The organism is Streptomyces sp. NPDC018000 (assembly GCF_044328025.1).
GTDB lineage: Bacteria > Actinomycetota > Actinomycetes > Streptomycetales > Streptomycetaceae > Streptomyces.
The window spans coordinates 57,672-170,557 of the sequence record NZ_JBIRGM010000008.1; the positions used below are offsets into that span (position 1 = coordinate 57,672).

General features: G+C 69.6%; 104 protein-coding genes, 2 tRNA genes and 4 pseudogenes (2 of these 110 cut by a window edge). 38 read left to right on the forward strand and 72 right to left on the reverse strand.

Annotated features, from left to right (window positions below):
- The 3 genes from ACH4EW_RS19180 to ACH4EW_RS19190 form a co-directional block, all read right to left on the reverse strand.
- Positions 1-772: the 5' portion of a cellulose-binding protein gene (locus ACH4EW_RS19180; protein WP_398258317.1), read on the reverse strand. 128 nt of this gene lie to the left of the window's left edge; only the first 772 of its 900 coding nucleotides appear in the window; the start codon lies at positions 770-772; the stop codon falls past the left edge of the window.
- 187 nt (positions 773-959) lie between these two features.
- On the reverse strand, positions 960-3,395 hold the full coding sequence (locus ACH4EW_RS19185) for an SUKH-4 family immunity protein (protein ID WP_398258319.1): 2,436 nt from the start codon (positions 3,393-3,395) through the stop codon (positions 960-962).
- A 5-nt stretch (positions 3,396-3,400) separates the two neighbouring features.
- The gene (locus ACH4EW_RS19190) at positions 3,401-4,378 is read right to left on the reverse strand and encodes an SMI1/KNR4 family protein (RefSeq protein ID WP_398258321.1); all 978 of its coding nucleotides are present in this window, start codon (positions 4,376-4,378) and stop codon (positions 3,401-3,403) included.
- A gap of 302 nt (positions 4,379-4,680) precedes the next feature.
- Here ACH4EW_RS19190 and ACH4EW_RS19195 point away from each other — a divergent pair, with 302 nt between their 5' ends.
- The gene (locus tag ACH4EW_RS19195; protein WP_398258323.1) at positions 4,681-5,205 is read left to right on the forward strand and encodes a YwqJ-related putative deaminase; all 525 of its coding nucleotides are present in this window, start codon (positions 4,681-4,683) and stop codon (positions 5,203-5,205) included.
- A 10-nt stretch (positions 5,206-5,215) separates the two neighbouring features.
- Entirely contained in the window at positions 5,216-5,749 is a 534-nt protein-coding gene (locus ACH4EW_RS19200) for an SUKH-3 domain-containing protein (RefSeq protein ID WP_398258325.1), read from the forward strand.
- A gap of 202 nt (positions 5,750-5,951) precedes the next feature.
- Here ACH4EW_RS19200 and ACH4EW_RS19205 read toward each other — a convergent pair whose 3' ends face one another.
- Positions 5,952-7,265, reverse strand: a complete 1,314-nt coding sequence (locus ACH4EW_RS19205) for a sensor histidine kinase (RefSeq protein ID WP_398258327.1) — start codon at positions 7,263-7,265, stop codon at positions 5,952-5,954.
- Positions 7,266-7,420: 155 nt separating this feature from the next.
- Between ACH4EW_RS19205 and ACH4EW_RS19210 the strand changes: the two genes are divergently transcribed.
- The 8 genes from ACH4EW_RS19210 (at position 7,421) to ACH4EW_RS19245 (ending at position 14,149) form a co-directional block, all read left to right on the forward strand.
- A complete protein-coding gene (locus ACH4EW_RS19210; RefSeq protein ID WP_398258329.1) occupies positions 7,421-8,293 on the forward strand; it encodes a hypothetical protein in 873 nt (290 codons plus the stop codon).
- A gap of 11 nt (positions 8,294-8,304) precedes the next feature.
- A tRNA-Gln gene (locus tag ACH4EW_RS19215) sits at positions 8,305-8,375 on the forward strand.
- 109 nt (positions 8,376-8,484) lie between these two features.
- Positions 8,485-9,933 (forward strand): bifunctional UDP-N-acetylglucosamine diphosphorylase/glucosamine-1-phosphate N-acetyltransferase GlmU, encoded by a 1,449-nt coding sequence (gene glmU / locus ACH4EW_RS19220; protein ID WP_398258331.1) that lies wholly within the window; start codon positions 8,485-8,487, stop codon positions 9,931-9,933.
- A gap of 120 nt (positions 9,934-10,053) precedes the next feature.
- Complete coding sequence (locus ACH4EW_RS19225; RefSeq protein ID WP_398258333.1) at positions 10,054-11,028, forward strand: ribose-phosphate diphosphokinase; 975 nt, start codon at positions 10,054-10,056, stop codon at positions 11,026-11,028.
- 184 nt (positions 11,029-11,212) lie between these two features.
- Positions 11,213-11,797 (forward strand): 50S ribosomal protein L25/general stress protein Ctc, encoded by a 585-nt coding sequence (locus ACH4EW_RS19230; RefSeq protein WP_398258335.1) that lies wholly within the window; start codon positions 11,213-11,215, stop codon positions 11,795-11,797.
- A gap of 113 nt (positions 11,798-11,910) precedes the next feature.
- On the forward strand, positions 11,911-12,504 hold the full coding sequence (gene pth / locus ACH4EW_RS19235) for an aminoacyl-tRNA hydrolase (RefSeq protein WP_398258337.1): 594 nt from the start codon (positions 11,911-11,913) through the stop codon (positions 12,502-12,504).
- Between the two features lie 131 nt (positions 12,505-12,635).
- A complete protein-coding gene (locus ACH4EW_RS19240) occupies positions 12,636-13,106 on the forward strand; it encodes a hypothetical protein (RefSeq protein WP_398258339.1) in 471 nt (156 codons plus the stop codon).
- 254 nt (positions 13,107-13,360) lie between these two features.
- Complete coding sequence (locus ACH4EW_RS19245) at positions 13,361-14,149, forward strand: LPXTG cell wall anchor domain-containing protein (protein WP_398258341.1); 789 nt, start codon at positions 13,361-13,363, stop codon at positions 14,147-14,149.
- Between the two features lie 83 nt (positions 14,150-14,232).
- On the opposite strand, the gene ppc is transcribed toward ACH4EW_RS19245, so the two are convergent.
- Positions 14,233-16,962, reverse strand: a complete 2,730-nt coding sequence (gene ppc, locus ACH4EW_RS19250; RefSeq protein ID WP_398258343.1) for a phosphoenolpyruvate carboxylase — start codon at positions 16,960-16,962, stop codon at positions 14,233-14,235.
- Between the two features lie 337 nt (positions 16,963-17,299).
- Here ppc and ACH4EW_RS19255 point away from each other — a divergent pair, with 337 nt between their 5' ends.
- Positions 17,300-18,301 (forward strand): acyl-CoA desaturase, encoded by a 1,002-nt coding sequence (locus tag ACH4EW_RS19255; protein ID WP_398258345.1) that lies wholly within the window; start codon positions 17,300-17,302, stop codon positions 18,299-18,301.
- Positions 18,298-18,984: a TetR family transcriptional regulator gene (locus tag ACH4EW_RS19260; RefSeq protein ID WP_398258347.1), complete on the forward strand. Its 687-nt coding sequence runs from the start codon at positions 18,298-18,300 to the stop codon at positions 18,982-18,984. The genes ACH4EW_RS19255 and ACH4EW_RS19260 overlap by 4 nt, the downstream gene beginning before the upstream one ends.
- A gap of 72 nt (positions 18,985-19,056) precedes the next feature.
- On the opposite strand, the gene ACH4EW_RS19265 is transcribed toward ACH4EW_RS19260, so the two are convergent.
- Complete coding sequence (locus ACH4EW_RS19265; RefSeq protein WP_398258349.1) at positions 19,057-19,701, reverse strand: dihydrofolate reductase family protein; 645 nt, start codon at positions 19,699-19,701, stop codon at positions 19,057-19,059.
- 74 nt (positions 19,702-19,775) lie between these two features.
- Complete coding sequence (locus ACH4EW_RS19270; protein WP_398258351.1) at positions 19,776-20,162, reverse strand: hypothetical protein; 387 nt, start codon at positions 20,160-20,162, stop codon at positions 19,776-19,778.
- 667 nt (positions 20,163-20,829) lie between these two features.
- Between ACH4EW_RS19270 and ACH4EW_RS19275 the strand changes: the two genes are divergently transcribed.
- Complete coding sequence (locus ACH4EW_RS19275) at positions 20,830-21,273, forward strand: NUDIX hydrolase (protein ID WP_398258353.1); 444 nt, start codon at positions 20,830-20,832, stop codon at positions 21,271-21,273.
- A 164-nt stretch (positions 21,274-21,437) separates the two neighbouring features.
- Positions 21,438-22,040: a Uma2 family endonuclease gene (locus tag ACH4EW_RS19280; protein WP_398258355.1), complete on the forward strand. Its 603-nt coding sequence runs from the start codon at positions 21,438-21,440 to the stop codon at positions 22,038-22,040.
- 3 nt (positions 22,041-22,043) lie between these two features.
- Here ACH4EW_RS19280 and ACH4EW_RS19285 read toward each other — a convergent pair.
- Both ACH4EW_RS19285 and ACH4EW_RS19290 read right to left on the reverse strand, forming a co-directional pair.
- Positions 22,044-22,148, reverse strand: a pseudogene (locus tag ACH4EW_RS19285) (glyoxalase); the annotation flags it as partial.
- A 1-nt stretch (position 22,149) separates the two neighbouring features.
- Positions 22,150-22,947: a trans-aconitate 2-methyltransferase gene (locus tag ACH4EW_RS19290; RefSeq protein ID WP_398258357.1), complete on the reverse strand. Its 798-nt coding sequence runs from the start codon at positions 22,945-22,947 to the stop codon at positions 22,150-22,152.
- Positions 22,948-23,035: 88 nt separating this feature from the next.
- Here ACH4EW_RS19290 and ACH4EW_RS19295 point away from each other — a divergent pair, with 88 nt between their 5' ends.
- The gene (locus tag ACH4EW_RS19295) at positions 23,036-23,533 is read left to right on the forward strand and encodes a MarR family winged helix-turn-helix transcriptional regulator (RefSeq protein WP_398258359.1); all 498 of its coding nucleotides are present in this window, start codon (positions 23,036-23,038) and stop codon (positions 23,531-23,533) included.
- Between the two features lie 221 nt (positions 23,534-23,754).
- Here the strand turns inward: ACH4EW_RS19295 and ACH4EW_RS19300 are convergent, their stop codons facing one another.
- The 8 genes from ACH4EW_RS19300 to ACH4EW_RS19335 all read right to left on the reverse strand — a co-directional run bounded on the left by ACH4EW_RS19300 (position 23,755) and on the right by ACH4EW_RS19335 (position 35,095).
- Entirely contained in the window at positions 23,755-24,528 is a 774-nt protein-coding gene (locus ACH4EW_RS19300; protein ID WP_398258361.1) for a LuxR C-terminal-related transcriptional regulator, read from the reverse strand.
- A gap of 293 nt (positions 24,529-24,821) precedes the next feature.
- Complete coding sequence (gene galK, locus ACH4EW_RS19305; RefSeq protein ID WP_398258363.1) at positions 24,822-25,988, reverse strand: galactokinase; 1,167 nt, start codon at positions 25,986-25,988, stop codon at positions 24,822-24,824.
- On the reverse strand, positions 25,985-26,965 hold the full coding sequence (gene galE / locus ACH4EW_RS19310; RefSeq protein ID WP_398258365.1) for a UDP-glucose 4-epimerase GalE: 981 nt from the start codon (positions 26,963-26,965) through the stop codon (positions 25,985-25,987). The genes galK and galE overlap by 4 nt, the downstream gene beginning before the upstream one ends.
- Positions 26,962-28,005 (reverse strand): galactose-1-phosphate uridylyltransferase, encoded by a 1,044-nt coding sequence (galT, locus tag ACH4EW_RS19315; RefSeq protein ID WP_398258367.1) that lies wholly within the window; start codon positions 28,003-28,005, stop codon positions 26,962-26,964. Before galT ends, galE begins: the two co-directional genes overlap by 4 nt.
- Positions 28,006-28,184: 179 nt before the next feature.
- Positions 28,185-28,880: a LuxR C-terminal-related transcriptional regulator gene (locus tag ACH4EW_RS19320; RefSeq protein ID WP_398258369.1), complete on the reverse strand. Its 696-nt coding sequence runs from the start codon at positions 28,878-28,880 to the stop codon at positions 28,185-28,187.
- 219 nt (positions 28,881-29,099) lie between these two features.
- Positions 29,100-31,076 (reverse strand): PQQ-binding-like beta-propeller repeat protein, encoded by a 1,977-nt coding sequence (locus tag ACH4EW_RS19325; protein ID WP_398258371.1) that lies wholly within the window; start codon positions 31,074-31,076, stop codon positions 29,100-29,102.
- 131 nt (positions 31,077-31,207) lie between these two features.
- Positions 31,208-32,956 carry a PQQ-binding-like beta-propeller repeat protein gene (locus tag ACH4EW_RS19330; protein WP_398258373.1) on the reverse strand — a complete coding sequence of 583 codons (1,749 nt, stop codon included), beginning with the start codon at positions 32,954-32,956 and terminating at the stop codon, positions 31,208-31,210.
- A 321-nt stretch (positions 32,957-33,277) separates the two neighbouring features.
- Positions 33,278-35,095 (reverse strand): ABC-F family ATP-binding cassette domain-containing protein, encoded by a 1,818-nt coding sequence (locus tag ACH4EW_RS19335; protein WP_398258375.1) that lies wholly within the window; start codon positions 35,093-35,095, stop codon positions 33,278-33,280.
- A 164-nt stretch (positions 35,096-35,259) separates the two neighbouring features.
- Here ACH4EW_RS19335 and ACH4EW_RS19340 point away from each other — a divergent pair, with 164 nt between their 5' ends.
- A complete protein-coding gene (locus ACH4EW_RS19340; protein WP_398258377.1) occupies positions 35,260-35,940 on the forward strand; it encodes a lipoprotein in 681 nt (226 codons plus the stop codon).
- A gap of 31 nt (positions 35,941-35,971) precedes the next feature.
- Here the strand turns inward: ACH4EW_RS19340 and ACH4EW_RS19345 are convergent, their stop codons facing one another.
- From ACH4EW_RS19345 to rsmI, 5 genes are all read right to left on the reverse strand, one after another.
- Positions 35,972-36,865, reverse strand: a complete 894-nt coding sequence (locus tag ACH4EW_RS19345) for a 4-(cytidine 5'-diphospho)-2-C-methyl-D-erythritol kinase (protein ID WP_398258379.1) — start codon at positions 36,863-36,865, stop codon at positions 35,972-35,974.
- Positions 36,862-37,755, reverse strand: a complete 894-nt coding sequence (gene rsmA, locus ACH4EW_RS19350; RefSeq protein WP_398258381.1) for a 16S rRNA (adenine(1518)-N(6)/adenine(1519)-N(6))-dimethyltransferase RsmA — start codon at positions 37,753-37,755, stop codon at positions 36,862-36,864. Before rsmA ends, ACH4EW_RS19345 begins: the two co-directional genes overlap by 4 nt.
- A 59-nt stretch (positions 37,756-37,814) precedes the next feature.
- Entirely contained in the window at positions 37,815-38,711 is an 897-nt protein-coding gene (locus ACH4EW_RS19355; protein ID WP_398258383.1) for a TatD family hydrolase, read from the reverse strand.
- Between the two features lie 92 nt (positions 38,712-38,803).
- Positions 38,804-39,193, reverse strand: a complete 390-nt coding sequence (locus tag ACH4EW_RS19360; RefSeq protein WP_398258385.1) for a hypothetical protein — start codon at positions 39,191-39,193, stop codon at positions 38,804-38,806.
- A 171-nt stretch (positions 39,194-39,364) separates the two neighbouring features.
- Positions 39,365-40,261: a 16S rRNA (cytidine(1402)-2'-O)-methyltransferase gene (rsmI, locus tag ACH4EW_RS19365; protein ID WP_398258387.1), complete on the reverse strand. Its 897-nt coding sequence runs from the start codon at positions 40,259-40,261 to the stop codon at positions 39,365-39,367.
- Positions 40,262-40,314: 53 nt separating this feature from the next.
- Between rsmI and ACH4EW_RS19370 the strand changes: the two genes are divergently transcribed.
- Entirely contained in the window at positions 40,315-42,099 is a 1,785-nt protein-coding gene (locus ACH4EW_RS19370) for a dolichyl-phosphate-mannose--protein mannosyltransferase (RefSeq protein ID WP_398258389.1), read from the forward strand.
- 185 nt (positions 42,100-42,284) lie between these two features.
- Here ACH4EW_RS19370 and ACH4EW_RS19375 read toward each other — a convergent pair whose 3' ends face one another.
- A complete protein-coding gene (locus ACH4EW_RS19375) occupies positions 42,285-43,250 on the reverse strand; it encodes a DUF1152 domain-containing protein (protein WP_398258391.1) in 966 nt (321 codons plus the stop codon).
- 305 nt (positions 43,251-43,555) lie between these two features.
- On the opposite strand from ACH4EW_RS19375, the gene ACH4EW_RS19380 reads away from it, so the two are divergent.
- Positions 43,556-45,196: a penicillin-binding transpeptidase domain-containing protein gene (locus ACH4EW_RS19380; RefSeq protein WP_398258393.1), complete on the forward strand. Its 1,641-nt coding sequence runs from the start codon at positions 43,556-43,558 to the stop codon at positions 45,194-45,196.
- Positions 45,197-45,329: 133 nt separating this feature from the next.
- Here ACH4EW_RS19380 and ACH4EW_RS19385 read toward each other — a convergent pair whose 3' ends face one another.
- The 3 genes from ACH4EW_RS19385 to ACH4EW_RS19395 form a co-directional block, all read right to left on the reverse strand.
- Positions 45,330-46,127 carry an SDR family NAD(P)-dependent oxidoreductase gene (locus ACH4EW_RS19385; RefSeq protein WP_398258395.1) on the reverse strand — a complete coding sequence of 266 codons (798 nt, stop codon included), beginning with the start codon at positions 46,125-46,127 and terminating at the stop codon, positions 45,330-45,332.
- Positions 46,124-47,287 (reverse strand): serine hydrolase domain-containing protein, encoded by a 1,164-nt coding sequence (locus tag ACH4EW_RS19390; RefSeq protein WP_398258568.1) that lies wholly within the window; start codon positions 47,285-47,287, stop codon positions 46,124-46,126. The genes ACH4EW_RS19385 and ACH4EW_RS19390 overlap by 4 nt, the downstream gene beginning before the upstream one ends.
- A gap of 66 nt (positions 47,288-47,353) precedes the next feature.
- The gene (locus ACH4EW_RS19395; protein ID WP_398258397.1) at positions 47,354-48,124 is read right to left on the reverse strand and encodes an energy-coupling factor ABC transporter ATP-binding protein; all 771 of its coding nucleotides are present in this window, start codon (positions 48,122-48,124) and stop codon (positions 47,354-47,356) included.
- Between the two features lie 136 nt (positions 48,125-48,260).
- Here ACH4EW_RS19395 and ACH4EW_RS19400 point away from each other — a divergent pair, with 136 nt between their 5' ends.
- Positions 48,261-48,422 carry a toxin-antitoxin system HicB family antitoxin gene (locus tag ACH4EW_RS19400; protein ID WP_398258399.1) on the forward strand — a complete coding sequence of 54 codons (162 nt, stop codon included), beginning with the start codon at positions 48,261-48,263 and terminating at the stop codon, positions 48,420-48,422.
- Positions 48,419-49,485: pseudogene (locus tag ACH4EW_RS19405) on the forward strand (RNA-guided endonuclease InsQ/TnpB family protein). Before ACH4EW_RS19400 ends, ACH4EW_RS19405 begins: the two are co-directional and overlap by 4 nt.
- A gap of 41 nt (positions 49,486-49,526) precedes the next feature.
- On the opposite strand, the gene cbiQ reads toward ACH4EW_RS19405, so the two are convergent.
- Together cbiQ and ACH4EW_RS19415 are read right to left on the reverse strand one after the other, a co-directional pair.
- Complete coding sequence (gene cbiQ / locus ACH4EW_RS19410; protein WP_398258401.1) at positions 49,527-50,288, reverse strand: cobalt ECF transporter T component CbiQ; 762 nt, start codon at positions 50,286-50,288, stop codon at positions 49,527-49,529.
- 1 nt (position 50,289) lies between these two features.
- Positions 50,290-51,348, reverse strand: coding sequence for an energy-coupling factor ABC transporter permease (locus ACH4EW_RS19415; RefSeq protein ID WP_398258403.1), 1,059 nt, complete (start codon positions 51,346-51,348; stop codon positions 50,290-50,292).
- Between the two features lie 186 nt (positions 51,349-51,534).
- Between ACH4EW_RS19415 and ACH4EW_RS19420 the strand changes: the two genes are divergently transcribed.
- Positions 51,535-51,900: an SsgA family sporulation/cell division regulator gene (locus ACH4EW_RS19420; RefSeq protein WP_398258405.1), complete on the forward strand. Its 366-nt coding sequence runs from the start codon at positions 51,535-51,537 to the stop codon at positions 51,898-51,900.
- A 190-nt stretch (positions 51,901-52,090) separates the two neighbouring features.
- On the opposite strand, the gene ACH4EW_RS19425 is transcribed toward ACH4EW_RS19420, so the two are convergent.
- On the reverse strand, positions 52,091-54,334 hold the full coding sequence (locus ACH4EW_RS19425) for an MMPL family transporter (protein ID WP_398258407.1): 2,244 nt from the start codon (positions 54,332-54,334) through the stop codon (positions 52,091-52,093).
- A 115-nt stretch (positions 54,335-54,449) separates the two neighbouring features.
- Entirely contained in the window at positions 54,450-55,022 is a 573-nt protein-coding gene (locus ACH4EW_RS19430) for a TetR/AcrR family transcriptional regulator (RefSeq protein WP_398258409.1), read from the reverse strand.
- Positions 55,023-55,212: 190 nt separating this feature from the next.
- Between ACH4EW_RS19430 and ACH4EW_RS19435 the strand changes: the two genes are divergently transcribed.
- Entirely contained in the window at positions 55,213-58,503 is a 3,291-nt protein-coding gene (locus ACH4EW_RS19435; protein WP_398258411.1) for a S41 family peptidase, read from the forward strand.
- An 83-nt stretch (positions 58,504-58,586) separates the two neighbouring features.
- Here the strand turns inward: ACH4EW_RS19435 and ACH4EW_RS19440 are convergent, their stop codons facing one another.
- From ACH4EW_RS19440 to ACH4EW_RS19465, 6 genes are all read right to left on the reverse strand, one after another.
- Positions 58,587-59,324, reverse strand: coding sequence for a class I SAM-dependent methyltransferase (locus ACH4EW_RS19440; protein WP_398258413.1), 738 nt, complete (start codon positions 59,322-59,324; stop codon positions 58,587-58,589).
- Positions 59,325-59,387: 63 nt separating this feature from the next.
- Positions 59,388-60,758: a hypothetical protein gene (locus ACH4EW_RS19445; RefSeq protein WP_398258415.1), complete on the reverse strand. Its 1,371-nt coding sequence runs from the start codon at positions 60,756-60,758 to the stop codon at positions 59,388-59,390.
- Positions 60,759-60,760: 2 nt separating this feature from the next.
- On the reverse strand, positions 60,761-61,525 hold the full coding sequence (locus ACH4EW_RS19450; protein ID WP_398258417.1) for a hypothetical protein: 765 nt from the start codon (positions 61,523-61,525) through the stop codon (positions 60,761-60,763).
- Positions 61,526-61,564: 39 nt separating this feature from the next.
- Positions 61,565-62,149 carry a hypothetical protein gene (locus ACH4EW_RS19455; protein ID WP_398258418.1) on the reverse strand — a complete coding sequence of 195 codons (585 nt, stop codon included), beginning with the start codon at positions 62,147-62,149 and terminating at the stop codon, positions 61,565-61,567.
- 176 nt (positions 62,150-62,325) lie between these two features.
- Positions 62,326-62,625, reverse strand: coding sequence for a hypothetical protein (locus ACH4EW_RS19460; protein ID WP_398258419.1), 300 nt, complete (start codon positions 62,623-62,625; stop codon positions 62,326-62,328).
- Between the two features lie 80 nt (positions 62,626-62,705).
- A complete protein-coding gene (locus ACH4EW_RS19465; RefSeq protein WP_398258421.1) occupies positions 62,706-63,215 on the reverse strand; it encodes a nucleoside-diphosphate kinase in 510 nt (169 codons plus the stop codon).
- Positions 63,216-63,620: 405 nt separating this feature from the next.
- Between ACH4EW_RS19465 and ACH4EW_RS19470 the strand changes: the two genes are divergently transcribed.
- Positions 63,621-64,280 carry an NUDIX hydrolase gene (locus tag ACH4EW_RS19470; protein WP_398258423.1) on the forward strand — a complete coding sequence of 220 codons (660 nt, stop codon included), beginning with the start codon at positions 63,621-63,623 and terminating at the stop codon, positions 64,278-64,280.
- Positions 64,277-64,690: an NUDIX hydrolase gene (locus ACH4EW_RS19475; protein ID WP_398258425.1), complete on the forward strand. Its 414-nt coding sequence runs from the start codon at positions 64,277-64,279 to the stop codon at positions 64,688-64,690. The genes ACH4EW_RS19470 and ACH4EW_RS19475 overlap by 4 nt, the downstream gene beginning before the upstream one ends.
- Before the next feature lie 310 nt (positions 64,691-65,000).
- On the opposite strand, the gene ACH4EW_RS19480 is transcribed toward ACH4EW_RS19475, so the two are convergent.
- From ACH4EW_RS19480 to ACH4EW_RS19490, 3 genes are read right to left on the reverse strand one after another with little or no spacing between them, the layout of a single operon-like run.
- Positions 65,001-65,615 carry a NifU family protein gene (locus tag ACH4EW_RS19480; RefSeq protein ID WP_398258427.1) on the reverse strand — a complete coding sequence of 205 codons (615 nt, stop codon included), beginning with the start codon at positions 65,613-65,615 and terminating at the stop codon, positions 65,001-65,003.
- Positions 65,612-67,549 carry a ferrous iron transporter B gene (locus ACH4EW_RS19485; RefSeq protein WP_398258429.1) on the reverse strand — a complete coding sequence of 646 codons (1,938 nt, stop codon included), beginning with the start codon at positions 67,547-67,549 and terminating at the stop codon, positions 65,612-65,614. Before ACH4EW_RS19485 ends, ACH4EW_RS19480 begins: the two co-directional genes overlap by 4 nt.
- Positions 67,546-67,854, reverse strand: coding sequence for a ferrous iron transport protein A (locus ACH4EW_RS19490; protein WP_398258431.1), 309 nt, complete (start codon positions 67,852-67,854; stop codon positions 67,546-67,548). The genes ACH4EW_RS19485 and ACH4EW_RS19490 overlap by 4 nt, the downstream gene beginning before the upstream one ends.
- 593 nt (positions 67,855-68,447) lie before the next feature.
- Between ACH4EW_RS19490 and ACH4EW_RS19495 the strand changes: the two genes are divergently transcribed.
- Positions 68,448-69,026 carry a hypothetical protein gene (locus tag ACH4EW_RS19495; RefSeq protein WP_398258433.1) on the forward strand — a complete coding sequence of 193 codons (579 nt, stop codon included), beginning with the start codon at positions 68,448-68,450 and terminating at the stop codon, positions 69,024-69,026.
- Between the two features lie 8 nt (positions 69,027-69,034).
- Positions 69,035-69,784 carry a hypothetical protein gene (locus ACH4EW_RS19500; RefSeq protein ID WP_398258435.1) on the forward strand — a complete coding sequence of 250 codons (750 nt, stop codon included), beginning with the start codon at positions 69,035-69,037 and terminating at the stop codon, positions 69,782-69,784.
- A 474-nt stretch (positions 69,785-70,258) separates the two neighbouring features.
- On the opposite strand, the gene ACH4EW_RS19505 is transcribed toward ACH4EW_RS19500, so the two are convergent.
- The 7 genes from ACH4EW_RS19505 to ACH4EW_RS19535 form a co-directional block, all read right to left on the reverse strand.
- The gene (locus ACH4EW_RS19505) at positions 70,259-70,732 is read right to left on the reverse strand and encodes a hypothetical protein (protein WP_398258437.1); all 474 of its coding nucleotides are present in this window, start codon (positions 70,730-70,732) and stop codon (positions 70,259-70,261) included.
- 98 nt (positions 70,733-70,830) lie between these two features.
- A complete protein-coding gene (locus ACH4EW_RS19510; RefSeq protein WP_398258439.1) occupies positions 70,831-72,084 on the reverse strand; it encodes a hypothetical protein in 1,254 nt (417 codons plus the stop codon).
- Entirely contained in the window at positions 72,081-72,827 is a 747-nt protein-coding gene (locus tag ACH4EW_RS19515) for an ABC transporter ATP-binding protein (protein ID WP_398258441.1), read from the reverse strand. Before ACH4EW_RS19515 ends, ACH4EW_RS19510 begins: the two co-directional genes overlap by 4 nt.
- A gap of 82 nt (positions 72,828-72,909) precedes the next feature.
- Entirely contained in the window at positions 72,910-73,284 is a 375-nt protein-coding gene (locus ACH4EW_RS19520) for a hypothetical protein (protein WP_398258443.1), read from the reverse strand.
- A 144-nt stretch (positions 73,285-73,428) separates the two neighbouring features.
- Positions 73,429-74,622, reverse strand: a complete 1,194-nt coding sequence (locus ACH4EW_RS19525; protein ID WP_398258445.1) for a hypothetical protein — start codon at positions 74,620-74,622, stop codon at positions 73,429-73,431.
- Positions 74,623-75,026: 404 nt separating this feature from the next.
- Entirely contained in the window at positions 75,027-75,497 is a 471-nt protein-coding gene (locus ACH4EW_RS19530; RefSeq protein ID WP_398258447.1) for an ATP-binding protein, read from the reverse strand.
- Positions 75,494-75,745 carry a hypothetical protein gene (locus ACH4EW_RS19535; protein WP_398258449.1) on the reverse strand — a complete coding sequence of 84 codons (252 nt, stop codon included), beginning with the start codon at positions 75,743-75,745 and terminating at the stop codon, positions 75,494-75,496. The genes ACH4EW_RS19530 and ACH4EW_RS19535 overlap by 4 nt, the downstream gene beginning before the upstream one ends.
- Positions 75,746-75,861: 116 nt before the next feature.
- Between ACH4EW_RS19535 and ACH4EW_RS19540 the strand changes: the two genes are divergently transcribed.
- The gene (locus ACH4EW_RS19540) at positions 75,862-76,740 is read left to right on the forward strand and encodes a helix-turn-helix domain-containing protein (protein ID WP_398258451.1); all 879 of its coding nucleotides are present in this window, start codon (positions 75,862-75,864) and stop codon (positions 76,738-76,740) included.
- Complete coding sequence (locus ACH4EW_RS19545) at positions 76,718-76,969, forward strand: DUF397 domain-containing protein (protein WP_398258453.1); 252 nt, start codon at positions 76,718-76,720, stop codon at positions 76,967-76,969. The genes ACH4EW_RS19540 and ACH4EW_RS19545 overlap by 23 nt, the downstream gene beginning before the upstream one ends.
- Positions 76,970-77,047: 78 nt before the next feature.
- Here ACH4EW_RS19545 and hemC read toward each other — a convergent pair whose 3' ends face one another.
- The 5 genes from hemC to ACH4EW_RS19570 form a co-directional block, all read right to left on the reverse strand.
- Entirely contained in the window at positions 77,048-77,980 is a 933-nt protein-coding gene (gene hemC / locus ACH4EW_RS19550) for a hydroxymethylbilane synthase (RefSeq protein WP_398258455.1), read from the reverse strand.
- Positions 77,981-77,997: 17 nt separating this feature from the next.
- The gene (locus ACH4EW_RS19555) at positions 77,998-78,135 is read right to left on the reverse strand and encodes a hypothetical protein (RefSeq protein ID WP_398258457.1); all 138 of its coding nucleotides are present in this window, start codon (positions 78,133-78,135) and stop codon (positions 77,998-78,000) included.
- Between the two features lie 108 nt (positions 78,136-78,243).
- Positions 78,244-78,735, reverse strand: coding sequence for a hypothetical protein (locus ACH4EW_RS19560; protein WP_398258459.1), 492 nt, complete (start codon positions 78,733-78,735; stop codon positions 78,244-78,246).
- A gap of 208 nt (positions 78,736-78,943) precedes the next feature.
- A complete protein-coding gene (locus ACH4EW_RS19565) occupies positions 78,944-83,596 on the reverse strand; it encodes a cation-translocating P-type ATPase (RefSeq protein ID WP_398258461.1) in 4,653 nt (1,550 codons plus the stop codon).
- Between the two features lie 73 nt (positions 83,597-83,669).
- Positions 83,670-84,254, reverse strand: coding sequence for a hypothetical protein (locus ACH4EW_RS19570; protein WP_398258463.1), 585 nt, complete (start codon positions 84,252-84,254; stop codon positions 83,670-83,672).
- 531 nt (positions 84,255-84,785) lie between these two features.
- On the opposite strand from ACH4EW_RS19570, the gene ACH4EW_RS19575 reads away from it, so the two are divergent.
- Positions 84,786-85,079 (forward strand): hypothetical protein, encoded by a 294-nt coding sequence (locus ACH4EW_RS19575; protein WP_398258464.1) that lies wholly within the window; start codon positions 84,786-84,788, stop codon positions 85,077-85,079.
- Between the two features lie 62 nt (positions 85,080-85,141).
- On the opposite strand, the gene ACH4EW_RS19580 is transcribed toward ACH4EW_RS19575, so the two are convergent.
- The 6 genes from ACH4EW_RS19580 to ACH4EW_RS19605 form a co-directional block, all read right to left on the reverse strand.
- Positions 85,142-86,077 (reverse strand): CorA family divalent cation transporter, encoded by a 936-nt coding sequence (locus tag ACH4EW_RS19580; protein ID WP_398258466.1) that lies wholly within the window; start codon positions 86,075-86,077, stop codon positions 85,142-85,144.
- Positions 86,078-86,129: 52 nt separating this feature from the next.
- Positions 86,130-86,321, reverse strand: a complete 192-nt coding sequence (locus tag ACH4EW_RS19585; protein ID WP_398258468.1) for a hypothetical protein — start codon at positions 86,319-86,321, stop codon at positions 86,130-86,132.
- Between the two features lie 476 nt (positions 86,322-86,797).
- Positions 86,798-87,406, reverse strand: coding sequence for a hypothetical protein (locus ACH4EW_RS19590; protein ID WP_398258470.1), 609 nt, complete (start codon positions 87,404-87,406; stop codon positions 86,798-86,800).
- Between the two features lie 28 nt (positions 87,407-87,434).
- The gene (locus ACH4EW_RS19595; protein ID WP_398258472.1) at positions 87,435-88,433 is read right to left on the reverse strand and encodes a peptidase; all 999 of its coding nucleotides are present in this window, start codon (positions 88,431-88,433) and stop codon (positions 87,435-87,437) included.
- A gap of 16 nt (positions 88,434-88,449) precedes the next feature.
- Positions 88,450-88,986, reverse strand: coding sequence for a hypothetical protein (locus ACH4EW_RS19600; RefSeq protein ID WP_398258474.1), 537 nt, complete (start codon positions 88,984-88,986; stop codon positions 88,450-88,452).
- Positions 88,987-89,315: 329 nt separating this feature from the next.
- Positions 89,316-89,534, reverse strand: coding sequence for a hypothetical protein (locus tag ACH4EW_RS19605; protein WP_398258476.1), 219 nt, complete (start codon positions 89,532-89,534; stop codon positions 89,316-89,318).
- A 239-nt stretch (positions 89,535-89,773) separates the two neighbouring features.
- Here ACH4EW_RS19605 and ACH4EW_RS19610 point away from each other — a divergent pair, with 239 nt between their 5' ends.
- Complete coding sequence (locus tag ACH4EW_RS19610) at positions 89,774-90,994, forward strand: RNA-guided endonuclease InsQ/TnpB family protein (RefSeq protein WP_398258478.1); 1,221 nt, start codon at positions 89,774-89,776, stop codon at positions 90,992-90,994.
- 35 nt (positions 90,995-91,029) lie between these two features.
- Here ACH4EW_RS19610 and ACH4EW_RS19615 read toward each other — a convergent pair whose 3' ends face one another.
- The 3 genes from ACH4EW_RS19615 to ACH4EW_RS19625 are packed head-to-tail and all read right to left on the reverse strand — an operon-like array spanning position 91,030 to position 94,390.
- On the reverse strand, positions 91,030-91,923 hold the full coding sequence (locus tag ACH4EW_RS19615; RefSeq protein WP_398258480.1) for an SDR family oxidoreductase: 894 nt from the start codon (positions 91,921-91,923) through the stop codon (positions 91,030-91,032).
- Positions 91,920-92,870, reverse strand: a complete 951-nt coding sequence (locus tag ACH4EW_RS19620; protein ID WP_398258482.1) for an alpha/beta fold hydrolase — start codon at positions 92,868-92,870, stop codon at positions 91,920-91,922. The genes ACH4EW_RS19615 and ACH4EW_RS19620 overlap by 4 nt, the downstream gene beginning before the upstream one ends.
- Positions 92,867-94,390, reverse strand: a complete 1,524-nt coding sequence (locus tag ACH4EW_RS19625; protein WP_398258484.1) for a flavin-containing monooxygenase — start codon at positions 94,388-94,390, stop codon at positions 92,867-92,869. Before ACH4EW_RS19625 ends, ACH4EW_RS19620 begins: the two co-directional genes overlap by 4 nt.
- Before the next feature lie 168 nt (positions 94,391-94,558).
- Here ACH4EW_RS19625 and ACH4EW_RS19630 point away from each other — a divergent pair, with 168 nt between their 5' ends.
- A complete protein-coding gene (locus tag ACH4EW_RS19630; RefSeq protein ID WP_398258570.1) occupies positions 94,559-95,209 on the forward strand; it encodes a MerR family transcriptional regulator in 651 nt (216 codons plus the stop codon).
- An 84-nt stretch (positions 95,210-95,293) separates the two neighbouring features.
- Here the strand turns inward: ACH4EW_RS19630 and ACH4EW_RS19635 are convergent, their stop codons facing one another.
- Positions 95,294-96,109, reverse strand: a complete 816-nt coding sequence (locus ACH4EW_RS19635; protein WP_398258486.1) for an exodeoxyribonuclease III — start codon at positions 96,107-96,109, stop codon at positions 95,294-95,296.
- A 50-nt stretch (positions 96,110-96,159) separates the two neighbouring features.
- Here ACH4EW_RS19635 and ACH4EW_RS19640 point away from each other — a divergent pair, with 50 nt between their 5' ends.
- Positions 96,160-96,639 carry a GNAT family N-acetyltransferase gene (locus ACH4EW_RS19640; RefSeq protein ID WP_398258488.1) on the forward strand — a complete coding sequence of 160 codons (480 nt, stop codon included), beginning with the start codon at positions 96,160-96,162 and terminating at the stop codon, positions 96,637-96,639.
- Between the two features lie 72 nt (positions 96,640-96,711).
- On the opposite strand, the gene ACH4EW_RS19645 is transcribed toward ACH4EW_RS19640, so the two are convergent.
- Both ACH4EW_RS19645 and ACH4EW_RS19650 read right to left on the reverse strand, forming a co-directional pair.
- A complete protein-coding gene (locus ACH4EW_RS19645; RefSeq protein ID WP_398258490.1) occupies positions 96,712-97,497 on the reverse strand; it encodes an SAM-dependent methyltransferase in 786 nt (261 codons plus the stop codon).
- Positions 97,498-97,862: 365 nt separating this feature from the next.
- Positions 97,863-98,072 (reverse strand): annotated as a pseudogene (locus ACH4EW_RS19650) (BREX system ATP-binding domain-containing protein); the annotation flags it as partial.
- A gap of 356 nt (positions 98,073-98,428) precedes the next feature.
- Here ACH4EW_RS19650 and ACH4EW_RS19655 point away from each other — a divergent pair.
- From ACH4EW_RS19655 to ACH4EW_RS19670, 4 genes and pseudogenes are all read left to right on the forward strand, one after another.
- Positions 98,429-98,776 carry a LuxR C-terminal-related transcriptional regulator gene (locus ACH4EW_RS19655; protein WP_398258492.1) on the forward strand — a complete coding sequence of 116 codons (348 nt, stop codon included), beginning with the start codon at positions 98,429-98,431 and terminating at the stop codon, positions 98,774-98,776.
- 380 nt (positions 98,777-99,156) lie between these two features.
- A complete protein-coding gene (locus tag ACH4EW_RS19660; RefSeq protein ID WP_398258494.1) occupies positions 99,157-99,417 on the forward strand; it encodes a hypothetical protein in 261 nt (86 codons plus the stop codon).
- A gap of 287 nt (positions 99,418-99,704) precedes the next feature.
- Positions 99,705-100,874 carry a hypothetical protein gene (locus tag ACH4EW_RS19665; protein ID WP_398258496.1) on the forward strand — a complete coding sequence of 390 codons (1,170 nt, stop codon included), beginning with the start codon at positions 99,705-99,707 and terminating at the stop codon, positions 100,872-100,874.
- Positions 100,875-101,068: 194 nt separating this feature from the next.
- Positions 101,069-101,623, forward strand: a pseudogene (locus tag ACH4EW_RS19670) (RHS repeat-associated core domain-containing protein); the annotation flags it as partial.
- A 228-nt stretch (positions 101,624-101,851) separates the two neighbouring features.
- Here the strand turns inward: ACH4EW_RS19670 and ACH4EW_RS19675 are convergent.
- From ACH4EW_RS19675 to galU, 8 genes are all read right to left on the reverse strand, one after another.
- On the reverse strand, positions 101,852-102,757 hold the full coding sequence (locus tag ACH4EW_RS19675; protein WP_398258572.1) for an NERD domain-containing protein: 906 nt from the start codon (positions 102,755-102,757) through the stop codon (positions 101,852-101,854).
- 264 nt (positions 102,758-103,021) lie between these two features.
- Positions 103,022-103,095 (reverse strand) — tRNA-Ala (locus ACH4EW_RS19680).
- A 96-nt stretch (positions 103,096-103,191) separates the two neighbouring features.
- Positions 103,192-104,316: a gephyrin-like molybdotransferase receptor GlpR gene (gene glpR, locus ACH4EW_RS19685; RefSeq protein WP_398258498.1), complete on the reverse strand. Its 1,125-nt coding sequence runs from the start codon at positions 104,314-104,316 to the stop codon at positions 103,192-103,194.
- A 169-nt stretch (positions 104,317-104,485) separates the two neighbouring features.
- On the reverse strand, positions 104,486-105,097 hold the full coding sequence (locus tag ACH4EW_RS19690; RefSeq protein WP_398258500.1) for a GNAT family N-acetyltransferase: 612 nt from the start codon (positions 105,095-105,097) through the stop codon (positions 104,486-104,488).
- A 17-nt stretch (positions 105,098-105,114) separates the two neighbouring features.
- Entirely contained in the window at positions 105,115-105,681 is a 567-nt protein-coding gene (locus tag ACH4EW_RS19695) for a molybdenum cofactor biosynthesis protein B (RefSeq protein ID WP_398258502.1), read from the reverse strand.
- Positions 105,678-106,178 (reverse strand): cyclic pyranopterin monophosphate synthase MoaC, encoded by a 501-nt coding sequence (gene moaC / locus ACH4EW_RS19700; protein ID WP_398258504.1) that lies wholly within the window; start codon positions 106,176-106,178, stop codon positions 105,678-105,680. Before moaC ends, ACH4EW_RS19695 begins: the two co-directional genes overlap by 4 nt.
- Before the next feature lie 287 nt (positions 106,179-106,465).
- Positions 106,466-107,773: a gephyrin-like molybdotransferase Glp gene (glp, locus tag ACH4EW_RS19705; RefSeq protein WP_398258506.1), complete on the reverse strand. Its 1,308-nt coding sequence runs from the start codon at positions 107,771-107,773 to the stop codon at positions 106,466-106,468.
- 4 nt (positions 107,774-107,777) lie between these two features.
- On the reverse strand, positions 107,778-108,680 hold the full coding sequence (galU, locus tag ACH4EW_RS19710; protein WP_398258508.1) for a UTP--glucose-1-phosphate uridylyltransferase GalU: 903 nt from the start codon (positions 108,678-108,680) through the stop codon (positions 107,778-107,780).
- 104 nt (positions 108,681-108,784) lie between these two features.
- Between galU and ACH4EW_RS19715 the strand changes: the two genes are divergently transcribed.
- Positions 108,785-109,372, forward strand: a complete 588-nt coding sequence (locus tag ACH4EW_RS19715; protein WP_398258574.1) for a 5-formyltetrahydrofolate cyclo-ligase — start codon at positions 108,785-108,787, stop codon at positions 109,370-109,372.
- Here the strand turns inward: ACH4EW_RS19715 and ACH4EW_RS19720 are convergent.
- Positions 109,362-112,112: a penicillin acylase family protein gene (locus tag ACH4EW_RS19720; RefSeq protein ID WP_398258510.1), complete on the reverse strand. Its 2,751-nt coding sequence runs from the start codon at positions 112,110-112,112 to the stop codon at positions 109,362-109,364. The genes ACH4EW_RS19715 and ACH4EW_RS19720 overlap by 11 nt on opposite strands.
- Before the next feature lie 289 nt (positions 112,113-112,401).
- Here ACH4EW_RS19720 and ACH4EW_RS19725 point away from each other — a divergent pair, with 289 nt between their 5' ends.
- Positions 112,402-112,886, forward strand: partial view of a potassium/proton antiporter gene (locus tag ACH4EW_RS19725; RefSeq protein WP_398258512.1) — the 5' end (the start) only. It continues 1,054 nt past the right edge of the window; the window shows 485 of its 1,539 coding nt (coding positions 1-485); the start codon lies at positions 112,402-112,404; its stop codon lies off the right edge, out of view.

Here is a 112,886-nt window from a genome sequence, read left to right on the forward strand (position 1 = left end):
GGACCACTCGCTCCTCGCGGACCCTGGCCGACGCGAACATTTCCTCACGCTGCGCGTCGGCGTCCTCCTGGCCGTGCCGTGCGGCCTCCTCGGTCTGAGCCAGCGCCCGCCGCGCCTCGGCCAGGCGGGCCTCCGCCTGCCCGGTCAGCCCGTCGTGGTGCGCGGCCTGCTCGGCTTCGGCCTCCGCCAGCTCATGTTCGGCCGTCTTCCACCGCTCGGAGTGCTCCTGCTCCTGGTGCGCGATGACGCTCGCAGTACGGTGACGCGTCTCGGCCATCACGGCCTCCGCCTGCTCCCGCGCCTCCGCGGCATCCTTGCGGGCCTCGGCCACGGTCTCCTCGGCGATGCCCGTGGCCGTGGTCAGCGTGTCGTCGGCGTGCTTCTCGGCCGCTGCCCGCATCGCCTCGGAGTCCGCGCGCGCCGATTCGCGGAGCCCCTGGCCCGCCTCGTCCGCCGCGTCCCGCAGCGCCTGCGCCGCTTCCTGGGCGGCGCCCCGTACGGCCCGGGCCTCGCTCTCGGCGAGCGCCAGGATCTGCTGGGCGCGCTCACCGAGCGATTCATAGTCCTGCGGGGCGAGCTTGGCGACGACCTCGCTCAGCCGGACCGCCTCGACCGAAAGCTCCTCCACCCGTGCGGTCAGCCGGGACACCTCGTCCAACGCCTCGTCCCGCGCCGCCGACAGGTCGGACGCCCTGGCGTCGACCTGTTCCGGGCGGTAGCCACGTCCTCGTACCACGACGAAGCCATGCGCGGACAAGGGTGCAGAACTCATCGTTGATGCCTCTTTCCGAGTCTCCGACCACCAGCACTAAGCCAAGGATGCGGCAATTGACGCAGAAGTCGGAATCGATTTGGCCGCTTTCCGGATGGAAGCGACCGGTTTCACAGACGATACGAGGGCCGGCGCCCGGACCCCCTCGTAAGGGCCGGGCACCATCCGCAGAACCTGCCGGACCAGGTCAGATCAGCCCGTCCCACATCTGCTCGAGGAGTACGGACCACCAGCTCTCCGGGGACGCCAGCGCCGCCGCGTCCAGCGCTGCCAGCTGAGCCTGGAAGTCGACCGTCCAGCGGCCCGCCTGCTCCGGATTGAGCCCGAAACGCAGCCGCCACATCCGGCCGAGCAGCGCCATCGACCGCTGGAACTCCGGCAGCCCGGTGTTCACGAACTGCGGTGCCACCGACTGCCCACCAGGGCCCGCCTCGACCGGCACGGCCACGATGTTCGCGGTGCCGTACTGGACACAGATCGCCCGCCCGAAGTCGGACCCCAGGACGAGGTACGACGCCGCGTCGGAGGCGGCCTGCACCTGCCGCTGTGCGGCCAGCTCGGTCAGCGTCGGCATCACCGGTTGGGGCGGCTGCGCCCAGAAGAACGGCCCGAAGTCGGCGGGCAGCCCCGCCCACACCAGCGTCCGTGCCACGGTCTCGGGCACTCCCTGACGGGACACCGCGCGCTCGTCGAAGCGGAGGATGCCCTGCGGCCCGAAGCTCTGCATCATTTCCTGGGCGATGACCTCCGGCGGCACCGGCGGCGCGGGCGGCATCTGCGGCAGCGGAGCCCGAACCGGCGCGGGACGAGCCGGCCCGTCCGCCACCTGATGCAGCTCACCCTGGTGGGTCAGCAGATGCTGCATGCCCTGCTGGCGGCTGGCGTGATCGGTGCCGTACGGGGCGACGCTGGTGATCCGCACCTGTGGCCAGGTCTCGCGGATCATCCGCGCACAGTAGCCACCGGGCAGCTCGCACGACTCCAGCTCGGTGTGCAGCTCGATGACCTGCTGCGGCGGCACGTTCAAGGCCCGCAGCTCGTACAGCATCTGCCACTCGGGGTGCGGGGTGCCGGGCGCCGAGCGGCGGATCAGCTGCTGCTCGCTGCCGTCGGGCGCGCGGTAGCGCAGCACGGCCTGGTAGCCGGGGCCGACGGTCGGCTGACCGGTCGGCGCCTGCGGATGTCCGTACGCCGGAGGCGGCGGGGTGTGCGGATTCGGCGGTACGGGGCCGGGGGCGCCGCCCTTCGGCATTCCTGGCGGGCCGGGAGGACCAGGCGGACCGGGAGGACCGGGAGGCTGCGGGGCGGACGGCCCGACCTGACCAGGGGCCGCGAGCATCGTCGCGGCGTGGTGCACACCGCCACCGGGCGGCGGAGGCGTCGAACCGGGAACGCGGCCGGGAGGACCAGGAGGACCAGGAGGACCGGGAGGACCAGGAGGGCCGGCGGGCGACGACGCCTGCGGGGCGCCGGGGACTCCGGGCGGCCCGGGCGGCTGCGGGGCGCCGGGCGGGCCCACCTGGGAGACGAGCTGCGTCGGCAGATACCCACCCGCCGGAGCGCCGGGCGCACCCGGTCCCGAGGGTGGTGGCACGGGCGCACCCGGCCTGGCGCCAGGAGTGCCGGGGGCACCGGGCGGCGGCGGGGTCGTCGGACCACCCCCGCGCGCACCGCGCGGCGGCGCGACGGCCTTGCTGGTGGTCGCGTCCGCGATGTCACCGGCACCGGGGCCAGGAGCACTCTGGGTGCTCGGGGTAATCGGGGCAGGTGTTCCGGGTGCCGGTGTGCCTATTGCCTGCTGTTGGTCCAGGCCGGGGGCGGGTGCCGTTCGGGGCGGCCGGCCGCCGTCGGACATCAGGGCGGTCGGCGCATCGGCGGGTACGACCGGCGGCGGGGTGCCCTCGTCGTCGGCGCCCGAGAGCGGCGGTGCGGACACCGCGGCCGGCAGTGGCACCGAACCGTCGTCGGTGCCCGTGTTGGTGTCGGTCCCGGCCCAGGGGGTGGACCCGGCGGGCACGTTCGGCGGGGATGCCGGAACGCCGTCGTTGGCGGTGGGTTCGTACGCGACCGGCCCGCCCTGCGAACCCTGCGCAGCCGCGGGCACGGGAGCAGCAGGGGCTGCGGGAGGCGGAGTGGCCGAAGGAGACGAGGGGGCAGAAGGAGCCGAGGGGGTGGAAGCGGTCGAAGGGGCAGAGGAGGCAGAGGAGGCCGAAGGAGCCGCGTCCCCGTCCCGGTCCGCCCGCTGGTCCGGGATGCCCAGCTTGTCGGCCGCTTCCTGGAGCCACTCCGGGGGGCTCAGCAGGAACGACGTCTGGTTCAGATCGATGCGCTGCGGCGGCTCCGGAGCGACCGGTGCCGCGCCATGTGCGCCGTACTCCTCCTCGTACCGCCGGATCACCTCGCCCACCGGCAGTCCGGGCCACAGGGTCGCCTCACCGCTGTCCCTGGCGATCACCAGCCGCTGCCGGCCGCCGTCCGAGACCGGGCCCTCGGCACGGTCCTCGCCCCACACCACGAAGCCCAGCTCGAACTCCCGTACCCGCACCTCGCGGTGCTGGTACGCGGGCATGTCGCCGTTGATCCACTCGTCCGCGCGTTCCTGCGCCTGCGCAAAGGTCACCATCGCGCTCACCCCTCCACCGGGACGACCCGCGCGAAGCCGCCGTCCACCATCAGGTTCGCCACGGTCTCCAGCTCCGGCGGATTGCCCGCCAGACGCTGCAGGAAGGCGTCGAAGTCGTCGCCGCACGGCAGCAGCAGCCGGTCCACCCGCTCCTGCACGGTCCAGCCGTCCTGGTCCCGGGCGTCGTCGTACACGCAGAACCAGACCGAGCCGATACCGTCGCCCTTCACCTTCACCACGAGGATGCCGCCCTGGACGAAGCCGATGCCCAGGTAGTCCTTGGTGAGGTGGTCCCGCAGGCACTTGTTGACGTACACCAGGTCGTTCACGGCGGCCTCCTCGCGCACCGTGAAGAACGGCTGGTCGACCAGGAGACCGAGCTCCACGTCGAGCGCCACGCCCACCGGGGCGGAGCCGCCCGCCGCCTTGAGGAAGGAGCGGTAGGCGCCGGGCAGCCGGTAGCCGAGGTCCTCCTCGACACCCAGGATCTGCTGCTCGCTCACCGCGACGGCGCCCTTGGGCAGCCGGAAGTGCGCGGGCCGGATCTCCTGCAGCGGGCGGGTGCCGCGCTTGTCCTGGTCGACCGCGGTGGCGGCGATACCGGCGTGGTGCCTGAGCAGCGCCTTGACCTCGACCGGGATCAGCTCCATGCGCCGGCCGCCGGGTACGTGATGCCAGGTCCAGCCGTGCGGGGTGGCGACCGCGGGAATCGTGTCCCACAGTTCATGGCCGCTCGCCGCCAGCGCCGCGTTGGCCGAGACGTAGTCGGTGAGCCGCAGTTCGTCGACACCGAAGCCCAGCGGGGGCTCGGCGATCTCGGCGGCGGCACGCGCGTACGGCGCGAAGTCCGGGCTGCCGTTCTCGTCCATGCGCACGCCTCTGGGGTGGCGGGACCCGCGGACCGGGTCCGGGAAATGCACGAGCTGCCCGGCGTAGGCCGCGTTCGGTGGCGCGGCTTGCTGCCCGAGCCGACCTGTCGTCATGGCGGTTGCCCCCTGCTGCGTCTGGCTGGTGAGGACCGACCTGCCCGAGGTGGCGGTCCGGGCACAGCCTATGCGGTGGCGCAAGAACGGGTCGCGCCCCTACGCCACCCCTCATCTCCTCCGTCACGAACCGTCACATCGCGTGACGGACGAGCGATGTTCGTGCCACTGCCGGGTGACACGGAGGCGCGTTTCCTTGCCCCCGCTTCCCCACCAGCCGGGACATTTGGCAGGCTGTCACCGCAACTCGGGGGGCGTGCACATCGCGCAGCTACCGCTGCGGGCACGGGAGGGAAAGCACCATGCACAGCTCACAAACAGTCACATCCGGGGATCCTCGCCTCAGCTGGAGCAGCACCGGGACCAGCCGCACACCCCGCCTGAACCACCGCCGCGACGGCATCCTGCCCGCGGTGGCCGCAGCGCTGTCCGTACGCGGTGAGACGCTCACCTGCACGGCGGGCAAGGGCGACCGGCCGCCCGTACTGCACCCACTGGTCCAGGACTTCCTCGACACCCTCACCAGCGGCCAGCGCGAACGCTTCACCGGCCGCTGCCCCGAGGCGATGCTGCTGTCCCGGCAGCTCACCGCGGCCGAGGCCGGCCGTTCCAAGCGGGCCCGGCGCAAGCCGCTGACCAACGGCGAGGCCCGCCGCGCCCTGAAGCACTCGCGGCTCACCGCACGGCGCATCCGTGAGGACGGCGACCCGATGCACGGCAGTTACGCGCCGCCATGCCGCTCCTGCGAGGCGATGCTCGCCCATTTCGGCGTACGTCCCGTCGACCTCACGACCACCGGGGCGGCGACCACCACCAAGAAGGGCTGACCGCGCGTCCATGCACGACCGAACCGACCTACCCGAACAGGTGGACCCCACGGACCGCGACCGCCATGCCTCGACCCGCTTCGCCGTCGCCGTCGACGCCGCCCTGCGCGCCGCAGGCTGGCAGCCCGGTCGCTGGGACATCCGTCAGGCCGAGGAGTGGGCCGACGCGCTGCGCTCGCACGCCTCGCCGGCCGGTCATCGGCACGCGGTCTTCCCGGCGGCCGTGGAGGCGTGGGCGGAGTTCGGCGGACTGCACATCACTGCCTCCGCGCCGGGCCGGCAGATCGCACCGGCCTCGGTCCGCATCGACCCGATGAGCGGGCTGCATCTCGCCCGCACGCTCGGTGACCTCGGCCGGGCGCTGGAGACCGAGGTCAGCCCGCTGGGCGAGGAGGGGGACGGGCAGGCGGTCCTCGCGATCGACGCGGAGGGGCGGGTGTACAGCATCGATCACACCGGGGACTGGTACCTCGGTCCGGACATCGACCAGGCGTTGGCGACGCTGGTCGGAGGCATCCAGCCGGAGCGCCTCGTCTCGGGCTGAGCCCGCCTCCCGTCTGTCCGGTCGGCCGGTCTCCAACGCAACGGTTCTGGCCTCGAACGCCGGACGGGCCGAGGGCGTGTTTCGAAAGCGGCGTCGTCCGCCCCCGGACAGACGGGGGCTTTCGAAACACGCCCTGGGTTCTCCGCCCGGCACGATCAGGCCCGTTACGGGCTGGAAGATCAGGCCCGCACGGGCCGGAAAATCAGGCCGCGCTCCGGACCGGCAGCACCGCCGACACCCGGAAACCACCGGCATCGGTCGGCCCCGAGACGAAGACGCCACCGAGCCCCAGCACCCGCTCCCGCATGCCGACCAGCCCGTTACCCCCGCTCGGCAGCCCCGCGTCCGCCGCGGCGGCGTCCGTCGGGCCGTTCTCCACCTGCATCGCGACTTCCGAGCCCCGGTGCGCGAGCCGCACCCACGTCTTCGCGCCCGCCGCGTGCTTGTGCACGTTCGTCAGGGCCTCCTGCACCACCCGGTACGCGGTCTGCTCGACCTCGGGGGCGTACGGGCGGGCCTCGCCGTCCACCGAGAGCTCCACGGTCATGCCGGCCGCCCTGGACTCCCCGACCAGGGTCTCCACCTCGTGCAGCCGGGGCCCGTCCTCCGTGGCTGCGGCGGCTGCGGCCGCAGCCGCCTGGCCGACCGAGGCGAGCGGCACGTTCGCGGACCGGGGTGCGACGGGCTCCCCGCTCCGCAGCACCCCGAGCATCTCCCTGAGCTCTGTCAGCGCCTGGCGGCCCATGTCGCCGACCAGGGCGGCGTTCCGTACCGCCTTCGCCGGGTCCTTCGGCGCGATGGCCTGGAGCGCGGCGGCGTGCACGACCATCAGGCTGACCCGGTGGGCGACCACGTCGTGCATCTCGCGGGCGATCCTGGTGCGCTCCTCCGTACGCGCCCACTCGGCCCGCTCCTCGGCCCGGTCGGCGAGCAGCGACAGCTCCCGCTCCAGCGAGTCCGCGCGCTCCCGAAGGCTCTCCATCAGCCGTCGCCGGGCCCCTATGTAGAGGCCGAACAGCACGGGCGGCGCGGTGAGCCCGAGCGACATGAACAGCGCTATCAGCGGTACGTACCAGTCGTCGCGCCCGAAGTCGGTCTGCTGGGAGACGCTCTGCCGCAGCCGTACGTACGTGACGATGAACGTCCCCATGAAGGACATCCCCATCAGCACCGTGGTGATTCTGCGCGGCACGTCGGAGGCGGCCAGCGTGTAGAGGCCGACCAGGCCCATCAGGAAGCCCATCTCGGCGGGCGTCGTCGCGATCGACACCAGCACCACGGCGATCGGCCAGCGCCGCCGCACCACCAGTACGGATCCCACGATCAGCCCGAACACCACGCCGACCGGCACCGGCAGCCGGGTGTCCTGGGCGAACGACACCCCTTCCACTGCGCATTCCAGCGCCGACAGGAGCGCCAGCCCCACGTCCAGGGCGACACTGCGCCGCCGTTCCCACCACCCATAGCCGCGGGTGGTCGTACCCGCGACTTCCCGGTATGCCCCCGTTACGGTCATGCCGTCCACCCTACGGGCGGGCGCACCTCATTTTCGGGCGACCTGGACAGCACGTCATACATTCGAACGGTGACAAAACGAGCGATGATCGCCTGAAATAGCGAATCGACCGCACTTTCGACCCGGACGTCCGCATTCCGGACAACGCTCGTCGTATGACGGAAACCACAAGCAAGTACGCCGACTTCGAGGGCCTCCGGACGCAGGCCATCGCCCTGCGGCGGGAAGGCCTGAGCCGCCGCGAGATACGTGACCGACCGCACATCCACAACAACGACATCCTCAACCGCCTCCTGGAGGACGAGCCCGCCCCGGAGTGGACGAAGCGCCCGAACGCCAAGGACGACCTGCGGCAGCAGGCCAGGGAGTTACGGCTCCGGGGCATGACGTATGACCAGATTCAGGTGGAGCTGGGGTGCTCGAAGAGCTCGATCTCGCTATGGGTGCGGGATCTGCCGAAGCCGGACCGCAGACGAACACGCGAAGAAGCATCGGCAATCGCGCGGCGCGGTTGGGAGGCCACACTTCAGCAGCGGGAGGTGACTCGCCACCTGACCAAGAAGAATGCGGCGGAGGAGATCGGCGCATTGAGCTCACGCGAGCTCTTCCTGCTCGGCGTCGGCCTCTACTGGTCGGAAGGGGCGAAGTCCAAACCTCATCGCCCGCAGGAAAGAGTCAGCTTCATCAACAGCGACCCTCGAATGATCGTGGTTTTTCTGGCGTGGCTCCGGCTCCTCGGCGTGAGCACGGAGCAGTTGCGCTTTCATGTACACATCCACGAGACGGCGGACGCGACTGGAGCCGAGCGGTACTGGATCGATCTGACCGGCGCCGACAGCGCGTCATTCGGCAAGACCACGATCAAAAGACACCGCCCCGAGACGAACCGGAAGAACGTCGGTGAGGACTATCGAGGTTGCCTTGTCGTACGTGTTCTCAAAAGTGCCGACCTGTACCGTCGCATCGAGGGCTGGTGGTACGGCATAGTAGGGGCTGCCGAACGAGCCGATCATCGAAATCGGACATAAAAGGCAGACCATCCCGGGTCGTCTAAAGGCAGGACAAATGGTTTTGGTCCATTGAATGAGGGTTCGATTCCTTCCCCGGGAGCCCACGCACACGGGCCCCGACCTTCACGGTCGGGGCCCGCACTCATGTCCGCCCCACACCCCCCCGGTATCCTTCGGGTGTCCACCACCCGAAGCCGAAGGGCATTTCCGTGAGCTCCGAACGCCCGGCAGCCGTCGTAGTCCTCGCAGCGGGTGAGGGCACCCGCATGAAGTCGAAGACCCCCAAGGTTCTGCACGAGATCTCCGGGCGTTCGCTCGTCGGACATGTCGTCGCCGCCTCCCGCGAACTGGATCCAGAGCACCTCGTCGTGGTCGTCGGCCATGAGAGCGAGCAGGTCACGGCGCATCTCACCGCCGTCGACGACCGGCTGCGGACCGCCTACCAGGCCGAGCAGAGGGGCACCGGAAACGCGGTGCGCGTCGGTCTCGAAGGGCTCGGCGGGACCGTCGAGGGCACCGTGATCGTCGTCTGTGGCGACACCCCGCTGCTCTCCGGCGAGACACTCACCGCGCTCGCCGCCACCCACGCGGCCGACTCCAACGCCGTCACCGTGCTGACCGCCGAGGTCCCGGACTCCACCGGCTACGGCCGGATCGTCCGGGACCCGGCCAGTGGTGCGGTCACCGAGATCGTCGAGCACAAGGACGCCACCGACGCCCAGCGCGCGATCCGGGAGATCAACTCCGGGGTCTTCGCCTTCGACGGTCGGCTGCTCACGGACGCCCTCGGCAAGGTCCGCACCGACAACAGCCAGGGCGAGGAGTACCTCACCGATGTGCTCTCCATCCTGCGCGAGGCCGGGCACCGGGTCGGCGCCTGTGTCGCCGACGACCACCGCGAAATCCTCGGCATCAACAACCGTGTCCAGCTGGCCGAGGCCCGGCGTCTGCTGAACCAGCGGCTGCTGGAGCGGGCCATGCTGGCCGGTGTGACCGTCGTGGACCCGGCGTCCACGCTGATCGACGCCACCGTCACCTACGAGCGGGACGCGATCGTGCACCCGGGCACTCAGCTGCTCGGCACCACGCATCTCGCCGAGGACGCCGAGGTCGGCCCCAACACCCGGCTCACGGACACCGTCGTCCACGCGGGCGCACGCGTCGACAACACGGTCGCGGACCGGGCCGAGGTCGGCGAGGGCGCGACGGTCGGCCCGTACGCCTATCTGCGGCCGGGCGCGAAGCTCGGTACGAAGGCCAAGGCCGGTACGTACGTGGAGCTGAAGAACGCCACGATCGGCGAGGGCACCAAGGTCCCGCACCTGAGCTATGTCGGCGACGCGACGATCGGCGATCACACCAACATCGGTGCCGCCAGCGTCTTCGTGAACTACGACGGCGAGGCCAAGCACCACACCACGATCGGCTCCCACTGCCGTACCGGGGCGGACAATATGTTTGTGGCGCCTGTCACGGTCGGGGACGGCGTCTACACCGCGGCCGGCTCGGTCATCACCAAGGACGTGCCGCCCGGTTCACTGGCCGTCGCCCGTGGTCAGCAAAGGAATATCGAGGGTTGGGTGGCCCGCAAGCGTCCGGGAAGCGCCGCCGCGCAGGCGGCTCAGTCCGCCGCCTCGGAGCACGACGGCGAAAGCTGACCGGAAACAGCCGTGCCACGCACGGCGTACCGTGATAGATGCTCACCCCATTTCGGCTGGCTCGTTGCACATCGGGACACATGCGTGCAGCGCCAGGACCATGTCTGAGGAGACTGTGCTGTGACCGGGATCAAGACGACCGGCGAGAAGAAACTGATGCTCTTCTCCGGCCGCGCCCACCCCGAGCTGGCCGAGGAGGTCGCACACCAGCTGGGTGTCGGCCTCGTGCCGACGAAGGCCTTCGATTTTGCCAACGGTGAGATCTACGTCCGCTTCCAGGAGTCCGCCCGCGGCGCCGACTGCTTCCTGATCCAGAGCCACACCGCCCCGATCAACAAGTGGATCATGGAGCAGCTCATCATGCTGGACGCGCTGAAGCGCGCCTCGGCCCGCTCCATCACGGTGATCGTGCCGTTCTACGGCTACGCCCGCCAGGACAAGAAGCACCGCGGCCGCGAGCCGATCTCGGCCCGTCTGATCGCCGACCTGATGAAGACGGCCGGTGCCGACCGCATCCTCACCGTCGATCTGCACACCGACCAGATCCAGGGCTTCTTCGACGGCCCGGTCGACCACCTCTTCGCGCTGCCGATCCTCGCCGACTACGTCGGTGCCAAGGTCGACCGCTCGAAGCTGACGATCGTCTCCCCGGACGCCGGCCGCGTGCGCGTCGCCGACCGCTGGTGCGACCGCCTGGACGCCCCCCTCGCCATCGTCCACAAGCGCCGCGACAAGGACGTCGCCAACCAGGTGACCGTCCACGAGGTCGTCGGCAACGTCGAGGGCCGGGTCTGTGTCCTGGTCGACGACATGATCGACACCGGCGGCACCATCTGCGCCGCCGCCGACGCCCTGTTCGCGCACGGCGCCGAGGACGTCATAGTGACGGCCACCCACGGTGTGCTCTCCGGCCCGGCCGCGGACCGCCTGAAGAACTCGAAGGTCAGCGAGTTCGTCTTCACGGACACCCTGCCGACCCCGGGTGAGCTGGAGCTCGACAAGCTCACGGTGCTCTCGATCGCCCCGACGATCGCCCGCGCGGTGCGCGAGGTCTTCGAGGACGGCTCGGTCACCAGCCTCTTCGAGGAGCAGTAGGGCCGACCGACACAGAAGATCCACTTTGGGGTGCGGCCTCCCCGCCGGGTAGACTCAGCGAGTTGCTCGGCGAGGGAGGCCGTACTCATGTGTACGGCGGTCCGTTATCGACGCGCTCTTCGTAGCAGGCCTGTCGTGGGCCGGGTGACCGTCCAGATTTCGTCACCTTACGAGGAGTGCAGTCATGGCTGAGGTCAAGCTCGCCGCCCAGGTCCGTACCGAGTTCGGCAAGGGCGCCGCCCGTCGCACCCGCCGCGCCAACCTGGTTCCCGCGGTCGTCTACGGCCACGGTGCCGAGCCGGTTCACATCACCCTGCCGGGCCACGCCCTGATGATGGCGCTCAAGACCGCCAACGTCCTGATCGGTCTGGAGATCGAGGGCAAGGACGCCCTGGTCATCCCGAAGGCCGTTCAGCGCAACGCGCTCAAGGGCGACATCGAGCACGTCGACCTGCTGACCGTCAAGCGCGGCGAGAAGGTCAACGTCGAGGTCGCCGTGCACGTCGAGGGCGACCTGGCCCCGGGCGGCAACCTCCTGGAGTACGTGCAGAGCACCCTGCTCGTCGAGGCCGAGGCCACCCACATCCCCGAGTCCGTCACGGTCTCGATCGCGGGCCTGGACGCCGGTGCGTCCGTCCTCGCCAAGGACATCCCGCTGCCCAAGGGCTCCGTGCTGGCCGGTGACGAGGACGCCATCGTGCTCCAGGTCGTCGCCGCGCAGGCCGAGGAGCCGGCCGCCGAGGGCGCCGAAGAGGGCGCCGAGGCCTGAGCCTCGCCTTCTCTGCTTCACTGACGGGGCGGCGGTTCCCTTTTCGGGGGCCCGCCGCCCCGTTTCCCTTCAGACCGACCGGAACCATCCGTACGCGAGGAGACCGAGCGCAGATGTCCGACGCCACCGAACCCTGGCTCATCGTGGGCCTCGGCAACCCCGGTCCCGATTACGCGGCGAACCGGCACAACGTCGGTTTCATGGTCGCCGACCTCCTCGCCGAGCGGATCGGCGGGAAGTTCAAGCGGGCGCAGAAGGCCCAGGCACAGGTCGTCGAGGGCCGTATGGGGCCGCCGGGACCGGAGAACCGCCGGGTGATCCTGGCCAAGCCGATGTCGTACATGAACCTCTCCGGCGGCCCCGTCACCGCGCTGCGTGACTTCTACAAGGTGCCGACCGACCACATCGTGGCGATCCACGACGAGCTGGACATCGACTACGGGACGCTCCGGCTGAAGCTGGGCGGCGGCGACAACGGGCACAACGGGCTCAAGTCGATGACCAAGTCGATGGGCGCCGACTACCACCGGGTCCGGTTCGGGATCGGCCGGCCGCCGGGCCGGATGCAGGTCGCGGACTTCGTGCTGAAGGACTTCTCGTCCACCGAGCGCAAGGAGCTCGCCTACCTCGTGGACCGGGCCGCCGACTCGGTGGAGTGCCTGCTCGCGGAGGGTCTGGAGCGCGCGCAGAGCGCGTACAACTCCTGACACCCGCAGCCGACTCCTGACACCGGCAGCCACGGTCGCGGCGCGTACAACTCTGACATTCCCGCCGGTACACCGGCGGGAATCGGCCACAAGTTGACCGCGGGCGTCGCTCTGCCCAAAGATCGCTCCCCATGAAGCGGAGCACCTCCCACCGCGCCCTGGTCTACGCCCGCGGCGCCGCCGCGGGCTGTGTCGTCCTGCTGCTGCTCGTCTCGGGTGTGCTGTCCTCCTGGAGTTCGGTGCACCACGTCGTTCTGGCCAAGGGCCGCGAGCACGGCACGATGACCGTCACGGGCTGCGGCGCCGATGTCTGCACCGGACCGTTCGCACCGTCCGGACAGGCCGCCGCGCGCGCCCGGGTGACGATCGAGAAGTCCGTCGCGGCGCGGAGGGGCGACCGCTTCCCCGTCGTCGTGAAGCCCGGCACGGACGAGGTCGTGCGCACCGGAACCGCCGGCTTCCTGCATGCCTGGGTGCCGCTGGGCGGTGCGCTGTTGCTGGCCGCCCTGGTCATCGTCGTCGGCCTGCGGCTGTCCCGGATCGCCTGGGGCACCGGGGTCGCCGGCGCGACCCTGCTGACGGCGACGTTCATCGCCCTCTGAGCAGGGCCGCGCCCTGAGCGACTCCACCCTGAGCGGCTCCCGGGCCGCACTCCGGGCCTTTCCCCGGGCCGCCCCGAGGCGCGGACTCCTGTACCGGAGTCGCACGTTCACTCGATCGTTAGCCGGAACCATTGGGGCAGAGCACCACACAGGGGGGCGGATACGCACACATCAACCTTGACTCACTGAGAGCAACCACAAGAGGCTGAGGCTGTCCCCCCACGGCATCCCTCATCTCTCACGTTGGACTGCCCATGCGCATACTCATACCCGCCGGCACTCTGGTCACCGCGGTGACCGCTTCGCTGCTGCTGGCACCCTCCGCCGTCGCGGCGCCCAAGGGCGACAACGGCACGGTGAAGATCCACGACGCCAAGACCGGCGAGGAACTTCGCAAGAACGAGCCGAAGGTCTGCTCCTTCTACCTCGACGCCTTCGGCTTCGACGCCGCCCAGAAGGTCCAGTGGCACATCGAGGCCTGGGCCAACAATGACCTGGACAAGGGCGAGACGGTCAAGACGGGCGCCTTCGCCCTCGATGGTTCCGGCCACGGCCGTACCACCGACATGACCCTGCCCGACGGCCAGTACAAGCTGTTCTGGAACTTCGAGGGCGAGAACGGCAGGGCGAAGCACAAGGTCTTCAAGACCGACTGCGAGCCGGGCAAGCCCGGCGAAGAGCCCGGGAAGCCCGGCGAAGAGCCCGGGAAGCCCGGCGAAGAACCCGGCAAGCCCGGCGAAGAACCCGGCAAGCCCGGCGAAGAACCCGGCAAGCCCGGCGAAGAACCCGGCAAGCCCGGCGAGAAGCCCACGGGCACGCCGTCCGCCAACCCGTCCGCTCCCGGCAGCGAACAGCCGTCCGGCGCCCCGTCCGCCTCGGCAAGCACCCCGGCCGGTGCTCCGGCCGACAAGGGCGGCGCCTCCGGCGACCTCGCCGAGACCGGAAGCAGCGCCCCGGTCGGCGCGATGGCGGCAGTCGCCGTGGCACTCGCCGCGATCGGCGGCTTCCTGGTGATGCGCCGCCGCAAGGCTCAGCAGCACTGACGTCCGCACAGCAACGTGCCCCCCATCGGATGCCTTCCGGTGGGGGGCACTGTCGTGCTGCGGGCAAGAAGGCCGCAGGAAGGTCAGCCGGTGTTGCGCAGACCGGCGGCGACACCGTTCACGGTGAGCAGCAGGGCCCGGGCGAGCAGCGGGTCCGCTTCCGCGCCGCGTGCCGCCGCCTCGCGCTGGCGGGCCAGCAGCGAGACCTGGAGATAGGAGATCGGGTCCAGGTAGGCGTCCCGGATGGCGAAGGTCTGCTGGAGCACCGGGCTGGTGCCGAGCAGCTCGGAGCTGCCGGTGACCCTCAGAACCTCCTGGACCGTGAGCGCGTGCTCGGCCTCGATGTCGGCGAAGACATGCTTCAGCTCGTCCGGGACGAGTGTGTCGACATAGTGGCGGGCGATCCGCAGATCGGTCTTGGCGAGCGTCATCTCCACGTTCGAGATGAAGTTCCGGAAGAAGTGCCACTGCTCGTGCATCTCGTCCAGCACGGTGTCCAGACCGGCCTCGCGCAGCGCCTTGAGCCCGGAGCCGACGCCGTACCAGCCGGGCACGATCTGCCGCGACTGGGTCCAGCCGAAGACCCACGGGATGGCCCGTAGGCCGTCGAGGCCGGCGCCGGAGTCCGGGCGCCGCGACGGACGCGACCCGAGGTGCAGCTCGGCGAGCTGGTCGACCGGGGTGGAGGCGAAGAAGTACGCGGGCAGGTCCGGGTCCTCGACCAGCCTGCGGTACGCGGCGTGCGCGGCGTCGGAGACGGTGTCCATCGCCGCGTCCCAGCGGGCCAGGGCTTCGTCGGACTGGCGGGGTGCGGTGTGCAGCGCGGAGGCCTGGAGGGTGGCCGCGACGGTCAGCTCCAGGTTCTCCCGGGCGAGCGCCGGGATGAGGTACTTGTCGGAGATGACCTCGCCCTGCTCGGTCACCTTGATCTCGCCTTCGAGGGTGCCCCACGGCTGCGCGAGGATCGCGTCGTGCGAGGGGCCGCCGCCGCGGCCGACGGTGCCGCCGCGACCGTGGAAGAGCCGCAGCCGTACGCCGTAGCGGTGCGCGACGTCACGCAGCCGGCGCTGCGCCCGGTGGATCTCCCACTGCGAGGTGGTGATGCCGCCGAACTTGGAGGAGTCGGAGTACCCGAGCATGACCTCCTGGACGTCGCCGCGCAGCGAGACGAGACGGCGGTACGACGGGTCGGCGAGCATCTCGTCGAGGATGACGTCGGCGGCGCGCAGTTCGTCGGTGGTCTCCAGGAGCGGCACGATGCCGATCTTGGCCCAGCCGCCGTGCAGATCGATCAGTCCGGCCTCGCGGGCCAGGACGGCGGCCGCAAAGACGTCGTCGGCGCCCTGGCACATCGAGATGATGTACGACTCGATGACCTCGGGGCCGAACCGCTCGAAGGCTTCCTTGACGGTGTGGAAGACGCCGAGGGTCTTCTCGCCCGCGGCGTCCAGCGGGGCCGGGGTCGGGGCGAGCGGGCGGCGCGAGCGCAGCTCCTTGGCGAGCAGCTTCTGCCGGTAGTCGCGCGGCATGTCGGCGTAGCGCCAGGACTCCTCGCCGAGCCGGTCGAAGAGCTGGCCGAGGGCGTGGTGGTGGGCGTCCGCGTGCTCGCGTACGTCCATGGTGGCGAGCTGCAGGCCGAACGCGGAGAGCGTACGGATCGTGCGGTCCATCCGCCCGTCGGCGAACAGGCCGCCGCGGTGCTCGCGCAGCGAGGTCTGGATGAGCTTCAGGTCGGCGATGAGCTCGGCGGTGCCGAGGTAGTCGCAGCCGGGGCGGTGCGGGGTGCCGCCGGCGAGGCGTTCGCGGGTGTTGAGGAGCTTCTGCCGGATGCAGGTGGCCTTGAGGCGGTACGGCTCCTCGGCGTTCAGCCGCTTGTAGCGCGGGCTGATCTCGGGGAGGCGTTCCAGGTCGGCCTGGAGCGAGGTCAGCAGCTCGTCGGTGGCGCCGGTGTAGCGGATGGAGTTGGAGAGCTGCGCGCGCAGATGGTCGACGAGCTCCAACGCGTCGGTGATGCCGTGCTCGTGCTGGAGGATCAGCACTTCACGGGTGACGTCGGGCGTCACATTCGGGTTGCCGTCGCGGTCGCCGCCGATCCACGTACCGAAGGTGAGGGGGCGGGTGCCCGCGGGCAGTTCGACACCGACCCGCTCCAGCTCGGCGGCCAGGTCCTCCAGTACGTCCCCGACGGCGCCCGTGTGCAGTTCGTCGAGGTAGTAGATGGCGTTACGGGCCTCGTCGGCCGGCTCGGGCCGGACCACGCGCAGCTCGTCGGTCTGCCAGATGAGGTCGATGTTCTCGGCGAGTCGCAGATCCTGACGGCGCCGGTCGGCGTCGATGACGGGCGTCTCCAGCAGCTCGGCGATGCGGCGGAGCTTGTTCAGCACGGAGCGCCGCGCGGCCTCGGTCGGGTGCGCGGTGAAGACGGGCCGTACGTTCAGGTTCTTGACGGTCTCGCGCAGGTGGACCGGGTCCGCGTCCTTCAGCCGGTCGGCGGTACGGGCGAGGAGACCGCCCTCGGCGGCACGCCGGTCCCGCATCTCGTGGGCGCGGTGGACCTGCTCGGTGACGTTGGCGAGGTGGAAGTAGGTGGAGAAGGCGCGCACGAGCTGTGCGGCGGTCTCCAAATCCGTGTCGCCGAGGAGCTCGGCCGCGGCCTCGCCGTCGGTGCGGGTCAGGGCACGGACCCGCTCGACGAGGTCGAGGAGCTCCTGACCCTCCTGGCGTACGAGGGTTTCGCCCAGCAGGTCGCCGAGGCGTCGGATGTCGGCGCGCAGCCCGGGGCTGGCGGCGGGGGTCTGGTCGGCGCTGCTCACGGTGTGCGGCTCCTTGCGGTGATTGAGGAGGTGCGTCGCGTAGCGACTCCCAACAAGGGCGGTGGTGGGAGACGGGTGGGAACGAGGTCCGGGGCCCGACGCCGACAGCCGTGCTGACGCCACCCCGGGAAAGCGGAGTGCGGACCGCGCTGTCCGACACCACCAGGATAGGTGTCCACACCGTCGGCGCGGCTTGTGCCCCGACCGGGTTTCCCCGTCACGGGCGGCCGCCACGCTCTCGTGCGGCGGCCTCCGCGCTGCGCTACTTACGTAGTCGTAGGTTACGGATGCGTAGTCAGAGCTATCCGTCGTATTCCTCATCCCCAGGGGACTCCCCATGAACACCAGCCCCGCTGTGATTGACGACACCCAGCCATCGGCGGCCGACGGTCAGGCCCTTCCCTCCGCCACGCACGGCGGGAACAGCAAACGCTCGATCGAACAGATCGCCCTTCTGCTGTTCATCGTGGTGCCGTTCGTGGCGCTGGTCGCCGCGGTGCCGCTGGCCTGGGGCCGAGGCGTGAGTCGGCTCGATCTGGGCCTGCTCGTGGTGATGTACTTCATCAGCTGCCACGGCATCACGATCGGCTTCCACCGCTACTTCACCCATGGCGCCTTCAAGGCGAAGCGCCCTCTCCGCATCGCCCTGGCCGTCGCGGGTTCGCTGGCCGTGGAGGGCCCGCTGGTGCGCTGGGTGGCCGACCACCGCAAGCACCACCGCTTCTCCGACGCGGAGGGCGACCCGCACTCGCCGTGGCGTTTCGGCGAGACCCTCCCCGCCCTGCTGAAGGGCCTCTGGTGGGCGCACATCGGCTGGATGTTCGACGAGGAGCAGACTTCGCAGCAGAAGTACGCCCCCGACCTGATCAAGGACCCCGCGATCCGCGGGATCTCCCGCCACTTCCCCGCTTTCACGATCGTGTCGCTGACGCTTCCGCCGCTGGTCGGCGGCCTGGTGACGATGTCGTGGTGGGGCGCGGCGACCGCCTTCTTCTGGGGCTCTCTCGTACGGGTGGCCCTGCTGCACCACGTGACCTGGTCGATCAACTCCATCTGCCACGCGGTCGGCAAGCGCCCCTTCAAGTCCCGTGACCGGTCCGGGAACGTGTGGTGGCTCGCGGCCCTGTCCTGCGGCGAGTCCTGGCACAACCTGCACCACGCGGACCCGACGAGCGCGCGCCACGGCGTGATGAAGGGCCAGATCGATTCGAGCGCCCGGCTGATCCGCTGGTTCGAGAATCTGGGCTGGGCATACGACGTGCGCTGGCCGGACTCCGCCCGGATCGAATCCCGCCGCATCGGCTCCCGGCGCGACCCCGCGCGCGCCGACGCGGCATGATTGACGGCGTGGCGACCGACTCCAGCACCAGCAGCGAGAACAACCGTTCCCCCTCCGCCCGGCGTACCCGCCGGGTCAGGATGACAGGAAAGGAACGCCGCGAGCAGCTGTTGGACATCGGCCGCAGCCTCTTCGCCGACAAGGGCTTCGAGGGCACCTCGGTCGAGGAGATCGCGGCCCGGGCCGGCGTCTCCAAGCCGGTCGTCTACGAGCACTTCGGCGGCAAGGAAGGCCTGTACGCCGTCGTGGTCGACCGCGAGATGCGCCAGCTCCTCGACATGGTCACCGGTGCCCTGACCGCGGGCCACCCCCGCGAACTCCTGGAGCAGGCCGCTTTTGCCCTGCTCGACTACATCGAGACGTACACGGACGGCTTCCGCATCCTGGTCCGCGACTCCCCCGTCGCCCAGTCGACGGGCACCTTCGCCTCCCTCATCAGCGACATCGCCACCCAGGTGGAGGACATCCTGGGCCTGGAGTTCAAGGCCCGCGGCTTCGACCCGAAGCTGGCCCCGCTGTACGCCCAGGCGCTGGTCGGCATGGTCGCCCTGACCGGCCAGTGGTGGGTGAACGCCCGCAGGCCGAAGAAGGCGGAGGTCGCGGCCCATCTGGTGAACCTGGCCTGGCACGGCCTGGAGAACCTGGAGTCGAAGCCGCGGCTGATGGGGCACCGCAAGAGCTGAACGGGGGCGGGGGCGGGCGCGGGCCGGCCCGACCGGTCGGCCGGGACAGTTCGACGTCTCGGAGCCCTCGTATCACTTTCGCCAGAACAGGTGGTGCGTCACGCCGCTCGGGCTGGGCACGACCTCAAGGTGGAACCGGTCGAGCAGCTCATCGGGGGAGTCCCAGAGACGCAGTCCGGATCCGAGCTTCACCGGTGAGACCGCCACATGCATGGTGTCGACGAGGTCGGCGTCGAGGAACTGCCGGATGGTGGTGACTCCGCCGCCGAGCCGGACGTCCTTGCCCTGAGCCGCCTCCCGCGCCTGCTCAAGGATCACGGCCGGGGCGCCGGCGACGAAGTGGAACGTGGTGTCGGAGAGCGTGAACGAAGGACGACTGTCGTGGGTCATGACGAACACCGGAGTGCGGAACGGGGGCTCGTCACCCCACCAGCCGCGCCACTCATGGTCCTGCCAGGGCCCGCGCTGGGGCCCGAACTTATTGCGGCCCATGATCTCGGCGCCGATGTTGCGTGCGTAGTCCCGCGTCAAGTAGTCGTCGAGGCCACGGCTTCCCCCCGGGTCGGTACGCATGGGCCAGCTGGCCGTGGCGCCGGCCCAGGCGAACAGCCTCTCGGCATGGGCGTGGCCGAACGGACTCTCAAAGCTTTGGTCCTCCCCGGCGCCGATGCCGTCACATGAGACGTTGAAGTTCTGGACTCTCAGTAGCTGCGCCACGTGTTTCCTCCTGCGTTGTCGATAACGGTGATGAGACTCTCCGTAGAGGCGAGAAGCAGTCGAGCCGAGGCCCTTCACCACCGGAACTCGCCGTCGTAGAGGCGCTGGTGCCACCATCCACTACCCCGCCAGAAACGCCGGTAGGCGTGCGGGTCGGGCAAGGTCCGGCGTCGGAACTCGGCGTCGAGTGACGTCACGAGTCGCCCGAGTTCGGCGCGGGCGGGCAGAGGCAGCAACCGCAACGCTTCGTCCAAGAGGTCCCGAGCATTAGCCACATTGACGAGCGAGGATTCGGGGTGGGGAGAATTTTCGAAGCACAGGTCCAGATAGCGCCCGGGTTGCCGCAAGAACGCCCGGTAGTGCCTGATCGCGGCTTCCACTGCCCCGTCCCACAGGCCGCCCACGGGGTCATCGTGCTCGCGCTCCGTGCGCTGAATCTCGGCGCAGGTACGCTCGGACAAGCCGGGAATCCGATCCGTCCAGGGGCCCCAGACAGGCGCCACCGGATCTTCGGCGCGAAGCGCGCCGGGCCGTCTACGCGGCATGGGCCTTTCGGCAGGTCTTCATGCTCGTCATGGTGCCGGACGCTCGGGGCGTCCACAAGGTCCGGCGGCCATCACAGTCGCCTGACGAACTCGCAGCAGACGGCCTTCCGGGGTTGCGCTGGTGGACACCCCCCGGCTCTTGGGTCATGGCGCTCAGATGGTCGACCTGCGCGGACATCACGTCCGAACCCCCGACACCAGCACGCACCATGCCGACGACTCCGCCTGTGTACGGTGCGAAGACCGATCCACCCGCACCGGAGGTCACCGTGAGCGCGCAGCCCGACGGTCCGTACGGACCGCTGATCCCTATGCCGGAACTCACCCCCGCCGCGCTACGGGCCGCCGTCGCCCGCATCGCTCCGAACAGGGTGCCCGCACTCACCCAGCACTTGCTCGAAGCGATGCGGGCGAACAGGACCCGACGGACGCCATCACCAAGATCCGTCTGATTCGAGAAGAAGCTGAGGCAGAGGCGAGTCTGTGACTGACTACCTGGGACCCCGCGGCATTGCCCACCCCACCGTGCTCAACGTGCCGTTCGCGGCCTGGCTGTCAGCGTAGGCGGCTACGCTCCCGGGCCATGACCGACACATCCCAGCGAGGGGCGGTGTGCGACGCCTCCGTCATCGTGGCCCGAGACGCGGACGGCATGGTCGCCGTCCTGACCGCCGAATTCCCGCAGCACGGCGGCGAGTACGTGTTCCTGCCCGGGGGACGCCGGGAGGACGGCGAGACACCGGAGGAGTGCGCGCGGCGCGAGCTGCGCGAGGAAGCCGGCGTCGCCGCCGAAAACTGGCGCCCCCTCGGCTCGTACGCCATCACACTGAATTCCCCAGCCCGCATCCACCTCTTCCTGGCTGAAGGACTCACCTGCGGCCCGCAGCAGCTCACGCCCAGCGAAGCGGGCTTCAAACTGATGTGGTGGCCGATGGCCGACGCGATCCAGGCCGCCACCCAGGGGCGCTTCCTGCTCCAGGGCGGCCCCCTGGCACTGCTGCTGGCCCAACAGGTGACCGCAGCCTGACAGAAGCGCGCTGGCCACGGCTGGGGGCAGCGGCACGCGTGCGGCGGTCTTCTCGTCCGGGCCGAGGTCGACACCGGGCCGGCGTCACTCTTTGTGATGACGCTGCTCGATTCCGACCGCTACCGTGAGGGGGCAGGCCAAGAATCCCGTCCATGGGAGGAACCATGACCGCCGAGCCGATCGCCGGGCACAGCAGCCGCTGGCCGGTGCCGCCCCAGGACGGATACACCGTGGACGACCTGTTCACCTTGCCCGATCTCCCGCCGCACACAGAGCTGATCGACGGGAGCCTGGTTTTCGTGAGTCCGCAGCGGCGTTTCCACGCCAAGATGATCGGCCTGCTGATGATCGGCCTTCGCGCCACGATCCCAAGCAGTCTGAAGGCCGAGCGTGAGATGACCATCGTGCTGGACCGGCGCAACGGCCCCGAACCCGACATCTCCGTCGTCCGTGCCGAAGCCGCCACCGATCTTGAGCAGACCCGCTTCCAGGCCGCCGACGTCCTCCTCGCCGTCGAGGTCGTCTCCCCCGACTCCGAGGCCCGCGACCGCAACGCCAAGCCGCAGAAGTACGCCGCGGCCGGTATCCCGAATTTCTGGCTGGTCGAGATGGCCGGCACCGACCGGCACCCGGTGGTGCGGGTCTACGAGCTGGACCCGGTGACCAAGGCGTACGCCCTGACCGGGATCCACCACGACCGGCTCAAGACCGGTGTCCCGTTTCCGGTCGACATCGACATCACGCTGGACGCGCTGAACGAGCTGTGAAGCTCAGCCGTCCACCCACTCCAGGAACTCCAGCCGGTTCCCCACCGGGTCACGGCTGAAGAAGCACCGGCGGCCCGGCAGGTCGTCGTCCCGGTTCACCTCGGCGCCGTCACCTCTCCTTGCGGGCCACGGCGAAGATGCGGCGGAACGGGAAGACCGTGCCGTGCGGGCCCGCCGGGTACGCGGTGCGCAGCAGGTCGCGGTACTCGGTGAGGAACGCCTCGCGGGCCTCGGGGTCGTCGGCCAGGGCGGTCAGGACAGGGCGCAGGCCGGTGCCCTTCACCCAGTCGAGCACCGGATCCTCGCCGTGCAGCAGATGCAGATACGTGGTCTCCCAGACGTCCGCCGTGATGCCGGGGGCCGTCAGTGCGTCGAGGTAGGCGGCGGGGCTGAGCACCGCGTCGGCGTGGCGGAGCTCGTCGGCCAGGCGGTCGCGCCAGCGCGGGGACCCGGCGAGCTCCCGCATCAGGACATGGCTGGGCTGGTCGAAGTTGCCGGGGACCTGGAAGGCGAACGTACCGCCGGGGGTGATGGCGTCCAGCCAGAGAGGGAAGCGGGAGGTGTGGTCCGGGACCCACTGGAGCAGGGCGTTGGAGACGATCAGGTCGTACGGCTGCGCCGGGGTCCAGGTCGTGGCGTCGGCCTCTGCGAAGTCCAGGAGGGGGCCTGCGTGGGCGCGGGCCCGTTCCAGCATCTGCGGGGAGTTGTCGTAGCCGGTGATCCGGGCCTTCGGCCAGCGGTCGGCGAGGAGGACGGTGACGTTTCCCGCTCCGCAACCGAGGTCGGCGACGCGGGGTGCGGGGGCGGCCGGGGGCTCGACGATGCGGGCCAGGAGATCGTGGAAGGGGCGGGTGCGATGGTCGGCGTGGCGCAGGTACTGCTGCGGATCCCAGGTGGATGCGGTCATGGAACCAGGATCATGCGAAGATTATCTTGATGTCAAGACACTTGAATTCAAGAGACTTCATGTCGACAGACCCTCTACACTGATCCACATGGAGGACGAGGTCGACCGACTGGTCGCTGCATGGCGCCGCGAGCGCCCCGACCTCGACGTGGAACCACTCGAGGTGCTCAGCCGTGTCTCCCGCCTGGCCCGCCATCTGGACCGGGCCCGCCGGATCGCCTTCTCCGAGCACAATCTGGAGCCGTGGGAGTTCGACGTACTCACGTCACTGCGCCGCGCAGGTGCTCCCTACCAGCTCTCCCCCGGCCAGCTGCTCACCCAGACCCTGGTCACCTCGGGCACGATGACCAACCGCATCGACCGGCTGACCAAGAAGAACCTCGTCGAGCGGCTCCCCGACCCCAGCGACCGCCGCGGCGTGCTGGTCCGGCTCACCGCCGAAGGGCGCGACAAGGCCGACCAGTCACTGGCCGGCCTGCTCGCCCAGGAGCGTGCCATCCTGATCGAGCTCTCCACTCAGCAGCGGGGCGAACTGGCCGGGCTACTACGCCAGTTGACCGCACCGTTCGACAACATCCCCGGCTAGGGCCTGTTCCGAGTTTCCCGTCGTCCGCGCGGAGCGCGGGCGCCGCGGCGTCTGGTGCGTGCGATCGCAAGGCGGAGGGTCGCCCTCGTACTGGGCGTACGTGGGCGATCCCGACAACGCAGCGAGCGCGCGTGCCAGACGCCGCGGCGCAGGCGGGAAACTCGGAACAGGCCCCAGTGCCCCTCCCGGCAAGCTTTGCCCCGTCGGGCAAACACTGCCGGTCACGGCACTGGGACCCGGGCCGGTTCGAGATCGACCGGTCCGACACCCGCCCGCCGGGCCAGTGCGACCGCGGCCAGCGTCGAGTGCACGCCGAGCTTCCCCAGCACGTTCTGCATATGCGTACGCACCGTGTGCGGGGAGAGGTAGAGCCGCTCCGCCACCGCCTTGCGGCCCAGGCCCGCCACCATGCAGCGCAGCACCTCGCGCTCGCGCGGGGTCAGCGACTCGACCAGCTCCTCGCTCTCGGTGCGATGCTTGCGTGCTGCCGTCAGCTCCCGCAGCACGCCCGTGAGCAGGGCCGGGGGCAGATGCGTCTCGTCGCGCAGCACTCCCCGGATGACCGTGAGCAGTCGTTGCAGCGAGCAGTCCTTGGCGACCCAGCCCGAAGCCCCGGCCTGCAGCGCCACCGCTGCCCGGAGCGGGTCGTCCTTCTCGGCGAGCACCACCGTACGCACGGAGGGCCGGCCCGAACGGACCCCGGCGACCAGCGAGATGCCGTCCGCCGGGCCTTCCTCCCCGCTGCGGGGGGCCGGGACGGGTGCGTGGCGGCCCTTCGCCGCGGTCAGGATGCCCAGTTCGGCGTCGATCAGCATCACGTCGTAGTCCCGCCCCTCGGCGGCCGCCCGCTCCAGACAGCGCAGCGCGGCGGGGCCACTGCCCGCCGCCGCCACATCGACGTCCGGCTCGGCCGCGAGCGCCGCTGCGAGCGACTCGGCGAAAATGCGGTGGTCGTCCACCACGAGAACCCGGATACGAACCACAGGCACCCCCATGCCGCGTCTGTTGCCGGGCCACCCCCCGGTCCGCTGAAGGGCCGCAACGGCGCGGGTACGGCCGCCCGGATCGGGGAGATGGACCGCAGTCCCACGGCCGCCGCCGTGTTTCGACTGCAACCCGCCCCGGGCGCCGTACCCGACTGTCTCGTACCCCTGAATCAGCACCGGCCCCCACCGGTGCTGTGCATCAGAGTACGGCCGGGACGCCGGAGCGGAAGGCAATTCGCAGAACTGACCGGCTCTGCTCCGTTGGCTGTGGTAGATGTCCCGTCTTGAGGCAGAAGTGGACCTCAGCCGATCTGCCGGGCACCCGCCGAAGGAACGGCGGGGAAGATCCGCGGCGCCGCGTAACCCGCCGAAGCGAACGCCTCCAGCACGGACTTGGAGACCGTGTCCGCCTGCGTCTCGTCCACCAGCACGATCGCCGAGCCGCCGAAGCCGCCGCCGGTCATCCGGGCGCCGAGCGCCCCGGCCTCGCCCGCCGCCGACACCACCAGGTCCAGCTCGGGGCAGGAGACCCGCAGATCGTCGCGGAGCGAGGCGTGCCCCGCGTCCAGGACCGGGCCCGCGGCCCGCACATCGCCCGCGTCGAGCAGCGCGATGACCTGCTCCACGCGCTGGTTGTCGCTGACCACATGGCGTACGTAACGCACCACGGACTCGTCCACGCCGGCCTCGGCCAGGGTGTCCAGGGCCGCGCCGAGCCCCTCGTACGGCAGCTCACGCAGCGTCCGCAGGCCGAGCGCGGCGGCCCCCGCCTCGCAGCCGGCCCGCCGCTCGGCATACGCGCCGTCGCCGAGCGCGTGCTTGACCTGGGTGTCGACGACCAGCAGCCGCAGCCCGTGGGCGGCCAGGTCGAAGGGGACCTGGCGCTGGGTGAGGTCGCGGGTGTCGAGGTACAGGGCGTGGCCCTCGGTGCAGCAGGCGGATGCCATCTGGTCCATGATCCCGCACGGCACACCGACGAACGCGTTCTCGGCGCGCTGGCCGATGACGGCCAGCTCCGAGGCGGAGAGCCCCAGTTCGAACAGGTCGTTCAGAGCCAGCGCGGTGACGACTTCGAGGGCCGCGGAGGAGGAGAGCCCGGCGCCGGTGGGGACGGTGGAGGTCAGCTGGATGTCCGCCCCTGTGACGGGGTGACCGGCCTCGCGCAGCGCCCAGACGACCCCGGCCGGGTACGCCGCCCAGCCGTGCCCCTGATGCGGGGCCAGTTCGTCGACCCGGAGCCGGACGACACCGCCCGGTACGTCGGTCGAGTGGAGCCGCAGCTCACCGTCGGTGCGGCGGGCGACGGCCGCCTTCGCGGTGTGCGGCAGCGCGAGCGGCATCACGAAACCGTCGTTGAAGTCGGTGTACTCGCCAATCAGATTCACCCGGCCGGGCGCCGCCCAGACTCCTTCGGGAGCGCTCCCGTACAGCTTCGTGAAGCCCGCGGTCGGCTCACTGTTCACGGTCATGGGGCGGTGGGTTCCTCTCGGCGGGCGAACGTCCAGGCGTCGGAGACGATTCCGGTCAGGTCCGCACGCGAAGGCGTCCAGCCGAGCCGCTTCCTGGCGGTGGCGGCGGAGGCGACCAGCACGGCGGGGTCACCGGCGCGGCGCGGGGCCGCGGTCTCGGGGACCGGGTGGCCGGTGACCTCGCGGACGGTCTCGATGACCTCGCGCACCGAGAAGCCGTTGCCGTTGCCGAGGTTGCAGATCAGGTGCTCGCCCTCGGTGGCCGCGTCCAGGGCCAGCAGATGGGCCTCGGCGAGGTCGGCGACATGGATGTAGTCGCGGACGCAGGTGCCGTCGGGGGTCGGGTAGTCGTCGCCGTACACGGAGATCGACTCGCGCTGCCCGAGGGCGACCTGGAGGACCAGCGGGATGAGGTGCGACTCGGGGCTGTGCCGCTCCCCGCAACTGCCGTACGCCCCGGCCACGTTGAAGTAGCGCAGCGAGACGGCGGCCAGCCCGTGCGCGGCCGCCTCGCCGGTGATCATGTGGTCGACGGCGAGCTTGGTGGCGCCGTAGGGGTTGGTGGGCGCGGTCGCGTCGGACTCCGTGATGGGAGTGGTGACCGGTTCGCCGTAGGTCGCGGCGGTGGAGGAGAAGACCAGGGTGCGCACCCCGGCTTCCCGCATGGCGGCGAGCAGTGCCACGGAGCCGCCGACGTTGTTCACCCAGTACTTCTCCGGGTCCACGACGGACTCGCCGACCTGCGAGTACGCGGCGAAGTGCAGCACCCCGTCGTAGGAGGCGTCCAGCCACTTGGCCGCGTCCTGGATGCGGCCCTGGATGAACTCGGCCCCGGCAGGGACGCCCTCCAGGAACCCGGTCGACAGGTCGTCGAGGACGGTGACCGCGTGACCGGCCTCCAGCAGATGCTGGGCGACCACGCTGCCGACATAACCCGCGCCACCCGTGACCAGGTACTTCTTCTGGGGCTTGCTCACTCGCTCGCTACCTCTCGCAGTCGCTGGGCCGCGGCCTCCGGCGGCACATCGTTGATGAACACATTCATGCCGGATTCGGAACCCGCGAGGAACTTCAGCTTGCCCGAGGTGCGTCGGATGGTGAAAAGCTCCAGATGGAGCCCGAAGTCCTCCCGCCCGGGGACACCGAACGGGGCCTGGTGCCAGGCCGAGATGTACGGGGTCGGCGGCTCGCCGGGGCCGAAGATCCGGTCGAATCGCCTCAGGAGTTCCAGATAGATCTGCGGGAACTCCGCACGCGCCGCCTCGTCGAGCCCGCGCAGGTCGGGGACGCGGCGGCGGGGGTGGAGATGGACCTCGTACGGCCAGTGCGCCGCGTACGGCACGAAGGCGACCCAGTGCTCGCCGCTGATGACGATCCGCGAGCCGTCCTTCTCCTCGCGGGCCACCACGTCGTCGAAGAGGTTGCGGCCGGCCTCGGCGCGGTGGGCCTCCATCGAGCGCAGCATCAGCTCGGTGCGCGGGGTGACGAAGGGGTAGCCGTAGATCTGCCCGTGCGGATGGCCGAGCGTGACGCCTATCTCGGCGCCCCGGTTCTCGAAGCAGAACACCTGCTTGACCTGGTCGAGCTCGGCGAGTTCGGCGGTGCGGTCGGTCCATGCCTCCAGGACCAGGGCGGCCTGGTCCTCGCTGAGGTCGGCGAACGACGCGTCGTGGTCGGAGGTGAAGCAGACGACCTCGCAGCGGCCGGAGTCGCCGGCGAGCGAGGGGAAGCGGTTCTCGAAGACGGCGACATCGTAGTCCGTTTCGGGGATCTCGCTCAGCCGGCCGTCCCGCGAGGGGCAGAGCGGGCATTCGTCGGCCGGCGGGTGGTAGATGCGGCCCTGGCGGTGCGAGGCGATGGCGACGCTGTCACCGAGGAACGGGTCACGGCGGATCTCGGACGAGGTCGAGACGGCATCGAGGGGCCGCCGGTCGACGGCATCGCGCACGGCGTCGTCACGGCTGTCGTAGTAGAGCAGCTCCCGGCCGTCGGCGAGCGTCGTAACCGTCTTCTTCACCAGGCTCCTCCAAACATAACCCAACATAATGAATCACAAGCCAACAGGCCCGTCAACGATTCAAGCGGGGCACATACGGGCGTGACCTCCCCCGTTTCTGGGGAGGCCCCCCGTTTCCTGCCTGGATTTACCGACCATGCGATCACAATCAAACAAAGAACCCCAGGAAACCGACAGCATCACCCGATGCCGTCGGGCCCCTGCTCGTTCAGCGGCACCGACCGGTCCAGCAGCCCTGTGCGGGCCGCGAGCGCCGCGGCCTCCAGCCGGGAGCCGACGCCCAGTTTCATCAGCACCCGCTGCACATGCGTACGCGCGGTGCTCGGCGCGATCCGCATCCCGGCCGCGATCAGCCGGGTGTCCTCGCCCTCGGCGACCCGCACCAGGACCTCGACCTCGCGCGGGGTGAGCATCTGCAGCAGCCGCTGCCCCTCGTCGTCCGGCGCCGCGGCCGGATTGAGCAGTTCGGCGAAGGCGCCCTGGAGCAGTTGCGGCGCCACCACCGCCTCGCCGGCGCGCGCCTTGACCATCGCCCGTTCGACGCCCTCCATGCGCTCGTCGTGCCGGACATATCCCGCGGCGCCTGCTGCGAAGGCCGCCGCGATCCCGCGCGGACTGGGCACGGGCCCGAGCACCACCACGGCCACCTGAGGGCGCTCACGCCGGATCCGCACGATCGGGTCGAAGGCGCCGGGTTCGGCAGGTGCCGCAGTACCGAACAGACAGACATCCGGAGCCCTGCTGACCACCAGCTCGGCGGCACCCGAGGCCGGCGCGGCTGCCGCGAGCACCCGGTGGCCCCGCAGTTTCAACGCCGAGGCGAGCGCCTCGGCGAGCAGTCTGTGATCGTCGACCACCATGAGCCGCACGCTCATCGAACATCCCCCAAACACTGGCGCCAGGCCCCCCGGCCGCCCTGACCCGGCAAGCTACACGCTTGTTCGACGTTCCGGGCCCCTTACCCGGCAGAAGCCCCCCGGGGTGTCGGATTATGCGCCATCAGGGCTGTCCGACGGGCGGAAAACGACCGGCCCTGCCGGTCGAATGATCGACCGGCAGGGCCGGGCATGGGTGCGGTCCCAGGTCGTAAGGGATCAGTCGGTGACGAAGGCGACGGCGAGGTACTTCTTGCCGCTCAGCGAGGCCCCGCTCGACTTGCTGAGCATCGTCTGGGAGATGTAGAAGCGGCCGGCGGAGTAGAGCATTTCGGAGTAGTCCCCGGTGAAGCTGCTCTCGACGTCGCGAACGGACTTCTCGGCCGGGTTCTCCATCAGCACGGTCTGCTTGAAGGTGGAGCCGTCGATGGAGATGACCTGGCCGCCCTTGTCGTACGGGGGCATCTTGTACGCGATGATGTTGCCGCCGTCCATACGGAGCGGGAACATCGTGTAGCGGTCGCCCGCGTCCGCCCGGTCACTGGTCGGCTTGCCCGTGGTGAGATCGAAGGAGACGATCTCGTTGGTGTCGCCGTACTCGCCGGAGCCCTCGTGGTCCTCGGTCGGCACGTAGATGCGGTTGTTGCCGACGGCCACCTTCTTGCAGCTCTCGACCGCGGTGGATTCGCAGCGCGCGGCGTACTTCTCGCCGTCCGCCGCGATCCTGGTGAGCAGCTTGCCGGTGTTGGCGTCGATCGAGAAGAAGTCCGAGATACCGCTGCCGTCACCGGCGGTGTCGCCGACGTCGGCCGCGACGACCAGCGGCTTGGTGGAGACGATGTTCGCGAACTCGACACCGGGCGGCATCTTGTACGAGGAGACCGGGGCGCCGGTGGTCGGGTTCAGCGACTGGATGACGAGCTGCGGTTCGTCGTACGTACCGCACTTGCGGACGACGGCGAGCGCCTCGCCGCCGCCGTAGCCCGCGTCGTAGCAGCCGTCGGTGGAGACCTTGGGCTTCCAGCGCTCGGCGCCGGTGTTCAGGTCGAAGGCCGCGCCGCCCTCGGTGCCGGCCGCGGCGACCGTGGTGCCGCTGAGCGTGATCTCGTTGAACCTGACCGGCTCGTCACCACTGGTGGCGGCGGTCACCGACTTGCTCCACATCAGCTTGCCGGTGTTCAGGTCGAGCGCGCCGACCTGGTTGCACGGCTGGTATTTCTTGGTCGCGGTCGGCTTGGCCGCCTCGAAGGCGATGGCCGTCTTGTAGTCCTTGGACATGTGCCGGGAGGCGGCGCAGACCTGGCCCGCAAGCGGGATGGACCACAGCTTGGTGCCCTTGACCGCGTCGTAGCCGACGATCTCGTTCACGCCGGTCTTCACGTAGGCCTTGTCGGTCATCCAGGAACCGTCGACCCTGATGATGTCGTCGGCCTTCGGATCCGGCAGCTGGAATGCGACCTGGGACTGGGGGTCCGCCGGTGCCTTCTCCTTGCCGCCGCCACCGATGGTGCCGCCCTGGCCGCCCTTGTCCTCGCCGGCGGAGCCACCCGACTGGGACGCCTGGCCCTTCTTGCCGTCGTCACCGCCGCTGGAGGCGAACCAGACACCCGCGACGACGACCAGCACCACGGCGACCGACGCGGCGACGATGATCTGCATCCGGGTGGTGAACTTCTTGCCGCCGTCCCCGCTCTGCTGCGGCTGCGGGTACTGCTGCTGTATCGGGGCGGTCGGGTAGCCGTACCCCTGCTGCGGCGGCTGACCGGCCGGCATGCCGTGCGGGAATCCGTAACCCTGCTGCGGCGGCTGACCGGGCGGCATGCCCTGCGGGAATCCGTAACCCTGCTGCGGCTGTCCCGGCACGGGCGCCTGCGGGTAGCCGTAACCGGGCTGCGGGGGCTGACCCTGCGGGTAGCCGTAGCCGGGGCCGGGCTGCTGCGAAGGCCCTGCGGGAGCGCCTGCGGTCGGCGGGGTCTGCGGGGCTCCTGTCGGCGGCGGGGTCTGCGGGGCGCCGAATCCTCCCGTGGGCGGGGTGGCCTGCTGCTTGCCGGACGGATCGGCGGGCGGCGGCGTCGGTGCGCCGAACCCGCCCGGCGGGGGGTCCTGCGGGGCACCGAACCCGCCCGGTGGGGGGTCCTGCGGGGCACCGAATCCGCCCTGGGGCGAATCGTTGGGCGGCTGGGGCGGCTGTGTCATGGCGTACGTACCTCGGGGGGAGGGAGATTCGGTGGGGAGGGACCGGCAGTGGCCGGGGTTGCCCGGGCCACTGCCGGTCGTGAACCGTCGGGCGCCGACGGTCTTGTTCCGTCAAAAGCCTTTGTGAGCCGTCAGTTACCGAAGGCCATCATGGTCTTCGTCTCCAGCTCTTCCTCGTCGTTCCGTGCGCTGACCCGTCCGCTCACGATGAAGGAACGGCCGTCCGCGTAGACGATCTTCGACTTGTAGAAGGAGTTCTCGATCGCGGCCGTCGATGCCGGGTGCCGCAGCACCATCCGCGGCGTGCCACCGGTCGGTGGGAGGATGGCGATCCCGCCGCCTTTGTTGTATCCGGCCTTCATGTGGAGCAGCACATTGCCGCCGTCCATGCGCAGTGGCTTCACCGTGCGCCCGGCCGGGGCCGCGGACTTCCATTTGGGCTTGCCGGTGTTCAGGTCGAACGCCACGACCTTGTTCGTACTGTCGGCGCCGATGGAGTCCGGCGCAGTCGGCAGGTAGAGCGTGTTGGCGTCGGCGGCCACACCGGTGCAGCCGTCCAGGGTCTTGCCGAAGATGGCGAAGTCGTTGCCGCAGTCCGTCTCGAACTTGTCGTCCTTGTCGCTGACGAGCGCGGAGCGGCGCGTGCCGTTCTCGTCGAGCGCGAGGACGCCCCACTGCTTGTCCTTCTTCATCGAGACCACCAGTGGACTCACCGAGTAGACCCGGTCGACCTCCCATCCGCGCTTGGCGCGATGTGTCCATCGGGGCTTCCCCGTGACCGGGTCGAGTTCCTGGATCTGCTGCTGGGGATTGCTGACGTCATCGGTGCGGCAGTTGGAAGCGGCGATCAGCTTGGGCCCGCCGGCGAAGGCGAACGGCTGGCAGTCGCCCGGCTGGTTGCCGAACAGTTCCTTGCCGTCGCTGACCCGGAAGGCGTTGGAGTTGCCGGCGCGCCCGACCGCCACGGTGTCGCCACTGATGGCGAGGGAGATGTCCGACATCATGTCCCAGACGCCGTTCTTCTTGATCGACTTCTTCCAGCCGGCCTTGCCGGTGTTGAGGTCGATCATCTGGAGGTCCGAGCAGTCCGCCTTGTCGGTGGTCCCGTTTTTGACCGCGACGACCATCTTGCCTCCGTCTGTGGGCTGCGCGGGCGCCGCACACAGGTCGGTGGGCAGCTTCACCGTCCACTTCTGCTCGCCGTCGGCCATGGAGTAGCCGGTGACGGAGCGGTACATGCCCTTGACGATCACACCGTTGGCGACCCAGGGGCCGTACACATCGGCGCCGTTGCGCGGCAGGTCGACATCGTTCTTCCGCAGCCAGAGAACCTTCGCCTCGCCCTTCTGGCGCCCGGCGTTGAGGTCCTCGTCGACCTTGCGGCCGTCGCCGTTGCCGTCGCCCTCGTTGACGGAGGGCGAGCCGCTCTTCTGCGCGGCGGGCTTCTTGTCGTCGTCGCCCCCGCTCGTGGCGATGAATATGCCGCCGCCGATCACGAGGAGCGCGACGGCGGCGGCGCCGATGATCAACGCGGGCTTGCGCTTGGAGTTACCGCCGCCCTGACCGCCGGAGCCCGGTGCTCCGGGGTACTGCTGCTGCGGGTAACCGAAACCGGGCTGCGTCGGCTGGTTGTACGGGCCGGGCTGCTGGGCGTACGGGCCCGGCTGCATCGGCTGGTTGTACGGCCCCGGCTGCTGGGCGTACGGCCCCGGCTGCGTCGACTGGTTGTACGGCCCCGGCTGCTGCGGGTTGCCGTAACCGGGGACCTGCGGCGGGCCACTCGGCGGCGGGGTCTGCGGCGGCTGAGGACTTCCCGGCGACGGCTCCTGCGGTGCGCCGAAGCCCCCCTGCGGCGGTTGCTGGCTGGGCGGCTGGGTCATCAGCACGTCCCCCTTCGTGCGGTCCGGTGCCCGTTCCGTTCTCCCCCGCGATTCCGCAGATCTCGAAGGTCCGACAAGAACCCCGGACCCCCCGGAAAGGAGCGAATCGGGCATGGATCCCGCGGCGTTACGACAGTCGAGCGGGCCTTCTTTGTACCACCCGCAATACTTCGGGCATCGGGTCGGTCCACCCCCTGTTCCCAAGGGAGAACCGCCCCGTGATGCCCCCGTTACGCCTCGGACGGGTGCCACCGGCCCCCGCGGCGCCGCCGGACGTCGGCCACCGGGCTGCGGCCGCGGGTCACACCGAAGGCGTCCCGATCAGGCGTCCTCGGCCAGTTCCAGCCAGCGCATCTCCAGCTCATCGCGCTCCGCGACCAGTTCGCGCAGCTCCGCGTCCAGCTTCGCCACCTTCTCGAAGTCCGTGGCGTTGTCCGCGATCTGTGCGTGCAGCGCGGTCTCCCGCGTCGAAATCTTGTCGAGCTGCCGCTCCACCTTCTGCAGTTCCTTCTTCGCCGCGCGGGCGGCCTGCGGGGAGACGGTCGCGGCCGGCGCGGCCTTCTCCTTTGCCGCCGCGGGTGCGGCGGAGGGGGTGGCCGCTTCCTCCATTCGCTGCCTGCGCTCCAGGTATTCGTCGATCCCGCGCGGCAGCATCCGCAGCGTGCGGTCGCCGAGCAGCGCCATCACCCGGTCCGTGGTCCGCTCGATGAAGAAACGGTCGTGGGAGATCACGATCATCGATCCGGGCCAGCCGTCGAGGAGGTCCTCCAGCTGGGTCAGGGTCTCGATGTCGAGGTCGTTGGTGGGCTCGTCGAGGAAGAGGACGTTCGGCTCGTCCATCAGCAGGCGTAGGATCTGGAGCCGGCGCCGCTCACCACCTGAGAGGTCACCGACCGGCGTCCACTGCTTCTCCTTCGAGAAGCCGAACTGCTCGCAGAGCTGGCCCGCGGTCATCTCCCGGCCCTTGCCGAGGTCGACCCGGTCGCGCACCTGCTGGACCGCTTCGAGTACCCGCAGGTTCGGCTTGAGCTCGTGGACCTCCTGAGAGAGGTAGGCGAGCTTGACGGTCTTGCCGACGACGACCTTCCCGGCGGCGGGCTGCACGTCACCCTGTGTGCGGGCCGCCTCGGCGAGTGCCCGCAGCAGCGAGGTCTTGCCCGCGCCGTTGACCCCGACCAGGCCGATCCGGTCGCCGGGGCCGAGCTGCCAGGTGAGGTGGGTGAGCAGCGTCTTGGGGCCTGCCTGGACGGTCACGTCCTCCAGGTCGAAGACGGTCTTGCCGAGCCGGGCGTTGGCGAACTTCATCAGCTCGCTGGTGTCGCGCGGCGGGGGCACATCGGCGATCAGTTCATTGGCCGCCTCGATGCGGTAGCGCGGCTTGGAGGTACGGGCGGGGGCGCCGCGGCGCAGCCAGGCCAGCTCCTTGCGCATCAGGTTCTGCCGCTTGGACTCCTCGGTCGCGGCGATCCGCTCCCGCTCGGCCCGTGCGAAGACGTAGTCGCTGTAGCCGCCCTCGTACTCATGGACCGTGCCGCGCTGGACGTCCCACATGCGCGTACAGACCTGGTCGAGGAACCAGCGGTCGTGGGTGACGCAGACGAGCGCCGAGCGGCGTGCCCGCAGATGGCCGGCCAGCCAGGAGATGCCCTCGACGTCCAGGTGGTTGGTCGGCTCGTCGAGGACGATCAGGTCCTGCTCGGCGATGAGCAGCTTGGCCAGCGCGATCCGGCGTCGCTCGCCGCCGGAGAGCGGGGCGATGACGGTGTCCAGGCCGTGCTCGAAGCCCGGCAGGGCGAGCCCGCCGAAGAGTCCGGTGAGCACATCACGGATCTTCGCGCTGCCCGCCCACTCGTGGTCGGCGAGGTCGCCGATCACCTCGTGCCGGATGGTCGCCTCGGGGTCGAGCGAGTCGTGCTGGGTGAGGACGCCGAGGCGCAGCCCGCCGCTGTGGGTGACGCGGCCGCTGTCCGCTTCCTCGAGCCTGGCGAGCATCCGGATGAGGGTCGTCTTGCCGTCGCCGTTACGGCCCACGACGCCGATCCGGTCCCCCTCGGACACACCGAGGGACACGCCGTCGAGCAGGGCACGGGTGCCGTACACCTTGCTGACCTGCTCGACATTGACCAGATTGACGGCCATTTCACTCCTGCCTGGGGGATCGATCGACGTCCCAGGGTAGTCGGCTCGCGGCTGCGATAGCGTGCGGCAATCGATCAGGGGGCGGGGCGGCCCGACCAAGGGGCGGGGACCCGGCCGGAAGATCTTCGAACATCTCAGGGGCGGGGACGTCAGTGGGGACTTCAATGGTGCGTGAGACCGTGCGCAACGCTGTCCGCAAGCCGATGCGGGCCGCGGTTCCGGCGGCTCTGCTGGCGACGCTTGCGCTGGCAGGGTGTTCGTCGGCGTCGCAGGATGCGGCGGCCGTGGGCGAGAAGCCGGCCGGCGGGAAGCCGTCGCAGAAGGCCGGGGCGGCCGGGAGGACCGCCGCCAAGGGGGGCACGGTCGGCGGCTCCGGCTCGGCCTGCCCGCTGCCCGTCACCTTCGACCTCGCAGCGTCCTGGAAGCCGAAGGCCGTCAGCGTCGATCCGGACTCCGAGCTCGGTGCCGCACTGGGCGTGCAGGGCCAGGTCACCATGGTCTGCGAGATCGACGCGAAACCGGCGGGGAACATCGGTTATCTGCGGGTGTGGCAGGGCGAAAAGTCCGACCGCACCCCGCGCCAGGTCCTGGAGGCGTTCATCGCGGACGAGGACGGCGCCGGAAAGGTCACGTACGGCGAGACCAGGGCGGGTGACCTGGCCGCGGCCGAGGCCGGCTACACGGTCAGAAACAAGCTGCTGGACGAGGTCAAGAAGGAGCGGGCCTTCGCCGTCGCCACTCCGGACGGGCCGATCGTGGTCCATCTGGGCGGGATGGACTCCGAGGAGCACAAGGCGATGCTCCCCGCGTACGAGCTGGCCAAGAAGAGCCTGCGGCTCGGCTGACCGGGCGGCGGTGCCGCCCGGCCGGCCCGGCTCACAGGACCGTCGCGCCCGGCGCCGGGGACACCGCGGCCCGCGCGTTCCGGCATGTCCCCGAGGTGACCAGCGCCTCGGCGACCTTCCGCGCCGACTCCGCGTCCGCCACCAGGAACGCGGTGGTCGGCCCGGAGCCCGAGACCAGGGCGGCCAGGGCGCCGGCCGCGGTGCCCTCGGCGAGGGTGTCGGCGAGGGAGGGGCGCAGGGAGAGCGCGGCGGGCTGGAGGTCGTTGCTCAGGGCGCCCGCGAGAGCCGCGGTGTCACCGGTCCGCAGCGCGTCCAGGAGCGCGGCGGACGCGGTGGGGTCCGGGACGTCCGTACCGGCCGTGAGCCGGTCGAACTCGCCGTAGACGGCCGGGGTGGAGAGCCCGCCGTCGGCGACCGCGAAGACCCAGTGGAAGGTTCCGCCGACATCGATCGGGGTCAGCTGCTCGCCTCGTCCGACGCCGAGGGCCGCGCCGCCGACCAGGCTGAACGGTACGTCGCTGCCCAGCTCCGCACAGATAGCGAGGAGCTCCTCCCGGCTCGCGCCGGTGGACCAGAGGGTGTCGCAGGCCAGCAGCGCGGCAGCGCCGTCGGCGCTGCCGCCCGCCATGCCGCCCGCGACGGGAATGTCCTTGGCGATGTGGATGTGCACATCGGGTGCGACGCCGTGCAGCTCGGCCAGTGCGATCGCGGCGCGGGCGGCGAGGTTCGTCGCGTCCAGCGGGACCTTGGCGGCGTCCGGGCCCGAGCAGGTGATGCGCAGCTCGTCGGCCGGGGTGACGGTGACCTCGTCGTACAGGCCGACGGCGAGGAAGACATTGGCCAGGTCGTGGAAGCCGTCGGGGCGCGGGGCGCCGACCGCGAGCTGGACGTTGACCTTGGCGGGTACGCGGACGGTGACGCTCACTCGCCACTCCCGGAGGGCTTGTTCTCGGCGGAGGGCTTGTTCTCGGCAATGGCGGCGAACTCCTCGACCGTCAGCGCCTCGCCGCGGGCCTGCGGCGAGATCCCGGCCGCGACCAGGGCCGCTTCGGCGGCGGGCGCGGAGCCCGCCCAGCCGGCCAGGGCCGCCCGCAGTGTCTTGCGGCGCTGGGCGAAGGCCGCGTCGACGACCGCGAAGACCTCGGTCCTGCTCGCGCTCGTCGCGATCGGCTCGGTGCGCCGGACCAGCGACACCAGACCGGAGTCGACGTTCGGGGCGGGCCAGAAGACATTGCGGCCGATGGCCCCGGCCCGCTTGACGTCCGCGTACCAGTTGGCCTTCACCGACGGCACGCCGTAGACCTTGTTGCCCGGCCTGGCGGCCAGCCGGTCGGCGACCTCGGCCTGGACCATGACGAGGGTCCGCTCGATGGACGGGAAGCGCTCCAGCATGGTCAGCAGGACCGGCACGGCGACGTTGTACGGAAGGTTCGCGACCAGCGCGGTCGGTGCCGGGCCCGGCAGCTCCCGGACCAGCATCGCGTCGGAGTGCACCAGGGAGAACCGGTCGGCACGCCCCGGCATCCGGGCGGCGACCGTGGCCGGCAGGGCACCCGCCAGCACGTCGTCGATCTCGACGGCGACGACCCGGTCCGCCGCCTCCAGCAGTGCCAGGGTCAACGAGCCGAGCCCCGGACCGACCTCGACGACGACATCGTCCGGGCGGACTTCCGCCGTCCGCACGATCCTGCGGACCGTATTGGCGTCGATGACGAAGTTCTGACCGCGCTGCTTGGTCGGGCGTACGCCCAGCTCGGCGGCCAGCTCGCGGATGTCTGCGGGGCCCAGGAGGGCATCGGGCTCAGTGGTGCTCACCCGGTAAGCCTACGGCCGCGGCGCGGCCGTGGGGCTCGCCCCCGTTGGGCCGGCACCGGTCAGTAGTCGAATGCGCGGGCGGTGTTCTCGGAGATGGCCGACGCCAGGGTGTCCTCGTCCACGCCCTTCACCTCCGCCATGGCACGCAGCGTGACGGGAATGAGGTAGGGCGCATTGGGTCGTCCGCGGTACGGGGCGGGGGTCAGGAACGGTGCGTCCGTCTCGACCAGGACCAGTTCCATCGGCGCGACGGCCAGCGCGTCACGCAGCGGCTGGGCGTTCTTGAAGGTGACATTGCCCGCGAAGGACATGAAGTACCCGGCGTCCGCGCAGATCCGGGCCATGTCGGCGTCGCCGGAGTAGCAGTGGAACACGGTCCGCTCGGGGGCGCCCGCGTCGGCGAGGATGCGCAGCACATCCGCGTGCGCCTCGCGATCGTGGATGACCAGCGCCTTGCCGTGCCGTTTGGCGATCTCGATGTGGGCCCGGAAGGACTCCTCCTGCGTGGCCATGCCCTCGGGGCCGGTACGGAAGCGGTCGAGCCCGGTCTCGCCGACACCGCGTACGTGGTCGAGTGCGGCCAGCGCGTCGATCTCCGCGAGGGCCTCGTGCAGCGCCGCCTGCCCGCCCCCTTCGCGCGCTCCCTGCCGCGACCACCCTCCCCCAGCCCCAGAGGGCTGGGAGGTGCCCCCCTGGTCACCGTGCACGATGCGCGGCGCCTCGTTGGGGTGCAGGGCGACCGCCGCGTGCACGTTCGCATGCGCGGCGGCGGTCTCGGCGGCCCAGCGCGAACCGGCCACGTCGCAGCCCACCTGGATCACGGTGGTCACATTGACTGCCGCGGCCCTGGCCAGGCCCTCCTCGACAGTTGCGTCCTGCATGTCCAGGTGGGTGTGCGAATCGGCGACCGGCACCCGGAGGGGTTCGGGCAGCGGCGGGGCTTCGGTACGACTCATGACGACGATCGTACGAGGACCGCGCCCGTGGCCTTGCTTGCGGCCAGTGGGTCCTGCTTGCGGCCGGTGGGTCCTGCTTGCGGCCCGTGGCCTTACTTGCGGTGGAAGGGATGCAGCAGGTCGGACAGGTGCCAGTGGCGCTCCGCACCTGTGGGTACGGCAGTGGCGGCCACGGCCTCGCCCTCCCGGGCGCCGGTGTCCTCGGTCGCCCGCCGCGTCGGGACGGGGGTGTGGAGCAGCTGCTGAACGGTCGAGACCCGGCCGGCCCGCATGATCCGGACCACGTGTCCGCCGCAGTTCGTGCAGGTCGGCCTGGAAAGGGGTGAGGGCACCCGTTCGCCGTCCGCCTTGTATATGACGAAATCGTTATTGGATCCGTCGACGTGGTGCTCTATCTCGTAAGCCTGCTCCCAGCCGTATCCGCACCTCATACAGGCGAAGGCATACGCCTCATGCACGGTGGTTGCTGCGCTCTCGCTCATGCCCTGCTCCTTTGTCCGCCGGACAGGCACTCCGGACAAGCACTCCGGAGAATGCGTCCCTGATCCAGTGGACGCCCTGACCGGCAAAGGCGCATCAAGCCTGTCGAGTGTTGGAGCGAATTTGGCCTTCTCGTGGCAGAAAGGCCCGGCGCGCGGCTCGCGCTTTGCTTTTTACGACAGTCCTTTGCCCTCCGCCGGGCCGGTTCGCGCCGCATTCTTTGCCGCGACGACGGCATCGAAGACTTCACGCTTGGGCAGTCCCGCATCTGCGGCAACAGCGGCGATGGCCTCCTTGCGCCGCTCCCCCGCCTCCTCGCGCACCCGCACCCTGCGTACCAGCTCCGCGGCGTCCAGTTCTTCGGGTCCGGAGTCGGCCGCGCCCTCGACCACGACGGTGATCTCGCCGCGTACCCCTTCGGCCGCCCACGCCGCCAGTTCGCCCAGCGGGCCGCGCTTCACTTCCTCGTACGTCTTGGTCAGCTCCCGGCACACGGCCGCCCGGCGGTCGGCGCCGAAGACCTCTGCCATCGCCGCGAGGGTGTCGTCGAGCCGGTGCGGGGCCTCGAAGAAGACCATGGTGCGGCGCTCGTCGGCGACCTCGCGCAATCTGCCGAGCCGTTCTCCCGCCTTGCGCGGCAGGAAGCCCTCGAAGCAGAAACGGTCGACGGGCAGCGCGGACAGGGCGAGAGCCGTGAGCACCGCGGACGGGCCGGGGACCGCGGTGACCTTGATGTCCTTCTCCACGGCTGCGGCCACGAGCCGGTAGCCGGGGTCGGAGACGGACGGCATTCCGGCGTCGGTGACCAGCAGGACGCGCGCGCCGCCGGTCAGTGCCTCGACGAGTTCGGGCGTACGGGCCGACTCGTTGCCCTCGAAGTACGAGACGACCCGCCCCGTGGTGTGGATGCCGAGGGCCTGCGTGAGGCGGCGCAGCCGTCGGGTGTCCTCGGCGGCGACGACATCCGCCGTCTCCAGTTCGACGGCGAGGCGGGGCGGGGCGTCCGCCACATCGCCGATGGGGGTTCCTGCCAGTACCAGCGTTCCAGTCGTTCCAGTCACATGAGTCATCCTCCCAGCACGGGCGAGCGCGCCCGCACAGACGCGTTCCCTACGATGGCGCGGTGACGAGTACCTCGCCCGAAGCCCAGCAGGGCCCAGACGCCGGGAAACCGCACGGCGAAGAGCCGGCCTCCTGGCAGCAGCGGCTGCGCCGTTTCGGCCATTCGCCCCGGCCCGGAATCGGTCTGCGTGAACGGCTGGTTCCGCCGTACACCCGCCCCAGCGCCCAGTTGTGGACGGTGCTCAGAATCTCCCCGCTCATGGCCGAGCGCCTGGTGCGGTGGTCCGCCTGGGGCGCTCCGCTGCTGGTGGCCCTGTTCGCCGGGGTGCTGCGGTTCTGGGACCTGGGCAGCCCGCACGCGCTGATATTCGACGAGACGTACTACGCCAAGGATGCCTGGGCGCTGGTCCACCAGGGCTACGAGGGGGACTGGCCCAAGGACATCGACAAGCTGATCCTCGAGGATCCGTCGAAGGTGCAGGTCCCGTCGGATCCGGGCTATGTGGTGCACCCGCCGGTCGGCAAGTGGATCATCGGGATCGGTGAGCTGATCTTCGGTTTCACGCCGTTCGGCTGGCGGTTCATGGTGGCGCTGCTCGGCACCCTGTCGGTGCTGATGCTGTGCCGGATCGGGCGGCGGCTGTTCCGCTCGACGTTCCTGGGGTGCCTGGCCGGCACGCTGCTCGCCGTCGACGGTCTGCATTTCGTGATGAGCCGCGCCGCGCTGCTCGACACGGTGCTGATGTTCTTCGTGCTGGCGGCGTTCGGCGCTCTGGTGATCGACCGCGACTGGGCGCGGCGCCGCCTCGCCGCCGCGCTGCCGGTCGACGAGGAGGGTGTGCTGCGTCCGGATGCCGGGGTCGCGGAGACCCTGCGGCTGGGCTGGCGTCCGTGGCGGCTCACCGCCGGTCTGATGCTGGGGCTGGCCTCCGCCACCAAGTGGAACGGCCTGTACTTCCTGGCCGCCTTCGGTCTGATGACGGTGCTGTGGGATGTGGGCGCGCGCCGGACCGCGGGTGCGCGCCGACCGTACAGGGCGGTGCTGAAGCGGGATCTGCTGCCGGCCTTCGTCTCGACGGTCCCGGTCGCGCTCGTCACGTACGTCGCCTCCTGGACCGGCTGGATCGTCACCAACAAGGGCTACTACCGGAACTGGGCGCAGACAGACGGCAGCGGTGGCAACTGGACGTGGCTGCCGGACTGGCTGCGCAGCCTCTGGCACTACGAGTACCAGGTCTACGAATTCCATGTGAGTCTGACGTCCGGCCACACCTACGAGTCCAATCCGTGGAGCTGGATCGTGCTCGGCCGGCCCGTCTCGTACTTCTGGGAGGAACAGTCGGGCTGCGCGGCCTCGGAGACCGGCAAGTGCGCTCGCGAAGTGCTGGCCATCGGGACGCCGCTGCTGTGGTGGGCGGCGTGTTTCGCCCTGGTGTACGTGCTGTGGCGCTGGTTCTTCCGGCGCGACTGGCGGGCGGGGGCGATCGCCTGCGGTGTGGCGGCGGGCTGGCTGCCCTGGTTCTTCTACCAGGAGCGGACCATCTTCCTCTTCTACGCGGTCGTGTTCGTGCCGTTCCTGTGTCTGGCGGTCACGATGATGATCGGCGCGATGCTGGGGCCGGCGGCGGGGACCGGGTCCGGGTCCGGGTCCGGGTCCGAACGGGAACTCGGCCTGATGACCGGCGATCCGTCGGGAGAACGGCGGCGGATGCTGGGGGTGATCGCGGCGGGCGTACTGGTATTGCTGATCATCTGGAACTTCATTTACTTCTGGCCCATCTACACGGGAACGCCCATTCCCGACGAGTCCTGGCGGAACCGAATGTGGCTGGATACCTGGATCTAGCTGGGAAGACGCACCAAGGGGCCGCAGTCACCGACTGCGGCCCCTTGGTGGTTGTTGGCCATCATCGGTGCCTGTTGGCCGCCTTCGGACGGCCCACAGACGGCCCACAGGCAGGCCGGGGCGGCCCGGGGAACGGCCCTGACACCCGTGAGGCGGATCCCCGTTCGTGCGTTCCGGAGAAAGGCTCAGTGCGGGAATGCCCGCGGCGGACGCTGACGGGGCAGCGTGGTGCGGAACTCCTCGATCACGGAACTCACCTGCCGCATCAGCGAAGTCCGTTCCAGCAGACCGAGGTAGAGATTGCGGCGGGCCAGTCCAGGCAAATCCACACAGAAGTACAGTGCCATCAGTGGGTTGACGAACAACTCGCTGCCCTTGGTCCTTTCCGTGAACCGGACGTCGCCGAAGTCACCGCGCACGGCGGCGGCGACGGATCCGTGCACGATGCTCGGGTGGCTCGCGGTGTGGCGCTGGGCGTGCGCCACCGCGTCGAGATACAGCGCGCCCTCCCGCCCCGCCCCGAGCAGCGAGAACGCGCCGAGATAGGAGCCGTCCCGGTCCAGGGCGGCCAGGTTCTCCAGCACGAGCGAGTGGTTCACGCCGTGATACGCGTCCACCCCGAAGCCGAGGCAGGCCACCAGTCGGTGTGGGACCTCGTCGAGCCTGCTCACGGCGGCCAGGCTCGCCATGTCCTCCTCCGGCGTGCCGAGACCGTGCTCGTCGCCGCGCATCAGGATGTCGGTCCCGCCGTCCACCAGCACGACCGCGTCGACACCGCCGAGATGCGTGATCAGCGCCCGGTAGGCTGCCCGCAGCGGACCGACCCCGATGCTCGGGAACGCGTACACGGTCGGCGGCAGATCCTGCGTCACGAGCCACTGCGCGAGCGTCCGTTCGGGGAAGTAGTCGCCGCGGTGGGGGGTGTCGGGCCCGACGGCCGCGACGTCCTGGTCCACCCACACATCGAGGTCCAGGCCGTACAGGTCGGCGAAGGACAGGTTGGCGAGGTGCACCTCCTTGCCCGCCGACCGCAGCGCGAGTGCGAGCGGCAGCCCGGCGTACACGTCGAAGCCGCCGCCCGCACCGGCGATGAGTACCCGTCGCGCGTCGCGCAGGCGGGTGAAGAACGCGGGTTCCCCCAGAGAGATCACCGCATGACGCTAGCAGGAGAGCGTCACCTGCTGGTCAGGGCCTATTTCTCTGCGATGCGCGAGGCTTTATTCACTTCCGGCCCATCTGCACGGGAGCGCCCATTCCCGACGAGTCCTGGCGGGACCGAATGTGGCTGGATACCTGGATTTGACCGGCACACAATGATTTGACCTGGGTGTATTCACGCCACACATATCGCATTCCGATAACAACCGCCTCGGCTGTCATCACCGTCCCGTAAGGTGCCCGACAGCATCCCCTTGAACACGTTCAAGGGGAACTCCTGGGGAGGGGGACTGCAGGAATGCGCAGTGGAGCGAAGGTTGCGATAGTCGGCGGAGTGTTCGCGGTCGTGGTCGGCGGGGTGGGCTACGGGGCGTACAACGTCCTGGACGAGCTGAACGGCGGTGGCGGCGACGGCACCGGCAGCAAGTCCACCTCCCCCGAGGTGAAGACGGGACCGGTCACCCGGGCGGAGATCGACGACGCGTCGAAGAAGTTCCTCAAGGCCTGGGCGAGCGGTGACGCGGCCACCGCGTCGCAGCTCACCAACAACGCCGTCGAGGCCGAACCGGTCCTGACCGGCTACCGCGAGAGCGCCCATGTATCCGAGGCGGTGATCACTCCGGGCCCGGCGGTGGGCACGAAGGTGCCGTACACGGTGAAGGCGACCGTGTCGTTCGAGGGGAAGTCCAAGCCCTGGTCGTACTCCTCCGAACTGACCGTGGTGCGCGGTCTGACCACCGGCAGGCCGCTGGTCGACTGGGCTCCCACCGTGATCCACCCGGATCTGACGGCCGGTGCGTCACTCAAGACGGGTGCGGCGTCGACGCCGTCGATCGAGGCCCTCGACCACAACGGCAAGGTGCTCACCAAGGAGAAGTACCCCTCCCTGGGGTCGATTCTGGACGCGCTGCGCGAGAAGTACGGGGAGAAGGCCGGCGGCACGGCGGGCATCGAGACCTGGATCGAGAACGCGGACGCGGGCGGCCCGGACAAGACCCTGCTGACGATCAGCAAGGGCAGGCCGGGCAGGCTGCAGACCACGCTGGACGCGAACGTCCAGGCGGCGGCCGAGGTGGCCGTGAAGAAGTTCAGCCAGGCCTCGGTGGTCGCCCTCAGACCGTCCACGGGCGCGATCCGCGCGGTCGCCAACAATCCGGCCACCGGATTCAACGCGGCGATGCAGGGCAAGCAGGCGCCCGGGTCGACGATGAAGATCGTGACGGCTGCGATGCTGATCGAGAAGGGCCTCGCGGCGGCCGACCGTCCGGTCGAGTGCCCGAAGGACGTGATCTGGCAGGGCCGCACCTTCCACAACCTGGACAACTTCTCCCTCCCGGACACGGCCACACTCACCACCAGCTTCGCCCGGTCCTGCAACACCGCCTTCATCAAGCTGATCGACGAAGTGGATGACGACACCGCGCTCGCCAAGGAGGCCCGCGACGTCTTCGGAATCGGCCTGGACTGGCAGACCGGCGTCGTGTCCTTCGACGGCAGCGTGCCCGAGGCGACCGGAGGCGAGGCGGCCGCCCAGTACATCGGTCAGGGCACGATCCAGATGAACGCGCTCAACATGGCGTCCATCACCGCCACCGCGAAGAACGGCACCTTCCGCCAGCCGGTCCTCGTCGACCGGGACCTCGACGGCAGGCCGATCGCCACCGCCTCCCGGTCGCTTTCCCCGTCCACCTCCCAGCAGGTCACCAACATGATGCGCCAGACGGCGAGTTGGGGCACCGGAAAGGCCGCGATGGCCTCGGTCGGCGGCGACAAGGGCGCCAAGACGGGCTCGGCGGAGGTCGACGGCCAGGCCACGTCCAACAGCTGGTTCACCGGCTTCAGCAGCGACCTGGCCGCAGCGGCGGTCGTCCAGTCCGGCGGCCACGGCGGCGACGCGGCGGGACCGGTGGTGGCGGCGGTGCTGCGAGCGGGGGCGTGACGCATCCGTCCTTGCCCGCGTGGAACCTCGTCGCGTGACGCGCGTGGTGTTCGCTGGTGTGCAGGGCATGAGCTCCACTGGTCACCTTCGCCGGGATCGGCGCTCCGTGGTGAGTGGCGTGGGCAGGTTCTCCCTACTCCCCCGAAACCGCCTGCCGGAAGCCTGAGTTCACGGCTGTCAGACCCCCGTCCACGCGCAGCGTCGTCCCCGTGATCCAGGCCGCGTCACGCGAGGCGAGGAAGGCGACGGCGGACGCGATGTCGTCCGGCTCGCCGATCCTGCCGAGCGGGTAGAGGCTGCTCAACCGGGACAGTTCCGTGTCGCGGCCGGCCCAGGCGTCGGTGCGGATCGTGCCGGGTGCGACCAGGTTGACGCGTACGCCTCGCGGTCCCGCATGGCCCGCGAGGGTGCGGGTCAGGCTGCCGAGGCCCGCCTTGGCCGCGCTGTAGGCGTGATTACCGAAGTCCTGTTCGCCGTTGACCGAGCCGATGTTGACGATCGCGCCCCGGCCGGAGGCCACCAGGTGCGGGAGGGCGGCGCGGGCACAGCGGTACGGGCCGGTCAGGGTGATGTCCAGGTCGCGCTGCCATGCCTCGTCCGGCTCGTCCTCGAAGAGCGGGGCGTCGGGGGCACAGGCGTACGCGTTGTTCACCAGCACGTCGAGGGAGCCGAAGGCAGCGACGGCATGGGCGACCGCGGCCTCGACCGCGGCCCGGTCGCCCACGTCGCAGGGCAGCGACTCGGCCGTCGCGCCCGTCTCGCGTATCTCGGCGGCGGTGCGTCCGGCGCGGTCGCCGTCCAGGTCCGTGACCAGGACGCTCGCACCCTCCGAGGCCAGTCGGCGGGCCGTGGACGCACCGATGCCCTGGCCCGCTCCGGTGATGAGTACGCCGTATCCGTCGAACCGTGAAGCAGAGTAAGGAGGAGTCATAGCGCCGACCGTACTGCTCTGACCAGGGCCTGGGCACGGTGATCGGCGGTGACTCCCTTCTGCAGACCGTTCGTCACATAGCCCAGGGCGATGCCGGATTCGGGATCGGCGAATCCGAGCGAGCCGCCCCGGCCCGGGTGACCGAACGAGCCGGGGGCCAGCAGCGGGGCCGCCGGGCCGTGCAGCATGTAGCCGAGGCCGAAACGGGTGTTGACGACCAGGACCCGGTCCGGGCCCACCGACTCCTCGGTGCGGGCGAGGGTGAGCGTGGCCGGGGCGAACAGGCGGTGACCGTCGACCGGGCCGATCATCGCGGCGTAGCAGCGGGCCAGCGCGCGGGCGGTGGCGATGCCGTTGGAGGCGGGGAGTTCGGCCGCCCGGTAGGAGGGGTCGTTCTCGTCGGGGAGGGGGTCTATGGCCCCGAAGGAGCGGCGGGTGAGGGACTCCGGGTCGCGGTACGCCTCGGCGACGGACCGCTTGGGCCGCATCCGCAGGGCGCCGCCGTTGCCCGCGTCGGCCGAGGGTTCGACGGGCCCGATCCGGCCCACCCGGTGCGCCTCCTCGACCGGGAGGCCGAACCAGAAGTCCAGGCCGAGCGGGCGGGCGATCTCCTCGGCGACCCAGCGGCCGACGGTGCGGCCGGTGACCCGTCGCACCAGTTCGCCTATGAGCCAGCTGTAGGTCTGGGCGTGGTAGCCGTGGTCGGTGCCGGGTTCCCACTGGGGGCGCTGGGACGCGACGGCCTTCGGCCCGGAGATCCCGTCGGCCGCCTGCAAAGGGGTCAGTGGGCGGTCGAGGGCGGGGATGCCGGCCCGGTGGGCGAGGAGGTGGCGGACGAGTACACGTTCCTTGTCGGCCGCCTTGAACTCCGGCCAGTACGTGCCGACCGGGGCATCGAGGTCGACCTGGCCGCGCTGGTGCAGCATCAGCGGTACGGCGGCGGCGATGCCCTTGCCCGCCGAGCGGACTATCTGCACGGTGTCGACGGCCCATGGTTCGACGCCGTCGACGTCTCTCGTACCGGCCCACAGATCGACGACCTTGCGCCCGTCCCGGTAGACCGCGACGGCGCCGCCGCGTTCGCCGCGCTGCTCGAAGTTACGGACGAAGGCATCCCGGACCGGTTCGAATCCGGCCGCCACCGTGCCGCGTACGTCCACGCCTGCTCCTGCGCTCCCGCTCATCCCCCCATGGTGCATGCCGCCGCAGGCCGGACGAGTGGCGGGTCAGCTCATGTGCACCGTCACGGAGCGCGGGTCGAAGCCGAAGGGCAGCTCCAGGCGGTGGGTGCGCATCAGTTCCTCGTCGCAGAGCAGGTCCTGGGTGCGGTCGTCGGCGGCGATGACGCCCTCGCTCAGGACGACGGCGCGCGGGCAGAGCTCCAGGGCGTACGGCAGGTCGTGCGTGACCATGAGCACGGTGACGTCCAGCGCCCGCAGGATGTCGGCGAGTTCGCGCCGCGAGGCCGGGTCCAGGTTGGAGGACGGCTCGTCCAGGACGAGGATCTCCGGCCGCATGGCGAGGACGGTGGCGACGGCGACGCGGCGGCGCTGGCCGAAGGAGAGGTGGTGCGGCGGCCGGTTCGCGTACTCCTCCATGCCGACCTGCCGCAGGGCTTCGGTGACGCGTTCTTCCAGTTCGGCGCCGCGCAGGCCGGAGGCGGCGGGGCCGAAGGCGAGGTCCTCGCGGACGGTGGGCATGAAGAGCTGGTCGTCGGGGTCCTGGAAGACGATGCCGACGCGGCGGCGGATCTCGGCGAGGTTGCGCTTGTCGACCGGGAGACCGGCGACGCGGACGGTGCCCGCGCCGGCGTCGAGGATGCCGTTGAGGTGGAGGACGAGGGTGGTCTTGCCGGCTCCGTTCGGGCCGAGCAGGGCGACGCGTTCGCCTCGGGCGACCGTCAGGTTCACCCCGAAGAGCGCCTGGTGGCCGTCGGGGTAGGCGTAGGCGAGGCCACTGACTTCCAGGGACGGCGCGGGAGTGGAGGACTGGCTCATAGGGGCCATTAGATTCCTTTCGAGGCGACCACCGGCTTCGGCCAGCGGGGCAAACGACTCTGCGAGTGCGCTGCGGAGCAGCGCAGCGCCCGGTTTCCTAACGTGATTCAACGTTAAAAGTGGTAGCATTTTGGTTGTGGCAAGAGGAGATAGCCGGGAGTCGTTGAACCTTCGCATCCCGCCGGAGCTGAAGCGGCAGGTCGAGGGGTACGCCCACCGGGCGGGCATCTCACTCAACGCTGCCGCGTGTGTACTGCTCGCCGATGCTCTGCGTCTTGAGCGGAGGCGCCAGGGGTGATCCGTGCCCACAAGTTCCTTCTGCGTCCCACTGCCGTTCAGGAAGCCGCACTGCGGGCGATGCTCGCCGATCATTGCTCCCTGTACAACGGCGCGCTCCAGGAACGACGGGATGCCTACCGGCACAGCTCGAAGACCAGCATCAAGTACGGAGACCAGTCGGCGCAGCTCAAAGAGATCCGTGCCTTCGATCCCGAGCGCCAGGGCCGCTGGTCCTTCTCTTCGCAGCAGGCCACGCTTCGGCGCCTGGACAGGGCATTCCAGGCGTTCTTCCGCCGCTTGAAGGCCGGTCTCGCTCCCGGATACCCCAGGTTTCCGTAAGGGGCCGTGTGAAGACGATCGGCGTCAAGCGAGAAGGCAACCGCTGGTATGTGGTCCTTTCGTGCGATGAGGTGCCCGCCGAGCCGCTGCCAGCCACCGGTACGGTTGTCGGAATCGACATGGGGGTCACCCACTTTCTGACTACCTCGGACGGCAAGCACATCGCCAACCCTCGTTTCCTCGAAACGGCGGCTGGGGAACTGGCAGAGGCGCAGCGGCACCTGGCGACGTTCCCCCGGCGTACCAAGCGGCGCACGAAGGCGCACCGGGCCGCCGCACGGAAGGTCGCCAAGATCCACGCGCAGATCCGCCGCCAGCGCCTGGACCATGCGCACAAGGCTGCGCGAAACCTCGTGCGCGACTATGAAGAGATCGCGCACGAACGGCTGAACATCGCGGGCATGACCCGCGTTCCCAAGCCGAAACCCGACCCTGAACAGCCCGGTGCGTTCCTCCCGAACCAGCGGGCCGCGAAAACCGGACTGAACCGATCGATCCTCGACGCGGGTTGGGGGGTGTTCCTCGCGATCCTCACCCACAAGGCTGAAAGCGCCGGTCGGACCGTAGTGGACCCCCGCAACACCTCCCGCACCTGCCCGTCCTGCGGGCACGTCGCCAAGGAGAACCGCGTCACCCAAGCAGAGTTCCAGTGCAGGGCGTGCGGCTTCACCGCGAACGCGGATCATGTTGGAGCGCTGAACGTTCTCAACAGGGCCGGGCTGGCCCTCTGCGACGCGGCCTAGCCACCGACGCAGGAAGCCCGCGCATTCACGCGTGGGTGGAGTCACCCCAGCAGACAGATGGCGAGGGTCACGAGGGCGAGCACAGGGAGTGCGGCGGCGTACGCCCACTGGGTCCGGGAGGCCGTCACCTCGTCGATGACCGGCATGGAACCGGCGTAGCCGCGGCTGACCATCGCGAGGTGGACGCGTTCGCCGCGCTCGTACGACCTGATGAAGAGCGCGCCGGCCGATTTGGCCAGGACACCCCAGTGCCGTACCCCGCGCGCCTCGAAGCCGCGGGAGCGGCGGGCGATCGACATCCGGCGCATCTCGTCGGTGATCACATCGCCGTACCGGATCATGAAGGAGGCGATCTGGACGAGCAGCGGCGGCAGCCTGAGCCGCTGGAGACCGAGCAGCAGCGAGCGCAGTTCGGTGGTGGAGGCAAGGAGCACGGAGGCGGCGACGCCGAGGGTGCCCTTGGCGAGGACGTTCCAGGCGCCCCAGAGGCCGGGGACGCTGAGGGAGAGGCCGAGGACGTGGGTCTGCTGGCCGGGCACCACGAACGGCATGAGCAGTGCGAACGCGACGAACGGCACCTCGATGAGCAACCGCCCCAGCAGGAAGCCCGCGGGGATGCGGGCCAGGGCGGTGACGGCGCCGATCAGTACCGCGTACAGCGCGAACGCCCACACCGCCTCGCGCGGCGTCGAGACGACGACCACGACGAAGCAGAAGACGGCGGCAAGCTTGCAGTGCGGCGGCAGGTCGTGGACGGGTGAGTGCCCGTGCCGGTAGAGCCTGTGCGCGTGTCCGGCGCCCACGTCAGGCGGATTCCGGGGTCCGTGCGGTGCCTGCGGGCGCGTCCGGTGTGCGACGGCGGCGGACCGCGTAGAAGACCCCGCTGCCGACCACGATCGTGGCACCGACACCGATCACTCCGGCGAGGCCGCCGGAGATGCGGGCGTTGGACACGTCCTTGACGCCGTAGTCGGCGAGGGGGGAGTCCTTGGCGGCGTGCTCCTCGGTCTTCTTGTCGATGCCCTGGTCGGCGGCGACCTTCTCCAGGCCGTCGGGGCTGGCGGAGGCGTAGAAGGAGACGAAGCCCGCCAGGACGAGGGCGGTGACCAGGCCGGTGGCCCAGATGCCGCGGGTGGAGCGGGCGGCGACCGGGGCGACGGGCTGCAGGGCGGGTGCGTCGACGAGTTCGCCGTCGACGCGCAGCTTGAGCGGGGCGGTGAGTCCGCGGGCGCCATGGACCAGATCGGGGCGCACGGCGACGACGGCGCCGACGGTCAGCGCGGTGATCACGGCCTCGCCGATGCCGATGAGGACGTGGACTCCGACCATGGCGGTGAAGACCTCGCCGATCGGGATGTCGGTGGTGCCGCCGATCCAGTAGAAGAACGTGAAGGCGCCGGCCGCGGCCGGTACGGAGACCAGGGCGGCGACGAAGGACGCGGCCGTCACGGAGCGGCGGGTCCGCGGCAGGACGCCGACCAGCCCGCGGAAGAGGGCGTACGCGACGACGGTGGTCACGACGCCCATGTCGAGCACGTTCACGCCGAGCGCGGTGAGGCCGCCGTCGGCGAAGAGGATGCCCTGCATGAGCAGTACGACGGATATGCAGAGCACCCCGGTGCAGGGCCCGACCAGGATCGCGGCGAGCGCTCCGCCCAGCAGATGCCCGCTGGTGCCCGCGGCGACCGGGAAGTTCAGCATCTGTACGGCGAAGATGAACGCGGCGACGAGGCCCGCGAGCGGCGCGGTGCGTTCATCCAGTTCACGGCGGGCGCCCCGCAGGCTGACGGCGACGGCACCCGCGGCGGCGACTCCGGCGGCGGCGGAGACGGGTGCGTCGATGAATCCGTCGGGTACGTGCATGGGGGACTCCGCTTCCTGCGATCCTGCGCTGTCACGGCGGGTGTCGTGAACCGCTCAATGATAGGACCTTGTTGCAAACCCTTCGCAAGAGCGGATGCGTCACAGCTGAGCTGACCGTTCGACGCGCCCAAAGCGGAAAATATGCGACATTTAATGACGAAGGAGAACGCACAGGAGGAGTCGGCCATGCCCCCCGTGATCCATGAACAGGCCGAAGCCTGGCTCGTCAATGACACCCCCGACCTCCCGGCGGTGCCGGTCGACCTGCTGTACGACGCCGACGCCGACCCGCGAACCGTCCATGTCGCCTTCCCGGGCGGCATCGACTGGGCGTTCAGCCGCGACCTGCTGGAGCGCGGACTGCTCTCGCCGGCCGAACGCGGCGGCGTCCGGGTGTGGCCGTGCGGACGCACGCAACTGGTCGTGGAGCTCCACTCGAAGGACGGCGTGGAGGTGGTTCAGCTCGACAACGCACCGCTGATCCGTTTCCTGGAACGCATCCACGGCGAGGACGTCGACGACGAGGGCGTCGGCACCCACGCGCCCACATGATCCACGCCTGACGCTCATGACCCGCGCCTGACGCTCATGCACGACGGAAGCCCCCGCGCCGCTCGCACGGGGGCTTCCGCCATCGCCCCGGTCCCCGTCCCCACACGTGACCGGCGCGTCCGAAGCCGCTTCCCACTCGAACGCGGCTCCGGAGGCTCGAAGGCCCGGACCGAAGAACCCGGAGAGGCTCTCAGACGCGGCTCAGCTCACGCTCGCCCTCGGCGTCACCGCCGTGTCCGTCGCGGCCGGCGCCGCCCTCGGGCGTCTCGCCGAGCTCCTTGCGCAGCCCCTCGCCCTCCACGTCCACGTTCGGCAGGATCCGGTCCAGCGGACGCGGCAGCCACCAGGCGCGCTTGCCGAGCAGGGCGAGGACCGCGGGCACGATCGCCATCCGGACGACGAACGCGTCGAAGAAGACGGCGATGGCGAGCCCGAAGCCGATCATCTTGATCATCTGCTCGCTGGATCCGATGAAGCCGGCGAAGACGGCCATCATGATCACGGCCGCGGCCGTGACGACCCGGGCACCGTGGTTGAAGCCGGTGACGATCGCCTGGCCGGGCTCCTCGCCGTGGACGTACGCCTCACGCATCCGGGTCACGAGGAAGACCTCGTAGTCCATCGCGAGGCCGAAGACCACACCCACCATGAAGATCGGCATCATGGACATGATCGGGCCGGCCTGTTCCACGCCGAAGAGCGAGCCGAGCCAGCCCCACTGGAAGACCGCGACGACCGCACCCAGGGCCGCGACGACCGAGAGCAGGAAGCCGAGGGCCGCCTTCAGCGGCACCAGCACCGACCGGAAGACCAGCATCAGCAGCAGGAAGGCCAGGCCGACGACGAGCGCCAGATACGGCAGCAGCGCGTCGTTCATCTTCTGCGAGAAGTCGATGTTCATCGCCGTGGAGCCGGTGACCAGGACCTCGGCGCCGGTGTCGGCCTTGATGTCCTTGCCCGTGTCACGGATCGCGTGGACCACGTTCTCGGTCTCGGTGGAGCTCGGCCGGTCCTTCGGGACAACGGTGATCATCGCAGTGTCGCCGGCCTTGTTGAACTGGGCCGGGGTGACGGCGACGACGCCCGGGATGCCGGAGATCTCGTCGGTGACCTGCTTGACCGCGGCCTTGCCGTCGGCGCTGTTCGCGGTGTCCACGACGACCATCAGCGGCCCGTTGAAGCCGGGGCCGAAGCCGTCGGAGAGCAGGTCGTAGGCGCGCCGCTGGGTGGTGCTGGTGGGCTGGGAGCCGTCGTCGGGCAGGCCCATCTCCAGGGACGCGGCCGGTACGGCGATCGCGCCGAGGCCGAGGACTCCGACCAGCAGCACCCACACCGGCTTGCGCAGCACGAACCGCGCCCAGCGGGTGCCCATGTTCGGCTTCGCCTCGGGCCGGCTCTCGTCCTCGGCGGCCTTGCGTACCTTGCTTCCCCTGACCCGCTTGCCCGCGAAGCCCAGCATGGCCGGAACCAGGGTGAGCGCGATGAGGACGGCGATCACGACCGTGCCGGCCGCGGCGAAGCCCATCTTCGACAGCATCGGGATGTTGACGACGGCCAGGCCGACCAGGGCGATGACGACGGTGAGGCCGGCGAAGACGACCGCGGAGCCGGCCGTGCCGACGGCCCGTCCGGCCGCTTCCTCGCGCTCTCGGCCCTCGGCCAGCTCGGCGCGGTAGCGGGAGACGACGAACAGCGCGTAGTCGATGCCGACCGCGAGGCCGATCATCATCGCGAGGATGGAGGTGGTGGAGTCGAGGCCGAGCGGGTTCGCCAGCGCCGTGATCGTCGAGACACCGATACCGACCCCGATCAGGGCGGTGAGCAAGGGCAGCCCGGCGGCGACCAGCGAGCCGAAGGTGATGACGAGCACCACTGCGGCGACCATGACACCGATGACTTCGGTGGCTCCCATCTCCGGTATCACCAGGAGCGCGTCACCACCGATCTCCACGGTCATTCCGCTCTTCTGCGCCGCGTGACCCGCGTCCTTGAGTGCGTCCCGGGTCTCATCGGTCAGCTCCATCGTGTTGACCTTGTAGGACACGGAGACGTACGCCGTGGAGCCGTCCTTGCTGACGGCGCCCGCGGTGTACGGGTCGGTGACCGAGGCGACCTGGTCCGAGCCGGACTTCAGCTCGTCGGCGAGCTCGTTCACCTCGGCCCTGTTCGCCGGGTCCGTCATCTTCTGGCCGTCGGGGGCCTTGAAGACGACCCGTGCGGTCGCGCCGTCGGCGCTGGAACCGGGGAAGCGCTGTTCCAGCAGGTCGAAGGCCCGCTGCGCCTCCGTACCCGGGATCGAGAAGGAGCTGGAGTTGGCGGTGGACGCGGCGGACGCGCCGAATCCGGCGAGTGCCAGCAGCGCCACCCAGATCAGGGCGACGTAGCGGCGGCGCCGGAAGGCGAACCGTCCGAGCTTGTAGAGGAATGTGGCCACGGAGGTGTACTCCCGGTCAGGTCGTGAGTGGAAATGGGCGTGGGGAACCGGCCCGACGACGAGAGCGGCGTGTCAGGTAAGGCTTAAGGAGCGGCGCGCGAGGGGGGCGCGCCGGTCAGACGCCGAGAGCGGGGAGAATCACGGAGTCGACGTAATCGATGAGGTACGCCTGGTCGACGTCAAGGTCCTCGACCAGCTGCCGAGCGGCGAGGGCGCCGATCAGCATGTGCGGTACGTATTTCAGCGCCGGGTTGTCCGGACGCAGCTCACCCCGGTCCACGGCTCGGCGCAGCAGCGTGTCGAGGCCGGTCATCTCCGGCTCGATCAAGAGGTCGCGCAGGGCCTTGAGCAGATCGGGATTGTCGTGGACGGCATGGCTCAGACCCCGCATCAGCGCGGAGTCCTTCTCCATCCGGCAGTCGTCGCCACGGCTCAGTGCGGCGTGGAAGTCGCCGCGCAGCGATCCGGTGTCGATCTCCGCGAGGGACACCGGCTTGTTGTGCCGCAGGGCCTTGACGACCAGCTCGGGCTTGCTCCCCCACTGGCGGTAGAGGGTGGCCTTGCTGGAATGGGTGCGGGCGGCGATGGCGTCCATGGTCAGTGCGTCGTAGCCGACCTCGCGGAGCAGGTCGAGCACGGCGGCGTACAGCTCGCTCTCGCGCTCGGGCGTAAGCCGGGTGCGCGCCATGTGCCGGTCTCCTTCTTCGTGCCTCTGTTCTTCTTCGTGCCTCTGTTCGCGACCATCGCACACCAGTCAATCGAACGAAACTGTTTCGTACACGTCGAAGCTACGCCACCCATCGATCGAAACGAAATCGTTTCGCTTGTGTTCCGCACCACAAGTTGCCGGGGCCCTCTCGCGCGGAAAGCATTGAAGGGTGAGTGACGACCTCGCGTATCTCCGTTTCCCGCACCTCCACCAGGATCTGCTCTGTTTCGCGGCCGAGGACGACCTCTGGGTCGCCCCCCTCGCAGCCGAGGGGCAGCGGACCGGCCGCGCGTGGCGGCTGACCGTCGACCGGACCCGGGTCGGCCATCCGCGGTTCTCCCCCGACGGGAGCCGTATCGCGTACACGACCTGGCGCAGCCTCGACCCCGAAGTCCATCTCGTGGCGGTCGACGGCGGCCCGGCACGGCGGCTCACCTACTGGGGGTCGACGGACGCCCGGGTCTGCGGCTGGACCCCCGACTCTGGCGACGCCTCCCAGATCCTCGCCGTGTCCTCGCACAACCAGCCGTTCTCGCACGTCTCCTGGGCCTACACCCTCCCCACGGACGGCAGCCCCGGCGGCAAGCTGCCCTGGGGCCCGGTCTCCGACATCGCGGTCGCCGACATCGGCGGAGAGCGCCGCACCCTCCTCCTGACCGGGAAACCGCCGCACGAACCGGCCTCCTGGAAGCGGTACCGGGGCGGCGCGACGGGACGGCTGTGGCTGCACGGCAAGCGGCTGCTGCCGGACATCGGCGGCCACCTCGACTCACCCATGTTCGTCGCCGGCCGGATCGCGTTCCTCTCCGACCACGAGGGCGTCGGCAATCTGTACTCCTGCCTGCCCGACGGCAGCGATCTGCGCCGCCACACGGACCACGACGCCTTCTACGCCCGGCACGCGTCCAGCGACGGCAGCCGGGTCGTGTACCAGTGCGCGGGCGATGTGTGGCTGGTGGACGACCTGGAGTCACCGGACGCGGTACCGCGGAAGCTGGAGGTACGGCTCGGCGGGCCGCGCGCCGGACGGCGTACGTACCAGGTGCCCGCCGCCAGCAATGTCGACTCGCTGTCGGTGGACGAAACGGGCCGGGCCAGCGCCGTCTCCGTACGCGGCAGCCTGTACTGGCTCACCCACCGCGACGGCCCCGCCCGGACGATCGCCGACACCCCGGGGGTCCGGGTCCGGCTGCCCGAGATGCTCGGCAGCGGCGGCCAGGTCGTCTATGTCACGGACGCGGACGGCGAGGACGCGATCGAGATCGCCTACCTGCCGCGCGCCAGCGGCGACCGCGCGCCGCGCCGGCTGGCGTCCGGGCAGATCGGCCGGGTCCACGAGCTGGTCGCCGACCCGGACGGCGAGCGCCTGGCGATCGCGACGAACGACGGGCGGCTGCTGCTCCTGGACACCGACGAGGAGACCTCCACCGGCGAGCCCGTGGAACTGATCCGTTCCATCAACGGCCCGGTCCGCGACATGGCGTTCTCCCCGGACGGTGCCTGGCTGACCTGGTCGCACCCCGGCATCGGCCGTTCCCTGCGCCAGATCAAGCTGGCCCGCATCCTGGGCACCGGCTCCCCGGTGATCGTCGATGTCACCAACGGCCGCTTCGAGGACGAGAATCCCGTCTTCACGGGCGACGGCCGCTACCTCGCCTTCCTCTCCTGGCGCGGCTTCGACCCGGTGTACGACGTCCACACCGGCGACCTCTCCTTCCCGCTGGGCTGCCGCCCGTACCTGGTACCGCTCTCCTCGGCGACGCCCTCCCCGTTCGCCCTGTCCCCCGAGGGGCGCCCGGCGGCGGGCGGTCTCGACCCGGTCGCCGACATTCCGGAGACCGGTGCGGGCGAGGGGCCGTCGACGGTCAGCGTCGAGTTCGAAGGCCTGGAGAACCGGGTGACGCCGTTCCCGGTCTCCGCGTCGAAGTACTCGGCCCTGTGTCCGGTGAGCGGCGGCGGGCTGGTCTGGCTGCGCTGGCCGATCTCGGGCGCGCTCGGCGAGACGTTCGCCAACCCGGCGGACCTGTCGGGCCGTCCCACACTGGAACACTTCAACATTTCCAAGGCCCGGAAAACCGAACTCGTGGGCCATCTGGACTGGTTCGCGGTCAGTGGCGACGCGACGCGACTGGTCGTCATGGACGAGGGCGAGCTGCGCGCCGTACCGGCCACCGAGATCGCCGACAGCGACACGACGGTCTACCTCGATCTGCGCCGCATCCTGCACGAGGTCGACCCGGCGGCGCAGTGGCGGCAGGCGTACGCGGAGGCCGGCCGCATCATCCGCGCCTACTTCTGGGAACCGGACATGTGCGGCATCGACTGGGACGCGGTGCTCGACCAGTACCGTCCGCTGGTCGAACGGGTCGCCTCCCCCGACGAGTTCGCCGATCTGATGCGGGAGGTCCTGGGCGAACTGGGCACCTCGCACGCGTATGTGACACCGGCCCGCCGCAACGAGGGCCCGCCGCACTACCAGCGGGCGATCGGCCTGCTCGGCGCCAACCTGGTGTGCCGGGACGGCGACTGGACGATCCGGCGCATCCTGCCCGGCGACTCCTCCGACTCCAAGGCCCGTTCCCCGCTGGCCGGTACCGGCATCAGGGCGGGCGCGGTCCTCACCCATGTCGACGGCCGCCCGGTCGACCCGGTGGCGGGGCCCTACCCCCTGCTCTCCGCGGCGGGCGGCACCACGGTCGAGCTGACCTTCCGGCCCGCCGAGGGCGAGGGCCTCTCCCGCCGCGTCGCGGTCGTCCCGCTGGTCGACGAACGGCCCCTGCGCTACCAGGACTGGGTGGCCAAACGCCGGGAAGTCGTACGGGAGTTGAGCGGCGGCAAGTGCGGGTATCTGCACATCCCCGACATGGGCGGCTCGGGCTGGGCCCAGTTCAACCGGGACCTGCGCATGGAGGTATCGCGCCCGGCCCTGATCGTCGACGTACGCGGCAACGCGGGCGGCCACATCAGCGAGTTGGTGGTGGAGAAACTCACCCGCACGATCCTCGGCTGGGACCTGACCCGCAACGCCCAGCCGGTCAGTTACGCCTCCAACGCACCCCGTGGCCCGGTGGTCGCCCTGGCCGACGAGGCGACGTCCTCCGACGGCGACATGATCACCGCCGTGTTCCGCCTGCTGAAGCTGGGCCCGGTGGTGGGCCAGCGGACGTGGGGCGGCGTGGTCGGCATGACCGGCCGCCACCGGCTGGGCGACGGCACGGTGATCACCGTCCCGATGAACGCCGCCTGGTTCGACACATACGGCTGGTCGCTCGAGAACTACGGCGTCGAACCGGACCTGGAGGCCCTGCGCACCCCGCTCGACTGGGCCGAGGGCCGGTACGCGGTACTCGACGACGCGGTACGGGTGGCTCTGGACCTGCTCGCCGCACACCCGGCGGCCACCCCGCCGACGTACGACAACGTCCCCGACCGGCGGCGCCCGCCGCTGCCGCCGAGGTGACCGGACTCCGGTACGGGGCGGGGAGCGGAAACGGGCGAACCCCCGCAACGACGCTCGGGACTCGCCGACTGCCACGTGGGGCGCTACTTCGTGGCAATGACGTAAACGCTGCCCCATCGGCGCTTCGGGTTGGCTGTGGAGGGGTCGAACGTCCAGGGTTCGACGGTGGTAAAGCCGGCCTCTGTAAAGAGCTGGACGAGCTTCTCGTGGTCGTACGCCCACAGGTGCGGGGTGTACGTGGGGTCGTCGTCCTGGTCGCGGAAGACCAGGTTGACGAGGTCGAGGCGGGTGTTGATGTCACCGAGGCAGTCGCGCTTGGCGTAACAACGCTCGATCGTCTTGTCGGACGCGCCCAGCGGGCGGGGGTAGAAACTCAGGGCGAAGGCGGCGTCGGGAACGCCGGTGATAATCCGGCCGCCCGGCACGAGCACGCGGTGGGCCTCGATGACGTAGTGCTTGGCCGAGCGCGGGTAATCGATGTGTTCCAGGAAGTGCTCGGAGAAGATCTCGTCGGTGCTGTCGTCCTGGAGGGGGATGCCCTCGCGGATGTCCCAGAGGAGGTCGGCCGGCGGGACGAGGTCGATGTTGAAGAAGCCGTCGATGCGGTGGGCCCCGCCGCCGATCTGGACCTTGGCGGGCTTGTCGTCGATACGACCGTTGGGACAGGTGCGCCGGCTGGCGTGGTGGTAGCGGTGGAGTTCGATCTCCTTGGCGGCGGCCCGGAGGGTGCGGGCGAGGCCGTGGGTGGTGGCGGGGTCGGTGAGAACGGAGGCGATCTGTTCGCCGAGGAAGTCGATGGCGGGCATGCCGGAGGGGCTCATCACGGGTCTCCTGCGTGTGAGGTTGCTTGGGGTGGGGTGGGCCGCGGGTGGCGGCGGCGCTGATCAGGCGGCGCTAGGCGCGGAGGCGGTCCACTGGTTGTTGCGCATGAGGGTGTACTTGATGTCGACCAGCCGCGGGGCGATGGTCAGCGAGAGCTCTTCGGCCGAGTGGAGGTGGCCGGCATCGTCCTGCTCAGCGCGCCAGACGCGGTAGTCGAGGTTGGGGTAGGCCGGGTTGATGCCGATCTCGCCCTTGGGCATCGTGCCATTGAACGGGGCGACGATGTCCATGTGGTTCCAGTAGTTCCAGGCTTGCAGCGCCTTGTACTGGTCGAAGTAGAAGTAGAAGTCGGGGTAGCGGCCGAAGGTGCGCAGCTCCCGGTGGATGAGGTGGCCGAGGAGCGGTCCGAGCTGGGTGGCCAGGGAGTCGAACTCCCAGCGCGTGTGGTGCCAGGCTTCGGGGACGTTGCCGGGCGCGAAGAGGCGGGCAGCGACGAGGTAGCTGATCCGCTCGACCAGGTACGCGCTCGCATGGTGGGTGTCGACGGTCGGGTCGACTCGGTGGATGAGCGCGGCCAGCTGCTTCGGACGGGGCCGGAACCTCGCGAGGTCGAACTTGCCGGCCATCGCGGGGAAGGAGGCGAACAGCATCTCCTTGTACAGCCAGTTGTTCAGCTCGCCGAGCTCGGCCAGGCGCCGGGTGTGGCGGGAGGTCGAGTGGAGCATCAGGTACTCGGCGACCGCTTCAAAGTACAGGTAGCCGAGGATCGGCAGGCGGGGGATCATCTCGGCGTCGACCTGGGTGCCTTGGTAGGCGACGGCGGCAGCGGTGGCGAGGAACGCGGCCGAGTTCTTGACTCGGCTGACGACGGTCTCGCGCAGTTGGTGCCGTTCGTTCTTGCTCAGCAGGTATTCGAGGTGGCTGTAGATCTGCAGGTGGATGAGGCCCAGTCGCAGGTAGTCCACGCCAGCGAGCCCGCGGTACGCCTGTGGCGGGGTGTTGATCTCGAAGATCAGCGGGGTGGGGGCGCGGTCGGTGACGCCGAGCTTGGCAAGGAAGGTCGGCGCTTCCTTGGTCAGGACATAGGCGCCGAGGTTGTGCATGCGGAAGCCCTGGTCGGTCGCGGTGAGCGGCGCGCAGTAGATGCTTCCGACGAGGCAGCCGCCCGACGGGTAGAGCACACCCTGCCGGCTGATCTCCTCCAGGGCGTGGGTGACGTGCAGCAGGTGCAGCTTGCCGTTGCCGCTCAGGGCCTCGAAGAGGGCGTTCTGCCGCAGCAAGTGACCGTTCGGGGTTTCCTCGGCGAGGCGTCGGTCCCAGCCCGCGGCCTGGGTGGCGAGCGGGTCGGTGTAATCGGCGAAGCTGGGTATGAGGGTGGAGTCGAAGAAGGCGTGGGCGTCGGCCCACAGGTGGTAGGCGTCAAGGAAATCCATGGTCAAACCAGGCCCTTCTCGGCGAGCGCGTAACTCACGGCCGCGGTGCCGCTGGACCCGGCGAGGTAGGACCGCTCCGAGACCAGGACCAGGTCGAAGGCAAGGCCGCGCAGCTCGTCGAGGGCGGGCTCGCGGACGTACCAGGCGTCCGGCCACCACTTCAGTTTCGGCAGGCGGTAGCGGTCCAGGGCATCGGCGGCTTTGACCACGTCGGTGATGCGCTCGGCCCGGGCGTGGTCCGTCTTGTCGTCTGCGGTGAACGCCTTGTACGGGACGTCGTGCAGTCGGACGGCGGTAGCCGCCTGCACGATCCGCCGCGGACTGGCGATGAGGCCGAAGCGGCCCCAGACCGTATCGGCGTTCGCGGCGAGCCAGAGGGCCGCGCGGGCGCCATGTCCGCGGTCGTCCTGGTCGTGGTGTCGCTGGCAGTCGTGTACGGCGGCGGCGAGGATCACCGTGGCGGTGTCGTCGTCGTTGAGGCCGTTCGCCTCGGCGAGGACGGCGGCGAGCGCCGCCGTCCTCATGGCGTGCCGGACGCCGTGGAGCGATGTGTACAGCCGGGGGTCCGCCCACCACCGGGTCGGCAGTCCGCCGTGTGCGAGCAGCTCCTTCGACTGCGCGCGCAAGACCGGCGCCGAGGACGGCGGAAGGTCGGGCCTGTTGTCGCTGATCCACGCGATGGTGGCGTGGTCCATGTGCTGGTGGAGCGGGAGCTGCCCACGGGCAGCCAGGTCGATCAGACTTGCGGTCAACGGGGTCGTGCTCACTCGTGCCCACCCCCTTGGTGGTCTCCGCGGTGATGTTCCCTACCGGATCGGCGCGGCCTGCTGTTCGCGCTCCTTGCGCTCCTTCTCGGCGGCCTCGAAGGCTGCCGTGAAGTCGGCCAGCTCCTGCTCCGTCATCAAGGCCACCCCGAGCGCCGAGGCGACGTCCGTGATCTTGGCCTCCGACTCGGCGCGGGCGGCGTCCGAGGCGCCGTCCTCCAGCAGGACCTCGAACTCGGCGTGGTAGCCCCACGCCTCACTCCACTTGACCGCGATCTCAACGCCGTCGAAGCGGAAGTTGTGACGGAAGTTGAACGCCTCGTGCATCGCCGTCTCGAACCCGAGGGCGTTGAACACCTTCACTGCGGCGGGAACGTCGGTGGGCGCGATGGCGAACTCGGTCTCCGCGAAGGCCGCGCCCTGCCCGATCTTGCTCCCCTTGAGGGTGATCTTGGCGGTGCCGGCGGCGGTGTTGTCGGTGACCTTCAGGAGCTGGTCGGGGAGCACGTAGAAGTAAATGTGCTTGTCGTCAGGGCCCAGGTCCTCCCCGTCCGCCTTCAGGCGGGTGGCGAGCTGGTCGTGGACATCCTTGGTGAAGCGGGCGCGCATCTCGATCTCGACGGCCACGGGGCTGCTGCCTCCTCGTTTCAGGCATGGCGAAGCCAGCCGGACCCTGCCGTGCGGGGCTGTCCGGTCGGGCGATCGCTATGGGATTGGTGGTCGAATGGTCGAGCGGGGTGGTCGAGCGGGGTGATGCGGCCGATGCGGGTGCCGGCCGCATCACCCCGGCGGATCGGTGGATGTCAGCCGAGGGTGCCGAAGCGCTCCTCGACGACTCCCGAGTGCAGGTAGGTCGGGAGCTGGACCCCTCCGACCGACGTGCGGCCGGTGGCGACCTGCTCCTCCGTCTCGCTGGGGAAACCCTCCAGCAGACGCAGGCGCTGCTGGGCCCACTCCTGTGACGCGGGCCAGTCGCCCAGGTCGCGGTGGCGCGCTGCCAGGGCGTATGCGGTCTCGGTGGCCGCCCACCGGTCGGTCGCCAGCTCACGCTGGAAGATCGACTCCAGTTCGTCGGTGGAGGCCAGGCGGGTCTGGTTGGTCATGGTGCCCTCTCGGATCAGACGGTCGTGCCCCAGTGGTGATCAACGCTCCGGCGTCCCCGCAGTGACGCCGCGACCCGCTGCTAGTATGTGTAGATTTCGGCAAGCGTCTTGTAGTCCTGCAGCTCGTCCTTGTCGAACCACAGCTCCACCTCCTGCTTGGCCTCCTCTGCGTTGCCGGAGGCGTGCACGAGGTTGGCGACCGCCTTGCCCGAGGCGATGCTGGCCGCAGCGCTGTAGTGCGAGAGATCGCCTCGCACCGTGCCGGCCGGGGCCTGGTTCGGGTACGTGCTGCCGACGATCTTCCGGACGGTGGCGATGGCATCGAAGCCTTCCAGTGCCAGGGCGATAACCGGTCCCTGCTGCATGAAGGTCGACGTGACCTTGTAGACCTCCGCCCCCAACCGTTCCTCAAGGTCGAAGTAGTGCCGGCGGGTGAACTCCTCGTCCATCCACTTCATCTTCGTGCCGACGATCTTCAGCGCGGCATCCTCGAACCGCGTGATGATCCTTCCTGCCAGGCCACGCGCCAGCGCATCGGGCTTGAGCAGGACGAGCGTGCGCTCGACAGTGTGTGCCTGAACCTCGGGCATTGACTCCCTTTCGCCTTGCTAGCAACCGAACATGACGTGCAATCAGCCGTCATCTGCTGAGGTTACCGGCGTCGGCAGGGCGTTTCGGGCGTGCGAGCAACGCCCCGGACGGGTGAACGCTGGCTGGTGTGACCGATCAGCCAACCAGGAGGTCTGATTCGGCCAACTTCTCTGTCTCCACTATCCGCTGGGGGTAGACACCTAGAATCTCCCTGTGGTCATCTGACGCTTTCGCGCCTCTCGTGCGTCTCTCAGGGACTGAGCCTTCGGCGGCTGCTTCCTTGGCCCCTGGTGACTCCGATTCTTCCGGGGCTCTTCTCACACGACCATGAAGTTCCAGTGCAATGGGAGTGCACTTTCGGCGCGCGGATTCCTGCACCGGAGCAGCGACGAGGGGCCAGTCTTGTGGACGTGATCGAGCACTGGAGCGGCCGGTACGCCTGCCTGCTGCAGTCCGCCCTACGGCTCGGCAACGAACAGTTCGCCGCCCACCTGGGCATCGCCGTGCGGACGGTAGCCGCCTGGCACTCCGACGCCTCCGTCGTGCCCCGTATAGAGATGCAACAGCTCCTCGACACGGCCCATGAGCATGCTCCTCCGGCTGCGCGACAGCGGTTCGCGCTCCTGCTGGCGAAGGAACGGGCCCCAGCGGACTCCACGCCGCCAGGTGCGCAGGCTCTGCGAGTGGCCATCGCGGTGGTCGTCCGCGACGGCGATGTCCTTCTGGTGTGCCGACGGGACGGCGACGCTGCTGGAATCACGTGGCAGTTCCCGGCCGGCGTCATCAAGCCGGGAGGCCAGGCGGAGACCACCGCCGTGCGGGAGACCTTGGACGAGACAGGGGTCCACTGCGCGGTCCGGCAGCACCTCGGGAACCGGCTCCACCCCGTGACCGGCGTGGTGTGCGAGTACTTCCTGTGCGAGTACCTGGCCGGCGAGGCCACCAACAGCGACGCGGCCGAGAACATCGACGTCATGTGGGTAGCCGGAAACGCGGTGCCCCGCTTCATCCCCGCCGATACGATCTTCCCACCCATCCTGGCCGTTCTGGAGGAGCAGACGTGACGCAGCAGAACACGGACGAGCGTCCGGGCATCGCCGCAGCCATTGTGGTGAACGAGGGGCGTGTGCTGATGGTGCGCCGCCGGGTCAGAGAGGGACAACTCTCCTGGCAGTTCCCGGCCGGAGAGGTCGAGCCCGGCGAAACCCGTGAGGACGCTGCTGTGCGGGAGACCGAGGAAGAGACCGGGCTGACCGTGGGGGCGGTGAAGCTGCTCGGCGAGCGGGTCCACCCGAAGACGGGCCGACTGATGTCGTACACCGCTTGCGACGTGTTGGGCGGTACGGCACACGTCGCGGACACCGAGGAACTGGCCGAACTGGCCTGGGTCTCCCACGGCGAGATCCCGCAGTACGTACCGTACGGACTGTTCGAGCCGGTACAGGACTACCTCGACGGGGCCCTGCCGTCCTGAGCGGTCCCCTCGGCCAGGTCATGGGAGCGGGGGCGCGCATTGTGGTGGTCGGGACTGGGTGGCAGGGACATCGTTACGCGTGATCGCCGACCAGGTGCCCGCCGGTATCACGTTGGTCCCGGCTGAGGGCGGGCAGCTTTTGCCCGGATTCCTTTCTTTCCTGATCGTGGCAACCTCGTCGTCTGCGCCACACAGAGCGTTTTCCAAACGCCGACAGGGACCCGCCGCCGCCCGCCGCTACCGTCGAGATGACCCCGTCCCCGGGCATAGCCCGCGGTAGCCGTGCGCCGCCTGCCGGCCGGGGCAACCGCTACGGCCGGCCCGTCACCGCCCCTTCCCCGGGCGGACACGCGCCGCGGCGACGCAGGGTGAGCCAGGTGCGCCTCGCCGCCTTGCCGGGCTCCTCCGTGGCCCGCAGTTCGACCAGATCGGGGAACCGGTCACGCAGCGCCGACTCGAGGCGCGAGTGGAGGGTGAACCCGGCGGCCGGGCAGTGCGTGCAGGTGCCCGCCATCCGCACCTCCACGCGCCGGTCGTGGGCGGATACGACCGTCACTTCGCCGCCGTGGGAGCGGATGTAGTCGCCGAGGGATCCGTCCAGGACGTCGTGCAGCGCGGCACGCAGCACGTCGTCCTCGGTGACCACGGCGACCGGCCGCCACCGCCGGGGGTGCCGCAGCGCGGCGCCGAGCGCGTCGCGCACCCGTGCTCCGGCGCCGGACCAGCTCCGGCCGTCGGCGAGCCGGATCACCACGGCCTGTGTCTCCACCTCGATGGAGACGACGTCCTCGGAGTGCAGCATCTCCCCGAGCTCGTCCGGTGCCTCGGCGATCTCTCCGACGACCGGCAGCGTGCCGGCGGGGACGACCCAGCGGACGGTCTGCGGGTCGGCCGTGGCCTCGGGATGCATGGGGACGACACTCATGTCAGCTGGTCCACGACGGTGTGCGTCAGGAAGGCCATGGTCCAGGCCAGCACGAACATGTAGCCGAAGGCGACCGCGGGCCATCTCCACGAGCCGGTCTCACGGCGCATGACCCCGATGGTCGACATGCACTGCAACGCGTAGACGAAGAAAGCCAGCAAGGCGGCCGTCGTGGCCGGGGTGAAGACCTTCTGCCCCTTGTGCGGCCCGTCGGTGTAGGTCATCTCCGCCAGGGCCTCGGCCGGCTCGTCGGGGTTCTCGGCGGCGGCGACCTGGCCGAGGGTCGCGACGAACACCTCGCGGGCGGACAGCGATCCCAGCACGCCGATGTTGATCCGCCAGTCGAAGCCGAGGGGCGCGAAGACGGGTTCCATGGCGCGACCGATCTCGGCGGCGTAGCTGTGGTCGACCTCGTAGGCCGAGACCGCGGTCCGGTCGGCCGGGTCGACCCCGGCGGAGCGCAGTTCCGCATCGCTGTGCATGGGCAGGCTGAGCAGCAGCCACAGCCCGACGGTGACGAGCAGGATGATCTTGCCGACCTTGTACAGGAAGCCCTTGCACGCGCTCCAGACGGCTTCGGCCACCGACCGCAGGCGCGGCAGCTGGTAGGACGGCATCTCCATGTAGAACGGCAGCACCGGCCCGCCCCGGCCGCTGAACCGTTTGAAGACCCAGGCGGTCACCATGGCGGAGAGCGCGCCGACGAGGTACAGGGCGAACATGACGACGCCCTGGGCGCCGAAGGGACCGACCCTGGCATCGGGGCTCACCAGCATGCCGATCAGCAGCACATAGACCGTCAGTCGCGCCGAGCAGGTCATCAGCGGCGCGCCCATCATGGTCGCGAAGCGGTCTCTGGCCGACGGGAGGGAACGGGTCGCCATGATGCCCGGGACGGCGCAGGCGAGAGAGGAGAGCAGCGCGACGAACGCCCGGCCCTCCAGCCCGGCCTTGGCCATGAGCCGGTCCATCAGGAATGCCGCGCGGGAGAGGTAGCCGCTGCCCTCCAGCAACGAGATCATGAGGAACAGCAGGGCGATCTGCGGCAGGAAGACCAGTACGCTGCCCACGCCACCGATCAGGGCGCTGCTGAGGAAGCCGGAGAGCAAGCGGTTCGAGACATGCTCGGTGACCAGCGTGCCGAGCCAGTCGAAGACGCTCTGCACCGCGTCCTGCAGCGGTGCCGCGACGGTGAAGATGACCTGGAAGAACGCGAACATGGTCGCGAAGAAGATGAGTGTGCCCCACAGCGGGTGCAGCAGCACGGCATCGATGCGCCGCGTGCGGTGATCGACCTCGGGCACCTCGTAGCCCGCGCTCTGCAGCAGCGACTCCACCCAGGCGCGCCTCTGCGAGGGATCGCTGGGCGGCGGGACGACCGGCCGCTCCCATGCGGACCGGTCGAGCAGCATGGACTGCAACTGCGCCAGGTCGTTGCGCGACCCGCTCGTCACCCCGACGACCGGCACGCCCAGAGCACGCCGGAGGGCCGCGATGTCGAGGGTGCCGCCGCGACGGGTCAGCTCGTCACGGAAGGTGAGCACCACACAGATCGGCAGGCCGGTCTGCATGGCCTGGGCGAGCAGCCCGAGGGAACGACGCAGCGTCGTCGCGTCAATCGTGACGAGAATCCCGTCGGGCGTACCGATGTCAGGATTGTTCGGGTCGAGCACGTCGGCGACGACCTGCTCGTCCGGGCTGATCGGGTCGAGACTGTAGGTGCCGGGCAGATCCTCGATGACCACCTCGTGCTTGCCGACACGCGCCACCCCCTCATAGCGCGCGACGGTCACTCCGGGGTAGTTGCCGGTCTTGGTCCGCAGGCCGGTCAGGGCATTGAAGAGCGTGCTCTTGCCCGAGTTCGGGCTGCCGACCAGAGCCAGGCGCGTCTCGCCGGTGACCGTCCGGGTCTCCGGACCGCAGTGCGCGCTCACGCGTCGCGCCGTACGTGGATGCCCGCGGTCTGTGCTTTGCGCAGCGCCACCTCGTAGTCCGCGACCCGGAGAACGACAGGGTCACCGAGCGGCGCCTTCCTCAGCACGGTGACCTCCGCACCGGGGGCGAACCCGAGGTCGAACAGGCGTCGTGCGGTGCTCGGCTCGACCGACTCGTCGATGTCGGTCACCCGGCCGCTCATCCCCGGGCGCAGATCGGCCAGTCGCGCGTCCGGCGCGGACTCCACCGGCACGGACGGGCCGTCCTTCCGGTGCGCATCCGACTGCACTGAGACCTTTGACATCCTCACCACCGCGACCACCTGAGCGTCCGAGCGACTTATTAGGGAAGGCAAACCTTTTATCCCGATACAGGAATATAGCCCCCGTCCCCTCTGCCCCCACGTCGCCCCCTCGACACGCCGCGACGGCCCCCACCAGGGGCTCCGCGCCCCCGTCCCGCATCCGTGCCCGCACTCGCACCGGTGCGGGTGCGGGCGATCCGCCTCATGTGATGTCGCGGCGACCCGTCACGCGGTGTCTTGATGCCAATGGGTCAGCGAGGCTGGAGGCATCCGCCAAGGCACTTATGGTGATTCTTGCCTCATCATCTCCATATCCCATTCGACCCGCCGACACAGATCATTGAGACAGGTAAATGCCACTATCAAGCCCCTTCCTATTTTTCTTGTGATTCCAGAGATATTCACTGATTCCTGAGTGCCTGATGTGCGGAGCAAATCACCTGGTGCCCCGGAATGGGAGTTCGGGTGCTCAGGAATATTCCTCTGGCATGCTTGACCGTCGGTGACCGCCTCCCTATGCTGAGTCCGCATATTCTCGGCGAATTCAAGCAGGGGGGATTTTGTTCAGGGTCCGAGGCATAAGAAGCGGCGTTTTGCGCGCGTTCCGCACGAAAGCCGTGGCGGTGACGACTGGAGTTTCCCTCTTCGTCGGCATCGGAGCAGTTTTTGCGGCACCGGCGCAGGCGTATTCACATCTGTGCGGAAAGTTCTACGGAATCGGGAAGAACGGCCCGATATCGTACCGGTATTACGACATCACGAGCACTTACAATACTGCTTTCGGTGATGCTCAGAGCCGATGGGACGCCACGTCGGCAAACGGGTATTTCAGTAAGCAGCAGAGCAACGGCGACCCCATGGTCGAGGTACGGGACGGCAGTTACAGCTGGAGCGCCTGGGCCACGACTTCATGGCAGGGCTGCACCTTCGGTTACTGGTCCTACAACGAGACCTATCTGAAGTTCAACAGCCGCACCATGAGCAGCCTCACCGCTCGACAGAAGAAGATCGTCGCCGAGCACGAGATCGGACATGCCTACGGGCTCGACCACACCTCTCTTACGTGCAGTAACCCTGGGCCTTCGGTGATGCGCCAGGGGACGGTAAAGTTCGGTTGCGGGGGCGATGGTCCCTGGTATGACGACCTTCAGGGCATCAGGGCCAAGTACTAGGGGGGAAAATGAAAAAGGTTATGGCTGCGTCAGCTATGGCCGCATCGGTGATTCTTTCCACGGCTGCCTGTTCTGCGGGCGGTGCGTCAGGGAAGCTCCACGTCGACGCGGACTACGCGCTCTATTCAAGCATCGAAGAGCTGGCTGCCGAATCCAACGGCGGTTTCCACGTGAAGATGGGCAAGGTCGTCAGCCGGCAGTGTGATGACGGCGGGGAGGCCGTGGAAGGCGGAGGTGAGCCGACCACATCGGGAGAAGACACGGAAGGCGACCCCAACCCCGACCCGAGTGGTACTCCTTCGCCGGAACCCACGTTCACTGAAGGAATGGAGGGCGGGCAGAGTCAGTACGACAACTGCATTCCCATGGTCCTCCAGGAAGCGACAGTCGAATCGATCATCTACACGCCCCCCAAAGCGAGGGGAGTCGACCCCGTTCCTCTGGCCAAGCTACTGGTGGCCAACGTGGATACCGATGCAGCCAATGTCGAGGGTGCCTCGGCACTGCAGCCGGGGTCGTACGTCGTCCTGTACCTCGACGACCTGGTCGGTGCCGAACACCCTGGACTGAATACGGCGGAAGACGTCTGGGTCCCCGTCGGAGGCGAACAGGGAATCCTTGATGTCGACGGGACCACCGTCACCGCACGTTCGGAGAGCATCAAGTCCCTGGCGGCAGGCAATCCTACGAGCCGTCGTGCGAGCGACAAGTTCACCACGACCCTCAGCGAACTGAAGCAATTCGGCAGCCGGGTCTGACCGAGGGCGGGGAGGCGAGGCCTCCCCGCCCTTTCGCATGCGTCGGCCGGGCCGGTATCAGCCTCCCGGTGACTGCGGGCACGACGACGGCGCCCCGAGGAGGACCACCGGGGCGGCACACCGCAGCACTCTCAGCGCGGGTCCATGCGCATGCACCATGTGCGGGGACCGTTGTCAGGGAGGGAAACAGCAACCGTGACCTGGAAACCGAGCCGCTCGTAGAACCGCACGTTCGCCTCGCTGGAGGTCTCCAGGAACGCCGGATACCCAGCACGTCGTCTGGCCACTCCATCCACTCGGGCAGCCTGGGCAGGCCGCCCGCCATGGCCGCACGGCCACCGGCACGGGCACGGCCCACGCCCCGGTCGCCCCTCGGCAACGGTCACACGACCGGGGCAGCGCACGCCGTGATGCACCGGCGGCGAGAAACGTCGGCGTAGGCCATCTACCGTAGATCCACGCGTGGTTCAGGTATCAGCGAGACACGAACGTCCGTGGGAACGCCGTCAGTAGTGCGAGTACGAACAGGGCGACCGCCGCCAACCACGCAGTCATGCTGTTGGAGGGATAGAGGGCAATGGCCCACCAGGTGTGGGCCACATGGCCATCGGGGCCGTAAGCACGACCGAGGATGAGGTTGATGACCAGGAACATCAACCCGGCTGCCGCTGCCGCGGCTTCATTGAGCAAACGGCGCGTGAGCAATCCGAGGGCGAGAAGGACTGTGACGTTGCGGGCGATGTCCATTCCCACGACCAGTCCGGCCAGGTGCGCCAGGACCACAGTGAGAACGACGGCACCCTGGTCGAACCGGCGAATGGGCAGAACCGCCGTGATCTCCACGTCGAGTATCCGCCGTTCCAAGCAGTACATGACAGCCACGGCCACCAGAACGGGCGTGAAGTAGGCGAGTTGGGCGCTACCCATGCCGCTGGTCAGACTCGGCACAGGCACCTCGCTCGCTCCCACCGTCCAACACACCACAACAAGGAGGACGAGTGCGGCGGGGGCGGCCCACCAGCGACGCACAGCGATCGCATAGCGCCTCATGAGGTGACCTCGACGCAGCGCTCCTGACTCACCGCGTTCTTGGTGAACCAGTCGGCCTGCCCCTCTGCGGGAAGCCGACGAACCTCTTGAAGTGCCGCCCATTCACGGTCGGGCATCGCCTGTCGCACGGCCTGTTCGTCCACTCCGACCACCAGGGCGGCCCAGGCGGCGGCCGGAGAGCCCGGCTGCCGGCAGTCGTCCACACCTGTGCGTGCGGCCGTCCCGGTAACCGCCGATTCCGCCAGGTCCGCCGTGTACCGGGCGCGGTCCTGCTCACCACCCCGTGGAGGCAACGACCAGTACAACGGCCATGTCCCCGGCTTGAGCCGAACGTTCGCCGAGGCGACCCGCAGCTCTTCCGGGGCGGCTATTCCAGCGCCCTCCAGCCGCTTGAGCGGATCCAGGGCATCTCGCCGCAACTGTTCCGCGTAGGGCTCGTACTCCGGTGGTACGCAGACCCTCGGCGCCTGCCCGGTGCAGAACATGGCGACATCGCGGGGGCTGGTCGGGTGCCGGTAGCCCCAGTCGCTCACCGCGGCGCGCCCGGCAACCAGTGTGGCTGCTGCCACGGTGCAGGCGACCACCACCGCCCAGGCACGTCGGCGCATCCTGGCGAGGAACCAGAATGCGACGGCCATTGCGGAGACGACACCCCAGGGGACCAGGTACACGGCGGGGGTGCGCACATCGGTGACGGTCGACAGCCCGTCGATGAAGCCACCCAGATGACGGACCCAGGCGTTGGCCGTCGCGTGCGGCATGGACAGCCACGCCCAGCAGCCGATCCCAGCAGCGGGTGCCGCAACGCTCCTGGGCATGACGAGCCCGAGGCACCAGCCGATGACCAGCCAGCCGAGGGAGAGCACGATCAGATGGGCCACGGCGAACCAACCGGCCCCTGCGGGCAGCACACCCACGGCCCGATAGGCCACGACGAGTGCCCCGGTAACAAGAACGAGCAGCAGAACCAGGACCGGAACGACAGCCCACAGCAACTGCCGCACCGCGCCGCGTCGAGCGGTGGCGCACAGGGCACCGAGCATGCGGTGGCGCCCCGCTTCCCAGGCGGCGGCCGCGGCTACGGCCGGGGCGATGACCACGACGGCGTACGCCGCCAGTTCGCCGGTCTGCACCCCGTACCCCGATGGCTCGGTGAAGGTGGCGTCGTCGATGTACAGGGCTGCGTACAACAAGATGGGGAGTACCAGCCAGGGCGCGGCCGAGGCGCGGAGATTCGCCCAGGTAATCACTCCGCCGCCTCCAAGAGCGACGCGTAGGCGCTCTCCAGACGTCGGCCCGGCACGCACCCCGGCTCGGCGTGACCGGCGAACTCCACAACCGTGCCCCTGAACCTCGGTTTTCCCGATTCAAGGACCACGACCTCGTCGAAGGCCTCGTCGAGGTCGCCGATGTCGTGGGTGGAGACGATCACATCGACACTGCCCCGCAGAGAGATCAGCAGGTCGAGGAAACGACGCCGCTGGTGCGGGTCGAGCCCGACGGTCGGCTCGTCGAGAAGCAACAGCTCGGCATCATGGACGAGCGCCTGCGCGATGGCGACCCTCTGCTGCTGGCCACCGGACAGAGTCTTGACCTTGTTGTCGATCTTCTCCGTCAGACCGACGCGCTCGATCGCCTCCGGTGCAGCACGCCAGGCGTCGCGCTCCCGCATACCTTTGAGCCAGCCCACATAGGCCACATGTTCTCTACACGTCAGCCCGGGGAGGAACCCAGGACGCTGCGGCAGCCAGGACACCTTGCCCCGATAGGCCCGCGCGTGCTTGCGAATGGCCGGATCGAGTCTCCCGTACTGAACGCGTCCCGCTTGTGGACTCAAGGCACTGGCGCCGAGTGTGAGCAGGGTGCTCTTGCCTGCCCCGTTGGGACCCAGAAGGACGGTATGCCCAGGTGAGAACGCCAGATCGAGCCGGTCAAGCACAGGACGGGATCTACGGCCGTAGCGAAAAGTACATGACTGGTAATGCAGGGGCATGGGGGCTACCTCGTGGGCGGAACAAGGGAAAGCCTTCCTGGGGAGCCCCACAGTTCGAGGCTGCCCAGGAAGGATGAAGTGCTCAGTAGGTTACGGTCAGCGACTTGACCCATACGTGGAGGTTGGAAGCACCGTAGTTGACCGCGAAGTAGTAGTCGCCCGAACCGTGGTCGGACCAGTCACCCGACGAGGTAGACGTGCTGCTGACAAAGCAGTTGGTGAAGTTGGCCGTCGCGTAGCTCGGATCCGGCCCGAGAGTGTCCTTGCGGAGGGTGACGTTGACCACGCTGTCGCTGCCGTCATCCGAGCAGCCGGTGAACTTGATGTTGGTTGCACCGCCGGAGTCCGCCCAGCGGCGGGACTCAAAGCCCGGACCAGCGTTCGACAACGAGCTGGACCAACTCGCCGCCTGGGCAGGCGCGGCGAGAAAACCAAGCGCAGTCGCAGCGCCGATCACAACGGTACCTATGCGACGACCGGGCACACGCAGAGCAGCCGAATATTCAGATCTCAACTTTCTTCCGTTGCGTTGGCTTCAACGGACACGGAGAAGGTATAGACATGAGCAGAGTTGATCAATGGATGCGTAAATTTCTGCCAATCATTGGCAAATTTCGTCAGCTTGGTTGCCAGCGGCAGAAGCTGCGTGATCACTCCGAGTTGAGCCATTCGGCACCACACCCCACAAGCCGTCACCCAACCCTGACGCCACCGTCCCCTCACACATGGCAGCGCGCACCAGGGCGCGGCCCCTGGCGGTCGTTTCCGCGCGGCGAGCACTTACGCTATCGGGCCCGGTACTGGCGCCGGAGTCGGCGCCGGAGCCGTCGGCCGGGACCGCGCAGTCAGGGCACAGGCCCGCGCGCGAAACGGGGTGACCGCACTCCTCGCACTCGGCCCAGCGCGGCACGCCTGAACCAGGCCGTTCCGGCGACGAACACTCGGGGCTCATAGCCGCTGGGGACGGCGGCAACTTCCGTGTCAGGCGGTTGCGCAGGATCGCCGAGGCGGAGTGGATACGGGCGGGCAGCCCGCCCAACAGGGCCCCGGCGAGGTCTCGTTGGTCGTAGCCGCGCTCCAGCCAGGCGGAGACCAGCGGCGCGAGGGCAAGCGCCTCGACCGCACCGAGCCGCAGTCGCGGTTCCGGACGGATCACCCGGAACAGCGTGGCAACCGCCACCCCATGCGCCTCGGCGGTCGTCTCATCGACGCGGCTTCGATCGGTCCCGGCCCCGGCCCCGAAGACCTCCGTGGCCGTGCGTACGTCCCCAGCCGTACGCACGTCGCTGACCACGGGCGCCTCCGGCGGCTCGCCCGTACCCGTGATGGCACCCCCGTCGCGAACCCCGGCCGCGGTCAGCCGTTGCCTCGGGCCGGGGAGGGTGGGTGTTTTCCCAAGGTTCTTTACAGGGTTGGTGCCCCGGTCACCAGCGGTCGGCACACCGGAACCCGGACGCCTGATACCCGGTGCGATCTGGCGGTCGATACCCGAACCCGAGACGGACTGCGGAGTGTCGTAGACATGGGCCTCGCTGACGAAAGTCCCGTCATCACGACGGACCTTGAGGACCCGGTAGTACCCGAAGGCCGTCAGTTCCCGCAGCGCCTTCGCCACCGCCAACCGACCCTGCGGACTCGCGTCGGCCATCCGCCGACCGTCCTCGGACCAACCATCAGGACGGGAAAGAAGATCGGCCAACAGGCCACGGGCGGTGTACGACAACCGCCGGTCCTGTAACAACGCGTTGGGGAGGACCGTGAAACCGCGCGTATGGCGGCTACGATGAATCTGCATGAGGAGTTCTCTCTCCTTGTGCCGGGCCCCGGAGCGTTGGCGCGCTGCCGGGGTCATCTTATTTTCGAGGTCACAGAACGTACCACGCTCGACACGTTCAGTTTGCCCAATCCGGTCAACCCGTCTGAATGCAGCCCGTTTCTGAGGCCGGTGCCGCGAGTCGTCAGCCCGGTTCGTGAACACGCTGCCCATGGCCTCGGCCAGTGACTTCACCACTGGTGCGACCAGGTGCTCCTGGTCGGGGCAGGCTCTCAGGTCGATCGCGATCCCGAAGCAGTCAGGGGTGATCTCTTGCAGGTACAACGGAGTTGGCAGGTCGGCACCCTGATTTGACGCCGCTCTCTGTACCGGAAAGGGGCAGCGAGCCACTCCCGAAATGAAGAGACACCGGAGCGGCACGCCGCTCAGCACGTCGGGTCGGCTCCGGCTCCGGCTCCGCCGAGACCGACGCCGGCCCTGCCAGGACCGGTCGGCTCGCACACCGGTGGGTCCCACCCGGCGGGCACACGCAGCTCGCACCAGACCGTCTTCCCGGACGGCCCCTGCTCCACGCCCCACCGCAGTGCCAGCGCGTCCACGAGCGCCAGCCCCCGCCCCGACTCGTCACGGACCCCAGCGGTTCGCAGAACCGGCCAGAGACTGGGCCCGGGATCGCTCAACTCGACGCGGACGCGGCCGGAGCACGTACCGGCGACCCGGAGGGTGACCGGCGTCCCCTCGCCGAGATGCACGATCACATTGGTCAGCAACTCACTGATGCAGAGCAACAGATCGGGCGCATCCACACCACCGCACCACCCCCGCACCATGTACCGCACCTCCGGTACGGCCTTCGGCACGGCGAGCAGATCCATCCTGAGCGGCAGCGGGGTCATCCACCGGCCGCCGTACGCAGCACCTCGGCCAGCCGACGCGCAGTCTCCGCAGTGCAGTTGCCGAGCGCGACCAACGGCGGCCGGGTCGTCCAGCCGGCGAGGGTCAGCGGATCGACGCCGAGCGACGGCAGGGTGACGCCGTGGGCCGTGAGCGCGGCGCCGAGCGCGTCAATGGCCGCGTCGACCTCTTGCGCGGGTGTGTCGTGCGTAGCCGTGTCGTGCTTGGTTGCGACATGCGCGTCGTCCATGAGGGGGTTCCACCTTTCGTTGCGTACTGTGACGAACCACTCACACGCTGCCGCACGGGGCTCTACCTTGAAAGGGTTTCCCGCTCCACAACGCACAGCGCGAAAGGTGGTCAAGAGTGGCTACGCGCAAGGAGATCGACGGCTCGGCAGGCGTCCCGCAGTTCTACGGCAAGGAACTCCGCTTCAAACGGGAGGAGGCGGGCCTGACCTTGGAGAAGCTGGTGGACGGCAGCTTCTACGGCATCACGTACCTGAGCGAGATCGAGCACGGCCATCGCCGGATGCCCGTGGACCTGGCACAGCATGTAAACCGGGTGCTGGCGACGGACGGCTTCTTCGAGCGCCGTTGCGAGGACGTGCGGAAGGCGAGGCGCAAGGGGCACGCTGAGTACTTCGAACGCGTGCTGGACGCAGAGAAGCGCGCCGAAACTATCGACGAGTGGTCTCCGACGGTCTTTCCCGGTCTGCTCCAGACCGAGGCATACGCACGGGCCGTAATCTGCGCCGAGCGACTGCCTGAGCTTCCGGAAGAGACTGATGTGAAGGTCAGCGCACGGCTGGAGCGAGCACAACTCTTCGCGAGGAGCCACCGCACCCCGCAGTACTGGACCGTCCTGAACGAGTCCCTGCTACGTCTACCGATCCTGCCGCCGCAGCAAATGGCCGAACAACTCGACCACGTCGCTGCCCTCATCAAACGCGGCCGGATTTTTACACAGATCCTTCCGTGGAACACGGGAGCACACGCCCTAATGCTGGGCAACGCCCTGATCCTGGACTTCGCGGACGCTCCGCCATTGGCCTACACGGAAGGTCAGCACCACGGAATTACCGTCGACGATCCAGGCCTCGTGAAGCAGTATCAGAGGTCGTACGATCTCCTGAGGGCCGCCGCCTTGCCGCCGGAGGCGTCTCTCGCCCTGATCGAGGAAGCGGCAGAGGAATACCGAAATGGTTCGCAGCCGAATCGACTTGAGCGCCGCTACTTGGCGTAGGAGCAGCCACAGCAATTCCTCCGGCGGCAACTGCCTTGAAGTCGCCGAGGAGTTCGCCCGCTGGCGCAAGAGCAGCTACAGCAACGGCAGCGGCGGCAACTGCCTCGAAGCCGCGGTCGGCCACTCCGACATCATCCCCGTCCGCGACTCCAAGCGCCCCGACGGCCCGGTCCTCGTACTCCCCGCGTCCGCCTGGACACCGTTCATCGAGTCCGTCAAGGCAGCCTGAAAACAGCCTCCTTGAAACCACCATCCCGGCCCTACGGGTACACCGTCCCGAACCGGCCGGGGCATGGCACCGGATGAGTCAGTGCGCGATGCTGTCGATCACGTCGCGTGCGCCCTGCCGGAGAAGGGCGACGGCGACGGACGTGCCGAGCGTGGCCGGGTCGAGACGGCCTGCCCACTCGTGGGCGTTGAGCACGGTCTTGCCGTCCGTCGAGAAGACACAAGCTCTCAAGGACAGTTCTCCGCTGCGCTCGACCCGCGCGAACCCGGCGATCGGGCTGTTGCAGTGACCCTGAAGGACGTGGAGGAGCATCCGCTCCGCCTGCGTCTCGCGGTAGGCGTCGCGGTCGCCGAGCACACTGACCGTGTCGATCAGCTCCGTGTCACCCTCGCGGCACTGGAGCGCGAGGACTCCCGCGCCGATGGGCGGCATCATCGTCTCGGTCGAAAGGATCTCCGTGATGACGTCCGCGCGGCCGATCCGCTCCAGCCCGGCGACGGCCAGGAGCAGGGCATCGGCTTCGCCAGCGGCCAGCTTCTCCATACGGCGGTTGGCGTTGCCGCGCATCGGTACGCACTCCAGGTGCGGGTAGGAGGCGGAGAGCTGCGCGATCCGGCGTACCGAGGAGGTGCCGATCCGGGTGCCGGCCGGGAGCTGGTCGAGGGTGCGGCCGCCGGGGTGGATGAGGGCGTCGCGGATGTCGTCGCGCTTGAGGAAGGCGGCGAACGTCGTGCCGGCCGGGAGGGGCCGGTCGGCGGGGATGTCCTTGACGCAGTGGACGGCGAGATCGGCCTCACCGGCGAGGAGAGCGGCGTCGACCTCCTTGGTGAAGGCGCCCTTGCCCTCGACCTGGGAGAGGTCACCCATCCACTTGTCGCCGGTCGTCTTCACCGGAAGCACGGTGGTCTCGATGTCAGGGCGGAGCGCCGCCAGTTCAGCGCGCACACGCTCCACCTGGGCGAGAGCCATCGGCGAGTCGCGGGAGACGATGCGAATCAGATCAACCGACATGGGGGCACGATAAACCCTCAGATGTGCACGGCCACCACCAGGCCGGAGGCCCATTTCATCGGCGTGGCACGCCAGTTGGGCACGTCGGGCAGTTGTTCGAGGAACCCGTCTACCCTCGGCTGGTGGTCCTCGGGCCACGTGACCTGCGGAATCATGTCATCGACGATGTACAGGGCGCCGGGCTTCCAGGGCGTGTTGGAGCACGTTGGGGCGCGCACCCCGCAGGGCCCGCCGTACGGCCTCTGAGCCGAAGGGCTCGCGCGCTATTTGCCCCGCAGTCCGGCCAGGTAGGCCGCGAGTCTCGGCTTGTCGTCCTCGATGCGTTCCAGGATGGCCTCCGCTGTCTCCCGGCGGCGGGTGCCCAGTTCGCGGTAGACGAGCCACAGACCGGTGCGCGCGGCCTCCCTGCAACGGTCACCCAGGTCGGCACGTCCCACGGCGACCTCGTCCTCGTCGGACTCACCCAGCACGATCTGCCACAGAAGCTCCAGGACGAAATCCCGGGCATCCGCCGACAGTTCATCGAGCAGACCCGCCAGAAGGACCGGGACCACCGGCAGTGCGGCATCGCGCAGCTGCCCCTGAACGACCACGACGTTCTCCAGTCCCCAGTAGGCCTCCGTGGCCTCGTCCTCGTCAGCGGCCCCGAACAGGCGACGCAGTGCGTCCGGAACCTTGCCGGACCGGTCGCCGAAAGTACCGAATTCCTCCCACCGGATGCGTGAGATCTCCACATCGGCCAGACGTTTGCCCACCGGACACCCTCCTGCACTCCCCTGCGCTCCTGTCCATTCGCGGGCGCAGCCGCAGCCCTCATGGAACACCGCCGGTTCAGCCGGGCGGAACCCGGGGTGCGGCCGCCAGAGGCACCCATGGCGCCCGCTGCCGAAGATCGTCATCACCACCGTCCCGTTCCACGTGTAGCCCTCTCCCCCTCGGCGGACGGCTCTCAGAGGACGGCCCTCAGTGGACGAACCGCACCACGGGACGCACCCGCGCGGCGAGGTCGGACAACAGCCGGTCGGCGTGTGGCAGTACGCGGGGCCCGAGGGCGGCGGTACCGACGGCGACGGCCACGCCGGTCCATGCCACCGGTCCCAGCGGCGTGCACCCGAAGAAGTGGCTGACGCCCGGCGTCTGGACGAGGGCGACGAGCACGACGGCGGTGCCGAGGACGGTGACCAGCACCAGCGGGCTGTGGCGGCGTCCGACGACGGTCTGGGTGAGCTGGGCTCCGACCACACCGCACAGGGCCATCGTGCTGGTGCGCCGGACCGAGCCGGGGGTGAGCACACCGAGCAGCCACGCGACGGTCGCGCCGACCCCGGTGACCAGGCCGCGGTCGCGGATCTGACGGGTCAGCGGCGGCCCGAGGACGGCGAGACCCACCGGTGCTCCGACGGCGGCGGCGGGCTCGCCGGCGGGCTCCGGGTCGAGCGGGGTGACCGCGACCGCCATCGCCGGGAACATGTCGGTGAGCAGGTTGACCAGCAGCAGCTGACGCGTCGACAGCGGCGACGTACCGGACAGCAGGGTGCCCAGCACGGAGAAGCCGACCTCACCGGCGTTCCCGCCGAGCAGGATGCTGATCGCGTCGGCCACGCTGCGCCACAGGGCACGGCCCTCGCCGATGGCGTCGATGAGCACCGACAGCTCGTCGTTGGTGATCACGAGGTCCGCGGCGTTGCGTGCCGCGGCCGACCCGCGCGCCGCGATGCCGACCCCGACATCGGCGGCACGGATGGCGGCGGCGTCGTTGGCGCCGTCCCCGACCATGCCCACGACGCGCCCCGCCTCCCGGAGCGCCTCGACCACCTGCAGCTTCTGCTCGGGTGCGACGCGAGCCACGACGCCGCAGTCCCGGAGCAGCCGCGCCCGCCCCGCCCGGTCGAGCGCGGCCAGTTCGTCGCCGGTGACGACCGTGACGTCCGAGGGCCAACCCAGGGTCAGCGCCACGGAACGGGCGGTCTCGGGGTGGTCGCCGGTGAGCATGACGGGTCGTACGCCGACCTCGCCGAGACCGGCCACGAGCGGGGCCGAACTGGCGCGAGGACGGTCGGCGAGCGCCACGAACCCGACGAGTTCCAGCGATTCGAGCGGCTTGTCCAGTGTCTCGGCCGCCTCCTCCGCCACAAGACGGCGCCTGGCTACGGCCAGCAGCCGCAGGCCCTGGGCGGCAAGGGCGCGCGCCTTGTCGACGGTTGCCGGATCCGCGTCCAGGCAGCTCGGCAGCATGACCTCGGGCGCTCCCTTGACGACCAGGGTGTCCCCGCCGTCCGCGTCCCTCCCGACGGCGGCCGCGTAGCCCCGGCTCGCCTCGAAGGGCTGGGCCCGCACGACGGTCCACCCTCTCTCGCGCGGGGCGGCCGCCAGAACGGCCTCGTCGGTGGCGTGGGCGTGGACGCCCGGCTGCTCGGCCACGCGGGGGCAGGCCCGGGCGGCGATGCGAAGGATCTGTTCCGCTTCGGGGCCGGATTCGGGGCCGGACGCCGGGTGCTCGGCGCCGGCGGCGGTGACCAGGCGGACGACCCGCAACCGGTTCTCGGTGAGGGTCCCGGTCTTGTCGAAGCACATGGTGTCCACGCGTCCCAGGGCCTCCAGGCTGCGCGGCGTGCGGACCAGGACGCCCAGCCTGCTGAGCCGCCGGGCCGCGGCCATCTGCGCCACCGTCGCGACCAGGGGCATGCCTTCGGGAACGGCGGCCACCGCGACCGCCAGCCCGCCCTGGAGGGCGGTGCGCACCGGGCGGCCGCGCAGCAGGGACAGACCCGCTACCACGGCGCCGCCCGCGAGGGTGAGGGGCAGGGCCCGGCGGGTCAGCTGGTGCAGCCGCGCCTGGACCCCCGCCGACGGGGGGACCCGGGCGGCGAGGGACGCCGCACGGCCGGCCTCGGTCTGGTCGCCGGTGCCCACCACCACGGCACGGGCGCGCCCGGCCACCACCGTGGTGCCCTCGAACGCCATGGAACTGCGGTCCGCGACGGACACCTCCGATACCGGCGCCACCTGCTTGCGGGCGGGCAGCGACTCGCCGGTCAACGAGGACTCGTCGACCTCGAAGCCGCTGACCTCCAGCAGACGCGCGTCGGCCGGCACCACATCGTTGGTACGCAGCTCGATCACCGCGCCGGGCGTCAGTCGTCCGGCCTCGACGACGGACGGCTCGTCCGCCGACACATCGGGCAGGAGCCGGGCCGTGCGCCGCTGTCCCGTGGCGAGTTCGGACAGCGCCCGCTCCGCGCGCAACCGCTGTACCCCGCCGACCAGGGCGTTCCCCGCGACGGCCCCGACCACGAGAAACGCGTCCACCGCGGACCCCAGCAGCGCGGACGCGGTGGCACCGATCAGCAGGACGGGGGTGAACGGGTCATCGAGTTCGGCCCAGGTGGCGCCCGCCAGACGCGCGCCGACCCGGACCGGCGCGAGGACCGGGTGAGCGGCTGCAGTGTTCAGGGTGTGGCCGGTCCGGCCCCGCACCACCTCCCACGCGGTGGGCGCGGCCCGCGGCACCCTCGCCAGCCGGGCCATCACCTCCTCCGGATGCAGTGCGTGCCACGGCACCCGCGGCCTGGGGTGCGGGGGCGCGGCGGAGGCGGCCCCCAGCCCGCCGAACCAGCCGGACACCAGAGACACGGAGGTGGCGATGCTGACCGGGCTGATCCGCAGTTCGAGGGGGAAGGGGACCGGCTGGGTCCGGGCCCCGCGGGTGAGCACCAGGAGTTCGGAGAGCGCGGCACCCGCCTCGGCGAGGAACTTGGCCCGCCGACCGGCCGCCCGTGCCGCGGGCACGGCGGACAGCAACCGCCACGCGCCCTCCAGACCGCGCAGGGGCAGCACGTCAGCGCCCCAGACGACGGCGCCGCGCGCGTCGGCGACGGCCACGGCGATGTCGCTGCCGAGCAGCCCTTCGAGCACGTCGCGGGCGGCGTCGGTCAGCGCCCCTTCCGCTGCCGTCCGGTCGGCCGATGCGCCTCCCGCCGCCGTCCGGTCGGCCGGCACGCGCGCCACCGTCAGGACCGTCCGCCCGCCGTTCCGCAGACCGGCCACGACCTCGGCCAACGGAAGCCCGGGAGGGATGAGTTGGTCGGCCAGGGTCCGGAACTCACCCAGCGAGTGGTCGTCGGGTACGACGACGTGCAGACCGGCCCGGCGCGCCGCGTCCAGCACGGCCTCGGCCATCGGGTCGAGCTCCCGGCCGACCAGGACGGTACCGACGTCCCTGCCGCGCACCGACGCGATCATCAGGCCCGTGTCCGGCGCTTCCGCGTCCGCCATGGCCTCGTCGGGCACCGGCCGCAGGTGGACTCCCGGCTTCCCTGCCCGGGACGCCGCCGCCCCGTCCCCGGGCGTGCTCAGGGCCGCGGTGGCCTCCCGCCACAGCCTGCGGTGGTTCCACCCGGTCCTGCTGGGATGTGCCTCCAGCACGGTACGCCGGGTACTGCGCAGCGCTCCGGGATGCAGGACGACGGTGTCCACGATCTCCAGCCGGCGCAGCCGCTCCGGGTTGCGGACCAGCACGTCCTCGCGTGCCAGGACACTGCCGAGCGCCGCGGTGAAGGCCGCCGGGCCGTAGCGGGCGGCCTTGGGCGAACCGGCGAGTGCGGTCTCCGCCGCCCCGTCGACGCTGCGGGTGAACACGAGCGCGGTGACGGCGCCGCCCAGCATTCCGTTGATCGCGGCGTCGGCGTACTCCTCGCCGGGGCACGAACGCAACGGCGGACGTACGGTGTCGTTTCCGCCCACCGTCGGCCTGCCCGGGGCGCACAGCGTGTCGTGCAGGGCGTCGAACGCCGCGAGCTGGGCGACGGACTCCGCCACCTGGGCGATCCGCAAGACCGCGTCGAGCAGCAGGGGGCTCGGCGACTGCCCGATCCCGCAGGCGGCCGCATGGGCCGCGGCGAGCACCAGGTCGGCCAGGTCCGCGCCCAGCGCCTGGTTCAGCACCCTCCGTACCCGGGAGTCCTCGCGCATCACGACGGCCGCGGCCACGACGATCTCCGGCACGGTCCTCAGAAGGGTCGTCCTCGCCACGAGGGCCGTGGCGATGCCGACCGCGTCGCAGGCCACGGCGACGGCATTGACGCGCACACCCCCGGCCGCCCCGGGGTGCGTGTGCTCCAGCACCTGGTCGTCGACGCGCACCAGCCCGTGCCGGGCGGCGATCTCGGACACCCGGTCCACCAGTTCCTCGCCGACCGCGGCCTCGGTGGTCTGCACGACCAGCCGTTCCAGGCCGCTGTCCCAGTAGGCGACCAGCACATCGGGGTGTTCGGCCAGCTCGACGGCCGCCTTCTCGCAGGCGGCCTCGAACTGCTCCAGGGCCGGTTTCCGCACCTCCGGATGCTGCCGCAGCGCGAGGTGCATGCGGGACCCGGCGCGCCAGTGACCGGTCTGAGGGGTCATGGCGTTGCGGGCGACCCTGCCGACCCGCAGTGTGGTCGCCGACACCGCCGCCGCGCCGCTCACGACGCCACGTGCACCGGCGCTCACGAGTTCGGCGGCCATCCGTGCTGTGCCGGTGGCCGGCGGGGCGATCCGGCGCGTGGCCTCGACGGGGGATGCCAGGGCGTTCTGAAGGACCGCGGCGGGCAGCCCGGTCAGCAAGCGGAGCAGCATGTCTCACCTTCGCGGGCCTGCCGCACGGGCTGGGGCGGAACGAACGGTCGTCGGAGCGGGCGGAGGACCGACGTCAGCTCTTCTTCCGCCCACCCGCCTTGGTGCGCGAGGTGCCCGCCGAGGCGCTCTTGGTGGTCCGCCCGGACGGGCGAGCCTTGGCCTTGGCCGTGCCCGTGGTGCTCGCCGGCTTCGGCGCGCGGCTCTTCGCCGTACCCGCACCGGCCTTGCCGGAACGGGACTTCGCCTTGCCGGTGGCGGTCGACGCCTTGGCCGACCTGGCGGCGTGCTTCCTCTGCATCCCCTCGGCACGGGCCTCGCCTGCCGTCCGGGCCGCCTCGGCGTCCTTGGGACGCTGCTGTGTGAGCCACACGGCGGCGGCGCCCGCCGCGACCACCGGCCACTCGACCACGCCGGCCACACCGAGCAGCCCGGCACCGGTGTACGCCGCGACGCGCCGTGCGCGGGGCGAGACGATCCCGACGGAGTCCAGCACACCGTCGACGAACACCTTGGCCCGGTCGGCGCCGGGAACCTTCTCCACTGCCGTCGTCACCATCTGCACGGGGTGCGTCAGCGTCTCCTGGACGGGATGCCGCATCTTCGTGTCCCCTGCGCCGTGTGCATGGGATGTGCCGTGCGCTTGGGAACTGCCAGCCATGGTCGCTCTCCCTCGGTAGGACGGGTAAGGCATACATCGAGGCGTGATATAGCTCACCTTCCCGACAACCTTGACCAGATCCGACAACTTCGGCAACTCTGGAGATATCCGCATGCCGCCGGATGATGGAGTCGGCGATGCGGCCGCCGCGCCGCCCGCCTCACTCCACCGGACGAGTCCGAAAGGACGCCCGACAGGCTCTGAGCCCGAGGGGACGCCCGACCGGCAGTCCGGTTTCCGGCTCCGCCCCGGCGGGGCCGAGCCACCGCGGATCACAGACCGAACACTCGCGCATGTCCCGGCCATGAGGAGGTGACGGCATGAGCGCCCGGTCCAGTCCCGACCCTTGTTCCAGAAAGCCGACCCTCACCACCGTCATCCCCCTCACCGCCCTTCCGGCCTGACCGCGGCCCCTGCGCACGCCGGCCGGCCCGTCCCGCGCTCCTCCGCGGACCGGGCCGTCCCGCTGTACGCGAGAACAACGCCGTCCGGGCCGCGGGCGTCGAGCCCCACTTCCGCGAAGGCCGTCTCATGCGCATCGAACTCACCTGGCCGCGTCCCGACACCGGCGACCGGACCCTGACCCTCGTACTTCCCGGCCTGCCCGCCCAGCTGTACGCCGCTCCCGCCGCCCTGCTGCGCGCCGTCGTGTGCGCGGAGCCCGTGGTCTCGGCCGCCGCCGTCGCCGTCGGCGCCGGCCCGGTCACCCGGGCCGCGCTGCCGTACGCCCTGCGGTTCGCCCGGCACGCGCTCGACATCGGCACGACCGACCACCGTCGCCGCTCTGGCCCGGGGCAGCGAGCCGGACGTGGTCCAAGGCGCTGATCACGGCGTTCTCCCGGGGCATGGGCGTTCCCTCCGTGCGTGAGTGGTCGCGCCGGTGGCGGTCAGCGCAGCCAGCCGCGGCGGCGGATGTACCACAGTGGGATCAGCGCGGCGATGAAGGTCAGCGCGGTGGTGGCCAGGAAGCCGTGCTCCCAGGACAGTTCGGGCATGTTGGTGAAGTTCATGCCGTAGAAGGTCGCGATCAGCGTCGGCGGCAGGAACACCGCCGTGATGATGGTGAACACCTTGACGATCTGGTTCTGCTTCACATCCAGTGACGTCATGATCGACTGCTGGAGGTAGCGGACCTTGTCGTGCTCGTAACTGGCGTGGTCCTTCACGCCGTTGATGTCGGCGACCAGGACGTCGATCAGGGAGGCGAGCGCGGGGTTGCGGGTGTCGGCTTCGGCCCGCAGGTGGCGGGCGGCGCGGGCCAGCATCAGCTGGGACTCCTGGGAGCGGGAGACGATCTCCTCGGCCGCGTTCATCCGCTGGATGGTGTCCTGCATGTCGGTGACCCCGATGTCGGTGCCGCGCTCGTCGTAGCCCTGGGTGGCGAGCACGATCTCGTCGCTCATGTCCTCCAGCACGTCCGAGGCATGGTCGATCACGCGCTCCTGCGCCTCGTTGAGGGCGTACAGCAGCGCGTACATCACGCCGTGTGCGCTCTCAGCCAGGTGCGGAAGGCGTCGCAGCCGGGCCAGGGCCTTGTCGAACGGTGCGAAGGGGACCTGGGGCTGGAGAGTGACGAGGACGTCGTCACCGAGCGCGAAGACCAGACGTTCGCGGCGGACCGCGTCACCACTGCGTATGTTGACAACGACCGGCAGGTAGACGAAGTTGTCGCTCTCCCACACGCGGCCGGCAGCGGTCTCGAAGTCGATGCCGGTGACCTTCTGTGCCTTGGCGATGGCGTCGCGGTCGTCGGCGGCGACCTGCACCCAGTGCTTGCGCAGGCTGGTGACGTCGTAGGTGGCCGCGACCATCTCGTAGGTCATGGGTGTTCCTCCTCGGGGTGTGCGGCGAGTCGTTCTCGGCGGTCGCGGTGGTCTACGGGTTGAACGGGGAGGTGGAGGAGGACTCCGAGTTGCTGGGCGGCGGCTCGGGGGCCGCGTAGTGGACGACCAGCAGGCCGATGCAGATGAACAGGTACAGGCCGATGGTGAACATCAGGGCCTGACGCTCAAGGTTCGGCCGCTTCGTCTTCGGCGTAGATGTCGCGGGCTTGGTCAGCATGACCATGGGGAGGACCCCCTTGTGGTGGTGGGGCGGCCCGGCGGGCACCCCGGAGCCGCATGCGGGCATGCAGCGGCCAGGGCACGGCAGGTGCCGCTTCGGAAAATGCCAGGAGTGATGCACAGCAAATGCCAGGAGTGATGCGCAGCCGCACAAAGGGCTCGGGCGAGAAGGACACACCCGCCCGTCAAGCGGGCAGTCGGGGGCGTGCCGTCAGGCGCGGACCGGAGCGACCGGAAGCGGGGTCGGACTATGACCCGGATCAGAAGTGTCCATGACCGCCCCCTCTCGCGTTCGAGCGCGGCCGCTGCCGCGCAGGTCAAGCAGGATCAGCCCGTCTCGAACGGCGCACACGCAGCATGCGCCGGCGGGCTGACTACGACCACCATACTTGCACAGATACGCAAGAAGAGGCAAAGGGACGGCCGTCAGCATCACGTCAAGGAAGACGCAGCGCTTGGTTCGGGGGCGGCTGCGCTTGGTCAGGCGACGGAATGGGTGATGGTGCCGGTGTACTGGCCGGCGGGTGCGGTGGTGGGCACGGTGATGACCAGGGTCGGGTTCCAGCTGCAGCTCTCGTTGGCAGCTCCCGTGTGGGAGAAGGCCGTACGGGGCGCGTTGAGTGTGACTTGATTGCTTGCGGCGACCTGGCCGGGGTGGCAGTTTCCTGAGCCGGTGCCGGTGACGGGTCCGGACCAGTAGGCGATGCCGCTGGCCGAAATGGTGCCGCCTACCGTGGTCAGTGCGGTGGCGGTCACGGTGACGTTCCAGTCGGAGATATCGCTTCCCGTGACGGTGACGGTGCCCAGTTGGGAGCTGTGGCTACTGCCGGCCGAGGCGGCGCCCAGGTTGGCGATCGTCGGCACGGTGATCGTCAGGCTGGATTGTGTCAGGGCACGCGTGGAGTGCGGCTGCGACCGGGGTGAAGGCCGGACCCTGCCCTGGGGCTTCGCGGCAGCGGTGAGGGAGGATCCCGGTCTCGTTGCGTCCGTGCTCGGTGTGCCCGTAGCCGGCGCGGAGGTGGAGGGTGCGGGGGAGGGCTGGATGACCGCCGCGAGCAGGGCGGCGGTGATCAGGATGCGGGTGTGCACAGATGTCCGTTGCTGCCGTGGTGTGGAGTCAGGAGGCGGTGTGGTTCCGGCTGCTTCTGCGTGCGGCAAGTGTGAGCAGACCGAGGGCGACGAGGGCGACGGCGCCGCCTGCCCAGAGAAGACGGTTGGAACCGGCGGAGGCGATCACGGCTCTCACGGGCCTGCCGTCCCCGGCGTCGGGGAAGGAGAGGTGCCCGGTGGCGGTGTGTTCCAGGAGTCCGCTGCGCAGGGTGACGTTCGCAGTCCACGGCCCCTTGGGGATGCTGGTTCCGAGGGTGAAGGTGATCTCTCCGGTGTCGCCGGGGGCGAGTGTGGGGCCCTGGTCGCTGGTGAAGGGGCCTGCGGCCAGGCCGTCCGGGCCGTTCTCCAGCATGAGCTTGCCGGTGATGTCCACCGCTCGCGCCCCGGTGTTGCGTACCTGGGTGCGGAGTTGGGGCAGGCCGCCACGGTCGCGGGAGGGGATGAGGTTGGTGATGCGGAAGTCGGAGGGCTGTTCGCCGCCGGGGCCGATGTCCAGGTAGACGCGGGTGCCGACGCGCTGGACCATGGCGATGTTGGCGTGCTTTCCGGGGGCTGAGCGGTGCTGGGCCCAGATGACGCCGTAGCGCTCGCCTTCCGGAGCACGGCGGGGGACACGGATGGTGGCTCGGACGCGAGCCCTGGTGTGAGGGTGCAGTGTGAGGCGGGCCGGTTCAAGGGTGACCCAGCGGGCGAGTTCGTTGCGCCCACCGTCCGATGGGTAGACGAAGCGGCCTTTGTGGATGCCTGCCCTCCCGGCATACATCTGCAGCTTCAGTGGTTTGCCGCTGTCGTTGGAGACCTCGAGTTTGCGGTGGATCGTCGTGCCGGGCGCCAGGTGGTCGATGATGTAGCTGGAGGCGCGCGGATCGTCTTTGCGTTCGACGGGGGCTTCCAGCAGCTTGATCCCCAGGGTGATCCGGGGGACGCCTGGCGCCGGGTGGGCCGTGGCGGCGGCTGGAAGGCTGAGCAGCCCTGCCGCCGCCAGGAATGTGAGAACCCGCTTCATGGTGCCGAGATCCGCCTCAGGCCACGGAGTGCGTGATCGTGCCGGTGTACTGGCCGGCCGCGACGGTGCTGGGGACGTTCACCAGCACGGTCGGGTTCCAGGAGGCGCTGTTGGCGCCGCCGCCCGCGGTGTGTGCGAAGGCGGTTTGAGCGGAGGACAGGGTCACGGCGGCGGCCGCGGTGGCCTGCCCGGGGGTGAAGGTGCCGCTGCCGTTCGTGCTCGCGGCAGGCCCCGACCAGTACGCGACATCGCTGTTGGGGATGGTCTGGTTGGCGCCGCCGGCCCCGGTGGCGAACGCCGAGGAGGTCACCGTCGCTGTCCACGGTGCGGGCACGACACCGCGTTGGTCGTTGACTGTCACCGTGCCCAGCTGTCCGGTGGCCGTACCCCCGAAGGTCGTGTTCGACAATGCGGCGCTGGCCGGCGCACTCAAGGCCAGGCTCGCGCCCTGGACGGTGAAGGTGACGGTCGTGTCCTGGGCCTGAGCCGAAGACGTCACTGTGGCCAGCGTCAGTACGGCAGCCCCGACAACCACCGCAGGCAAAATTCTCATCAGCGTTCTCCCAAGGAATCGGTCAGCCCCCAGGGATAGCAGCGCGACAAACCGCAGCCCTTGGAGGCACGGCAGAAACTGTTGGCGCTCATACCCGGTCGAACCAATAGGCTGACCTGCTTACTTACCGATCCCGTCATACGAACCGACAACTCGCAAGAGAGGTACCGTGCCTGCGGTCGTGCAGCTGACCGCCGGGAGGGCATTGACCGTCCGCGCTGCGGCGGAAGTGAGGTTCCGGTGCGGCGCCGCGCACCCACGCCGGAAAGGGCGTGCCCGGACTCCCGGACACGCCCTTCCTCAGACAACGCGCAGAGTCTCGAAACGCGTCAGCGGTCGTGCTTCTCGCGGACGTCGCGCGTCGCCGACTGGGCCTTGTTACGGCCCTGTTGCGACGTCTTCGAGGACCGCTGGGACGCGTCCCGCGTCCGCTCCCGGCCCTCGCTGCGACCCTCGCCGCGGCCCTCGCTACGGCCTTCGTTCGCCTTCTTCTTCGCCTGGTCGGCGAGCTCCTGCGCCTTGTCCTTGAACTGGTCTGCGATACCCATGCTTTTCACTCCTAGTGGGTGCGTGGGGACGGTCCGTAAGGACCTCGATCAGAGTTACACGCCCCGGCACCCACCGCATTTCGATCACCTGAAAACCGGAGAATGCCCCGGTCTTCAGGCCGGGGAGGGATCCGGCTTCCCGTGCAGCGGGGCAGGGGCGGCCGGATCGTCGTCAGGGCGATCCGACGTCTCGGGAGCAATGGCGGCGAGGCCGACCTCGATGGGCCACCATGGGGCCTATGGCGACACTGAAGGCTGCCGAGGATGCCGGGTGCGCCCGGTACACCTACCGGCTCCGTGTGTCGTCGACCGCCCTGCGCCTGCTCGAAGCCGAATGGGACCGGTGCAGGTGGATCTGGAACGAGTGTGTCGCCAAGTCCAAGCAGGTGCACCAGCACAGCAAGGCCACCGGCGAGGAGCGGACCTGCGGCCCGGCGCAGCTCGACAAGATGCTGACCGGGGCCCGCAAGAAATTACCGTGGCTGGCCGAGGGCTCCTCGGTGCCGCAGCAGCAGATCATCCGGGACTTCGGCAAGTCCCGGGCGAAGGCGCTGAAGGACATCAAGGACCGGCTGCCGGTGCGGCAGCGTGCCGGGATGCCCAAGTGGAAGAAGAAGCGTGAAGCTGACCCGTCGCTGAACTACACCAGGCGCGGCTTCCGTCTGAAGGACGGCCGCTTGCACCTGGCAGGCGGGATCGTGCTGAGCGTGGTGTGGTCGCGAGACCTGCCCGCCAACCCTTCGAGTGTGCGCGTGTACCGCGACAGCCTCGGCCACTGGTATGCGTCCTTTGTCGTACCCACGCGGGCCGAACCGCTGCCGGAGACCGGCCGCGCGATCGGTGTCGACTGGGGCGTGAAGGAGACCACCACCACCACTTCGGACGACCATGATCTTCCGCATGCCGAGCACGGGAAGAAGGCGCAGCAGCGTCTGGCGCACTATCAGCGGTTGATGGCCCGCCGCCGGCCGAAGCGCGGCCAGGCCGGATCGAGGGGGCACAAAGCGGCGAAGCGGCAGGTCGCGAAGCTCCACAAGAAGGTTGCCCGTCAGCGTCAGGACACGGCCCGCAAATGGGCGAAGAAAGTCGTCCGCGACCACGACGTGATTGCCGTGGAAGACTTCAAACCGAAATTCCTCGCGAAGTCGACGATGGCACGCAAGGCCGCGGATGCTGCCATCGCTGCCACGAAGGCGGCCCTGGTGGAGATGGGCCGCAAGCACGGGCGGGATGTCCGTCTCGTGAACCCCAAACACACCACGATGGACTGCGCAAAGTGCGGTGCGAGAGCCAAGCAAGCACTTCCGCTGTCAGAACGAACGTACACCTGCACCGCGTGCGGAGCCATGTCCCCGAGAGACAAGAACTCCGCACACGTGATGCTGGTCCGGGCTGGTCTCAACCCGGCTGATGCTGAGGGTACAAGCCCGCCCGGGGCGCCGCTCCGGGCGGCAGCCTGAGTCAGGAATCCCCTCCCTTCGGGGAGGGGAGGATGTCAATTACGCTGCGTGCGCACCGCCCGCGCGTCCTGGTCAGCGGCGCCTCCGGCGCCCACGAGGCCCTTGCTCACGCCCGTCAGCCGCGGCCCGAACCTGCGCATCTCGCGCCGGCCGACGACGCCGATCACCGCGGGGAGGTAGCCCCGGACGGGCTGCATCCCGCGCAGCCACCACTGCGCGTACACATGCGCGGAGCGCCGTTCGACCCCGGCCACGATCCGGTCGACGGCCGGGCCCAGCGGATACGTACGGTTCGCCGGCCAGGGCAGCCGCTGCCTCAACTCCCGTATCACGTCGTCCTGGTCGGCGCCCCGGACCATGTCCGTGTCGGTCCAGGACAGATAGCCGACCCCGACCTTCACCCCGCGGTAGCCGACCTCGGCACGCAGGCTGTGCGCGAACGCCTCCACACCCGCCTTGGACGCGCAGTACGCGGTCATCATCGGCGCCGGCGTGATCGCTGCGAGTGAGGCGATCTGGAGGAAGTAGCCGCGGCTCTCCATGAGCACCGGGAGGAACGCCCGCCCGGTCACCGCGCCACCGATCAGGTTGACCTCGATGACCCGGCGCCACGCGTCCGGGTCCGAGTCGACGAACGGACCGCCCGACGCGACCCCGGCGTTGGCGACGACGACGTCGACCTTCCCGAACCGTTCCTTGACCTCCTGGGCGACGCGGGCCATCGCCTCGTGGTCGGTGACATCCGCGAACCAGTGGTCGCTCTCCCCGTACAGCCGCTCGGAAACCTTCTTCAGCTCGTCCGGCTCCAGACCGACCAGCGCAAGCCTTGCTCCGCGCGCCGAGAGTTTGCGCGCCAGCAGTTCGCCCACGCCACGCGCCGCGCCCGTGACGACGACGACCTGTCCTTCGAGACTCCGCCCGCCGCTCATGCCACATCCTCCTTCTCGGACGTACTCTCCACACCGTCCGTACCGCCCGTCGGGACGTACGCGGTGACGAGTTCCCGGATCTTCGCGGTGACCGCCTCCGGCGCCTCCACCGGTGTCATGTGCCCCATGCCCGCCAGCACGGTCAGCCCCAGGCAGTCGGGCAGCGCCGCCGCGATGGCGCGGGAGTGCACGGGCGGCGTCAACCGGTCCTCCGTACCCGTGATCACCGCCGTGGGCACCCGCAACTCCCGTACCTCCGCGTCGAGATCGAGGTCTGCGAGGGCATGCCCCCAGGCGACCCTGGCCGCCCGCGGGCACGCATGCACGATCCCGGCGCAGATCCCGACCCGCTCAGGGGCCGAACCCGCTCCCATCGTGCCGTACTTCAGTATCCGCCTGGACACCGGTGTGACCGGCCCGAGCGGGATCCGCGCCTCGAGAATCGCGCGGGTCATCCGGGTACGGACGGCCCCGGCCCGCAACGGCACCACCAACGACTCGGCGACCAGCCGCGAACTGCCGGTGCTGCACAGCAGTACGGCGGCCGCGTGCTCGCGCAGCCCGGCCCGCCGCGCGGCGGCCATCATCGTCATGCCGCCCATGGAGTGTCCGGCGAGCACGGCCTTCTCGCCCGGTTCGAGGGCGGCGGCCAGCACCGCTTCGAGGTCGTCGGCGAGGGCGTTGGTGGTGTACCTCTCGAGCCTGCCCGCGGGCGAACGGCCGTGACCCCGTTGGTCGTAGACGACGACCCGGCGGTCCACCGCGAGGTCCCGGATCTGCGCGGCCCAGAAGTGGGTGCTGCAGGTCCAGCCGTGCGACAGCACCACCGCGGGGGCGCCGTCGCGTCCGTGCACCTCGACATGGATCCGGGCGCCGTCGGCGGAGATCGCGGTCAGTTCACGCGCGGGGACCGGCGGGGCGTCGTCGCGCCGCAGCAGCCTGCTCATCCCATGACCTCCTCGACGACGGACTCCTGGGGAGCGGCGGCCTGCCTCGGCATCCGGACGACCTCGTACTCCGCGAGATCGACCGACCGCGTCACCTTGCGGAATTCGGAAGTGGTGCCCGGCCAGACCGTTGTGTTGCGCCCGTTGGCGTCCAGGTACCAGCTGTTGCAGCCGCCGGTGTTCCACACGGTGCGCTTCATCCGTTCCTGGACCCGGCGGTTCCAGGCGCCGACCGCCGAGGCCCGCGCGTCGAGTGCGACGCGGCCGCCCAGCACGTTCAGCCGGCGCAGATAGTCGGCCATGTAGTTCAGCTGAGCCTCGATCATGAGGATCATCGAGGAGTTCCCGAGCCCCGTGTTGGGGCCGATGATCGTCATCCAGTTGGGGAAGCCGGCCACGCTCGCACCGCGCAGCGCCTGCATGCCGTCCTTCCAGGACTCGGCGAGGGTGATGCCTTCCGCGCCCACCACCCGCTCGGCGATCGGCATGTCGGTCACATGGAAGCCGGTGCCGAAGATGATCGCGTCGACCTCGGCCTCGGTACCGTCGGAGGCGACGACCGTGGAGCCGCGCACCTCGGCCAGACCGGAGGCGACCACCTCCACATTGGGCTGGGCGAGCGCCGGGTAGTAGGCGCTGGAGAGCAGGATGCGCTTGCAGCCGATGCGGTACGAGGGGGTCAGCTTGGCCCGCAGCGCCGGGTCCTTGATGGACCGCGCCATGTTGGACTTGGCTATCGCCTCGACCGGGCCCAGCTCGTTCGGACGCTTGGTGAAGGCGCTGACCTGCAACTCCCTTATGCCCCAGAGCAGTCCGCGACGCGCGGTGCCGGTGAACGGGAGCGTGCGGTGCAGCCAGCGCTCGGCGCCACTGATCCTGCGGTCCATGCGCGGCATGACCCAGGGCGGGGTGCGCTGGAAGAGCGTCAGCCTGCCGACCTCGGGCTGGATCGAGGGGACGATCTGGACGGCGGAGGCGCCGGTGCCTATCATCGCGACGCGCTTGCCGGCCAGGTCGTAGTCGTGGTCCCAGCGGGCCGAGTGGAAGACCTTGCCGGGGAAGGCGTCGAGGCCGGGGATGTCCGGCGTCTTCGGGTCGGAGAGCGGGCCGGTCGCGGAGACGACGACGTCGGCGGTGAACGTGGCCCCGCTCGTCGTCTCTATCCGCCAGTACAGCTCTTCGCCGTCCCAGCTCATCATCTTCACTTCATGGCCCAGCCGGATGTGCGGGCGCAGCCCGAAAGTGTCCGCGACGTGTTCCAGGTAGGCGCGTATGTGTTCCTGCCCGGAGAAGGTGCGCGGCCACTCGGGGTTGGGTGCGAACGAGAACGAGTAGAGGTGGGACGGTACGTCGCAGGCGCAGCCCGGATAACTGTTGTCGCGCCAGGTGCCACCGACGGAGTCGGCCCGTTCGAGGACGACGAAGTCCGTGATGCCTTCGCGGCGCAGCCGGACCGCGGCCCCGAGGCCTCCGAATCCGGATCCGATCACCGCCACTCGTATGTGCTCGTGCTGGGCCATGCTGCCGCCTCTCGCGATACGCCACACGACTCCGCCAGCAATCACTGGCATTGTTGGGAGAGTAGGGCAGCTCCGTACCGATGGGTAGGGGTGCGACAAGGGAAAGTTACCGGCGGTACAACATAGGGTGCGGGCGTGACTGAAGGACGCGAGCACCGTGAATACCGGATGGAGGAGCTGGCCAGGGAGGCCGGCATCCCCGTGCGGACCGTGCGCTTCTACCGGGAGCGCGGCCTGATCTCGCCACCCCGCCGCGAGGGGCGCATCGCCTGGTACGACGACCACCACCTGGCCCGGCTGCGCACCATCGCGGGCCTGCTGGAGCGCGGCCACACCCTCACCGGCATCGCCGATCTGGCCCGCACCTTCGAAAGCGGCCGTGATGTCGCCGAGGTCCTGGGCCTGGGCGAACCGACCGAGGAGACCCCGGTCCGCCTCACTCCGGAAGAGCTAGCGGACCACTTCGAGGGCGAGGTCACCCCGGAGAATCTGGCCGCCGCCCTCGACCTGGGCTATCTGGCCACCGACGGCGACGAGATCGTCCACATCAGCCGACGCCTCCTGGAGGTGTCGGCCGAGCTGGTGCGGGAAGGGGTGCCGCTCGCCACGGTGCTCTCGGCCGGCCGCCGGGTCCGCGAGCACGCGGACGCGCTCGCCGAACTCTTCGTCGGCGTCCTCGAAGCCCACAGCGACGAGACGGAACCGCCCCAACTCCGGCCGCTGGCCCGCGCGGTGGTGGACGCGGAACTCTCCATGGCGCTGGACCGGCGCCTGCGCCGCGAGAACAACGACCGGCCGCCGCACGAACCCACCGCCTGACGGGGGCGGCCCCGAAGCCCTGCCCTGCGCTGCCCCGCGCCCTCACCTGCCACAGGGCCCCGATCAGCCCACCCGTCATCCGCCCTACAGGTCGAAAACCACCGTCACCGGAGCATGGTCACTCCACCGCTCAGCGTGCGTCGCGGCCCGCTCGACCCAGCCCTTCACCGCACGCCCGGCCAGCCCCGGCGTCGCCACCTGGTAGTCGATCCGCCAGCCCGTGTCGTTGTCGAAGGCCCGCCCCCGGTAGGACCACCACGAGTACGGCCCCTCCTCCTCCGGATGCAGCGCCCGCACGACGTCGACGTACTCGGCCTCGTCGAAGACCCGGGTCAGCCACTCCCGCTCCTCGGGGAGGAAGCCGGAGTTCTTCTTGTTGCCCTTCCAGTTCTTCAGGTCGGCCTCCTGGTGGGCGATGTTCCAGTCGCCGCACACCACGACCTCACGGCCGTCGGCCGCCGCCCGCCTCTTGAGGCCCTTCAGATACGGGAGAAAGGCGGCCATGAACCGTTCCTTCTCCTCCTGCTTCTCCGTGCCGACCTCACCGGAGGGCAGATACAGGCTCGCGACCGTGACACCGGGCAGGTCGACCTCGATGTAGCGGCCGCTCGCGTCGAACTCATCGCTCCCGGCGTCCCCGAAGCCGTCGAATCCGATCTGCACGCGCTCGGGCGCCCGCCGCGTGTACAGGGAGACGCCGGCCCGCCCCTTGGCGGCGGCCGGTGCGTGCACGGTGTGCCAGCCCTCGGGTTCGCGCACCTCGCCGGGCAACTGCTGCGGCTCGGCCCGCACCTCCTGCAGGCAGATCACATCGGCTTCGGTCCGGGCCAGCCATTCGACGAAGCCCTTCTTGGCGGCGGCACGGAGCCCATTTACATTGACGGTGGTCACAGTGAGCATTCCGGCACGATACCGACACCCGGATATCGCATACATGTACTATCGAATGCATGATTATCCGCCCTCGGTCCTTCGATCACGCCGATGCCGTCAGACTCAACGACCAGGTGCAGCTCGAGTACGCGGCGCGGTACGGCGACGAGGGCGATGTCACACCGCTCGACGCGTCGATGTTCGAGCCGCCGAACGGTCTGTATCTCCTCGCTTACGATGCGCAGAGCCGCCCGGTCGCCACCGGCGGCTGGCGCTCCCAGGAGCAGAACGACGAGGGCTACTCCGACGGCGACGCCGAGATCAAGCGGATGTTCGTGATCCCCGAGGGCCGCGGCAACGGGCTGGCGCGGCGCATCCTGGCCGCCCTGGAGGCCGACGCGCGGGCGGCGGGCCGTAGTCGCATGGTGCTGGAGACCGGGGACAAGCAGCCCGAAGCGATCGCGCTGTACGCGTCCAGCGGATACACCCCGTGCGAGAAGTTCGGTCACTACCGCACGTACGAGAGCAGCATCTGTTTGGCGAAGCCGCTGCTGTAGTCGCCGGTGCGCCCAGAAGCGGGACTGCCGCACCGCCCCGGGCTCATCGGTTCCGGACGTCACTCCCCCGGCTCAGGGCACTCGCGCGACACCCACGTAGAAGCCACTGCGTTCCCGCGCCGGTGCGGGCTCCTCCTGGTACCACTCCGTGGCGAACACCAGCCCGGGCTCGACCAGGTCCAGGCCCTCGAAGAAGGGCTCGACCTCGCTCCGGGTACGCATCCTCAGCGGGATCGCCCCCTTCTTGTACGCGGTCTCGGTCTCCTGCTGGAGCTCGGGATGCTGGTCGGCCGTGCCGTGGGAGAGCACCAGGAAGCTGCCCGTCGGCAGGGCCTCGACCAGGGTGCGGGTGACGCCGTACGGGTCCTGGTCATCGGGCAGGAAGTGCATCAGGGCGATCAGGGACAGCGCGATGGGCCTGCTGAAGTCCAGCAGCTCACGGGCGCGTTCGAGGATCACCTCCGGCTGCCGTACATCCGCGTGGATGTAGTCGGTGACACCCTCCGGGCTGCTGATCAGCAACGCTTCCGCGTGGCGCAGGACGATCGGGTCGTTGTCCGCGTAGACGATCCGGGCACTCGGCGTGATGGCCTGGACGACGTGGTGCAGATTGGGCGCCGTGGGGATGCCGGTGCCGATGTCGAGGAACTGGCCGATCCCGTTGCGGGCCAGCCAGGCGGAGGCCCTGTGCATGAAGGCCCGGTTCCGCGCCGCGTTGCCCCGTGCCTCCTCGGGCAGCGTCTCCCCCACCTGCTGGTCGACCGGATAGTTGTCCTTGCCGCCCAGCAGCCAGTCGTAGACACGCGCGGGGTGGGGCTTGCTGGTGTCGATCTGGGGCTGGGGTATTCCGGCCGTCACAGGACCCTCCTCCGTACGGGGACATCACGAGCACGCGAGCGCCTTCAGCGTAGGCGACGCGCGCACGGGCGGGGGCGGTGACGCCGAAGTGCCGTCGGGCCGTGAAGTGCGGTGTCGGGCTGGGTCGTTGCAGCGGGAACAGTGGCACTACTTGTTGCCGAGCATGATGAAGCGCGCCGGTTCGGCGAGGACCCTGCCGGCGCTCTCCTCGTCCGTCATGCGCGCAGCGAGGGTGGCTTCGGCCAGGCGGGGCGGGAGAGCTTCTCCGAACTTGAGGCCGCGAACCGCCCGGCTGCTGACGTCGGGCAGGCACAGCCCCGCCGCGGTATCCGCGCAGCAGCTGCTGGGCCACCAGGTGGCGGGGCTCGGGGGGCAACGACGGGTTCGACGGCCTGGCCCAGCGCCTCCTCGTCGGCAGCGACCTCACCACCGGCGAGGACCTCCTCCTCCAGTGCGTAGAACCAGGAGTCGACGACCGCCCGGAGGGCGGAGGGCTGATGCGTGGCCGTGGTGAGCCGTTCGACGAGTCTGCGGTAGACGGCCTCCAGGCGGTGCAGCGGCGTCTCGGTAACCGATGGGAGCCAGGCCGCCGTCGGCGGGGGCGGAGCCGCGGGGGCCAGGCCGTCACCGATAGGGGCCAGGCCGTCGTCGGCGACGGGCGTAATCGGCGCGGCAGGCGCGGCGGTACCGGTGGTGGGCAGCAGCCGCGCGATGCCACGGACGTGGGCGCACAGAGGCAGCCCGTCCGGAACATGTTCAATTCCTGGGAGTGGCGGCCAGGTCGACCGGAATCGTCTTTCAGAACACCGCCTGAGGGGGCCCGCGTTACTGGCGTGCTCCTGTCGGTAGCGGGAGATAGGTTGGGGCACGATTGCCGCCGCACCCAGGGCACGGGGCTCTGCTGGGAACAGCGGCATCAGAAGGGGCCAGCATGTCCAAACGGTCCGATGCAGCGGCTGCGGCCTGCGCCTACCGGCGAACCGGAATCGCCCCGGTGAGCGCGGCCGGACGACTCAAGGAGCTGACGGATCGGGAGAAGGAAGTCCTTCTCCTGCTGGGCACAGGGTTAGGCAACCGGCAGCTGGCGAGTGAGCTCGGCATCGCGGAGCGGACGGTGAAGGCACATATCGCTCGCATAGCGGAGAAACTGGGGCAGGAGACTCGGCTGCAGGTTGCAGTGCTGTCCGTGCTCTCCCACAGCGCACTCTGCGTCGATCCATCCTGTCCGTGCCGACACTCCGCGCTTCCGCTCGGCACCCTGAAGGCGGCTGCCGCGTGAGCGCAGGCCGCGCCCGGCCCTCTGACCCGAGGCCGGGCGCGGCCTGTCGGGCGGATGCCCCGTTGGGCACCGCGCGCCGAGCGGCCCGAGGCTCCCGGCTTCTCGCCATCTCCTCGGAGAAGTGCATCGTCGACCTGATCCTGGAAGAAGATATGTGGCTTCGTCGGCAAAGCGGCCGCTACCGAAGCAGCCCCTTCCGCCAGGTGTGGCCGACAGGCACGTGCGGGCAGCCGACAGCAACGCACCTGCGCGTGAGCTTGATCTCATAGGCGTTCCCTGTGAGGTGCGGATCCGAGACGATCAGCGGTGCCATGATGAGCGTGCACGGATCTCATACCTGCGTGTCGGGGAGGCCGACACGCCGCAGCGAGGAGCACGACATGGCCACCGGATCCGCAGACAGCCCCGCGACTCTCTACGGGCCCGCCTCAATCGTCCTCGGTACCCTCGCTCTGATCGCCGCAGTGTTCGCCGGCTTCATCGGGATCGCGATCCCGCTTCTGTTCGGCAGCCTCGCCGTCACCTTCGCGCTCCTCGGGCTGGCCCGCAAGCTCAACCGAGGCCAGTGCACCGTCGGCCTCGCCACCGGATCCCTGAGCATGCTCTACCCGATCTTCCTCACCGCTGTCCTGAGCGCCTGACGAACTCCGCGCCTGCGGGCCCCCAGTGCGGCCTGCCCGAGAGTGCTCTTCGGCTCCGCCTCCGCGGCACGGTCGATATCCTTTGACGCCGCGTACACGCAGGACACCCCGCACCGTTTCGGCGCTCTGCATTTCGCACCGCGCGAATCCCCTGATTGTCATGGGCATGGCATCCATTGCCCTTTCGGGCCCTGCCCACCAGGGCAGTGCCCGAGGAGACACTTACGCCGCAACCCCCCTCCTTCCTAGGGTCGTTGACACATCCCCTGCCAAACGAAGGAAGATTCATGCAGCTTTCTCGTTCCGCCAGGGTGGCAGCGCTGTCCTTGGCCCCGCTCACACTTGTTGTGACCGGGTTCCACGCGTCCGCCGCCCCCGGCCAGGACCCGCGCCCGGGCGCTCCGTCGTTCTCCATATCCGCCCTGTCCTCCGGCGAACTGAACGACGTGTCCGGCGTCGGCGTGAACAGCGTCGAGGGCAGGATGCTGGCAGCCCAGGGGTTCGGCGTCATGCGGGCGGCTTCGGGAGAGACCGCTGTCGTCGACCGTTCCTCGGCCCGTGAGGGGATCACCGCTGCAGCCGGCAAATCCTTCGTGGAGCTGTCGTGGAAGGGGTATGCGAAGGACGCCCGCTACGTGGTCACCCGCGACGGCAAAGAGGTGGCCCGTCTGGACGCAGGGGTCACCTCCTTCCGCGACACGAACGTGGCACCGGGCGCCGACTACCACTACCAGGTCGCACCGGTGCTGACGGAGAACGGTGCCCCACAGGCACGGCTGTGGGGGATGAAAGTGTCCGTCCCGGCCTCCGGATCGCTGACGGCTCTGCGCGAGCAGGCGGCTTCCCGCGCAGCCGCCGCAGGGGTTGCCAAGACGTCCACCCTCTCCTGGATCGCCTTCATCCCGCAGAAAAAGATCGACGCTCCCCCAGCAGGCTGTGACTACGGCAGCAAATTCCAGTTCGGCGGCGACGGACGCAGCAAGTTCGACTGGAAGTCGAGCAATTACCGCACCGCCCTGCACGCCACAGTCACGTGGAGCACCAAGAAGGTGGTGGGCAACAAGGACGTCCACTCCACCAACGTCTACGTCAAGAAGACCGGCAAGAAGGTCGCCACCAAGACCGCCACCTCCAAGGACATGTCGGTCAAGAAGCTGGGCTCCGGCAGCAGTTACGTGGACGTGCGGATGTCCCTGCACGCCACCAATCCCTTCTGCAAGGGCCTGGGCAGCGTCAAGGGGGCCATCAACGGGGCTTTCACCATCAACCTGACCAAGAGCGGGAACTACACCATCCGCTCGGGCAAGCACCGCCTGATGCCCAACCACCACATCTACATCTACGACGGCGGCCAGGTCACCAACGTCTACACCCGGGCGTACGCGAACGCCAAGTGCCTGATCGGTTCGATCGCCTGCCCCGAGGCTGATCTGACCGGCTACTACGGCAAGTTCTAGCCTCGAACTCTCGTGACGGTCTGCCGGCGGAGTCGGCGGACCGTTTCGTGTTCTGTGGCTGGTGGCCGGCAGGCCGGCGCCCGGTTGACGCATCGGGTGGGCACAGCGTTCCCATGGCTCCGTCGACCGCGCGTGCCTGGCCCGTCTCCTGACCCGGACCGTGCAGCAGGCAGACCACGGTCTCGGACGAGTCGCCTCATTCGGTCACCCTCACTTGGGACCACGACGGCCTGCGGCCGGTGGCCCAGACGGAACGCATCATGGCGGTGGTGGCGCAGGAGGCGGGGGATGGTCAGCATGGCGCTCAGGCGCGCCCCTTGGGGAGCCTACACATCATGGTGCAAGCGGCCGGTGCGGTTGAAGCGCCTGCAGCAGTCGGTGTGCCGAACGGGGTGCACGCAGCCCATCACGAGATCGATTCTCGCTTCTTCGCCATTGTCACCGACCTCGTCGGCGCGCCCTGCGAACTCGTCGACGAGCAGGGCGGTATCGCCTGGCGCAGCCGCCGTACCCTGTGGGGTACCACCACATGGGCATCTGACAGCACCGCGTACACGCCACTGCGCTTCCCCGGCCAGTACTACGACCCTGAGACAGGGCTGCACTACAACTACTTCCGGCATTACGATCCGGAGACGGCCCGATACCTCACCCCGGACCCGCTCGGCCTCGTCCCGGCGCCGAACCCGTCGACGTATGTCCCGAATCCGCACACCTGGACCGACCCGCTCGGCCTGTCACCGTGCCCTCCGCATCTGTTCCGCGGAACCACCACAGGTTTCGAGGGCAGCCCCGGTGTGCAGCGGCACGGCATCACACCAACCTCGTCCGACCCCGGCGTCGCCAGCGTGTTCGCGACGCAGGCCGAGCGGTTCGGCGACGCCATCGTCGAGGTCTATCCGCGGAGATCCTCTCCGAGATGGGTATCCACGTGCCACGCAAGATCGGCAACGGGGACATCGATCCGCTTCCCAAGCTCACCCCCGAACAGATCGCGCACTTCGTCGAGGAGGCACACCGACGTGCTGGATAACGTGCCGGAGAAAGCAGCCCTGAGCATCGAATCCATCGAGTCCGTGACGCCGGGCGTTACCGACTCGGCGGACGACGTGGCCGTGTGCGTGGTCCGCTGCGTTGAGGGGACGGCACGGCTGGGCATGGTGTTCCAGCACCCGGGTTCCGTAGTCGGCCCGGGCGCGGCCACGCCAGGGTTCTTGCTGACCGCCATTGAGTGGTACGGCAAGCAGGTCGAGCAATTGGACACCGTTCACTCCGGCAAGGTCACGCTCACCGGAGCCGGAGCGGAGACGCTGGCCAAGCGCGATGTCCTGAACTCGGCACCGCGGCACTGAACGACCCCGTCGGCCCAAGAAGTGGCTGACGCCGATGTGCTTCATCAGCTTTTCCAGCAACAGACCGGTCCGTGGCGTGATGCGCCAGCTCTCACGCTCAGGCGGCAGGCCCAGCAGACCGTCCCAGATCCCCGGAAGTCCGCTGACGCCGTCGTTGCGCCCGTAGACGGCGGTGCGCTGGAACTCGTCGAGATCGCTCACCAGGTCGGCGTCGTGCAGGAAGACCGCCGGTTTGATGAAGGGAACCAGCCTCGGGTCCTCGTTCAGGGCACGCGCCGCGCGAGTGAGCTGCTCCTTGAGCTCCTTGGCCTTGAGGTCGGTGAGGTGCAGCGGGTTCTTGAGCGTGCGTACCCGCTTCTCGTGGAACTGCCAGGTGTCACCATGATTCACCACCCTGCCCGGGTGACCCTTCAGCTCCAGCAGGCACAAACCGCCCGGCACCGCGATCAGCAGGTCACACTCGTTGACCCGCCCGGAGGCGCCGGTGAACTGGAACGTTGCCCACGCCCGGTGCGGCTCGACCTGGGGCATCAGTTCGCGCACATGGTCGAGCCCCTCCTGCTCCCACCCGTAACCGGAACGGCGCGGCTGGAACCAGCGCTCCCGGTGCGGAGGAGGGCCAGGCTTCGGGGCGGACGGCCACGCGGCTGGTCGGCTCCCTCACAGCAACGGGCCCACTGACCAGGTCGAGCACCTTCTGCTGACGGCCACCCCGCCGACGGCGTCCCGGTCCAACTCTCCGAAACGCAAGGATCCCGTCCGATCTTCCGATCGGACGGGATCCTTTATGTGCGGTGGACCTGTGGGGATTTGAACCCCAGACCCCCTCGATGCGAACGAGGTGCGCTACCAGACTGCGCCACAGGCCCTTGCAACGAGTGAAACTCTAGCATCCCTGCGGGGGTGCTCGGAAATCCGGTCCGCGCTGGTCAGCCGAGTCGGTGTCACAACGGGGACCGGACGCCTCACTCGTTGGCGGCACGAGGGCGTTCCCCGTCCTCGTACTGGTCGAAAAGCGGAGTCCGGCCGCGGTCGCGGGTGCGGCGGGGCTGGTTGGCGCGCTGGCGGGGTGCCGGGGCGGCGGTGGGTTCCACGGGGTGCGAGGTGCCCGTCTGGGAGGGCTCGGCGGTGCTGGAGCGGGCCGCGCTCCAGGTCTCCGGGTTGCCGACCTCGACGCTGCCCGTGGCGCGTGGGGCGACCGGCGCGGTGACGTACGTCGGCAGGGGGACCGGGATTGGCTCCCAGCTGTCGCCCTGGACCAGGCCTCGTTCACGCTGCTGGTCGACCCATTCGGCGTGGTCCGTCTGCTCGACCAGGGCGCGGCGGCCGGCCTCCTGCGGGGAGACCGCCGGCGCGGGCTCGGGCTCGGGGAGGCGCGCTTCGGACTCCTCGTCGGTCTCGGCCGGGGGCGCCGCGGCCGGCTGGTGCCTGCGGGGGCGGTTCTCGCGCAGATGCTGCGCCGCCACTTCGGCCCGGCGCCGGTCCATGGTGAAGGCGAACCGGCGTCGCTCCTGGGTGCGCAGATGCACGATGTACGCGCTCAGGAGCAGCGCCGGAACCGCGGGTGCCCAGAGGAAGCCGAGGCCGCCGACCGCGGCGACGACCGCACCGAGGGTGAAGGCGAGGAAGAGGACGACGGTGGTGCGCCGACGGCGCGCGAGGACCTGGAGGCGCTGCGCGCGCCGGACACGCTCGGCGTCCGTCGCGCCGGTGCGCGGGCGCGTGCGCCACACGGAACCGGGTGCGGGGCGTTCCCGGTCCGGGCGCTCGGGCGTGCGCGCCGGGTCGTACGCCCGGGCTTCGGTATGCGCCGGAGGCGCGGCGAAGGCCCGGACGTCCACGGAATCCAATCGGTCCGTGACGGCATCCGGGTCGGTGCCGGGCCCCGCCTCCTCGGTGGTGCGCTCCCGCAACTCCTTGGCGTACCGGCGCTCCATGGCCGCCCGCCCGGACAACAGCCGGATGGCGGTGCTGAAGCGTTCCGTCGGGCGGGCTTCATTGAGCTCGTCCTGCCTGCGGAGCCACATCGGCACCAAGTAGGCGGCCCAGGCCCCGACGATGACTGCGTAAATGAGGCCGCTGCTGCTCACGTCTCACACCGTAGAGGGGTTTGCGCGGGGACATACGCCAATTGGCCCGGTGTGTCGCACGATCCGGCCGATATCAAGGACTTTTTTTGTGATTGTTCAGATCGGCAATGGGTGTTTGCGCGTTCGTTTGCGGTCATAGGAGCGGTCACAGGAGATCGATATCGAACACTCATTCTATTTCTCGTGGCGTTCCGGGCCGTGCCCGGTGCCAGCGCCGAAGCAGCCCTTCGGGCACTTCCTCCGCGGTGAGCGCGTAGATCAGATGGTCCCGCCAGGCGCCGTCGATATGGAGATAGCGCGGACGCAGACCTTCCTCACGGAATCCCAGTTTCTCGACGACCCTTCTGCTGGGCCCGTTCTCCGGCCGGATGCAGACCTCGATGCGGTGCAGTCCGACCTTGCGGAAGCAGTGGTCGACAGCAAGGGCGACCGCGGTCGGCATCACACCGCGCCCCGCCACGTCCCGGTCGACCCAGTAACCGATGTGGCCCGAGCACATCGAGCCCCAGGTGATCCCGGCGACCGTCAGCTGGCCGACCAGACGGCCCTCGTACTCGATGGCGAAGGGCAGCATCCGGCCCGCGGCGGCCTCGGAGCGCAGATGACGAACCATCTGACGGTACGTGGGACGCTGGGCGACCGGGCCGCCCGGGGCAGGCGGCGGCACGGTCGCTTCCCAGGGGCGCAGCCATTCACGGTTACGCCGGTTGACCTCGCGCCACACGCGCTGGTCGCGCAGCCTTACCGGACGGAGGGTGATCTCGCCGTCGTTGAGGATCACCGGCCAGGTCGGGACGTTCAGCTCGGGCTCCCGGGTCGGGGGTGATCGCCGCCACGAAGCTGGTCGACGGCGTGCACCAGGAGACGTGCGAGTACGGCGAGGCCGTCGCGCACCCCGCCGGTGGAGCCCGGCAGATTCACGATGAGTGTGTGGCCGGCGACACCCGCGAGGCCGCGGGAGAGCGCGGCGGTGGGCACCTTGTCGCGGCCCTCGGCGCGGATCGCCTCTGGGATGCCGGGGATCTCGTGGTCGAGGACGCGGCGGGTGGCGTCAGGGGTGCGGTCGGTGGGCGAGATGCCCGTACCGCCGGTCGTGATGATGACGTCGTACCCGGCGGCCACCCCGTCGCGCAGCGCCTGTTCGACCGGGTCGCCGTCGGGCACGACCTGCGGCCCGTCGACGGCGAAGCCGAGCCGCGTGAGCGCCTCGGCGATGAGCGGTCCGCCCTTGTCGGCGTAGACACCGGCCGAGGCGCGGTTGGAGGCGGTGACGACGAGAGCGGCGTACGGGGCGGCCGGCGCGCCACCGAGCGGAGCCCCGGACGGCCGGTCGTCGCCGGGCTGCCCGGTTCCGGGCGCGGTCATGCGTCCGCTCCGTCCGGTGCGGTGCGGACGTAATCGCCGGACTTGCCGCCCGACTTCGACTCGACCCGCACCTCCGTGATGACCGCCGCCTTGTCGACCGCCTTGATCATGTCGATCAACGTGAGCGCGGCGACCGAGACGGCGGTCAGGGCCTCCATCTCGACGCCGGTGCGGTCCGTGGTCTTCACCGTGGCGGTGATCTCCACCGCGTCGTCGGCGACGCTCAGGCCGACCTCGACGCCGGAGACGGCGAGCGGGTGGCAGAGCGGGATCAGGTCGGGGGTGCGCTTGGCGCCCATGATTCCGGCGATACGGGCGGTGGCGAGTGCGTCGCCCTTGGGGACTCCTTCGCCGCGGAGCAGCTCGACGACGCGCGGCGAGACGAGAACCCGGCCGCTCGCGCGGGCCACCCGCGCGGTGACGTCCTTCTCCGAGACGTCGACCATGCGGGCAGCGCCCGCCTCGTCGATGTGCGTCAGCCTGTTCTGCGTACTCAACTCACTCCGCCTCGCGGTAGGGCGCCGGTTGCCCGCCAGGGCCTGTCCGGCGGATCAGGGTCGGTCAGGGCGCGGCGTCTGGTGCGGTGCATCGCAAGGCGCCGGAGCATCCTAATAGCGGAGCTATTCGGACGTTTCGGCAACGCCGCGAGGTGCCGTACCAGACGCCGCGCCCCGGCCATGATCCGCCGGACAGGCCCTGGGCCCGCACCGGGGTGCGGGCCGGGGGCCCGGGGGTGTCCCCGGGAAGGCACAGCGGCAGATACCGTACCGCCACCGCCGGGGGATCAGCGGAGCAGGATCACCTCGGTGTCCATGCCGGGCTCGGCGCAGGTGACGTCCTCGGGCAGCACGATCAGCGCATCGGCCTGGGCGAGAGCCGCGATCAGATGCGATGCGGAGCCGCCGACGGGGGTGACGGTGCCGGCCTCCGCGTCGTACGTGCCGCGCAGGAACTGACGCCTGCCGGACGGCGAGGTGAGTGCCTTGTCGGTGTTCAGCGTGGCCCGGACAGTGGGGCGGTTCACGTCCTGAAGTCCCATCAGGGCGCGGATCGCGGGCCGTACGAACAGCTCGAAGGAGACGTACGACGAGACGGGGTTGCCCGGGAGCGCCAGCAGCGGCGTGTGTTCGGGGCCGATCGAGCCGAAGCCCTGCGGCTTGCCGGGCTGCATGGCGAGCCTGCGGAAGTCGATGCCGCCGGGCTCGTCCTCGTCGCCCACCGACGACAGGGCTTCCTTGACGACGTCGTACGCGCCGACGCTGACGCCTCCGGTGGTGACGACGATGTCGGCGCGGATCAGCTGGTCCTCGATCGTGGCGCGGAGCGTGTCGGCGTCGTCGGTGACAGCGCCGACCCGGTAGGCGATCGCTCCGGCGTCCCGGGCGGCGGCCGCGAGCGCGAAGCTGTTCGAGTCATAGATCCGACCGCCGGTCAGTTCCTCGCCGGGCTGCACCAGTTCGCTGCCGGTCGAGATGACGACGACGCGCGGCCGGGGCCGTACCTTCACCGTCGAGCGGCCGATCGCGGCGAGCAGCCCGATCTGCGGCGGGCCGATCACCGATCCGGCGCGCAGGGCCAGATCGCCCGGCTTGACGTCGCTGCCGCGGGCCCTGACATGAGCGCGGGCCTCGACGGGGCGGTGCACGCGGACCTCGCCGCCCGCGCCCTCGGGGGCGGCGCGGTGGGCGCGCATGGTGTCGGCGGCGCCGCCGCCCGTACCGCCGTCGGTCCACTCGACCGGGATCACGGCCTCGGCGCCGGCCGGCAGCGGGGCGCCGGTCATGATGCGGGCGGCCTCGCCCGGGCCGACGGTTTGGCCGCCGGGCAGCCCGGCGCTGCCTGCCGCGATGTCACCGATGACGGTGAGCACCGCGGGGGACTCCTCGTCGGCGCCCACGACATCGGCGACGCGGACCGCGTACCCGTCCATCGAGCTGTTGTCGAAGGGCGGCAGGGCGATCTGCACGATGACGTCCTCGACGAGGACGCAGCCCTGGGCGTCGTGCAGTTGCAACTCGATGGGTTCGAGCGGCCGCACTGCGCCGAGAATGTCTTCCAGGTGCTCGTCAACCGACCAGATCGCGCTGCTCAAAGTGCTACATCTCCTCGGTGACGTAACTGCGGAGCCAGGCCCGGAAGTCCGGGCCCAGGTCTTCACGTTCGCACGCGAGTCTGACAATGGCACGGAGGTAGTCACCCCGGTCACCGGTGTCATAGCGGCGTCCCTTGAAGACGACGCCGTGCACGGGGCCGCCGATCTTCTCGTTCTCGGCGAGAAGCTGCAGGGCGTCGGTGAGCTGGATCTCGCCGCCGCGGCCCGGCTCGGTCTTGCGCAGTATGTCGAAGACGGCGGGGTCCAGGACATAGCGACCGATGACGGCGAGGTTGCTGGGCGCCTCGGCCGTGTCGGGCTTCTCGACCAGGCCGGTGACGCGCACCACATCGGCCTGGTCGGTGGACTCCACGGCCGCGCAGCCGTACATGTGGATCTGCTCCGGGGCGACCTCCATCAGCGCGACCACGCTGCCGCCCTCGCGCTCCTGGGTCTCGACCATGCGGACCAGCAGCGGGTCGCGCGGGTCGATCAGGTCGTCGCCGAGGAGGACCGCGAACGGCTCGTCGCCCACGTGCGGCGCGGCGCACAGCACGGCGTGGCCGAGGCCGCGCGGGTCGCCCTGCCGGACGTAGTGCATGGTGGCCAGGTCGCTCGACTCCTGGACCTTCTGGAGCCGTTCGGCGTCTCCCTTGCGGGTGAGCGCGGACTCCAGTTCGTAATTGCGGTCGAAATGGTCCTCGAGTGCGCGCTTGTTGCGGCCGGTGATCATCAGGACGTCGGAGAGACCGGCGGCCGCCGCTTCCTCGACGACGTACTGGATCGCGGGCTTGTCAACGACAGGCAGCATCTCCTTGGGAGTGGCTTTGGTAGCCGGCAGGAAGCGGGTACCGAGGCCTGCGGCCGGGATGACAGCCTTGCTGATCCTGGTGTGCGACTGAGTCATGCGCAGAACCATATCCGGTGCCCATGGTCGGAAGATGAGGTTCCGGTTAACTTTGTACCTTATGTGTACATACAGGAGAATTAAGGTAACCAGTGAATACCGATATGCCCCAAAAGGCGCTTCTCAGACGTGAATTGCTGGCCGCGCGGCGCCTTCTGACCCGGGAAGACGTGGAATACGCCGCGGCGGCCCTGTCCCGGGGCGCATTGAATCTTCCGGAGTTGTCCGGGGCCCGTACCGTCGCCGCGTATGTCTCGGTGGGAAGCGAGCCGGGCACCCGCGCCCTGCTGGACGCGCTGCGTGAGCGGGGCGTACGGGTGCTGCTGCCGGTGCTCCTCGCGGACAACGACCTGGACTGGGCACCCTACGAAGGAGCCGGTCGCCTGGTCCGGGCCGGCCGGGGGCTGCTGGAGCCGGACGGGGAGCGGCTCGGCCCCGACGCGGTCCTGGAGGCCGATGCGGTCCTGCTGCCGGGCCTCGCGGTGGACGGGCGCGGGATGCGGCTCGGCCGTGGCGGCGGCAGCTACGACCGGGTGCTGGCCCGGCTCGCCGCGGCGCGGGCGCAACCGGCGCTGGTCGTCCTGCTGTACGACAACGAGGTGGTCGCGCAGGTCCCTGAGGAACCGCACGACCACCCCGTGGACGTGGTGGTGACACCGGCCGTGACCCGGCGGATGGGCCCTACGGCTTGAGGGTCAGGGTGTCGGTCGTCGACTTGGTGACGGCGTTCGTCCCGAAGGACCAGTCGAGCAGTTCACCGTTGACCCACTTGTCGGTCTGATCGGTGTAGTGCGCGCTGAACGCGTGCCCGGAGGCGCCGGTGAGGTTGATCCAGCGGGACTTGTCCCAGTCCCCCACGTTGACGACCATCCGCATCGACGGAACCCAGACGACGTCGTAGCCGCCCGCCGCGTTCCAGCCGCTGGCATTCACCGCGGCCTCACCGCCGCCGAGGTTCCACGGGCCGCGGTTGAGGGCCTGCTGGAGCAGACCGGGCCCCTCGGTGCCGAGCGTCTGGTTCTTCAGGGTCAGCTGGTGCAGCCGTCCCCAGCTCCAGGTGCTGATGTCCTTGCCGAGCTTGGCGGTCAGCTCCCAGTAGGCGTCCTCCATGGCGCGGGCGAAGAGCTGGTCACGGTTCTCGGTCGCCTCGTCCCGGCCGCTCTCCGGCGTCTTCCACCAGTCGCTGTTCGGGTCGTCCATCAGGTTGGCGACCACCTGGTACCAGCGGTCACCGCCGTCCGGCTGCGCCGAGTCCGCGTCACGCTGGCCGCACTCGCGCACCAGCTTGCCCTGCTCGTCGACCGGACCCGAGCTGTCGGCCCGGGGCACATTGAGGCACTCGCCCTCGACCCGCAGCTCCTTGGGCAGCTTGTTGCCGAAGGCCAGCTGCAGGATGTTGCGCCAGACCGCGTTGAAGTACGCGGCCGCGGCCGAGTCGGCCTCCTGGGTGTAGTCCCAGCCCTCCAGGAGCTTCTGCGCCTCACGGACGCTCTTGTCCGAGATGTTGATCTTCATCAGCTCGGGCACCAGCAGCGCGGCGATCTCGCTGGTGTTGTCCATCTGCATCTTCTGCATGTCTTCGGTCGAGATCTTCCCGCCGTCCTTGATCTTCGACTGGATGAGGTCGTCGATCCGCTGGCTGCGGGTGCCGTAGCCCCAGTCCTTGGTGAGCAGGTAGGGGTACTCCTTCTCGTCGATGACGGCCTGGTTGGCGGTGACGATGTAGCCGCGCTTCGGGTCGTACTCGTAGGGCAGCTCGTCGAACGGGATCGGGTCCTTCTTCCAGCCGTACTCCGAGGACCAGCCGGGGCTGGGCATCGTGCCGTCGCCCTGGAGGCGGACCGGGATCTTCCCGGGGGCCTGGTAGCCGATGTGGCCCTCGGTGTCGGCGTAGATGAGGTTCTGCGAGGGAACGTCGAAGTGTTCGGCCGCCTTGCGGAAGCTCGTGAAGTCCTTGGCCCGGTTGAGCTCGAAGACGGCGTCCATGGAGTGGCCGGGTTCCAGCGCGGTCCACTTCAGGGCGACCGCGTACCCCTCGGCCCGGTCCGGAGCCGAGTTGCCGACGGGGGCCTTCTGGCCGACCTTGTCCAGTTCGCTGCTCCGGTCGGAGACCAGCGGACCGTTGTTGGTCTCGCGGACGGTGATCTGCCGGCTCTTGCCGCCCGCGACCTTGATGGTCTCCTCACGGACGGTGAAGGGCTTGACCTTGCCGTCGTACAGGTAGCCGTCGTCGGAGACCTTCTCCAGGAAGAGGTCGCTGACGTCCGCGCCGAGGTTGGTGAAACCCCAGGCGATGTCCTGGTTGTGGCCGATTATCACGCCGGGCATCCCGGCGAAGGTGTAGCCGGCGGTGTCGTACTGGCACTTCGCCGTGATCTCGCGGCAGTGCAGCCCCATCTGGTACCAGAGCGAGGGCAGCTGGGGCGCCAGGTGCGGGTCGTTGGCGAGCAGCGGCTTGCCGGTCGTCGTGTAGTCGCCGGAGACCACCCAGGAGTTGGACCCGATGCCGTTGCCGTTCGGGCCGAGCAGCGCCGGGATCTGGTCGAGGGTCTCGGAGAGCGAGGAGAGCTGGGTGTTCAGACCCTCGGCGGCACCCGCCGCGGTGTTCGAGCCGAGGCTCGTCGACGACGTCGCAGCCGGGTCGAACTCCCCGGTGACCGAGGAGATCGCGCCGTCGCGGACGATCGGCTTGTGCTTGTCGTACGGGTAGGCCGGGTAGAGGTCCTCGATCTGCTTCGCGTCGAGCCTGCTGGTCATCAGCGAGCGGTCGATCTCGTCCTGCATATTGCCGCGCAGGTCCCAGGCCATGGCCTTGAGCCAGGCGACCGAGTCGACCGGGGTCCACTCACTCGGCTTGTAGTCGTTGGTGAGGCCGAGGGCGGCGTACTCGACGGAGATGTCCTTGCCGTCGCGCCCCTTGAGGTAGGCGTTCACGCCGTCCGCGTACGCCTGGAGGTTCTTCTTGGTGTCCGCGGACAGGACGTTGTCGTACTCCTCCTGAGCGACCTTGTGCCAGCCGAGCGTGCGCAGGAAGGAGTCCGTCTCGACCTGTCCGGGGCCGAACATCTCGGAGAGGCGGCCCGCCGTCATATGACGGCGGACGTCCATCTCCCAGAAGCGGTCCTGCGCCTGTACGAAGCCCTGGGCGCGGAAGAGGTCGGCGTCGGTGTCCGCGTACAGCTGCGGGATCCCGTAGCTGTCGCGCTTGACGTCGACGTTGCCGTCGAAGCCGTCGAGCTTGATGGAACCGGTCGTCTGCGGGTACGAGGCCCGCACGGTCGATACGGACCAGAACGCGCCGTAACCGATACCCGCGACAAGCGCCAGCACCAGGACGATCACGATCAGGCGGGCACGTCGCCCCTTCTTTTTGCCGGTCTTCCCACCGGCGGAGCCGGTGGCGCCGGAAGGGGCGGTTGTGTTGGCGGGCATCGCTGTCCTTCGAGGGGCAGGTGGTCCTGGGAGTGCAGGAGCAACCATAGGCGCAGCGCGGGAGCGGCTCTGACGCGGCATCGGGATGGCTCGAATCGCACAGTGGTCGTACGAACGATCGAGTGCGTCAAGAAAACGTTAAAGATTAGGTAAGGTAACGAAGTAACGGCCGCCAACGGCCGATGCCGAAAGTCGGATTCGGCAGACGTACGCAGGGAAGGAACGGCCACTGACTGTCCACACGCTCAACGAACTCCTGCTCGTCTGCTCACTCGTCCTGCTCGTCGCCGTGGCGGCGGTGCGCATCTCGTCCCGCAGCGGGCTCCCCAGCCTGCTCCTGTACCTCGGCATCGGGATCGTCATAGGGCAGGACGGCATCTTCGACGTCAAGTTCGACAATGCGGAACTGACCCAGGTGATCGGCTATGCCTCACTTGTCGTGATCCTCGCCGAGGGTGGCCTGGGCACGAAGTGGAAAGACATCAAACCCGCACTGCCGGCTGCCGCGATGCTCTCGGTCGTCGGCGTCGCGGTGAGCGTCGGCGTCACCGCGGCCGGGGCGCACTACCTGGTCGGCCTGGACTGGCAACAGTCGCTGATCATCGGCGCGGTCGTCTCGTCGACGGATGCCGCCGCGGTCTTCTCCGTGCTGCGCAAGGTGCCGCTGCCCGCCCGGATCACCGGGGTACTGGAGGCCGAGTCCGGCTTCAACGACGCGCCCGTCGTGATCCTGGTGGTGTCCTTCTCGGCCAAGGGGCCGGTGGACAGCTGGTA

Excerpts from the sequence above, each read along its gene's own strand:
- ACH4EW_RS19360 (WP_398258385.1), bottom strand. The coding sequence starts at position 39,193 with ATGAGCGAGAGCGCAGCAACCACCGTGCATGAGGCGTATGCCTTCGCC.
- ACH4EW_RS19565 (WP_398258461.1), bottom strand. The coding sequence starts at position 83,596 with ATGCTGCTCCGCTTGCTGACCGGGCTGCCCGCCGCGGTCCTTCAGAAC.
- ACH4EW_RS19195 (WP_398258323.1), top strand. The coding sequence starts at position 4,681 with ATGCACAGCTCACAAACAGTCACATCCGGGGATCCTCGCCTCAGCTGG.
- ACH4EW_RS19415 (WP_398258403.1), bottom strand. The coding sequence starts at position 51,348 with ATGCACGTACCCGACGGATTCATCGACGCACCCGTCTCCGCCGCCGCC.
- ACH4EW_RS19190 (WP_398258321.1), bottom strand. The coding sequence starts at position 4,378 with ATGACGACAGGTCGGCTCGGGCAGCAAGCCGCGCCACCGAACGCGGCC.
- ACH4EW_RS19605 (WP_398258476.1), bottom strand. The coding sequence starts at position 89,534 with ATGGGTATCGCAGACCAGTTCAAGGACAAGGCGCAGGAGCTCGCCGAC.
- ACH4EW_RS19555 (WP_398258457.1), bottom strand. The coding sequence starts at position 78,135 with ATGATTCCGCAGGTCACGTGGCCCGAGGACCACCAGCCGAGGGTAGAC.
- ACH4EW_RS19210 (WP_398258329.1), top strand. The coding sequence starts at position 7,421 with ATGACGGAAACCACAAGCAAGTACGCCGACTTCGAGGGCCTCCGGACG.
- ACH4EW_RS19290 (WP_398258357.1), bottom strand. The coding sequence starts at position 22,947 with ATGACCGCATCCACCTGGGATCCGCAGCAGTACCTGCGCCACGCCGAC.
- ACH4EW_RS19585 (WP_398258468.1), bottom strand. The coding sequence starts at position 86,321 with ATGGTCATGCTGACCAAGCCCGCGACATCTACGCCGAAGACGAAGCGG.
- ACH4EW_RS19440 (WP_398258413.1), bottom strand. The coding sequence starts at position 59,324 with ATGAGCCCCTCCGGCATGCCCGCCATCGACTTCCTCGGCGAACAGATC.
- ACH4EW_RS19660 (WP_398258494.1), top strand. The coding sequence starts at position 99,157 with ATGGCCACCGGATCCGCAGACAGCCCCGCGACTCTCTACGGGCCCGCC.
- hemC (WP_398258455.1), bottom strand. The coding sequence starts at position 77,980 with ATGTCGGTTGATCTGATTCGCATCGTCTCCCGCGACTCGCCGATGGCT.
- ACH4EW_RS19300 (WP_398258361.1), bottom strand. The coding sequence starts at position 24,528 with ATGGGGGTGCCTGTGGTTCGTATCCGGGTTCTCGTGGTGGACGACCAC.
- galU (WP_398258508.1), bottom strand. The coding sequence starts at position 108,680 with ATGACTCAGTCGCACACCAGGATCAGCAAGGCTGTCATCCCGGCCGCA.
- ACH4EW_RS19655 (WP_398258492.1), top strand. The coding sequence starts at position 98,429 with ATGTCCAAACGGTCCGATGCAGCGGCTGCGGCCTGCGCCTACCGGCGA.
- ACH4EW_RS19715 (WP_398258574.1), top strand. The coding sequence starts at position 108,785 with ATGCCCCAAAAGGCGCTTCTCAGACGTGAATTGCTGGCCGCGCGGCGC.
- ACH4EW_RS19580 (WP_398258466.1), bottom strand. The coding sequence starts at position 86,077 with ATGACCTACGAGATGGTCGCGGCCACCTACGACGTCACCAGCCTGCGC.
- ACH4EW_RS19255 (WP_398258345.1), top strand. The coding sequence starts at position 17,300 with ATGAACACCAGCCCCGCTGTGATTGACGACACCCAGCCATCGGCGGCC.
- galK (WP_398258363.1), bottom strand. The coding sequence starts at position 25,988 with ATGACCGTGAACAGTGAGCCGACCGCGGGCTTCACGAAGCTGTACGGG.
- ACH4EW_RS19675 (WP_398258572.1), bottom strand. The coding sequence starts at position 102,757 with ATGCCCCAGGTCGAGCCGCACCGGGCGTGGGCAACGTTCCAGTTCACC.
- ACH4EW_RS19335 (WP_398258375.1), bottom strand. The coding sequence starts at position 35,095 with ATGGCCGTCAATCTGGTCAATGTCGAGCAGGTCAGCAAGGTGTACGGC.
- ACH4EW_RS19575 (WP_398258464.1), top strand. The coding sequence starts at position 84,786 with ATGCGCATCGAACTCACCTGGCCGCGTCCCGACACCGGCGACCGGACC.
- pth (WP_398258337.1), top strand. The coding sequence starts at position 11,911 with ATGTCCGACGCCACCGAACCCTGGCTCATCGTGGGCCTCGGCAACCCC.
- ACH4EW_RS19595 (WP_398258472.1), bottom strand. The coding sequence starts at position 88,433 with ATGAAGCGGGTTCTCACATTCCTGGCGGCGGCAGGGCTGCTCAGCCTT.
- ACH4EW_RS19380 (WP_398258393.1), top strand. The coding sequence starts at position 43,556 with ATGCGCAGTGGAGCGAAGGTTGCGATAGTCGGCGGAGTGTTCGCGGTC.
- rsmI (WP_398258387.1), bottom strand. The coding sequence starts at position 40,261 with ATGACTCATGTGACTGGAACGACTGGAACGCTGGTACTGGCAGGAACC.
- ACH4EW_RS19275 (WP_398258353.1), top strand. The coding sequence starts at position 20,830 with ATGACCGACACATCCCAGCGAGGGGCGGTGTGCGACGCCTCCGTCATC.
- ACH4EW_RS19570 (WP_398258463.1), bottom strand. The coding sequence starts at position 84,254 with ATGGCTGGCAGTTCCCAAGCGCACGGCACATCCCATGCACACGGCGCA.
- ACH4EW_RS19245 (WP_398258341.1), top strand. The coding sequence starts at position 13,361 with ATGCGCATACTCATACCCGCCGGCACTCTGGTCACCGCGGTGACCGCT.
- ACH4EW_RS19480 (WP_398258427.1), bottom strand. The coding sequence starts at position 65,615 with ATGAGTGTCGTCCCCATGCATCCCGAGGCCACGGCCGACCCGCAGACC.
- ACH4EW_RS19420 (WP_398258405.1), top strand. The coding sequence starts at position 51,535 with ATGCCCCCCGTGATCCATGAACAGGCCGAAGCCTGGCTCGTCAATGAC.
- ACH4EW_RS19500 (WP_398258435.1), top strand. The coding sequence starts at position 69,035 with ATGAAAAAGGTTATGGCTGCGTCAGCTATGGCCGCATCGGTGATTCTT.
- ACH4EW_RS19720 (WP_398258510.1), bottom strand. The coding sequence starts at position 112,112 with ATGCCCGCCAACACAACCGCCCCTTCCGGCGCCACCGGCTCCGCCGGT.
- ACH4EW_RS19430 (WP_398258409.1), bottom strand. The coding sequence starts at position 55,022 with ATGGCGCGCACCCGGCTTACGCCCGAGCGCGAGAGCGAGCTGTACGCC.
- ACH4EW_RS19600 (WP_398258474.1), bottom strand. The coding sequence starts at position 88,986 with ATGAGAATTTTGCCTGCGGTGGTTGTCGGGGCTGCCGTACTGACGCTG.
- ACH4EW_RS19665 (WP_398258496.1), top strand. The coding sequence starts at position 99,705 with ATGCAGCTTTCTCGTTCCGCCAGGGTGGCAGCGCTGTCCTTGGCCCCG.
- ACH4EW_RS19530 (WP_398258447.1), bottom strand. The coding sequence starts at position 75,497 with ATGACCCCGCTGCCGCTCAGGATGGATCTGCTCGCCGTGCCGAAGGCC.
- ACH4EW_RS19640 (WP_398258488.1), top strand. The coding sequence starts at position 96,160 with ATGATTATCCGCCCTCGGTCCTTCGATCACGCCGATGCCGTCAGACTC.
- ACH4EW_RS19295 (WP_398258359.1), top strand. The coding sequence starts at position 23,036 with ATGGAGGACGAGGTCGACCGACTGGTCGCTGCATGGCGCCGCGAGCGC.
- ACH4EW_RS19240 (WP_398258339.1), top strand. The coding sequence starts at position 12,636 with ATGAAGCGGAGCACCTCCCACCGCGCCCTGGTCTACGCCCGCGGCGCC.
- ACH4EW_RS19620 (WP_398258482.1), bottom strand. The coding sequence starts at position 92,870 with ATGAGCAGGCTGCTGCGGCGCGACGACGCCCCGCCGGTCCCCGCGCGT.
- ACH4EW_RS19260 (WP_398258347.1), top strand. The coding sequence starts at position 18,298 with ATGATTGACGGCGTGGCGACCGACTCCAGCACCAGCAGCGAGAACAAC.
- ACH4EW_RS19395 (WP_398258397.1), bottom strand. The coding sequence starts at position 48,124 with ATGAGCCAGTCCTCCACTCCCGCGCCGTCCCTGGAAGTCAGTGGCCTC.
- ACH4EW_RS19385 (WP_398258395.1), bottom strand. The coding sequence starts at position 46,127 with ATGACTCCTCCTTACTCTGCTTCACGGTTCGACGGATACGGCGTACTC.
- ACH4EW_RS19635 (WP_398258486.1), bottom strand. The coding sequence starts at position 96,109 with ATGCTCACTGTGACCACCGTCAATGTAAATGGGCTCCGTGCCGCCGCC.
- ACH4EW_RS19445 (WP_398258415.1), bottom strand. The coding sequence starts at position 60,758 with ATGGATTTCCTTGACGCCTACCACCTGTGGGCCGACGCCCACGCCTTC.
- ACH4EW_RS19230 (WP_398258335.1), top strand. The coding sequence starts at position 11,213 with ATGGCTGAGGTCAAGCTCGCCGCCCAGGTCCGTACCGAGTTCGGCAAG.
- ACH4EW_RS19330 (WP_398258373.1), bottom strand. The coding sequence starts at position 32,956 with ATGACCCAGCCGCCCAGCCAGCAACCGCCGCAGGGGGGCTTCGGCGCA.
- ACH4EW_RS19535 (WP_398258449.1), bottom strand. The coding sequence starts at position 75,745 with ATGGACGACGCGCATGTCGCAACCAAGCACGACACGGCTACGCACGAC.
- ACH4EW_RS19615 (WP_398258480.1), bottom strand. The coding sequence starts at position 91,923 with ATGAGCGGCGGGCGGAGTCTCGAAGGACAGGTCGTCGTCGTCACGGGC.
- ACH4EW_RS19695 (WP_398258502.1), bottom strand. The coding sequence starts at position 105,681 with ATGACCGCGCCCGGAACCGGGCAGCCCGGCGACGACCGGCCGTCCGGG.
- ACH4EW_RS19200 (WP_398258325.1), top strand. The coding sequence starts at position 5,216 with ATGCACGACCGAACCGACCTACCCGAACAGGTGGACCCCACGGACCGC.
- ACH4EW_RS19465 (WP_398258421.1), bottom strand. The coding sequence starts at position 63,215 with ATGCCCGAGGTTCAGGCACACACTGTCGAGCGCACGCTCGTCCTGCTC.
- ACH4EW_RS19325 (WP_398258371.1), bottom strand. The coding sequence starts at position 31,076 with ATGACACAGCCGCCCCAGCCGCCCAACGATTCGCCCCAGGGCGGATTC.
- ACH4EW_RS19610 (WP_398258478.1), top strand. The coding sequence starts at position 89,774 with ATGGCGACACTGAAGGCTGCCGAGGATGCCGGGTGCGCCCGGTACACC.
- ACH4EW_RS19515 (WP_398258441.1), bottom strand. The coding sequence starts at position 72,827 with ATGCCCCTGCATTACCAGTCATGTACTTTTCGCTACGGCCGTAGATCC.
- ACH4EW_RS19205 (WP_398258327.1), bottom strand. The coding sequence starts at position 7,265 with ATGACCGTAACGGGGGCATACCGGGAAGTCGCGGGTACGACCACCCGC.
- ACH4EW_RS19630 (WP_398258570.1), top strand. The coding sequence starts at position 94,559 with ATGGAGGAGCTGGCCAGGGAGGCCGGCATCCCCGTGCGGACCGTGCGC.
- ACH4EW_RS19490 (WP_398258431.1), bottom strand. The coding sequence starts at position 67,854 with ATGTCAAAGGTCTCAGTGCAGTCGGATGCGCACCGGAAGGACGGCCCG.
- ACH4EW_RS19525 (WP_398258445.1), bottom strand. The coding sequence starts at position 74,622 with ATGCAGATTCATCGTAGCCGCCATACGCGCGGTTTCACGGTCCTCCCC.
- ACH4EW_RS19280 (WP_398258355.1), top strand. The coding sequence starts at position 21,438 with ATGACCGCCGAGCCGATCGCCGGGCACAGCAGCCGCTGGCCGGTGCCG.
- ACH4EW_RS19320 (WP_398258369.1), bottom strand. The coding sequence starts at position 28,880 with ATGAGCGTGCGGCTCATGGTGGTCGACGATCACAGACTGCTCGCCGAG.
- ACH4EW_RS19355 (WP_398258383.1), bottom strand. The coding sequence starts at position 38,711 with ATGAGTCGTACCGAAGCCCCGCCGCTGCCCGAACCCCTCCGGGTGCCG.
- ACH4EW_RS19340 (WP_398258377.1), top strand. The coding sequence starts at position 35,260 with ATGGTGCGTGAGACCGTGCGCAACGCTGTCCGCAAGCCGATGCGGGCC.
- ACH4EW_RS19625 (WP_398258484.1), bottom strand. The coding sequence starts at position 94,390 with ATGGCCCAGCACGAGCACATACGAGTGGCGGTGATCGGATCCGGATTC.
- ACH4EW_RS19185 (WP_398258319.1), bottom strand. The coding sequence starts at position 3,395 with ATGGTGACCTTTGCGCAGGCGCAGGAACGCGCGGACGAGTGGATCAAC.
- ACH4EW_RS19460 (WP_398258419.1), bottom strand. The coding sequence starts at position 62,625 with ATGACCAACCAGACCCGCCTGGCCTCCACCGACGAACTGGAGTCGATC.